This window comes from Pseudomonas cedrina subsp. cedrina (assembly GCF_001983175.1).
Lineage (GTDB): Bacteria > Pseudomonadota > Gammaproteobacteria > Pseudomonadales > Pseudomonadaceae > Aquipseudomonas > Aquipseudomonas cedrina.
On sequence record NZ_MNPW01000008.1, the window covers coordinates 168127 to 279221 of the forward strand.

The 111095-nt window shown below is 59.4% G+C and carries 113 protein-coding genes (2 of these 113 only partly in view); 81 read left to right on the forward strand and 32 right to left on the reverse strand.

Annotation, left to right across the window (positions count from 1 at the left end):
* A protein-coding gene (gene quiC, locus BLL36_RS18095; protein ID WP_076952708.1) for a 3-dehydroshikimate dehydratase QuiC crosses the window boundary here: on the forward strand, nucleotides 1-1143 show its 3' portion. 759 nt of this gene lie to the left of the window's left edge; the window shows 1143 of its 1902 coding nt (coding positions 760-1902); its start codon lies beyond the left edge, outside the window; it ends in the stop codon at nucleotides 1141-1143.
* 77 nt (nucleotides 1144-1220) lie between these two features.
* Nucleotides 1221-1862, forward strand: a complete 642-nt coding sequence (locus tag BLL36_RS18100; protein ID WP_076952709.1) for a TetR/AcrR family transcriptional regulator — start codon at nucleotides 1221-1223, stop codon at nucleotides 1860-1862.
* Between the two features lie 142 nt (nucleotides 1863-2004).
* On the opposite strand, the gene BLL36_RS18105 is transcribed toward BLL36_RS18100, so the two are convergent.
* Nucleotides 2005-2853: a shikimate dehydrogenase gene (locus BLL36_RS18105; protein WP_076952710.1), complete on the reverse strand. Its 849-nt coding sequence runs from the start codon at nucleotides 2851-2853 to the stop codon at nucleotides 2005-2007.
* A complete protein-coding gene (gene aroQ / locus BLL36_RS18110; protein WP_076952711.1) occupies nucleotides 2850-3299 on the reverse strand; it encodes a type II 3-dehydroquinate dehydratase in 450 nt (149 codons plus the stop codon). The genes BLL36_RS18105 and aroQ overlap by 4 nt, the downstream gene beginning before the upstream one ends.
* A gap of 329 nt (nucleotides 3300-3628) precedes the next feature.
* On the opposite strand from aroQ, the gene BLL36_RS18115 reads away from it, so the two are divergent.
* Both BLL36_RS18115 and BLL36_RS18120 read left to right on the forward strand, forming a co-directional pair.
* Nucleotides 3629-4057 (forward strand): DUF4160 domain-containing protein, encoded by a 429-nt coding sequence (locus BLL36_RS18115; protein ID WP_076952712.1) that lies wholly within the window; start codon nucleotides 3629-3631, stop codon nucleotides 4055-4057.
* Nucleotides 4054-4518 carry a DUF2442 domain-containing protein gene (locus BLL36_RS18120; RefSeq protein ID WP_076952713.1) on the forward strand — a complete coding sequence of 155 codons (465 nt, stop codon included), beginning with the start codon at nucleotides 4054-4056 and terminating at the stop codon, nucleotides 4516-4518. Before BLL36_RS18115 ends, BLL36_RS18120 begins: the two co-directional genes overlap by 4 nt.
* A 60-nt stretch (nucleotides 4519-4578) precedes the next feature.
* Here BLL36_RS18120 and trmA read toward each other — a convergent pair whose 3' ends face one another.
* Nucleotides 4579-5658: a tRNA (uridine(54)-C5)-methyltransferase TrmA gene (gene trmA, locus BLL36_RS18125; protein ID WP_076952714.1), complete on the reverse strand. Its 1080-nt coding sequence runs from the start codon at nucleotides 5656-5658 to the stop codon at nucleotides 4579-4581.
* On the reverse strand, nucleotides 5655-6950 hold the full coding sequence (locus tag BLL36_RS18130; protein ID WP_076952715.1) for an NCS2 family permease: 1296 nt from the start codon (nucleotides 6948-6950) through the stop codon (nucleotides 5655-5657). The genes trmA and BLL36_RS18130 overlap by 4 nt, the downstream gene beginning before the upstream one ends.
* 173 nt (nucleotides 6951-7123) lie before the next feature.
* Here BLL36_RS18130 and BLL36_RS18135 point away from each other — a divergent pair, with 173 nt between their 5' ends.
* From BLL36_RS18135 to BLL36_RS18150, 4 genes are all read left to right on the forward strand, one after another.
* Complete coding sequence (locus tag BLL36_RS18135; RefSeq protein WP_076952716.1) at nucleotides 7124-7570, forward strand: DUF4879 domain-containing protein; 447 nt, start codon at nucleotides 7124-7126, stop codon at nucleotides 7568-7570.
* A 94-nt stretch (nucleotides 7571-7664) separates the two neighbouring features.
* Nucleotides 7665-8171 carry a (2Fe-2S)-binding protein gene (locus BLL36_RS18140; RefSeq protein ID WP_076952717.1) on the forward strand — a complete coding sequence of 169 codons (507 nt, stop codon included), beginning with the start codon at nucleotides 7665-7667 and terminating at the stop codon, nucleotides 8169-8171.
* Nucleotides 8168-9157, forward strand: coding sequence for an FAD binding domain-containing protein (locus BLL36_RS18145; RefSeq protein WP_076952718.1), 990 nt, complete (start codon nucleotides 8168-8170; stop codon nucleotides 9155-9157). The genes BLL36_RS18140 and BLL36_RS18145 overlap by 4 nt, the downstream gene beginning before the upstream one ends.
* The gene (locus tag BLL36_RS18150) at nucleotides 9154-11337 is read left to right on the forward strand and encodes a xanthine dehydrogenase family protein molybdopterin-binding subunit (RefSeq protein WP_076952719.1); all 2184 of its coding nucleotides are present in this window, start codon (nucleotides 9154-9156) and stop codon (nucleotides 11335-11337) included. Before BLL36_RS18145 ends, BLL36_RS18150 begins: the two co-directional genes overlap by 4 nt.
* A gap of 135 nt (nucleotides 11338-11472) precedes the next feature.
* Here BLL36_RS18150 and BLL36_RS18155 read toward each other — a convergent pair whose 3' ends face one another.
* On the reverse strand, nucleotides 11473-12711 hold the full coding sequence (locus BLL36_RS18155) for an MFS transporter (RefSeq protein WP_076952720.1): 1239 nt from the start codon (nucleotides 12709-12711) through the stop codon (nucleotides 11473-11475).
* Between the two features lie 313 nt (nucleotides 12712-13024).
* Here BLL36_RS18155 and BLL36_RS18160 point away from each other — a divergent pair, with 313 nt between their 5' ends.
* Genes BLL36_RS18160 through BLL36_RS18170 form a run of 3 tightly spaced genes read left to right on the forward strand, consistent with a single transcriptional unit; the run spans nucleotide 13025 to nucleotide 15665 of the window.
* On the forward strand, nucleotides 13025-14476 hold the full coding sequence (locus BLL36_RS18160; RefSeq protein WP_076952721.1) for a cytochrome ubiquinol oxidase subunit I: 1452 nt from the start codon (nucleotides 13025-13027) through the stop codon (nucleotides 14474-14476).
* A 1-nt stretch (nucleotide 14477) separates the two neighbouring features.
* Nucleotides 14478-15485 carry a cytochrome d ubiquinol oxidase subunit II gene (gene cydB / locus BLL36_RS18165; protein ID WP_076952722.1) on the forward strand — a complete coding sequence of 336 codons (1008 nt, stop codon included), beginning with the start codon at nucleotides 14478-14480 and terminating at the stop codon, nucleotides 15483-15485.
* Between the two features lie 12 nt (nucleotides 15486-15497).
* Entirely contained in the window at nucleotides 15498-15665 is a 168-nt protein-coding gene (locus BLL36_RS18170) for a DUF2474 domain-containing protein (RefSeq protein ID WP_076952723.1), read from the forward strand.
* A 70-nt stretch (nucleotides 15666-15735) separates the two neighbouring features.
* Here the strand turns inward: BLL36_RS18170 and BLL36_RS18175 are convergent, their stop codons facing one another.
* Together BLL36_RS18175 and BLL36_RS18180 are read right to left on the reverse strand one after the other, a co-directional pair.
* The gene (locus BLL36_RS18175) at nucleotides 15736-16860 is read right to left on the reverse strand and encodes a methyltransferase (protein ID WP_076952724.1); all 1125 of its coding nucleotides are present in this window, start codon (nucleotides 16858-16860) and stop codon (nucleotides 15736-15738) included.
* Between the two features lie 157 nt (nucleotides 16861-17017).
* Nucleotides 17018-17737 (reverse strand): helix-turn-helix transcriptional regulator, encoded by a 720-nt coding sequence (locus tag BLL36_RS18180; RefSeq protein ID WP_076952725.1) that lies wholly within the window; start codon nucleotides 17735-17737, stop codon nucleotides 17018-17020.
* Nucleotides 17738-18123: 386 nt separating this feature from the next.
* Between BLL36_RS18180 and BLL36_RS18185 the strand changes: the two genes are divergently transcribed.
* Nucleotides 18124-18900, forward strand: coding sequence for a ferredoxin--NADP reductase (locus BLL36_RS18185; RefSeq protein WP_076952726.1), 777 nt, complete (start codon nucleotides 18124-18126; stop codon nucleotides 18898-18900).
* 115 nt (nucleotides 18901-19015) lie between these two features.
* Here BLL36_RS18185 and mscL read toward each other — a convergent pair whose 3' ends face one another.
* On the reverse strand, nucleotides 19016-19432 hold the full coding sequence (gene mscL, locus BLL36_RS18190) for a large-conductance mechanosensitive channel protein MscL (RefSeq protein ID WP_076952727.1): 417 nt from the start codon (nucleotides 19430-19432) through the stop codon (nucleotides 19016-19018).
* Nucleotides 19433-19719: 287 nt separating this feature from the next.
* Between mscL and katB the strand changes: the two genes are divergently transcribed.
* From katB to radA, 3 genes are read left to right on the forward strand one after another with little or no spacing between them, the layout of a single operon-like run.
* The gene (gene katB / locus BLL36_RS18195) at nucleotides 19720-21261 is read left to right on the forward strand and encodes a catalase KatB (protein ID WP_076952728.1); all 1542 of its coding nucleotides are present in this window, start codon (nucleotides 19720-19722) and stop codon (nucleotides 21259-21261) included.
* A 55-nt stretch (nucleotides 21262-21316) separates the two neighbouring features.
* Entirely contained in the window at nucleotides 21317-21856 is a 540-nt protein-coding gene (locus BLL36_RS18200; RefSeq protein WP_076952729.1) for an ankyrin repeat domain-containing protein, read from the forward strand.
* Nucleotides 21857-21891: 35 nt separating this feature from the next.
* Nucleotides 21892-23259, forward strand: a complete 1368-nt coding sequence (radA, locus tag BLL36_RS18205) for a DNA repair protein RadA (protein WP_076952730.1) — start codon at nucleotides 21892-21894, stop codon at nucleotides 23257-23259.
* A 129-nt stretch (nucleotides 23260-23388) separates the two neighbouring features.
* Here the strand turns inward: radA and BLL36_RS18210 are convergent, their stop codons facing one another.
* Complete coding sequence (locus tag BLL36_RS18210) at nucleotides 23389-23757, reverse strand: PilZ domain-containing protein (RefSeq protein WP_076952731.1); 369 nt, start codon at nucleotides 23755-23757, stop codon at nucleotides 23389-23391.
* 174 nt (nucleotides 23758-23931) lie between these two features.
* Between BLL36_RS18210 and BLL36_RS18215 the strand changes: the two genes are divergently transcribed.
* From BLL36_RS18215 to yjiA, 3 genes are all read left to right on the forward strand, one after another.
* On the forward strand, nucleotides 23932-25998 hold the full coding sequence (locus BLL36_RS18215) for a carbon starvation CstA family protein (RefSeq protein ID WP_076952732.1): 2067 nt from the start codon (nucleotides 23932-23934) through the stop codon (nucleotides 25996-25998).
* A 15-nt stretch (nucleotides 25999-26013) separates the two neighbouring features.
* Complete coding sequence (locus BLL36_RS18220; RefSeq protein ID WP_033901562.1) at nucleotides 26014-26211, forward strand: YbdD/YjiX family protein; 198 nt, start codon at nucleotides 26014-26016, stop codon at nucleotides 26209-26211.
* 180 nt (nucleotides 26212-26391) lie between these two features.
* The gene (gene yjiA, locus BLL36_RS18230; RefSeq protein WP_076952734.1) at nucleotides 26392-27351 is read left to right on the forward strand and encodes a GTPase; all 960 of its coding nucleotides are present in this window, start codon (nucleotides 26392-26394) and stop codon (nucleotides 27349-27351) included.
* A 184-nt stretch (nucleotides 27352-27535) separates the two neighbouring features.
* Here yjiA and glyA read toward each other — a convergent pair whose 3' ends face one another.
* The 3 genes from glyA to BLL36_RS18245 all read right to left on the reverse strand — a co-directional run bounded on the left by glyA (nucleotide 27536) and on the right by BLL36_RS18245 (nucleotide 33600).
* Nucleotides 27536-28789: a serine hydroxymethyltransferase gene (gene glyA / locus BLL36_RS18235; protein ID WP_076952735.1), complete on the reverse strand. Its 1254-nt coding sequence runs from the start codon at nucleotides 28787-28789 to the stop codon at nucleotides 27536-27538.
* Nucleotides 28790-29020: 231 nt separating this feature from the next.
* Complete coding sequence (locus BLL36_RS18240; protein ID WP_076952736.1) at nucleotides 29021-32872, reverse strand: bifunctional diguanylate cyclase/phosphodiesterase; 3852 nt, start codon at nucleotides 32870-32872, stop codon at nucleotides 29021-29023.
* A gap of 116 nt (nucleotides 32873-32988) precedes the next feature.
* Nucleotides 32989-33600, reverse strand: coding sequence for a LysE family translocator (locus tag BLL36_RS18245; RefSeq protein ID WP_076952737.1), 612 nt, complete (start codon nucleotides 33598-33600; stop codon nucleotides 32989-32991).
* Between the two features lie 160 nt (nucleotides 33601-33760).
* Between BLL36_RS18245 and ettA the strand changes: the two genes are divergently transcribed.
* Complete coding sequence (gene ettA, locus BLL36_RS18250) at nucleotides 33761-35425, forward strand: energy-dependent translational throttle protein EttA (RefSeq protein ID WP_076952738.1); 1665 nt, start codon at nucleotides 33761-33763, stop codon at nucleotides 35423-35425.
* Nucleotides 35426-35772: 347 nt separating this feature from the next.
* Nucleotides 35773-37110, forward strand: coding sequence for an NADP-specific glutamate dehydrogenase (gdhA, locus tag BLL36_RS18255; protein ID WP_076952739.1), 1338 nt, complete (start codon nucleotides 35773-35775; stop codon nucleotides 37108-37110).
* On the opposite strand, the gene BLL36_RS18260 is transcribed toward gdhA, so the two are convergent.
* Nucleotides 37107-37604, reverse strand: a complete 498-nt coding sequence (locus BLL36_RS18260; RefSeq protein WP_076952740.1) for a GreA/GreB family elongation factor — start codon at nucleotides 37602-37604, stop codon at nucleotides 37107-37109. The two genes, gdhA and BLL36_RS18260, sit on opposite strands and share 4 nt — an antisense overlap.
* A gap of 70 nt (nucleotides 37605-37674) precedes the next feature.
* Complete coding sequence (locus tag BLL36_RS18265; RefSeq protein ID WP_076952741.1) at nucleotides 37675-38031, reverse strand: hypothetical protein; 357 nt, start codon at nucleotides 38029-38031, stop codon at nucleotides 37675-37677.
* Between the two features lie 428 nt (nucleotides 38032-38459).
* On the opposite strand from BLL36_RS18265, the gene BLL36_RS18270 reads away from it, so the two are divergent.
* Nucleotides 38460-38750, forward strand: coding sequence for a DUF3077 domain-containing protein (locus tag BLL36_RS18270; protein ID WP_076952742.1), 291 nt, complete (start codon nucleotides 38460-38462; stop codon nucleotides 38748-38750).
* 175 nt (nucleotides 38751-38925) lie between these two features.
* On the opposite strand, the gene BLL36_RS18275 is transcribed toward BLL36_RS18270, so the two are convergent.
* Complete coding sequence (locus tag BLL36_RS18275; protein WP_076952743.1) at nucleotides 38926-40779, reverse strand: Lnb N-terminal periplasmic domain-containing protein; 1854 nt, start codon at nucleotides 40777-40779, stop codon at nucleotides 38926-38928.
* Nucleotides 40780-40870: 91 nt separating this feature from the next.
* Nucleotides 40871-41359 (reverse strand): DUF3015 domain-containing protein, encoded by a 489-nt coding sequence (locus BLL36_RS18280; protein ID WP_010206666.1) that lies wholly within the window; start codon nucleotides 41357-41359, stop codon nucleotides 40871-40873.
* A 268-nt stretch (nucleotides 41360-41627) separates the two neighbouring features.
* On the opposite strand from BLL36_RS18280, the gene BLL36_RS18285 reads away from it, so the two are divergent.
* Nucleotides 41628-44066 carry a Lon protease family protein gene (locus BLL36_RS18285; RefSeq protein ID WP_076952744.1) on the forward strand — a complete coding sequence of 813 codons (2439 nt, stop codon included), beginning with the start codon at nucleotides 41628-41630 and terminating at the stop codon, nucleotides 44064-44066.
* 397 nt (nucleotides 44067-44463) lie between these two features.
* Nucleotides 44464-44778: a PA4575 family protein gene (locus tag BLL36_RS18290; protein WP_076952745.1), complete on the forward strand. Its 315-nt coding sequence runs from the start codon at nucleotides 44464-44466 to the stop codon at nucleotides 44776-44778.
* A gap of 10 nt (nucleotides 44779-44788) precedes the next feature.
* On the opposite strand, the gene BLL36_RS18295 is transcribed toward BLL36_RS18290, so the two are convergent.
* Entirely contained in the window at nucleotides 44789-46612 is a 1824-nt protein-coding gene (locus tag BLL36_RS18295; protein WP_083735297.1) for a hypothetical protein, read from the reverse strand.
* 163 nt (nucleotides 46613-46775) lie between these two features.
* On the opposite strand from BLL36_RS18295, the gene BLL36_RS18300 reads away from it, so the two are divergent.
* Nucleotides 46776-47264 carry a TIGR00645 family protein gene (locus tag BLL36_RS18300; protein ID WP_076952746.1) on the forward strand — a complete coding sequence of 163 codons (489 nt, stop codon included), beginning with the start codon at nucleotides 46776-46778 and terminating at the stop codon, nucleotides 47262-47264.
* A 15-nt stretch (nucleotides 47265-47279) separates the two neighbouring features.
* On the opposite strand, the gene BLL36_RS18305 is transcribed toward BLL36_RS18300, so the two are convergent.
* Together BLL36_RS18305 and BLL36_RS18310 are read right to left on the reverse strand one after the other, a co-directional pair.
* The gene (locus BLL36_RS18305) at nucleotides 47280-48713 is read right to left on the reverse strand and encodes an ArnT family glycosyltransferase (protein WP_076952747.1); all 1434 of its coding nucleotides are present in this window, start codon (nucleotides 48711-48713) and stop codon (nucleotides 47280-47282) included.
* A gap of 114 nt (nucleotides 48714-48827) precedes the next feature.
* The gene (locus tag BLL36_RS18310; protein ID WP_076952748.1) at nucleotides 48828-49853 is read right to left on the reverse strand and encodes a hypothetical protein; all 1026 of its coding nucleotides are present in this window, start codon (nucleotides 49851-49853) and stop codon (nucleotides 48828-48830) included.
* Between the two features lie 166 nt (nucleotides 49854-50019).
* Between BLL36_RS18310 and BLL36_RS18315 the strand changes: the two genes are divergently transcribed.
* From BLL36_RS18315 to BLL36_RS18325, 3 genes are all read left to right on the forward strand, one after another.
* Nucleotides 50020-50529, forward strand: a complete 510-nt coding sequence (locus BLL36_RS18315; protein WP_076952749.1) for a sigma-70 family RNA polymerase sigma factor — start codon at nucleotides 50020-50022, stop codon at nucleotides 50527-50529.
* Complete coding sequence (locus BLL36_RS18320; RefSeq protein WP_076952750.1) at nucleotides 50526-51494, forward strand: DUF4880 domain-containing protein; 969 nt, start codon at nucleotides 50526-50528, stop codon at nucleotides 51492-51494. The genes BLL36_RS18315 and BLL36_RS18320 overlap by 4 nt, the downstream gene beginning before the upstream one ends.
* Nucleotides 51495-51602: 108 nt before the next feature.
* Entirely contained in the window at nucleotides 51603-54011 is a 2409-nt protein-coding gene (locus BLL36_RS18325) for a TonB-dependent siderophore receptor (RefSeq protein WP_076952751.1), read from the forward strand.
* 295 nt (nucleotides 54012-54306) lie between these two features.
* On the opposite strand, the gene galE is transcribed toward BLL36_RS18325, so the two are convergent.
* Nucleotides 54307-55332 carry a UDP-glucose 4-epimerase GalE gene (gene galE / locus BLL36_RS18330; RefSeq protein WP_076952752.1) on the reverse strand — a complete coding sequence of 342 codons (1026 nt, stop codon included), beginning with the start codon at nucleotides 55330-55332 and terminating at the stop codon, nucleotides 54307-54309.
* Between the two features lie 311 nt (nucleotides 55333-55643).
* On the opposite strand from galE, the gene BLL36_RS18335 reads away from it, so the two are divergent.
* The 9 genes from BLL36_RS18335 to BLL36_RS18375 all read left to right on the forward strand — a co-directional run bounded on the left by BLL36_RS18335 (nucleotide 55644) and on the right by BLL36_RS18375 (nucleotide 65512).
* The gene (locus BLL36_RS18335; protein ID WP_083735298.1) at nucleotides 55644-56813 is read left to right on the forward strand and encodes a glycosyltransferase family 1 protein; all 1170 of its coding nucleotides are present in this window, start codon (nucleotides 55644-55646) and stop codon (nucleotides 56811-56813) included.
* Complete coding sequence (gene glf, locus BLL36_RS18340) at nucleotides 56801-57994, forward strand: UDP-galactopyranose mutase (RefSeq protein WP_090220079.1); 1194 nt, start codon at nucleotides 56801-56803, stop codon at nucleotides 57992-57994. Before BLL36_RS18335 ends, glf begins: the two co-directional genes overlap by 13 nt.
* Nucleotides 57991-59193 carry a glycoside hydrolase family 1 protein gene (locus BLL36_RS18345; protein ID WP_076952753.1) on the forward strand — a complete coding sequence of 401 codons (1203 nt, stop codon included), beginning with the start codon at nucleotides 57991-57993 and terminating at the stop codon, nucleotides 59191-59193. The genes glf and BLL36_RS18345 overlap by 4 nt, the downstream gene beginning before the upstream one ends.
* Nucleotides 59190-60950: an ABC transporter ATP-binding protein gene (locus BLL36_RS18350; protein WP_076952754.1), complete on the forward strand. Its 1761-nt coding sequence runs from the start codon at nucleotides 59190-59192 to the stop codon at nucleotides 60948-60950. Before BLL36_RS18345 ends, BLL36_RS18350 begins: the two co-directional genes overlap by 4 nt.
* Nucleotides 60951-61099: 149 nt before the next feature.
* Entirely contained in the window at nucleotides 61100-61525 is a 426-nt protein-coding gene (locus BLL36_RS18355) for an HPF/RaiA family ribosome-associated protein (RefSeq protein ID WP_076952755.1), read from the forward strand.
* Nucleotides 61526-61536: 11 nt separating this feature from the next.
* Entirely contained in the window at nucleotides 61537-62664 is a 1128-nt protein-coding gene (locus BLL36_RS18360; RefSeq protein ID WP_076952756.1) for a baeRF3 domain-containing protein, read from the forward strand.
* A gap of 35 nt (nucleotides 62665-62699) precedes the next feature.
* Nucleotides 62700-62993, forward strand: coding sequence for a hypothetical protein (locus BLL36_RS18365; protein WP_003235859.1), 294 nt, complete (start codon nucleotides 62700-62702; stop codon nucleotides 62991-62993).
* 27 nt (nucleotides 62994-63020) lie between these two features.
* Nucleotides 63021-64664: a malate dehydrogenase (quinone) gene (mqo, locus tag BLL36_RS18370; protein ID WP_076952757.1), complete on the forward strand. Its 1644-nt coding sequence runs from the start codon at nucleotides 63021-63023 to the stop codon at nucleotides 64662-64664.
* A gap of 8 nt (nucleotides 64665-64672) precedes the next feature.
* Nucleotides 64673-65512: an MBL fold metallo-hydrolase gene (locus BLL36_RS18375; RefSeq protein WP_076952881.1), complete on the forward strand. Its 840-nt coding sequence runs from the start codon at nucleotides 64673-64675 to the stop codon at nucleotides 65510-65512.
* A 209-nt stretch (nucleotides 65513-65721) separates the two neighbouring features.
* Here BLL36_RS18375 and BLL36_RS18380 read toward each other — a convergent pair whose 3' ends face one another.
* A complete protein-coding gene (locus BLL36_RS18380) occupies nucleotides 65722-65982 on the reverse strand; it encodes a DUF6124 family protein (RefSeq protein ID WP_076952758.1) in 261 nt (86 codons plus the stop codon).
* Between the two features lie 544 nt (nucleotides 65983-66526).
* Nucleotides 66527-66787 (reverse strand): DUF6124 family protein, encoded by a 261-nt coding sequence (locus BLL36_RS18385; RefSeq protein ID WP_076952759.1) that lies wholly within the window; start codon nucleotides 66785-66787, stop codon nucleotides 66527-66529.
* Between the two features lie 593 nt (nucleotides 66788-67380).
* Between BLL36_RS18385 and BLL36_RS18390 the strand changes: the two genes are divergently transcribed.
* The 7 genes from BLL36_RS18390 (at nucleotide 67381) to BLL36_RS18420 (ending at nucleotide 76883) form a co-directional block, all read left to right on the forward strand.
* Nucleotides 67381-69360 (forward strand): type I restriction-modification system subunit M, encoded by a 1980-nt coding sequence (locus BLL36_RS18390; protein ID WP_076952760.1) that lies wholly within the window; start codon nucleotides 67381-67383, stop codon nucleotides 69358-69360.
* The gene (locus BLL36_RS18395; RefSeq protein ID WP_076952761.1) at nucleotides 69357-70706 is read left to right on the forward strand and encodes a restriction endonuclease subunit S; all 1350 of its coding nucleotides are present in this window, start codon (nucleotides 69357-69359) and stop codon (nucleotides 70704-70706) included. Before BLL36_RS18390 ends, BLL36_RS18395 begins: the two co-directional genes overlap by 4 nt.
* Nucleotides 70706-73906 (forward strand): type I restriction endonuclease subunit R, encoded by a 3201-nt coding sequence (locus BLL36_RS18400; protein ID WP_076952762.1) that lies wholly within the window; start codon nucleotides 70706-70708, stop codon nucleotides 73904-73906. The genes BLL36_RS18395 and BLL36_RS18400 overlap by 1 nt, the downstream gene beginning before the upstream one ends.
* 27 nt (nucleotides 73907-73933) lie before the next feature.
* A complete protein-coding gene (locus tag BLL36_RS18405) occupies nucleotides 73934-74845 on the forward strand; it encodes a restriction endonuclease (protein ID WP_083735299.1) in 912 nt (303 codons plus the stop codon).
* Between the two features lie 239 nt (nucleotides 74846-75084).
* On the forward strand, nucleotides 75085-75228 hold the full coding sequence (locus BLL36_RS31710; protein WP_394329496.1) for a hypothetical protein: 144 nt from the start codon (nucleotides 75085-75087) through the stop codon (nucleotides 75226-75228).
* A gap of 229 nt (nucleotides 75229-75457) precedes the next feature.
* The gene (locus BLL36_RS18415; RefSeq protein WP_130925957.1) at nucleotides 75458-75964 is read left to right on the forward strand and encodes a hypothetical protein; all 507 of its coding nucleotides are present in this window, start codon (nucleotides 75458-75460) and stop codon (nucleotides 75962-75964) included.
* Between the two features lies 1 nt (nucleotide 75965).
* Nucleotides 75966-76883: a Kiwa anti-phage protein KwaB-like domain-containing protein gene (locus BLL36_RS18420; RefSeq protein WP_083735300.1), complete on the forward strand. Its 918-nt coding sequence runs from the start codon at nucleotides 75966-75968 to the stop codon at nucleotides 76881-76883.
* Between the two features lie 105 nt (nucleotides 76884-76988).
* On the opposite strand, the gene BLL36_RS18425 is transcribed toward BLL36_RS18420, so the two are convergent.
* Nucleotides 76989-77876 carry a hypothetical protein gene (locus BLL36_RS18425; protein WP_076952765.1) on the reverse strand — a complete coding sequence of 296 codons (888 nt, stop codon included), beginning with the start codon at nucleotides 77874-77876 and terminating at the stop codon, nucleotides 76989-76991.
* A gap of 792 nt (nucleotides 77877-78668) precedes the next feature.
* Between BLL36_RS18425 and BLL36_RS18430 the strand changes: the two genes are divergently transcribed.
* Nucleotides 78669-79265 carry a hypothetical protein gene (locus tag BLL36_RS18430; RefSeq protein ID WP_076952766.1) on the forward strand — a complete coding sequence of 199 codons (597 nt, stop codon included), beginning with the start codon at nucleotides 78669-78671 and terminating at the stop codon, nucleotides 79263-79265.
* A 1-nt stretch (nucleotide 79266) separates the two neighbouring features.
* On the opposite strand, the gene BLL36_RS18435 is transcribed toward BLL36_RS18430, so the two are convergent.
* From BLL36_RS18435 to BLL36_RS18460, 7 genes are all read right to left on the reverse strand, one after another.
* Entirely contained in the window at nucleotides 79267-80439 is a 1173-nt protein-coding gene (locus BLL36_RS18435; RefSeq protein ID WP_076952767.1) for an Arm DNA-binding domain-containing protein, read from the reverse strand.
* 220 nt (nucleotides 80440-80659) lie between these two features.
* Nucleotides 80660-80827, reverse strand: coding sequence for a hypothetical protein (locus BLL36_RS31055; protein ID WP_165448102.1), 168 nt, complete (start codon nucleotides 80825-80827; stop codon nucleotides 80660-80662).
* Nucleotides 80824-81105: a hypothetical protein gene (locus BLL36_RS18440; protein ID WP_076952768.1), complete on the reverse strand. Its 282-nt coding sequence runs from the start codon at nucleotides 81103-81105 to the stop codon at nucleotides 80824-80826. The genes BLL36_RS31055 and BLL36_RS18440 overlap by 4 nt, the downstream gene beginning before the upstream one ends.
* Nucleotides 81093-81518 (reverse strand): Arc family DNA-binding protein, encoded by a 426-nt coding sequence (locus BLL36_RS31475; protein ID WP_267903511.1) that lies wholly within the window; start codon nucleotides 81516-81518, stop codon nucleotides 81093-81095. Before BLL36_RS31475 ends, BLL36_RS18440 begins: the two co-directional genes overlap by 13 nt.
* A gap of 48 nt (nucleotides 81519-81566) precedes the next feature.
* Nucleotides 81567-82265 carry an Arc family DNA-binding protein gene (locus BLL36_RS18450; protein WP_076952769.1) on the reverse strand — a complete coding sequence of 233 codons (699 nt, stop codon included), beginning with the start codon at nucleotides 82263-82265 and terminating at the stop codon, nucleotides 81567-81569.
* A gap of 64 nt (nucleotides 82266-82329) precedes the next feature.
* Nucleotides 82330-82707: a LuxR C-terminal-related transcriptional regulator gene (locus BLL36_RS18455; protein ID WP_076952770.1), complete on the reverse strand. Its 378-nt coding sequence runs from the start codon at nucleotides 82705-82707 to the stop codon at nucleotides 82330-82332.
* Nucleotides 82708-82856: 149 nt separating this feature from the next.
* Nucleotides 82857-83606 (reverse strand): XRE family transcriptional regulator, encoded by a 750-nt coding sequence (locus BLL36_RS18460; RefSeq protein ID WP_076952771.1) that lies wholly within the window; start codon nucleotides 83604-83606, stop codon nucleotides 82857-82859.
* Between the two features lie 86 nt (nucleotides 83607-83692).
* On the opposite strand from BLL36_RS18460, the gene BLL36_RS31550 reads away from it, so the two are divergent.
* Complete coding sequence (locus BLL36_RS31550; RefSeq protein ID WP_076952772.1) at nucleotides 83693-83995, forward strand: transcriptional regulator; 303 nt, start codon at nucleotides 83693-83695, stop codon at nucleotides 83993-83995.
* 162 nt (nucleotides 83996-84157) lie between these two features.
* Here BLL36_RS31550 and BLL36_RS18470 read toward each other — a convergent pair whose 3' ends face one another.
* Nucleotides 84158-84664 carry a hypothetical protein gene (locus BLL36_RS18470; RefSeq protein ID WP_076952773.1) on the reverse strand — a complete coding sequence of 169 codons (507 nt, stop codon included), beginning with the start codon at nucleotides 84662-84664 and terminating at the stop codon, nucleotides 84158-84160.
* A 176-nt stretch (nucleotides 84665-84840) separates the two neighbouring features.
* Here BLL36_RS18470 and BLL36_RS18475 point away from each other — a divergent pair, with 176 nt between their 5' ends.
* From BLL36_RS18475 to BLL36_RS18535, 13 genes are read left to right on the forward strand one after another with little or no spacing between them, the layout of a single operon-like run.
* Nucleotides 84841-85173, forward strand: a complete 333-nt coding sequence (locus tag BLL36_RS18475; protein ID WP_157697318.1) for a DUF3077 domain-containing protein — start codon at nucleotides 84841-84843, stop codon at nucleotides 85171-85173.
* Entirely contained in the window at nucleotides 85170-85481 is a 312-nt protein-coding gene (locus tag BLL36_RS18480; protein ID WP_076952775.1) for a hypothetical protein, read from the forward strand. The genes BLL36_RS18475 and BLL36_RS18480 overlap by 4 nt, the downstream gene beginning before the upstream one ends.
* Nucleotides 85468-85767, forward strand: coding sequence for a hypothetical protein (locus BLL36_RS18485; protein ID WP_076952776.1), 300 nt, complete (start codon nucleotides 85468-85470; stop codon nucleotides 85765-85767). Before BLL36_RS18480 ends, BLL36_RS18485 begins: the two co-directional genes overlap by 14 nt.
* On the forward strand, nucleotides 85764-86498 hold the full coding sequence (locus BLL36_RS18490; protein ID WP_076952777.1) for a Rha family transcriptional regulator: 735 nt from the start codon (nucleotides 85764-85766) through the stop codon (nucleotides 86496-86498). Before BLL36_RS18485 ends, BLL36_RS18490 begins: the two co-directional genes overlap by 4 nt.
* Nucleotides 86495-86827 (forward strand): hypothetical protein, encoded by a 333-nt coding sequence (locus BLL36_RS18495; RefSeq protein ID WP_076952778.1) that lies wholly within the window; start codon nucleotides 86495-86497, stop codon nucleotides 86825-86827. Before BLL36_RS18490 ends, BLL36_RS18495 begins: the two co-directional genes overlap by 4 nt.
* Nucleotides 86824-87057, forward strand: a complete 234-nt coding sequence (locus BLL36_RS18500; RefSeq protein WP_076952779.1) for a hypothetical protein — start codon at nucleotides 86824-86826, stop codon at nucleotides 87055-87057. The genes BLL36_RS18495 and BLL36_RS18500 overlap by 4 nt, the downstream gene beginning before the upstream one ends.
* Nucleotides 87054-87803 (forward strand): hypothetical protein, encoded by a 750-nt coding sequence (locus tag BLL36_RS31060; RefSeq protein WP_076952780.1) that lies wholly within the window; start codon nucleotides 87054-87056, stop codon nucleotides 87801-87803. The genes BLL36_RS18500 and BLL36_RS31060 overlap by 4 nt, the downstream gene beginning before the upstream one ends.
* On the forward strand, nucleotides 87787-88614 hold the full coding sequence (locus BLL36_RS18510) for an ATP-binding protein (protein WP_076952781.1): 828 nt from the start codon (nucleotides 87787-87789) through the stop codon (nucleotides 88612-88614). The genes BLL36_RS31060 and BLL36_RS18510 overlap by 17 nt, the downstream gene beginning before the upstream one ends.
* On the forward strand, nucleotides 88611-89984 hold the full coding sequence (locus tag BLL36_RS18515; RefSeq protein WP_076952782.1) for a replicative DNA helicase: 1374 nt from the start codon (nucleotides 88611-88613) through the stop codon (nucleotides 89982-89984). The genes BLL36_RS18510 and BLL36_RS18515 overlap by 4 nt, the downstream gene beginning before the upstream one ends.
* The gene (locus BLL36_RS18520) at nucleotides 89981-90571 is read left to right on the forward strand and encodes a hypothetical protein (protein WP_076952783.1); all 591 of its coding nucleotides are present in this window, start codon (nucleotides 89981-89983) and stop codon (nucleotides 90569-90571) included. Before BLL36_RS18515 ends, BLL36_RS18520 begins: the two co-directional genes overlap by 4 nt.
* Nucleotides 90568-91926, forward strand: a complete 1359-nt coding sequence (locus BLL36_RS18525) for a tyrosine-type recombinase/integrase (RefSeq protein ID WP_076952784.1) — start codon at nucleotides 90568-90570, stop codon at nucleotides 91924-91926. The genes BLL36_RS18520 and BLL36_RS18525 overlap by 4 nt, the downstream gene beginning before the upstream one ends.
* Nucleotides 91919-92206 (forward strand): hypothetical protein, encoded by a 288-nt coding sequence (locus BLL36_RS18530; protein WP_076952785.1) that lies wholly within the window; start codon nucleotides 91919-91921, stop codon nucleotides 92204-92206. The genes BLL36_RS18525 and BLL36_RS18530 overlap by 8 nt, the downstream gene beginning before the upstream one ends.
* Nucleotides 92203-92592, forward strand: coding sequence for an antiterminator Q family protein (locus tag BLL36_RS18535; RefSeq protein WP_076952786.1), 390 nt, complete (start codon nucleotides 92203-92205; stop codon nucleotides 92590-92592). The genes BLL36_RS18530 and BLL36_RS18535 overlap by 4 nt, the downstream gene beginning before the upstream one ends.
* 103 nt (nucleotides 92593-92695) lie before the next feature.
* On the opposite strand, the gene BLL36_RS18540 is transcribed toward BLL36_RS18535, so the two are convergent.
* Nucleotides 92696-92938: a hypothetical protein gene (locus BLL36_RS18540; RefSeq protein ID WP_076952787.1), complete on the reverse strand. Its 243-nt coding sequence runs from the start codon at nucleotides 92936-92938 to the stop codon at nucleotides 92696-92698.
* A gap of 237 nt (nucleotides 92939-93175) precedes the next feature.
* Between BLL36_RS18540 and BLL36_RS18545 the strand changes: the two genes are divergently transcribed.
* The 23 genes from BLL36_RS18545 to BLL36_RS18655 all read left to right on the forward strand — a co-directional run.
* Entirely contained in the window at nucleotides 93176-93499 is a 324-nt protein-coding gene (locus BLL36_RS18545) for a phage holin, lambda family (protein ID WP_033901767.1), read from the forward strand.
* A complete protein-coding gene (locus BLL36_RS18550; protein WP_076952788.1) occupies nucleotides 93496-93882 on the forward strand; it encodes a hypothetical protein in 387 nt (128 codons plus the stop codon). Before BLL36_RS18545 ends, BLL36_RS18550 begins: the two co-directional genes overlap by 4 nt.
* Complete coding sequence (locus BLL36_RS18555) at nucleotides 93839-94030, forward strand: hypothetical protein (RefSeq protein WP_076952789.1); 192 nt, start codon at nucleotides 93839-93841, stop codon at nucleotides 94028-94030. Before BLL36_RS18550 ends, BLL36_RS18555 begins: the two co-directional genes overlap by 44 nt.
* A gap of 19 nt (nucleotides 94031-94049) precedes the next feature.
* Nucleotides 94050-94790 (forward strand): hypothetical protein, encoded by a 741-nt coding sequence (locus BLL36_RS18560; protein ID WP_076952790.1) that lies wholly within the window; start codon nucleotides 94050-94052, stop codon nucleotides 94788-94790.
* Between the two features lie 153 nt (nucleotides 94791-94943).
* Nucleotides 94944-95489: a terminase small subunit gene (locus BLL36_RS18565; RefSeq protein ID WP_065890650.1), complete on the forward strand. Its 546-nt coding sequence runs from the start codon at nucleotides 94944-94946 to the stop codon at nucleotides 95487-95489.
* Complete coding sequence (locus tag BLL36_RS18570; RefSeq protein WP_076952791.1) at nucleotides 95461-97398, forward strand: phage terminase large subunit family protein; 1938 nt, start codon at nucleotides 95461-95463, stop codon at nucleotides 97396-97398. Before BLL36_RS18565 ends, BLL36_RS18570 begins: the two co-directional genes overlap by 29 nt.
* Nucleotides 97399-97406: 8 nt before the next feature.
* Nucleotides 97407-97616 (forward strand): phage head-tail joining protein, encoded by a 210-nt coding sequence (locus BLL36_RS18575; RefSeq protein WP_065890652.1) that lies wholly within the window; start codon nucleotides 97407-97409, stop codon nucleotides 97614-97616.
* Nucleotides 97613-99136, forward strand: coding sequence for a phage portal protein (locus BLL36_RS18580; RefSeq protein WP_076952792.1), 1524 nt, complete (start codon nucleotides 97613-97615; stop codon nucleotides 99134-99136). Before BLL36_RS18575 ends, BLL36_RS18580 begins: the two co-directional genes overlap by 4 nt.
* Nucleotides 99096-101105 (forward strand): prohead protease/major capsid protein fusion protein, encoded by a 2010-nt coding sequence (locus BLL36_RS18585; RefSeq protein WP_231998929.1) that lies wholly within the window; start codon nucleotides 99096-99098, stop codon nucleotides 101103-101105. The genes BLL36_RS18580 and BLL36_RS18585 overlap by 41 nt, the downstream gene beginning before the upstream one ends.
* Nucleotides 101106-101189: 84 nt before the next feature.
* Nucleotides 101190-101543 carry a DUF2190 family protein gene (locus BLL36_RS18590; protein WP_076952794.1) on the forward strand — a complete coding sequence of 118 codons (354 nt, stop codon included), beginning with the start codon at nucleotides 101190-101192 and terminating at the stop codon, nucleotides 101541-101543.
* A 27-nt stretch (nucleotides 101544-101570) separates the two neighbouring features.
* Nucleotides 101571-101891, forward strand: coding sequence for a head-tail joining protein (locus BLL36_RS18595; protein ID WP_130925955.1), 321 nt, complete (start codon nucleotides 101571-101573; stop codon nucleotides 101889-101891).
* A 2-nt stretch (nucleotides 101892-101893) separates the two neighbouring features.
* Nucleotides 101894-102448, forward strand: coding sequence for a hypothetical protein (locus BLL36_RS18600; RefSeq protein WP_076952796.1), 555 nt, complete (start codon nucleotides 101894-101896; stop codon nucleotides 102446-102448).
* Entirely contained in the window at nucleotides 102445-102633 is a 189-nt protein-coding gene (locus BLL36_RS18605) for a DUF2635 domain-containing protein (protein ID WP_076952797.1), read from the forward strand. The genes BLL36_RS18600 and BLL36_RS18605 overlap by 4 nt, the downstream gene beginning before the upstream one ends.
* An 8-nt stretch (nucleotides 102634-102641) precedes the next feature.
* On the forward strand, nucleotides 102642-104102 hold the full coding sequence (locus tag BLL36_RS18610; RefSeq protein ID WP_197678441.1) for a phage tail sheath subtilisin-like domain-containing protein: 1461 nt from the start codon (nucleotides 102642-102644) through the stop codon (nucleotides 104100-104102).
* 23 nt (nucleotides 104103-104125) lie between these two features.
* Nucleotides 104126-104494 carry a phage tail tube protein gene (locus BLL36_RS18615; RefSeq protein WP_076952799.1) on the forward strand — a complete coding sequence of 123 codons (369 nt, stop codon included), beginning with the start codon at nucleotides 104126-104128 and terminating at the stop codon, nucleotides 104492-104494.
* On the forward strand, nucleotides 104494-104796 hold the full coding sequence (locus BLL36_RS18620; protein WP_025858882.1) for a hypothetical protein: 303 nt from the start codon (nucleotides 104494-104496) through the stop codon (nucleotides 104794-104796). The genes BLL36_RS18615 and BLL36_RS18620 overlap by 1 nt, the downstream gene beginning before the upstream one ends.
* Before the next feature lie 100 nt (nucleotides 104797-104896).
* Entirely contained in the window at nucleotides 104897-106582 is a 1686-nt protein-coding gene (locus BLL36_RS18625) for a phage tail tape measure protein (protein WP_076952800.1), read from the forward strand.
* Nucleotides 106583-106594: 12 nt separating this feature from the next.
* Nucleotides 106595-107845 carry a DNA circularization protein gene (locus BLL36_RS18630; RefSeq protein ID WP_076952801.1) on the forward strand — a complete coding sequence of 417 codons (1251 nt, stop codon included), beginning with the start codon at nucleotides 106595-106597 and terminating at the stop codon, nucleotides 107843-107845.
* The gene (locus BLL36_RS18635) at nucleotides 107838-108956 is read left to right on the forward strand and encodes a phage baseplate assembly protein (protein ID WP_076952802.1); all 1119 of its coding nucleotides are present in this window, start codon (nucleotides 107838-107840) and stop codon (nucleotides 108954-108956) included. Before BLL36_RS18630 ends, BLL36_RS18635 begins: the two co-directional genes overlap by 8 nt.
* On the forward strand, nucleotides 108949-109482 hold the full coding sequence (locus tag BLL36_RS18640; protein WP_076952803.1) for a phage baseplate assembly protein V: 534 nt from the start codon (nucleotides 108949-108951) through the stop codon (nucleotides 109480-109482). Before BLL36_RS18635 ends, BLL36_RS18640 begins: the two co-directional genes overlap by 8 nt.
* Nucleotides 109482-109949, forward strand: coding sequence for a phage GP46 family protein (locus BLL36_RS18645; RefSeq protein WP_076952804.1), 468 nt, complete (start codon nucleotides 109482-109484; stop codon nucleotides 109947-109949). The genes BLL36_RS18640 and BLL36_RS18645 overlap by 1 nt, the downstream gene beginning before the upstream one ends.
* A gap of 143 nt (nucleotides 109950-110092) precedes the next feature.
* Complete coding sequence (locus tag BLL36_RS18650) at nucleotides 110093-111007, forward strand: baseplate J/gp47 family protein (RefSeq protein ID WP_197678440.1); 915 nt, start codon at nucleotides 110093-110095, stop codon at nucleotides 111005-111007.
* A gap of 9 nt (nucleotides 111008-111016) precedes the next feature.
* Nucleotides 111017-111095, forward strand: partial view of a YmfQ family protein gene (locus tag BLL36_RS18655; RefSeq protein WP_076952806.1) — the 5' end (the start) only. It continues 512 nt past the right edge of the window; the window shows 79 of its 591 coding nt (coding positions 1-79); it begins with the start codon at nucleotides 111017-111019; the stop codon falls past the right edge of the window.

Below are 111095 nucleotides of genomic sequence, written 5' to 3' on the forward strand. Positions count from 1 at the left end.
GCGGCGGATGGCTTGCGCTCCCTGTTGTACTTGGAAGAGAAGACCCGCGAGCGCTTGAAACAGGAGGCCCCCGCGCAACCGGTGGAGATTCTGTTTGATACCCCAGCCGCCAGCGAGTACGACGGCATCGAATTTTTGGAGTTCGCGGTGGATGAAAGCCTCGGCGCCAAACTCACGCACTGGCTGGAGCGCCTGGGCTTCGTCAAGGCCGGGCAGCATCGCTCCAAGAGCGTGAGCCTGCTGCGCCAGGGCGATATCAACCTGATCCTCAACTGCGAGCCCTATTCCTTCGCGCACAACTTCTTCGAAGCCCACGGGCCGTCGTTGTGCGCCACTGCGATGCGGGTCAAGGACAGCGCCAAGGCCCTGGAGCGGGCGGTGGCTTACAAGGGTCAGCCCTATCGCGGCCTGGTCGGGCCCAATGAGCTGGAGCTGGCGGCGGTGCGCGCGCCGGACGGCAGCCTGATCTACCTGGTGGACCCGAGCGAAGGCAGCCTGTACGACACGGATTTCAATCTGCAACCGCCATCGTCATCCAGCGGTGGCTTGCTGCGCATCGACCACATGGCCATGGCGCTGCCGGCCGACAGCCTTGACAGTTGGGTGCTGTTCTACAAGAGCCTGCTGGACTTCGAAGCCGACGATGAAGTGGTGTTGCCCGACCCTTATGGCTTGGTCAAAAGCCGCGCATTGCGCAGCCGTTGCAGCTCGATTCGCCTGCCGCTGAATATCTCCGAGAACCGCAACACGGCCATTTCCCACGCATTGTCGAGCTATCGCGGCTCGGGCGTGCACCACATTGCGTTCGACTGCGCCGATATTTTCGCCGAGGTGCGCCGCGCCAAAGAAGCCGGGGTGCCGCTGCTGGATATCCCGCTCAACTATTACGACGACCTGGCGGCACGCTTCGATTTTGACGAGGAGTTCCTCAGCGAGCTGGCCTATTACAACGTGCTGTACGACCGCGACGCGCAGGGCGGCGAGTTGTTTCATGTGTACACCGAACCCTTTGAGGGGCGGTTTTTCTTCGAGATCATCCAGCGCAAGAACGGCTATGCCGGCTATGGCGCGGCCAACGTGGCGGTGCGCCTGGCGGCGATGGCCAAATCGCGCAGCGGTGCGGTGCGCCAGGCACGTTTATAACGGCGGGCGAGGTGCTTCCTTTCGTTGCGCATCGCGGCCCATAATCATTGCCTGCATACACTGGCCGTGAGCGCACCATGACCTCCGAGGCACCCCGCAAGAGTCGTAAGAACAATCCGGAAAAGACCCGCGAGAACATACTCCAGGAAGCCATTGTCGAGTTTGTCCAACAGGGCCTTTCCGGCGCTCGTGTGGACGCAATCGCCGAGCGCATCCACACCTCCAAGCGCATGATCTACTACTACTTCGGCAGCAAGGAGCAGTTGTACGTCGAGGTGCTCGAGAAGCTCTACGGCGATATCCGCAACACCGAGACCCGCATGAACCTCACCGCCCTGGAACCGCGCGAAGCGATCCGTCGGCTGGTGGAGTTCACTTTTGATCACCACGACCAGAACGTGGATTTCGTGCGCATCGTCAGCATCGAAAATATCCACAATGCCGAATTCGTGAAGCGCTCGGATGCGATCAAGGCGATGAACAGCAACATCCTCGAAGCGTTGGGCGCAACGTTGCGTCGTGGGGCGCAGATGGGGGCATTCAGAGAGGGGCTGGAGCCGCTGGACGTGCACCTGCTGATCAACTCATTCAGCTTTTACCGCGTGTCCAACCGCCATACGTTCAGTGAGATCTTTCAGATCGAGCTGTCGGATGAGGCGGTCAAGCAGCGGCATCGGGACATGATTTGCGAGTCGGTGTTGCGCTACTTGCAGGCCTGAGTACACGCAACGCTCCAGGCTGGAATGCAACCCATGTGGGAGCCGGGCTTGCCCGCGATAGCAGTGTGTCAGAGCTACACCTTCGCCTGGCAAACCGCTATCGCAGGCAAGCCAGCTCCCACAGGTAATCCGGTTTCGGCAGTCAGGTATTCAGGCTCTGGAAGTGCGCCAGCATGCGTTGCGCATCCGCCGCTTGCCCGCTGAACAACTCGAACGCCTTCACCGCCTGAAACACCGCCATGTTGCCGCCATCCAGGGTGCGGCAACCCAGGGCGCGGGCGTCGCGCAGCAGTTCGGTTTCCAAAGGGAAATAAACGATTTCCGCCACCCAGAGCTCTGCCCGCAACAGGGCCGCTGGAACCGGCGTTCCAGGCAGCTTGGCCATGCCCATCGGCGTGGTATTCACCACACCATCGGCCTCGGCCATCGCGTTTTCCAAGTGGCCGCCCACCTGGGCGCGACCGGTGCCGAAATGCTGCGCAAGGTTATCGACAAGGTCGCGGGCGCGTGTGACGTCCACATCGAAAATACTCAAGTGCTCCACGCCTTCTGCCAGCAACGCATGCGCCACCGCCGCGCCAGCCCCGCCGGCGCCCATCTGCACTACACGCCGGCGGGGCACATCATTCAAATTGCGTCGAAACCCTTCGGCGAACCCCAGGCAGTCGGTATTGTGGCCGATGCGTTTGCCGTCCTTGAACACCACGGTGTTGACCGCGCCAATGCCGCGGGCCTCGTCGGACAAGTCATCGAGCAGCGGCAAAATGGCCTGTTTGCACGGGTAAGTGATGTTCAGCCCCGTGAACCGCATCAACTCGGCGGCGTCCAGCAGGTCGGGCAGGGCGTTGATGTCCAGGTGCAGTGGCTCAAGGTCGATCAAGCGATACAGGTAGCGCAGGCCTTGGGCGTCACCTTCCTGTTCATGCAGGGCGGGCGTGCGGGAGGCCTGGATGCCGGCGCCGATCAGGCCGGCGAGGATGCGCGGTTTCATTGTGCCGGCCCTCTGAACAGATGGCTGAAATGTTCCAGGGCCAAGTGGTAGCCCTGGCTGCCGAACCCGGCCAATACCGCCTTGGCGATGGGCGAGACGAACGAGTGATGACGAAACGCTTCCCGGGCATGCACGTTGGACAGATGCACCTCGATCACCGGCACTTCACTGGCGACCAGTGCGTCACGAATCGCCACCGAGGTGTGGGTCCAGGCCGCCGGGTTGATCACGATGCCGGCGCAACGCGCGCGGGCACCGTGGATCCAGTCAAGCAATTCGCCTTCGTGGTTGGTCTGGCGGAATTCGATTTTCAGCCCCAGTTGTTCGGCGCTGCGACCACACAGGGCGGCGACCTCGGCCAGGGTTTCATGGCCGTAAGTAGCGGGCTCACGGGTACCGAGCAGGTTCAGGTTGGGGCCGTTGAGCACCAGCACGAGGGGCGGCATAAGGGGTTCTCCACAGTTCTTGTCAGTTGTGTGGACAAAATGTACTGGTTGGTTACTTTGGTCAATTGGCGTGGGCGGATATGTTCGATTATCGAACCTTTAATTATCGCCCGAAGAAGCCAAGGTATTACGGGGGATTGCTGGGCGGGCAGGGATTGACGAGCGTTGGCCGCGTATTTCCAACCATTGGCATGAGTGGTTACAACCCCACGTTCGCCGGTTTTTTAGTCGTTACTAGTCTGTGAAGCAGCTTCGGAAAAAGGAGCCGGTTGTCGGGTGGCACGGAAAAATTGTTACCTGACGGAAAATAACCTAACGGATGGGTTAGTATGAGAGTAGGTGCTTACAAAGGATATGTAATTTCAGTGTTTCTCAGGGACGAGCATTGCCCACCCCATGTGCATGTCAGGGGGCCGGAATGGGATGCGCGTTTTCGTTTCAGTTTCCTGGATGGGGAAGTGGAGTTGCGGGATGTAAACCCTGAACGCAGCCGGCCACCTCAAGCGGTCCTGAAGGACATACGCGAGGCAATAATGCAGCGACACTATCTGGCGCGGGCACGCAGGATCTGGTGGGAAAAGCTGCAAACGGTTTGCCTGGAGAATCATTCCTGGGATTGGGACGCTGGTGAATTGGTTCCAGGGCTGGTCATTCGACGTGGTGTCTATGTCATTGCAAACGCCCGGCACGACGTAGTAGAGCAACGGACAATTTTGAATCTGGTAAGAGCGCCTGATAACGTGGGAATTAATTTATGAAAATCGTAAAAGCCAAAGTCATACCCTATGTCCCCCTCACCGACGCTGATGTCGAAAAGGCAATAGCCCGCGGACGCAAGCTCAAGCGTCTGTATGCCAACGCCAGCAACGTGCGCTATCAAGACGACTGCATCTCCATTGGCTTCAGCGACGGCAGCCGTGTCATGTTGCCGGTGGCCGGCCTGCCGGAGTTCGAGGGGTTTTCCGCGCAGGACTTCCAGCAGCTGGAAGTGGGTTTCGGCGGCAAGGCGCTTTGCTGCGAGGCCAAGGATCTGGACGTTTCGATCACGGGCCTGATCGCTACAAGCCAGCCGCTGATGGACCTCGCGACAAGCCTGGTGGCCTCCCGCAATGGTCGCAAACGCAGCGCCGCCAAATCGGCGGCCGCCCGGGCCAATGGCAAGAAGGGTGGCCGGCCCCGCAAGGAAGTCGTGGAGCCCGGCGATTCAACGGATGTATGAAATTCCAGTATGGGAGCAGGCAAGCCAGCTCCAACAAGGGATTGGTGGTGTCGGGCCGGCTTATCGCCGGGTCAGCAACACCCCGGATTCCATATGGTGCGTCCACGGGAACTGGTCAAACATCGCGCATTGGGTAATACGATGGGTGTCGTGCAACTGCGCAATGTTCGCCGCCAACGTCTCCGGGTTGCAGGAGATGTACAGGATGTTGTCGAAGCGTCGGGTCAGTTCGCAGGTGTCTGGGTCCATACCGGCGCGCGGCGGGTCGACGAATACGCTACCGAACTCGTAGCTTTTCAGGTCGATGCCGTGCAAGCGGCGGAACGGGCGCACTTCGTTGAGGGCTTCGGTGAGCTCCTCGGCGGAGAGGCGCACCAGGGTGACGTTATTCACCGCGTTTTCATCAAGGTTGCTCAGCGCGGCGTTCACAGAGGTTTTGCTGATCTCGGTGGCCAGCACTTTGCGCACGCGGGTCGCCAGCGGCAGGGTGAAGTTACCGTTGCCGCAGTACAGCTCGAGCAGATCGTCCGGGCGATCGCCCAAGGCTTCGTATGCCCAGTTGAGCATCTTCTGGTTCACGGTGCCGTTGGGTTGGGTGAACGCGCCTTCAGGTTGGCGGTAGCTGAAAGTACGGCCGCCCACGTCGAGTTTTTCCACCACGTAGTCATGGCCGATCACGTCGCGCTTGCCCTTGGAACGGCCGATGATGCTCACGTTCAGGTCTGCTGCCAGCTTGTTCGCGGCGCTATGCCAATGCTCGTCCAGCGGGCGGTGATAGCACAGGGTGATCATCGCGTCGCCGGCCAGGGTGGTCAGGAACTCCACCTGGAACAGCTTGTGGCTCAGGGCGGCGCTGGCTTGCCAGGCGGCCTTGAGTTGCGGCATCAGTTGGTTGATGCGTTGGCTGGCAATCGGGAAGTCTTCGATCAGGATCGGCGTGCGCTTGTCGTCCTGCGAGAACATCGCATAGTGGCGCTCGCCGTCCTCGCGCCACAGGCGGAACTCCGCCCGCAGGCGGAAGTGCTGCAGCGGTGAGTCGAATACCTGCGGCTCGGGGGCGCCGAACGGCGCCAACAGGTCACGCAAGCGCGTGACCTTGTCCTGCAGTTGAGCGGTGTAGCGTGTGGCGTCAAAAGTCATGCGTTGAACCAGCCCAGCTTGATCACAAACAGAATCGACAGAATCACCAGTGCCGGGTTCAGCTCACGGTAGCGGCCCGAAAGCAGCTTGATGGCGGTCCAGGCGATGAAACCGAAGGCGATGCCGTTGGCGATGGAGTAAGTGAAGGGCATCGCCAGGGCGGTGATCACCACCGGCGCTGCAACAGTAATGTCGTCCCAGTCGATTTCGGCCAGGCCCTGGGTCATCAGCACCGCTACAAACAGCAGCGCGGGTGCCGTGGCGTAGGCGGGCACGCTGGCCGCCAGTGGCGAGAAGAACAACGCCAGCAGGAACAGGATCGCGACCACGATGGCGGTCAAGCCGGTACGGCCACCGGCGCTCACGCCCGCGGCCGATTCGATGTAGCTGGTGGTGGTCGACGTACCCAACAGCGAACCGGCCATGGCGGCGGTACTGTCGGCGATCAGCGCACGGCCCATTTTCGGCATATGGCCGTCCTTGCCCATCAGGCCGGCACGCTTGGCCACGCCGATCAGGGTGCCGGAGTTATCGAACAAGTCCACGAACAGGAAGGCGAAGATCACGCTGACCAGGCCGATATCCAGCGCACCCTTGATATCCAGTTGCAGAAAGGTTGGCGCCAGGGACGGTGGTACCGAGGTCACGCCGATGAATGGGGTGAAGCCCAATACGATGGAGGCGATGGTCACCGCCAGGATGCCGATCAGCACCGCGCCGCGTACGGCCAGGGCTTCCAGTGCGACGATCAGCACGAAACCCAGGGTGGCCAGGATCGGCGCCGGTTGTTTCAGATCGCCAAGGCCCACCATGGTGGCGGGGTTGCTCACCACGATGCCGGCGTTATGCAGCGCGATCAGCGCCAGGAACAGGCCGATACCCGCGGCAATCGCCGAGCGCAGGGGCAGCGGAATGGCGTTGATGATCCATTCGCGGATGCGAAAAATCGACAGCAGGAAGAACAGCACCGCGGAGATGAACACCGCGCCCAGCGCCACCTGCCAGGTGTGGCCCATGTGCAGGACCACCGTGTAGGTAAAGAAGGCATTGAGGCCCATGCCCGGCGCCAGGGCGATCGGGTAGTTGGCGATCAGGCCCATCACGGTTGAACCGATGGCGGCCGCCAGGCAGGTCGCGACGAACACCGCGCCCTTGTCCATGCCGGTCTCGCCGAGGATGCTCGGGTTCACGAACAGGATGTAGGCCATGGCCAGGAATGTCGTGATGCCCGCGAGGATCTCGGTGCGCACGTTGGTGTTGTGTGCCTTGAGTTGAAACAGCTTTTCCAGCATGCCTGCTCCCTGTGACGCTTGGTTGCGTCGTGATTTGTTGACCTCTAAGTCAAAGCACAAACTGCGCCAAGCGCCTGTGGTTTCAGAGAGGATCGGAAAAAGCGGCGCATCATACCAGCAGCCGAGGCCTTGAGGCATACTGCGCCGACGTTTAAACGAAGGTCACCCGCCCCATGAAAAAAGCCAACCCGTGGAGTCTAGCCCTGATCCCTTGTCTGAGCCTGTGCCTCGGCGCGGCACCGGCGTGGGGCGCCACTGCACCGCCCTTGAGCGAGGTGCGTGTGTTCAAGGTTGAGTCGGCGGGTTGCACCGAAACCATCCCTGAAAGCGTGAACACCACGCAGATGTGCACGCACCGCGGAGCCACCAAGGTCTCCGTGATGGAAGTCGGCCTGGGCAATAATCCGGTTGGCCGCTTCAATGGTGCCGTGCTCGATGGCCAGCGAACCGCTGTGTGCCAAGTCGGCAGCATCAGCCAGGCCTGCAGCGGGGCGGGTACGCTGATGGGCTATATCTACGTGTTTGAGCTGAATGTGCAGGCGCAAGGCTGGTTCGAATACAGCAACGCCTCGATCAACCCCCCGCGCAACACCCTCAAGACACTGCTCAATATCCGCTGATCAATCCGCTTGAACGCTCAAAACCTCAGGAAGTCGTACCCCTGAGACGGCGACTTCCCAACGCCGCGGATGTACACCAACCCGTGAGGTGTTTATGAGCGCGACCCCTAATGGCGCGGCGGATCAACCGTTCGTCAGCCACTCCATACGCCTGAGCCTCAACGGCCAGGAGCGCCAGCTGGATGTGCTGCCCTGGACCACCCTGCTCGACCTTTTGCGCGAACAGCTCGACCTGGTGGGCAGCAAGAAAGGCTGCGACCACGGCCAATGCGGTGCCTGCACGGTGTTACGCGATGGCAAACGGATCAATGCCTGCCTGACCCTGGCCGTGATGTGCGACGGCGCCGAGCTGACCACCATCGAAGGCCTGGCCACCGGCGACCAGTTGCACCCGATGCAGCAGGCCTTCATCAAGCACGACGCCTTCCAGTGCGGTTATTGCACCCCCGGCCAGATCTGCTCGGCCGTCGGCCTGGTCAACGAAGGACGCGCCCATGACAGCGCGCAGATCCAGGAACTGATGAGCGGCAACCTGTGCCGCTGCGGCGCCTACAACAATATTCGCGATGCCGTGCAGGAAGTCTTGGGAGGTGAGCAGTGAATCCCTTCCATTACAGTAAACCGGTCGATGTGCAGGAGGCCGTGCACCTGAGCAGTGGCGCTTCACGTTTTATCGCCGGAGGCACCAACCTGCTGGACCTGATGAAAGAAAACATCAGCCGCCCCGAGCATCTGATCGATATCACCGGGTTGCCGTTAAACCACATTCAGGAGACGGCCGAGGGCGGCGTGCTGATCGGCGCGCTGGTGAGCAACGCCGATCTGGCCTGGCACCCACTGATCGAACAGCGTTATCCACTGCTGTCCCAGGCGATCCTCGCGGGCGCCTCGCCGCAACTGCGCAACATGGCCAGTACCGGCGGCAACCTGTTGCAACGCACGCGGTGCTACTACTTCTATGACACCAACGTGCCCTGCAACAAGCGCGAACCCGGCAGTGGCTGCCCGGCGCGCACCGGCTTGAACCGCATCCACGCGATTCTCGGCGCCAGTGAACAGTGCGTCTCGACCCATCCTTCGGACATGTGCGTCGCCCTGGCGGCGCTGGCAGCGCGGGTGCATGTCGAAGGTCGCGGCGGCGCGCGGGTCATCGAGTTCGCCGACTTCCACCGTTTGCCCGGTGATGCGCCGCAGCGCGACAACCAATTAGCCGATGACGAGCTGATCACCGCCATCGAATTGCCCGCCGACAACCTGGCGAGCCATAGCAATTATCTGAAAATCCGCGACCGCGCCTCCTATGCGTTCGCCCTGGTGTCCGTGGCCGCAGCGCTCGAGCTGGACGGCGACACCATCATCGACGCGCGCCTGGCGTTGGGTGGCGTGGCTCACAAACCCTGGCGTGACCGCGCGGTGGAAGCCTCGTTGATCGGCCAGGTGGTCAGCCGCGAAACCTTCAGCCAGGCCGCCGACGCACTGCTGCAGGACGCTGAGCCGCTGGTGCACAACGGCTTCAAGATCAAGCTGGCACGCCGGGGGATTATTCGTGCCCTGAGTGACGCCGCTGTCGCAGGAGAACGCCCATGACCGCTATCGGAAAACCCCTGGACCGTGTCGACGGTCTGCTCAAGGTCACTGGCCAGGCGCGTTATGCCGGTGAATTTCCTGAACAAGGCTTGCTCCACGGCAGCGTCGTGTCGAGCAGCATTGCCAAGGGCCGCGTGATTAAGATCGATGCGTCCAGAGCTCTGGCGTTGCCGGGGGTGGTGGAAGTCATTCATCATCTTAATCGGCCGAAGATCGCGAGCTACGACGATGCCTTCCAGGATGCAGATGCGGCCGACGGTTCGCCGTTTCGCCCGCTCTATAACGACCGTGTGCTGTACAGCGGCCAGCCCCTGGCGCTGGTGATCGCCGATAACCTTGAGCTGGCGCGACATGCCGGTTCCCTAGTGGAGATCGAGTACGCAACCGAGGCCTTCGAAACCGACCTGGCGGCAGTGCAGGAACAGGCCCACCCCTCACCGCAAACCCCGCCAGGTCCGCGCGGCAACTTCCAGGCCGAATGGGCCGGCGCCGCCATCAGCCTGGACCTGCGCTACAGCACGCCGGTCGAACACCACAACCCCATGGAACCCCACGCCAGCACCGTGCTGTACCAGGCGGACGGCACCCTGCATATCCATGACAAGACCCAGGGGCCGCAGAACTGCCAGGCCTATGTGCAAAAAGTGTTCGGCCTGGATAAAAGCCAGGTACGTATTTTTGCCGCGTTCGTCGGCGGCGCCTTCGGTTCCGGCCTGCGTCCGCAATATCAATTGCCACTGGCGGTGATGGCCTCCCTGGCGCTCAAACGTTCGGTGCGGGTCACGCTGACGCGCCAGCAGATGTTCACCTTCGGCTACCGCCCGCGCACCTTGCAGCGCTTGCAAATGGGCGCCGCCGCCAACGGGCGTCTGCTGGCATTGGGGCATACTGCTATCGGCCAGACGTCGCGCTTCGAGGACTTCAGTGAACATGTGGTGGAATGGAGCGGCATGCTCTACCACTGCGACAATGTGCAGCTGACGTATAAGCTGGCGCCACTGGACGTGTTCACGCCCTTGGATATGCGCGCGCCGGGTGCGGCCCTCGGGGTGATCGGCCTGGAATGCGCCATGGACGAACTGGCCTGCGCCTTGGCCATCGACCCGGTGCAACTGCGCTTGATCAATTACGCCGAGCGCAACCAGAACGAAGACAAGCCTTGGTCGAGCAAGGCCCTGCGCGAGTGTTACAGCGAAGGTGCCGAGCGTTTCGGCTGGAGCCAGCGCAACCCGGAACCGCGCAGCATGCGCGATGGCCGCCAGTTGATCGGCTGGGGCATGGCCGGCGGCGTGTGGGAGGCCATGCAGATGAAGGCCAGCGCCAAGGCGCGGATCGACGCGCACGGCAAGCTCACTGTCAGCAGCGCCACCACCGATATCGGTACCGGCACTTACACGGTGATGACCCAGATCGCGGCGCAGGCCAGCGGCGTATCGGTCGACGATGTGACATTTGTGCTGGGTGATTCCTCCTTGCCCACAGCGCCGCTGCAGGGCGGCTCTTTTACCGTGTCCTCCGTCGGCACGGCCGTGCAGCAAGCCTGTGAAGCCTTGGCCGACAAGCTGCTGGAAGTCGCCCGGCAGACTTACCCGGTGTTCAAGGACGCCGAGTCTGTGCGCTTCGAAGAGGGTCAACTGCATACCGGCGACGTAAGTGTGTCGTTGGCACAGTTGGTCAAGGACAGCGGCCAAGACGCAATGGAAGTGCAGGTCGACAGTGAGCCGGACAAAAAACGTGAAAGCTACGCCACGGCGACCCATTCGGCAGTGTTTGTCGAGGTGCGCGTGGATGAAGACTTGGGCACCATCAAGGTCAGCCGCGTGGTCAGCGCCATTGCCGCAGGGCGCGTGGTCAACCCGAAGATGGCGCGCAGCCAGATCCTCGGCGGGGTCGTGTGGGGCGTCGGCATGGCCCTGCACGAAGAGACCCAGATCGACCATCACTTGGGGCGCTACATGAACCATAGCCTGGCGGAATACCACATTCCGGTGAACGCCGATATCGGCGAGATTGACGTGGTGTTTGTCGAAGAACACGACGAGATCGTCAACGCGCTGGGGTCCAAGGGAGTCGGTGAAATCGGCATTGTCGGCGTAGCGGCGGCGGTGGCGAATGCGATTTATCACGCCACCGGCAAACGGGTGCGGGAGTTTCCGATTACCTTGGATAAGGTGCTCTAGCGCAATCCTCCGGACATCACCGGTTCAAATGTGGGAGCGGGCTTGCCCGCGATAGCGGTGGGTCAGGTCATATATCATGTGCTGACCCACCGCTATCGCAGGCAAGCCAGCTCCCACAATGAATCGCGGTAGTGCCTAAGTCCTGGGCTCTTCCACCGGCACATGCATCCGATCTCGATTCGCCAGGGTCGGAAACAACTTGATCCACACCCCGGTCACCACCAGCGTACCGATCCCGCCCATGACCACGGCGGGCACGGTGCCGAACCAGTGGGCGGTAATTCCGGACTCGAACTCGCCCAACTGATTGGACGCGCCGATAAACAAGCCGTTGACCGCACTGACGCGCCCGCGCATTTCATCCGGCGTCTCCAACTGCACGAACGACGCACGGATCACCATGCTGATCATGTCGGCTGCGCCCAGCACCACCAGCACCGCCAGGGAAAACCAGAACGAAGTGGACAGCCCGAAGGCGATGGTCGCCACGCCGAACACGCCGACGGCGGTGAACATCACGCGGCCGACATGCCGGTCGACAGAGAACCGCGCCAACCACAAGGACATCAGCAACGCACCCACCGCCGGTGCCGAGCGCAGCAGGCCCAGGCCCCAGGCACCGGTCAGCAGGATGTCCTTGGCGAACACCGGCAGCAAGGCGGTGGCGCCGCCCAGCAGCACCGCGAACAAATCGAGGGAGATGGCGCCGAGGATGTCCGGACGGCTGCGGATGAAGCGGATGCCGGCCAATAACGAATCCACGGTCGCCTTGGCTTTATTCAGCGGTGTCTGGCGCGCGGGCAAGTTCAGGGTCAGTGCGCAGGCAATGAGGTACATCACCACCGTGGGGCCATACACCCACACGCTGCCAAACGCATAGAGCAAACCGCCGAGGGCTGGGGCGACAATGGTTGCCAGTTGCTGGGCCGACTGCGACGAAGCCACGGCCCGCGGGAACAGCGCGCTGGGCACGATGCTCGGGAGCATCGCCTGGGTGGTGGGCATTTCGAACGAGCGCGCGGCACCCAGCAGGAAGGCGAGGATAAAAATCATCTCGCGGGTCACGTTGCCGGTCAGGCCACCGATGGCCAATGACAGGGCAATCAACGCCTGCACGGTCTGGCAGATGGCGGCGACCTTGCGTCGCTCATAGCGGTCGGCCACATGCCCGGTGTGCAGCATGAACAACACGCGCGGTACGAATTCCACCAACCCGACCAATCCCAGGTCCAGCACATTGCCGGTCAGTTGGTAGAGGTTCCAGCCGATGGCCACGGTGAGCATCTGGAAGCCGCTGGCGGTAAAGATGCGCGCCAGCCAGAACGCGATGAAAGGGCGGTGGTGACGCAACAACAACGCGGGTTCACTGGGCATTGGGAGTTCAGGTCAGGGCCGGAGGAAGCGCCGAGATTATCATTAAGTTGTAACAGATAGTTGCGCCAACTGAGCTGAGACAGTCTGTCACGCGGCAAAAGACCACGCCGCCCTTCATCGAAAATCGGACTACTCTTTCAGCAATGCTTGATCCAGATCAATTTCCGCACGTTGGCCTGGCGGCCTCAGGGCCTGATTTCCTGCACGGCGGGTAAAAAAAGAAACGAATCGAAATTCGCCAGACTCCATATCCGTGGGGGCAGTGGGTGCAGGCTTGCGCCCGGAACCGGTATCACCTGACAGAGGAAGACTTATGTTCGGTTTGGAGGCGCTAGATCTCGCCCGAATCCAATTTGCGTTCACCATCTCTTTCCACATCCTGTTCCCGGCGATCACCATCGGCCTGGCCAGTTACCTCGCGGTGCTGGAAGGCTTGTGGCTCAAGACCAAAAACGACACCTACCGCGACCTCTACCATTTCTGGTCGAAGATCTTTGCCGTCAACTTCGGCATGGGCGTGGTGTCCGGTCTGGTCATGGCCTACCAGTTCGGCACCAACTGGAGTCGCTTCTCGGACTTTGCCGGCGCCGTCACCGGGCCGCTGCTGATGTACGAAGTGCTCACGGCCTTCTTCCTCGAGGCCGGCTTTCTGGGCGTGATGCTGTTCGGCTGGAACAAGGTGGGGCGCAACCTGCACTTCTTCTCCACGGTCATGGTGGCCGTAGGTACCTTGATTTCCACGTTCTGGATCCTGTCGTCCAATAGCTGGATGCAGACGCCCCAGGGCTTTGAAATCGTCGACGGCCGCGTGATTCCCACCGACTGGTTTGCCATTGTCTTCAACCCGTCGTTCCCTTATCGCCTGGCGCACATGGCCACGGCGGCTTTTGTGGCCACCGCGTTCTTCGTCGGCTCCTCGGCGGCCTGGCACCTGTTGCGTGGCAAGGACAACCCGGCGATCCGCAAAATGCTCTCCATGGCCATGTGGATGGCCCTGATCGTGGCGCCGATCCAGGCGGTGATCGGTGATTTCCATGGTCTCAATACCCTGGAACACCAGCCGGCGAAAATCGCTGCGATCGAAGGCCACTGGGAGAACAAAGGCAACGAGCCAACCCCGTTGATCCTGTTCGGCTGGCCGGACATGAAGGCCGAAAAAACCAAATACGCCGTGGAAATCCCTTACCTGGGCAGCCTGATCCTTACCCATTCCCTGGACAAGCAAGTGCCGGCCCTCAAGGAGTTTCCACCCGAGGACCGCCCCAACTCGACCGTCGTGTTCTGGTCGTTCCGGGTCATGGTCGGCCTGGGGTTCCTGATGATCTTCACCGGTCTGTTCAGCCTCTGGCTGCGCCGGGGCGACAAGATGTACACATCCAGGCCGTTCCTGTACCTGGCGTTGTGGATGGGCCCGTCCGGCCTGATCGCAATCCTTGCAGGGTGGTTCACCACCGAGATCGGCCGCCAGCCGTGGGTGGTCTATGGCTTGATGCGCACGGCGGATGCTTCATCCGGGCATAGCCTGGCGCAGATGACTATCACCCTGGTGCTGTTCGTAGTGGTGTACTTCGCGCTGTTCGGTGCGGGCCTTGGCTACATGATGCGCCTGGTGCGCAAAGGCCCGGTCACCCATGACGTCACTGAGCCAACCCATGGCGGGCCCGGCCAGAAACGCACACCGGCGCGTCCGTTGTCGGCTGCCGATGATGGCACCGAGAATGACACTACATCCCAGCACGACGACATCCAGCACAAGGGGCATTGAGATGGGTATTGATCTTCCGCTGATCTGGGCCGTGATCATCATCTTCGGCATCATGATGTACGTGATCATGGACGGCTTCGACCTGGGGATCGGCATTCTTTTTCCGTTCGTTCCGGGCAAGACCGACCGCGACGTGATGATGAACACCGTAGCGCCCGTGTGGGACGGCAATGAAACCTGGCTGGTACTGGGCGGCGCGGGGTTGTTCGGCGCCTTCCCGCTGGCCTATTCGGTGGTGCTGTCGGCGCTGTACCTGCCGCTGATCCTGATGCTGATCGGCCTGATCTTTCGCGGCGTGGCCTTCGAGTTTCGCTTCAAGGCCAAGGACGACAAGCGGCACCTGTGGGACAAGGCGTTTATCGGCGGCTCGATTGCCGCCACCTTCTTCCAGGGCGTGGCGCTGGGCGCATTCATTGATGGTTTCCCGGTGGTCGACCGCCAGTTCGCCGGCGGCTCGCTGGACTGGGCCACGCCGTTCACGATGTTCTGCGGCGTGGCGCTGATCGTGGCCTATGCGTTGCTTGGCTGCACCTGGCTGATCATGAAGACCGAGGGGCCGCTGCAGGAAAAGATGCACAACCTGGCACGGCCGCTGGCGCTCGTGGTGCTGGCGGTGATCGGCATCGTCAGCCTGTGGACGCCGCTGACGCATCCGGAAATCGCCTCGCGCTGGTTCACTCTGCCGAACTTGTTCTGGTTCCTGCCGGTGCCGATCCTGGTACTGGTGACCCTGTACGGGCTGTTCCGCGCCGTGGCACGGCATGCGCATTACACGCCGTTCCTGCTGACGCTGGTGCTGATCTTTCTGGGCTACAGCGGGCTGGGGATCAGCCTGTGGCCCAACATCATCCCGCCGTCGGTGTCGATCTGGGACGCTGCCGCGCCGCCGCAAAGCCAGGGCTTCATGCTGGTGGGCACGTTATTCATCATCCCGCTCATCCTGGGTTACACCTTCTGGAGCTACTACGTGTTCCGCGGCAAGGTCACCCACGAAGACGGTTATCACTAAGAGGGTATTTCCATGTCCGGCAAACCGTCGTTGCACGAGATTGAACAGGCCGAGAAGCGGCCGTTGTGGCGGCGCCTGGGATGGCTGGCGATGATCTGGACCGGCAGCGTGCTGACCCTGTTCGTCGTGGCCAGCCTGATGCGCATGTTCATGAATGCGGCCGGCCTGACCACGCACTGACTTCCCATCCCGTTGCCTTGCGGCACGGTTTTTTGGTCTTGCCTCTCTTCGGAGTGGCAGGGCCTTTTTTTTACTTGCGCGCCTTGAGGATCACGAATTTCGGCGTGGTGGCGACGTGTTCGACGCCCCGGAACAGCCGCGCCAGCTTGGTGTGATAACCCAAGTGCCGGTTGCCGACGATATACAGCGCACCGCCTACTACCAGCGCTTCCCGCGCCTGCTGGAACATGCGCCAGGCGAGGAAATCACCGACCACTTGCTGCTGGTGGAACGGCGGGTTGCACAGCACCACCTCCAGAGAATCGGCGGCTTGGCCCGCCAGGCCATCGGCGGCGCGCACGACGACATCGCGTTCATCGAGCGCGGCTTGCCAATTGGCGGCCGCCGATTGCACGGCCATATACGATTCGTCCACCAAGGTGTATTGCGCGTCAGGGTTTTGCAGCGCACTGGCGATGGCCAGTACGCCGTTGCCGCAACCCAGGTCGGCCACCCGCGCGTTGCCGAGGTTTTTCGGCAGGTGCGGCAGGAACGCGCGGGTGCCGATGTCGAGGTTTTCGCGGCAGAACACATTGGCGTGGTTCAGCAGTTCGATGGCCGGTGCGTCCAGCGTGTAGCGGGTGGGGTAAGGCGAGACGGCAATCGGGCGGTCTTGCACCGTGGCGATCAGCAAGCGTGCTTTTTTGACCGCCAGCGACGCCTGCATCGGCCCGATATAGCGCTCCAGCAACTCGCCTGCCGCCCTTGGCAAGTGCTTGATCATCGCCCCTGCGACGACCTGGGCACCCGGCGCCAAGTGCCCTTGCAGGCGGATCAATTGTTCTTCAAGCAGCGCCAGGGTTTTCGGCACACGAATCAGCACGCAATCGAAAGGCCCGGCGGGTGTCTGGCTGGCCGGAATGAACGGTACAGCGTCAAAGCCCTTGCCGTTGCGTATCAGGTTTTTCTCCAGGCCCTGGGCCGCCAGGAATGAGTCGCCGCTGGAGGTGACCTGCATGTGGCCCTGAAGGCTGGCCGCCAGGGCGCCGAAGCTGTCGTTGAGCACCAGCACGCGGCTTGCAGCAGGCAGCTGCTGTTCGGCCAGATGATTGAGCAGGTACTCGTCAGCGGCATCGAACGCTTGCAGCGGATCGTTATGTTGCTCTGGCTGGCGGATCAGATCGAGCTGGGCGAAGGGGCTTTCAAGCAGGGGCATGGCGGGGGAGGCTCTAGATAAACGATGAGTGTTCGGCGGTGGCTGGCCGAACCGTCTGAGTGAACTGCGTGCTGCACCTGCGGGGCTGCTCAACACTCAGAATGGGGCGTAAATGTTACGGTTTTTTCAGCGAGAAAACATGGGGTTTCTCGTTGGGCTAAAACAGCCCCATTTTTGATGCGCGGAGCACGGCGGCGATTTTGTTATTGACGCCCAGCTTCCTGAGTATGCTGCTGATGTGGAAGCCTACCGTACGCGGTGTAATCGAAATAATCATGCCGATCTCATTAGCCGTCTTGCCATCGGCCGTCCATTTAAGTATCTCGGTTTCCCGTGCGGTCAATGTGCTGCCAGGGCTGGCAGACCTGACATGGGGTTTATCGGCATGCTTGTGCGCCAATGCTTCATGTACCAGATGGCACAGCCACAGCGCCAGGCCTGCTTTCTCGTAGAGTTCTTCCGGCGTGACTGCGCCTTTGCTACGGCTCAGGGTCAACATGCTGATGACCCCTCGGGGATCATGCACGGTAAAGGTCAGCGCGTTATGCACACCTAGGGTTAGCGCCAATGACCAGAGTGCTGGTACGCATTTGAATATCCCCTCTTGCCAGACAAGGGGTAATACATTGTCTTGGCAATACTTCACGACGGGATCTATGCGGAAGAACTCTGCCTTTTCATAGACTGTTTCCCATTCATTTGGATAGTTCGTAAGTACAACTGGATGTGCATTGTCTTTGGATTGATTGGAACTCATCTTGACGCAGCAGTGACGAAAACCGAGCTCATAGGTCTTAGTGATCACCATATCAAAAACCTCGGTCAGCCCGTCCTCCTCTTTATGTTGGAGGTGTTGTGTATTTAGCCAGTGGATCATTGAATACTCTCCATACCACGCCATTTTCCGCTCCCTGGGATACTTCCTGAAGTCCCAGCGCTGTACGGAAATGAGTGTAGGACAGGGGCTAAATTCCAAGAGGAAAATTTCGTTATTGCACGAAAGGATTTTAGAATTTTTTTGAAAGGCTATCCGCAGATGCTCTTCAGAAAGTTGTCGAAAATCACGGCTTATGAAAAGCTTGAGGCGTACCGTAACGATTAACTAACACCTATTTATGCCTTTTCTAAAAGGACTAATAGCGAATTGATCGGCGGTGAAGTTATATAGCCATTACTGCTGTTTGCAAGATGCCATCACTCGCCGTAGGTGTTTCCCCGCGCTACTTTGAGAGACACTAGGGCACCTGTTGAACGGAGGCCCCCATGACGGCCAGTGCTGAGAAATTTACCCGCCAGACCTTGCTCGATGTGCAATCGCTGACCCCCAGCCTGTTTACCCTGCGCACCACCCGCGATCCTGGGTTTCGTTTCACGGCGGGCCAGTTCGTGCGCCTGGGGGTGACCAAGGCGGATGGCAGCACCGTATGGCGCGCTTACTCGCTGGTGTCGTCGCCGTTTGACGAGCACTTGGATTTCTTCTCCATCGTCGTCCCGAACGGTGAGTTCACCAGTGAGCTGAGCCGTCTGCGGGTAGGCGACACGCTGCTGGTGGAACGTCAGGCAACCGGCTTTCTGACCTTGAGTCGTTTCGTCGATGGTCGCGATTTGTGGATGCTGGGCACCGGCACCGGCATTGCGCCGTTCCTATCGATTTTGCAGGATTTTGAAGTCTGGGAAAAATTCGAGCGCATCATCCTGGTGTACAGCGCACGCGAAGCCAGGGAGCTGGCGTATCAGGCGCTGATCAAGGAACTGGGTGAGCGCGAGTACCTGGCCGAATACGCGCACAAACTCACCTACGTTCCCATCGTCACCCGTGAACAACATCCAGGCGCGCTGAATGGGCGCATCACCACCCTGATCGAAAATGGCGAACTGGAAAGGGCGGCCGGCGTGGAGTTGACCCCGGAGCATTCCCGCGTACTGATTTGCGGCAACCCGCAGATGGTCGATGACACGCGGCAGTTGCTCAAGCAACGAAATATGAACCTGAGCTTGAGCCGCCGTCCGGGCCAGGTGGCGGTCGAAAACTACTGGTAATAAATTTGTAGGAGCGAGGGGGACGCCTAGTCCTTGCTCGCGAAAAACGTCCGCGACAACGTGGTTTTCCTGAACGAACGCGGCGCCTATGAGTTCTTCGCGAGCAAGCTCGCTCCTACAGCGGTTTGTCGTTCTGGGCCTTGAGCAGATCGCGGATCTCGCCCAGCAACACTTCTTCCTTGGTTGGCACCGGTGGCAGCTTTGGCGCAACGGCCTCTTCGCGCTTCAGACGGTTGATGACTTTTACGCCCATGAAGATCGCGAACGCGACGATCAGGAAGTCCACCACGCTCTGGATGAATTTACCGTAGGCCAGGATCACCGCGGGTGCGTCGCCTTGTGCCGCCTTGAGTGTCACGGCCAGGTCACCGAAGTCCACACCGCCGATCAACAGACCGAGTGGGGGCATCACTACGTCGCCTACAAAGGATGAAACAATTTTACCGAAGGCGGCGCCGATGATGATACCGACGGCCATGTCGACCACATTACCTTTGACCGCGAAGGCCTTGAACTCACTGATCACGCCCATAGGTTATTCCTTGTTACAGATGAGAAGGGTGGAGCTAAGTGTAAGTCAGTCATGGCGGGCTTGCCTGACACAACCGTTAACACTGTTAGTTTTAATCGACACATTAAATCGCAAATAGTTTGCAAAGTGCCACCAATCGCGCGCGGAATACGCGCCAAATCAGGGGTTTACCAGATTATTTTATTAATCGGGGTGGTACGGCTTTTCTATTTATCTTCTGACTCGCGGGTCACTAGCCTCTGGCAAGCACAACTGAATGTGCATTAAAAAAACCAGAGGAAACCTCGATGAAAAATCCAAAGAGCCGCGGGCCTGTTGCAGCGCGATCCGTGCTGGTACTGGTGACCGCCAGCCTGCTTTCCCTTTCTGTGCAAGCCGCCAACCTGACGCGCGATAACGGCGCCGCCGTGGGCGACAACCAGAACTCGCAAACCGCCGGCCCCAACGGCCCGGTATTGCTGCAGGACGTGCAACTGATCCAGAAGTTGCAACGCTTTGACCGCGAACGCATCCCTGAGCGCGTGGTACACGCCCGTGGCACCGGGGCCCACGGCACCTTCACGGTCACCGACGGCCTCAGCGACCTGACCAAGGCAAAAGTGTTCGCAGCCGGCGAAGCCACGCCGGTGTTCGTGCGCTTTTCCGCCGTGGTCCACGGCAACCATTCCCCGGAAACCCTGCGTGACCCGCGCGGGTTCGCCACCAAGTTCTACACCGCTGACGGTAACTGGGACCTGGTCGGCAACAACTTCCCGACGTTCTTTATCCGTGATGCCATCAAGTTCCCGGACATGGTCCACGCGTTCAAGCCAGATCCGCGTACCAACCTGGACGACGATTCCCGTCGCTTCGACTTCTTCTCTCACGTGCCCGAATCCACTCGCACCCTGACCGAGCTGTACTCCGACTCGGGCACCCCGGCCAGCTACCGCGAAATGGACGGCAACGGTGTGCACGCCTACAAGCTGATCAACGCCAAGGGTGAAGTGCACTACGTCAAATTCCACTGGAAGAGTCTGCAAGGCATCAAGAACCTGGATCCCAAGCAGGTCACCGAAGTGCAGGGTCGTGACTACAGCCACATGACCAACGACCTGGTCACCCATATCAACAAGGGCGACTTCCCCAAGTGGGACCTGTATGTGCAGGTGCTCAAGCCGGAGGACCTGGCCAAGTTCGACTTCGACCCGCTGGACGCCACCAAGATCTGGCCGGGTGTGCCCGAGCGTAAAGTCGGACAAATGGTGCTGAACCGCAACCCGGCCAACGTCTTCCAGGAGACCGAGCAAGTGGCCATGGCCCCGGCCAACCTGGTGCCGGGTATCGAGCCGTCGGAGGACCGCCTGCTGCAAGGCCGAGTGTTCTCTTACGCCGACACCCAGATGTACCGTCTGGGCGCCAATGCCCTGCAGCTGCCGATCAACGCGCCACGGCTGACGGTCAACAACGGTAACCAGGACGGCGCGCTCAACATGGGTAAAACCACGAGCGGCGTGAACTACCAGCCAAGCCGCCTGGAACCTCGCGAAGAACCGCAGACCGCGCGTTATAGCCAGTCGGCCCTGTCGGGCAGCACCCAGCAGGCGAAGATCCAGCGTGAGCAGAACTTCAAGCAGGCTGGGGATTTGTATCGCTCCTACAGTAAGAAAGAGCGTCAGGACTTGATCGAAAACTTCGGCGGCTCCTTGGCGACCACCGACGACGCGAGCAAGCACATCATCCTGTCGTTCCTCTACAAGGCCGACCCGGAGTACGGCACCGGCGTGGCCAAGGTTGCCAAGGGCGACCTGGCTCGCGTGAAAGCGCTGGCGGACAAACTGACTGACTGACTCGTTGGTTCCGGTCGGCGCCCGCAAGGGCGTCGACCCCTGGCAGGAGAAACCCATGCGTATTTCTATCGGTTTACTGATGACGATGCTGGCCTTTGTCGCCCATGCCGAGTCTCCCGACCCGGTCGCGCTCAAGGCTCAGCTTCAAGGTTATTATTTCGACGCCGCCCGCCGTGGCGATGTCGACATGCTCAACACCTTTATCGAGTCCGGCTACAGCCTCAACAGCCAGGACGACAAGGGCTACACGGCGCTGATTCTCGCCGCCTATCACGGCCAGGGCCCGTTTGTGGAGCGTTTGCTCAGTGCTGGCGCCGACGCCTGCGTGCAGGACAAACGCGGCAATACCGCGCTGATGGGGGCGATTTTCAAGGGCGAGTTGAAAATCGCCCAGCGCCTGCTGGCCACCGACTGCAACCCCGACCAACGTAACGGCGCCGGGCAGACCGCCGCCATGTACGCCGGGCTGTTCAAGCGTGTCGAGCTGCTGGACGAACTCAAAGCCAAGGGCGCCGACCTCAACGCCGAGGACCCGGTCGGCAACAGTGCTTCACGATTGGCCAGCGGTGAAATCCGGACCCCGGCGCCGCGCTGAGCTATCATCGCGGTTTTTCGGTTGGAGGTTCTCAAATGGCCAAGGCCAAGCGCATGTACGGCTGCACGGAGTGCGGCGCGACCTTTCCCAAGTGGGCCGGCCAATGCACCGAGTGCGGAGCCTGGAACACCCTGACCGAGACCATGATCGAAAGCGGCGGCGCGGCGGCGCCGACCGGTCGAGCCGGCTGGACCGGGCAACAGGCGCAGATCAAGACCCTGGCCGAAGTCAGCGTCGAAGAGATCCCGCGCTTTTCCACCGCGTCCGGCGAGCTGGACCGCGTCCTCGGCGGCGGCCTGGTGGACGGTTCGGTGGTGCTGATCGGCGGCGACCCCGGTATCGGCAAGTCGACGATCCTGCTGCAAACCCTGTGCAGCATCGCCAGCCGCATGCCGGCGCTGTACGTCACCGGCGAAGAATCCCAGCAACAAGTGGCCATGCGCGCGCGCCGCCTGGGCTTGCCCCAGGACCAACTGCGGGTGATGACCGAAACCTGCATCGAAAGCATCATCGCCACCGCGCGCATCGAAAAACCCAAGGTGATGGTGATCGACTCGATCCAGACCATCTTCACCGAGCAACTGCAATCGGCGCCGGGCGGCGTGTCCCAGGTGCGCGAAAGCGCGGCTCTGCTGGTGCGTTATGCCAAGCAGAGCGGCACGGCGATCTTCCTGGTCGGCCACGTGACCAAAGAGGGCGCGCTGGCCGGGCCACGGGTGCTGGAGCATATGGTTGACACCGTGTTGTATTTCGAAGGCGAGTCCGACGGTCGTCTGCGTTTACTGCGGGCGGTGAAGAACCGCTTCGGTGCGGTGAACGAGTTGGGCGTATTCGCCATGACTGACCGGGGGCTGAAAGAAGTCTCCAACCCCTCGGCGATCTTTCTGACCCGTGCCCAGGAAGAAGTCCCGGGCAGCGTGGTGATGGCAACGTGGGAAGGCACCCGGCCTATGCTGGTTGAAGTGCAGGCATTGGTGGATGACAGCCATTTGGCCAATCCACGGCGCGTCACCTTGGGGCTGGATCAGAACCGTCTGGCGATGCTGCTGGCGGTATTGCACCGTCACGGCGGCATTCCAACCCACGACCAGGACGTGTTCTTGAACGTGGTCGGCGGGGTCAAGGTGCTGGAGACAGCGTCCGATCTGGCGTTGATGGCGGCGGTGATGTCGAGCCTGCGCAACAAACCGTTGCCCCACGACCTGCTGGTGTTTGGCGAAGTCGGCCTGTCCGGCGAAGTCCGCCCGGTGCCCAGCGGCCAGGAACGCCTCAAGGAAGCCGCCAAGCACGGCTTCAAACGCGCGATTGTGCCCAAGGGCAACGCGCCGAAGGAAATGCCTGCGGGGTTGCAAGTGATAGGTGTGACACGTCTCGAACAGGCGTTGGATGCTTTGTTCGAATAATTCAGTAACACCGCGACCCCCATGTGGGAGCGGGCTTGCTCGCGAAGGCGGGGTGTCAGTCGATAAATTCATCGCTGACACACCGCTTTCGCGAGCAAGCCCGCTCCCACATTTGAATTGTGTTGGCTGTTATAGCTGCAGCAAGGTGCCCAACTCTCGCTCCAGTTCTTCCTGATCACCCAGGTTCAACTCGATCAGCCGCCGCAGATGGCTGATCGAGTCCAGGTCGATTTCCTTGCACACAAAGCCTAACTGGCCGTGGTCATCGTGGGTCAGCTTGACCTGCATCTTTATATGGGCCTTCGGATCCAGGCGAATGTCGACGTCGAACGGCAGCGCCTTATTGCCTTTCCAAGTGTCGGGCCGCTTTATCGCCAGGCCCTTGAGCGACAAATCCAGCAATTCCACCGGCCAGTCGTGGCCGTTTTGCCGCAGTTCGGTGGTTGCATCAATCGCGATCCGGCGGAAACAGCGGCGGTCAGACGGTGGCTCGGTCATGGTTAAACCCTCTGTGGATAGAAGGAGTGTAGCCCTGCGCCATCATTGGCCCGGTTTTTCTGCTTTTTTTGCCTTGGCAAGGCTCTAGACCAACGTAGGGGGGTGGCCTTTAAGGCCAGTAGCGCTAAACTCCGGTTGGCTGTCCTTTCTGTCCACCCTGGCTGGAATATAAAAATGAAAAATAATAATAGCCTGCTACGCCACTTACCCTGGCTGGTGCTGGCAATCGTAGGAGCGTGCGCCCTGGGCGTAGTGGCCTTGCGCCGCGGCGAGGCGATCAACGCCTTGTGGATTGTGGTTGCCGCGGTGGCCATCTATCTGGTTGCTTACCGTTACTACAGTCTGTTCATCGCTAACAATGTGATGCAACTCGACCCACGGCGGGCCACCCCCGCAGTGCTCAACAACGATGGTCTGGACTATGTGCCGACCAACAAACACATCCTGTTCGGTCACCACTTTGCGGCGATTGCCGGTGCAGGCCCGCTGGTCGGCCCGGTGCTGGCGGCGCAAATGGGTTATCTGCCTGGCACGCTGTGGCTGATTGCCGGCGTGGTGCTGGCCGGTGCGGTGCAGGACTTCATGATCCTGTTCCTGTCCACGCGTCGTAACGGCCGTTCCCTGGGGGACATGGTTCGCGAAGAGATGGGCCGCATTCCCGGAACCATCGCGCTGTTCGGCTGCTTCCTGATCATGATCATCATCCTTGCGGTGCTGGCGCTGATCGTGGTCAAGGCCCTGGCCGAGAGCCCGTGGGGCATCTTCACGGTGATGGCGACCATCCCGATCGCGATGTTCATGGGCATCTACATGCGCTACATCCGCCCGGGCCGCATCGGTGAAATCTCGATCATCGGCGTGCTGTTGCTGCTGGGTTCGATCTGGCTGGGCGGGCAAATTGCCGCTGACCCGGTGTGGGCCAAGGCCTTCACCTTTACCGGTATCCAGATCACCTGGATGCTCATCGGCTACGGTTTCGTCGCTGCGGTATTGCCGGTTTGGCTGATCCTGGCGCCACGGGACTACCTGTCGACCTTCCTGAAAATCGGCACCATCATCGCCCTGGCGATCGGCATCCTGGTCACCATGCCAGACCTGAAAATGCCGGCACTGACCCAGTTCATCGACGGCACCGGCCCGGTGTGGAAGGGCGGCCTGTTCCCGTTCCTGTTCATCACCATTGCTTGTGGCGCGGTCTCGGGTTTCCACGCGTTGATCTCCTCGGGCACTACGCCCAAGTTGCTGGCCAGTGAGAGCCATGCCCGTTATATCGGCTATGGCGGCATGTTGATGGAGTCGTTCGTGGCCATCATGGCGATGGTTGCCGCCTCGGTGATCGAGCCTGGCGTGTACTTCGCCATGAACAGCCCGGCTGCCATTGTCGGCACCGATGTGGTCACCGTGGCACAGACCGTCAGCAGCTGGGGCTTTGCGATTACGCCTGAGGCGCTGTCGGCCGTGGCCCATGACATCGGTGAAACCACCATCCTGGCGCGTGCCGGTGGTGCGCCGACGCTGGCAGTGGGTATCGCGCAGATCCTGCACAGTGTGCTGCCGGGTGAAAATACCATGGCGTTCTGGTACCACTTTGCGATCCTGTTCGAAGCGCTGTTCATTCTGACGGCCGTCGACGCCGGTACCCGTGCCGGTCGTTTCATGCTGCAGGACTTGCTCGGCTCCTTCGTTCCGGCGCTCAAACGCACCGAGTCCTGGACCGCCAACCTGATCGCGACCGCCGGTTGTGTGGCCATGTGGGGTTACCTGCTGTACCAGGGCGTGATCGATCCACTGGGCGGCATCAACACCTTGTGGCCGCTGTTCGGTATCTCCAACCAGATGCTGGCGGGTATCGCGCTGATGCTGGCCACCGTTGTGCTGATCAAGATGAAGCGTCAACGCTACATCTGGGTGACCCTGCTGCCGGCGGTCTGGCTGCTGATCTGCACCACCACGGCGGGCTTTATCAAGCTGTTCGACGCTAACCCGGCAATCGGCTTCCTGTCGCTGGCCAAGAAATACAGCGATGCCCTTGCCAACGGCCAGATCCTCGCCCCGGCCAAGAACATCGACCAGATGCAGCACGTGATCTGGAACGCCTACACCAACGCAACGCTGACGGCGCTGTTCCTGTTCGTGGTATTCAGCATCCTGTTCTTTGCGCTCAAGGTCGGCGTAGCCGCCTGGGGCAACAAGGAACGTACGGATAAAGAAGCCCCGTTCCAGGCCGTACCGGACGCGTGATCGAGGATTGCAACCATGTTCAATGACATCAATCGCCTCGGTAAATACCTCGGTCAGGCCGCGCGCCTGATGGTCGGCATGCCCGACTACGATACGTACGTCGAGCATATGCAAACCAAGCACCCGGACAAACCGATGATGGACTACAAGGCGTTCTTCCGCGAACGCCAGGAGGCCCGTTACGGCGGCAAGGGTGGACCCAAGTGCTGCTGACCCGTTAATCCGGGCTGGCAGTGATCCCCTGTGGGAGCCGGTTTGTGTGGGAGCTGGCTTGCCTGCGATAGCATCACCTCGGTATCTCTGATACACCGAGGTGTCTGCATCGCAGGCAAGCCAGCTCCCACATAAGCCCGCTCCCACATTTGTTTTTTGTGTTCCTTCAAGGAGAATATTTTGTCCTCTCCCATCCCCGTCACCGTCCTCAGCGGCTTCCTCGGTGCCGGCAAGACCACCTTGCTGCGCCATCTGCTCAAGGCCGAGCACGGCCTGAAAATCGCCGTGATCGAAAATGAATTCAGTGACGCCGGTATCGACACCCAACTGTTGGGCGCGGAGCCGGTGCAAGTCATGACCCTGTCCAATGGCTGCGTGTGCTGCACCATCCACACCGACCTGACCAAAGCCCTGTACCTGTTGCTCAAGCGCCTGGACAGCGGTGAGATCGCCTTTGACCGCCTGGTGATCGAGTGCACCGGCCTGGCCGATCCGGCCCCGGTCGCCCAGACCTTTTTCATCGACGAGGAACTGCGCGAGCGCTACATCCTCGACGGCATCATTACCCTGGTGGACGCCGCCCACGCCGAGCATCACCTGACCCAGACCATCGCCCAGGCCCAGATCGGTTTTGCCGACCGCCTGCTGGTCAGCAAGCGCGACCTGGTGGATGAGGCCACCTTCAATGCCCTCAGCGAACGCCTGACCCGCATCAACCGTCGCGCGCCGATCCGCGTGGTGGACCATGGCAACATTGACCTGGCCGAACTGCTCGATGTGCGCGGCTTCAACCTCAACGCCGGCATGAGCCTGCGCCCGGTGAGCGCCGCGCCGTCCATGGACCGCATCTCAAGCCTGGTACTGCGCACCGACCAGCCGCTGGATATCGACCGGCTCAGCGCGTTCATGAACGAACTGCTGGAAGACCACGGCAAGCAACTGCTGCGCTACAAGGGCGTGCTGAACATCGCCGGGGAAGAGCGGCGCATGGTGTTCCAGGGCGTGCTGAAGCTTTACGGGTTCGATTGGGATACCGAGTGGGAGGAGGGTGAGGCGCGGGAGAGTGTGATTGTGTTTATTGCCGATGAGTTGCCGGAAGACAAGATTCGCGAAGGCTTTGCCAAGGTCTACCAACCCTGACTTGAAACACGGTCAAAACTGTGGGAGCTGGCTTGCCTGCGATGGCGGTCTGTCAGTTATCCCATCATGACTGGACCACCGCTATCGCAGGCAAGCCAGCTCCCACAGTTGACCCTGTTTCAAGTTGAAATTGGCATAAAAAAGCCCGGCTCTTCAGCCGGGCTTTTTGTTCAAGCAACCGCTATCAAGCGCCGTACACCGGCAGCTTCTTGCAGATGGCCTTGACCTTCTCACGCACCGCATCGATCACGGCTTCGTTGGAAAGGTCCGCCAGGATGTCGCAGATCCAGCCGGCCAGTTCCTTGCACTCGGCTTCCTTGAAGCCACGAGTGGTCACCGCCGGGGTGCCGAAGCGCAGGCCGGAGGTGACGAACGGCGAACGTGGGTCGTTCGGCACGGAGTTCTTGTTCACGGTGATGAAGGCTTTGCCCAGGGCAGCGTCAGCATCCTTACCGGAAATGTCCTGCTTGATCAGCGACAGCAGGAACAGGTGGTTCTCAGTACCGCCGGAAACCACGTCAAAGCCGCGCTCGATGAACACGCCGGCCATGGCCTTGGCGTTCTTGACCACTTGTTGCTGGTAGGTCTTGAACTCAGGCTGCAACGCTTCCTTGAAGCAGATCGCCTTGGCGGCGATCACGTGCTCCAGCGGGCCACCCTGGGCGCCCGGGAATACCGCGGAGTTCAGCTTCTTCTCGATCTCGGCATTGGCGCGCGCCAGGATCAGGCCGCCACGTGGACCGCGCAGGGTCTTGTGGGTGGTGGTGGTGACCACGTCAGCGTAAGGCACCGGGTTCGGGTAGACGCCAGCAGCGACCAGGCCGGCCACGTGGGCCATGTCGACGAACAGGTAGGCGCCAACCTTGTCAGCGATTTCGCGGAAGCGTGGGAAGTCCAGGATCTGCGAGTAGGCAGAGAAACCGGCCACGATCATTTTTGGCTTGTGCTCGACCGCCAGGCGCTCGACTTCGTCGTAGTCGATCAGGCCGTTGGCATCGATACCGTATTGAACGGCGTTGTACAGCTTGCCGGAAGAGGAAACGCTGGCGCCGTGGGTCAAGTGACCGCCGTGGGCCAGGCTCATGCCCAGGATGGTATCGCCGCCTTGCAGCAGGGCTAGGTACACGGCGCTGTTGGCTTGGGAACCGGCGTGGGGCTGGACGTTGGCGTAATCGGCGCCGAACAGTTCCTTGGCACGGTCGATGGCAAGCTGCTCAACCACGTCGACGTACTCGCAACCGCCGTAGTAGCGCTTGCCTGGGTAGCCTTCGGCGTACTTGTTGGTCAGCACCGAACCTTGAGCCTCCATCACCGCAGGGCTGGTGTAGTTTTCCGAAGCGATCAGCTCGATGTGCTCTTCCTGGCGCACGGCTTCTTGCTCCATGGCGGCAAAGAGATCGGCGTCGTACTTGGCAATAGTCAAATCACGGCTGAACATGGCGGTCCTCAAGGATCGGGGGCAGAAAAGGAGGGCATTCTAACCCAATGGGTTTTAGATGGCATATGAAAGGACATCATGTCGCGGATAAGCGGGGTTCACTTGGGGATAGGCGGTGCCTGGGCGGACGCTATCGCAGGCAAGCCAGCTCCCACACTTGATCGGGTTCACACAGTCAAATGTGGGAGCCGGGCTTGCCCGCGATGAGGCCATTCACCCTGCCACAAAACCTCAGTCGAACATGAACAGCGCATCATTGCTGAACTGCGCCGCAAACCGATTCGCCGGCATCGGCCGCCCGAACAGATAACCCTGCACCTCATCGCAGCCATGTTCGCGCAGGAAGTCCAACTGCTCATGGGTCTCCACGCCCTCGGCGATCACCGCCAGGTTCAGGCTGTGGGCCATGGCGATAATGGCGCGGGCGATCTGTGCATCCTGCTCGCCGGACGGCAGGCCATCGACGAAGGTGCGGTCGATCTTCAGCACATCGATAGGGAATTGCTTGAGGTAGTTGAGCGATGAATAACCGGTGCCGAAGTCGTCCACCGCAATGCTCAGGCCCAGGTTCTTCAGGCTGTCGAGGATCTGCATGGCCTCGTTGACTTCGCGCATCAGGATACTTTCGGTCAGCTCCAGCTCCAGGCACGCCGGCGGCAAGCCGGTATCCTTGAGAATGGTGGCGATGCGCGTGCCGAGCTGGCCGTCGGAGAACTGCCGCGCCGAGATGTTCACCGAGACTTTCGGCACGCGCACCTTGTTCTGGTGCCAGCTCTTGAGCTGGCGGCAGGCTTCGCTGATGACCCAGTCGCCGACATCGACCACCAGGCCCAACTCTTCCAGTACCGGGATGAAGTCTCCCGGCGGCACCAGCCCGCGACGTGGATGGCGCCAGCGCAGCAGGGCTTCGGCGCCGGTCAGGCGCTTGCCGTCGCCGCTGAACTGTGGCTGGTAATAGAGCACGAATTCGTTCTGTTCCAGGGCGTGACGCAAGTCGCTTTCCAGCTCCAGGCGTTCCAGCGCGCTGGCGTTCATGTCGGCCTGGTAGAACTGGAAGTTGTTCTTGCCGCGTTCCTTGGCGTGATACATCGCCGTGTCGGCGTTTTTCATCAACTGGCTCAGCTCGTTGCCGTCCTGAGGGCTGAGGGCGATGCCGATGCTGGCGGTCACGAAGAACTCGCGGCCTTCCAGTACAAAGGGCTTCACCAGGCTGGCGAGGATCTGCTCGGCCACATGAATCGCGCGGTTCAACGCCAGTTCACGGTTGACCCTTGGTTGCAGCAGCAAGGTGAACTCGTCGCCGCCCATGCGCGCCACGGTGTCGTCTTCGGCCACGCAGCCCAGCAGGCGCGTGGCCATTTCCTTGAGCATGCGGTCGCCGGCGGCGTGGCCCAGGGAGTCGTTGATCGGTTTGAAACGGTCGAGGTCGAGGAACATCAGCACCACCCACGACTTCTGCCGCTCGGCCGCCTGCAACGCGGTGTGCAGGCGGTCCTGGAACAGCGTGCGGTTGGGCAGGTGGGTCAGGGCATCGTAATAGGCCAGGCGGTGAATACGCTGTTCGCTGGCCTTGCGCTCGCTGATATCACTGAAGAAACACACGTAGCTGGCCAGGTCGCCTTCATCGTCGAACACGGCGGTAATGCCGACCCACGCCGGGTAATGCTCGCCGTTGCGGCGCTTGAGCCACACTTCGCCTTCCCAGGTGCTGTGCTGGTGCAATTGCTTGAGCACGTAGCGCAGGTGCGCTTCCTGCTGTTCGTCGACGGTGAGCATGTTCGGCAACTGGTCGAGTACATCGCTCACCGCGTAACCGCTGACCCGGCTGAACGCCTCGTTGGCCTGCACGATGTAGCCCGCCGGGTCGGTGATCAGGATCGCCGAGGTGGAGTGTTCGAATACCGTGGCCGCCATGCGCAGGTCTTTCTCGGCGCGCCGCTGCTGGCTGATGTCGCGACCTACACCGAGGATGCCCTCGAAAGCGCCGTGCTCATCCCATACCAGCACCAGGCGCAGCTCGATCGGCACCTTGCGCCCGTCGGCGCGCAGGCAATCGAACAGGAACAGTTGGGTTTGAATGTCATCACGCAGCGTGTTCAGCGCCTCAAGATTGCCCAACGCGCGGCTGACCTGTTCCATCAGGCTATAAATGCCGTTCAGTTGCTTCGGATTGGCGATGATCGACTGCCAGCCGTGCTTGAACACCCAGTCCACGTCATAGCCCAGCACCGCATTGACCGAAGGGCTGATGTAGTTGAGGGCCAGTTGGCTGTCGGTGGAGCAGATCACGTCGCTGATGCTTTCGGCCAGCATGCGGTAGCGCTTTTCACTGTCGCGCAGGGATTCGCTGGCTTCGATCTGGTCGGTGATGTCCTTGGCCACGCCGATAATGCGGGTGATTTGCGCCGTCTTGTCGCGCGCCAGGGCTTGTTCGCGAATGTCGAAGCGGCGCCACTGGTTATTGCGATGGCGGAAGCGCAACTGGCACTGCAATTGGGTGGTATAGCCGATCTGGCGCTGTTGCTGGCGCAAGTCGTGATAATGCTCGGCGTCTTCGGGGTGCAGCAGGATTTCCCAGAAGTACTCGCCCATTTGCTGCAGTTCGGCTTTGTTGTAGCCGAGGGTATGCCCCAAATGGTGGTTGCTGAAGATCATGCGCTGGCTGATGACGTCCTGCACATACAGGTGGTCTGGCACAGTGCGGACCACGTCCGACCAGAACCCCTCACGCTCCACCAGCGACAGCTCGATCAGCTTGCGGCTGGTGATATCGCTGATGCTGAGGATCACTGCCTTGAAATCGTCCTGCTGCTCCGGCAGGCGCATGACCAGCCACAGGTATTGGTCGTTGCCGGCCACGTCCTTGAGCTGGATCTCAAGCTCCAACTGGTTCTGGCGGGCCAGGAAGGCTTCGAGTATCGAGTAACCGATCGCGGTGGCGTTGTGCGGGCAGTCATCGATCAAGCGGTCCCAGGCTTCTTCGCAGGAACTCACATTCAACAGGCGCACCGCCACCTGGTTGACCTCGGTGACGCGCAGCTCCTTGAGCAGTCGCTTGCGCTCGTCGGGGTTGTCCTGCAGCCAGGCATGCAATTGTTCGCGGGTCTGCAACGAGGTCTTGTCGAAAAAGGCGTTGAGGCCAGACAGGTCAAGCACGCACAGGGCCACGCCGGTGCCTTCGAAAATGTCCTGGTAGCGCCGCCGGCCCTCATTGACCTGGCGCTGACGGCGGCGCATGTTCAGCAACACGATCACAGGGATCAGCGAGAACGCCAGGCCCAGCAGGCATTTACCGATAAACGCCGGCAGGAGTTGTTCCAGCACGGCGGTGCGGTCGAACAGCCCGCGCAATTGCCAGTCGCTTTTGCTCAGGGGCGTGACCAGTACGCTTTTGTTCATTTCGTCCGGCGTCAGCGCGCCGGCCCATTGCGCTGGCATGCCGCTGTCACGGCTGACGACGCGATGGTTGAGACGATTTTCGATGACCCATGTCGGGCGTTGGCCCTGGCTGTCCTGGCGCGTCAGGCTGGCCAGGTAGTCGGGTGTCAGGCGCAATGCCCAATACATCCTCGAGCCGCCGCTGGGCTGGTGCAGCAGCAGGTAGATGAGGCTGCCGTCGTTGCTGTTGCTCAGGTAATAGGATTGGGAGTGGCTGCGCTGGACCAGCTCTTCGAGCCAGGCGCCATCCTGGCTGTCGGTGGCGCTGTCACTGATCATCGCGCCGCTGGGGGCGAGCAGGGCGACGCTGCGCAGCTCCGGCAGCGAGCGCTGCAGCATGCGCATCAAGGCCACTTGCTGTTCGCTATCGCGGGGAGGCTCGACCATCGGCAGCAGGTTCAGGGCGATTTTGGCGCTGAGGGCCATGTTCAGGCTGATCTGTTCAGCCAGGTCGGCGCTGTAGTCGATGGTGTATTGCTGCTGGTCCTTCTGGTTTTGCTGCAGTTGATCCAGCAGCTGCCAGAACAAAAGCGCGAGCAGCATGAGGACAAGCGTCGCCAACGCGCCCTTGAGGGTGCCGTGCAGGGGCGCTCCCGGCGCTATATGAGCGGCGCGCAGGGGAGTTGGCGGCGTGACTTTGGACAAGCTGTGATCCTGCGGTTTGGCTGGACTGGCGCGCGACGTGCACTATAAGCCGGACGCCCGGAGGGCGGCTAGCATGCCTTGACTTGTGGCAAAGTGCCAGCCCCGCCTGGCGGCTACTACAGTGTGCCGCTGGTGTGGATCAGGCTGTCCGCCAGCCGGCCCAGGATCGCAAGGGTGAACAGGCTGATAACCACAGAAGCCGTGCGGTTGATGGTGTGCGGCGTCAACCAGGCGTAGCCGCCCCGCTTGATACGGGCGCCAAACAGCACCCACGCGCACCCCACCGGTATCACCACCAGCGTGAACTGGGCGACGAACTGCATGTACAAGGACACATCGGTAAACGTCTGGATCGGCACAATAAACGAAACGATCAGCAACCCCTTGGGGTTGATCAGCGTCAGCATAAAAAACTGCAGGTTGGACACCCGTGCTTCAGGCGGGGACTTAAGTGTCTCGTCGGGATTGCGCCACAGCAGGTATGAAGTCCTGATCAAATAACAGATCGAGGCGAACTGCACCACTTTCAGCCCCCAGGGCGCACTGTCGCCGAGATGGCTGAACAAGTAGCCCCAAAAGGAGATTTGCCCCAGATAGGCCAGGCACTCCAGCAGGCTCAGCGGCCAGGCACGCCTGAACCCCTTGAGTATCCCCGAGCGCAACAGCAACGTGTTGGTGGGCCCCGGCATTAATAGCAGCAAACCGAGTGCGGATAGGACGCCGAGCATGAAGGGTTGTCTCCTGGAGACTGGGGGGCAGGGTCGGCTAATCTAACAGATAGATTTCGATACGCCCGGCCACTTGGGTTAACCTTGGGGATTGGCAATGCTATGTACAGCGCCATGACGCTACGTAGGCCTGTTCTTACTTTTTCATGAGGTCCACATTTTGGCTCAATACGTCTTCACCATGCATCGGCTGGGCAAAGTTGTCCCACCGAAGCGGGAAATCCTTAAAAACATCTCGCTGTCCTTTTTCCCTGGCGCCAAGATCGGCGTGCTCGGCCTCAACGGCTCGGGTAAGTCCACGCTGTTGAAAATCATGGCCGGTGTCGATACCGAGTTCGAAGGCGAAGCCCGCCCGATGCCCGACCTGAACATCGGTTACCTGCCACAGGAGCCGATCCTCGACCCGACCAAGACCGTGCGTGAAGTGGTCGAAGAGGCCGTCAGCGTGATCAAGGACGCCCAGGCACGCCTGGACGAGGTCTACGCCGCTTACGCCGAACCGGATGCCGACTTCGACAAGCTGGCCGCCGAACAGGCCAAGCTCGAAGCCATCCTGCAGGCCGGCGACGGTCACAACCTGGAGCGCCAGCTGGAAGTGGCCGCCGACGCGCTGCGCCTGCCGGCGTGGGACGCCAAGGTCGAGTTTTTGTCCGGTGGTGAAAAACGTCGCGTGGCCCTGTGCCGCCTGCTGCTGTCGGCTCCCGACATGCTGCTGCTCGACGAACCGACCAACCACCTGGACGCCGATTCCGTCGCCTGGCTGGAACATTTCCTTCACGATTTCCCGGGCACCGTGGTTGCGATCACGCACGACCGCTACTTCCTGGACAACGTGGCCGGCTGGATCCTCGAACTCGACCGTGGCGCCGGCATCCCTTACGAGGGCAACTACTCCGGCTGGCTGGAAGCCAAGTCCGACCGTCTGGCCGCCGAATCCAAGCAGCAGTCGGCCCACGAAAAAGCCATGAAGGAAGAACTGGAGTGGGTGCGCAAAGGCGCCAAGGCCCGCCAGTCCAAATCCAAAGCCCGTCTGCAACGCTTCGAAGAAATGCAGTCGCAGGAATTCCAGAAGCGCAGTGAAACCAACGAGATCTACATCCCGGCCGGCCCACGCCTGGGTGACAAGGTCATCGAGTTCAAGAACGTGTGCAAAGGCTATGGCGACCGCGTGCTGATCGACAACCTGTCGTTCTCCATGCCAAAAGGCGCGATCGTCGGCGTTATCGGCGGTAACGGTGCGGGTAAATCCACGCTGTTCCGCATGCTGATGGGCAAGGAAACCCCGGACTCCGGCAGCATTGAGATCGGCGAAACCGTGCAGTTGGCCTGCGTGGATCAGAGCCGTGAAGACCTGGATGGCAGCAAGACGGTGTTCCAGCAGATCTCCGACGGCTCCGACCAGATCCGTATCGGCAACTATGAAATCCCGGCGCGCACTTATGTCGGCCGTTTCAACTTCAAGGGCGGCGACCAGCAGAAGTTCGTCAAGGACCTGTCCGGTGGTGAGCGTGGTCGCTTGCACCTGGCCCTGACCCTGAAAGAGGGCGGCAACGTCCTGCTGCTCGACGAACCGTCTAACGACCTCGACGTTGAAACCCTGCGTTCCCTCGAAGAAGCCCTGCTGGACTTCCCGGGCGCCGCCATTGTGATCTCTCACGATCGGTGGTTCCTTGACCGCGTCGCGACGCACATTCTGGCGTACGAAGACGACTCGCAAGCGGTGTTCTTCGAAGGCAACTACACCGAGTATGAAGCGGACCGTAAAAAGCGCTTGGGTGAAGCAGCTGCCCAGCCGCACCGCGTACGGCATAAAAAACTGGCCTGATTCGGGTCGGTGGTTTGAAAGAGCGGAGCCTTCGGGCTCCGTTTTTTGTGGTTTTTTTCAGGCAGACCGAGGTGGGTTCATCGCAGGCAAGCCAGCTCCCACACCTGACCGCGCCGAGGCTGATGTACTCGATCAATGTGGGAGCTGGCTTGCCTGCGATAGCGGTTCAACTGTTGGTGCATGCTCTAAATTGAAATCCCTTTTTTGGTGCGATAAAGCGCACTTATTTATATGCAGCGCACCATTTAAATTCACAAAGGCGACATTTTGCCCTGTCGCAGTGCGAAATGAATTGATAAAGTCCGGCTCAATTTCCCTTAACAACAATCAATTTGCCGAGACTTTTCATGACCGAATCCGTCGAGTCCTTCCTCGCCCGCCTCAAGAAACGCGACCCCGACCAGCCGGAATTCCACCAGGCCGTAGAAGAAGTCCTACGCAGCCTGTGGCCGTTTCTCGAAGCCAACCCCCATTACCTGAGCGCCGGCATTCTGGAGCGCATCTGCGAACCTGAACGTGCGATTACTTTCCGGGTGTCGTGGGTGGATGATCAGGGCAAGGCTCAGGTCAATCGCGGTTTCCGTATCCAGATGAACAGCGCCATCGGCCCTTACAAAGGTGGCCTGCGCTTCCATCCTTCGGTGAACCTTGGGGTGCTGAAGTTTCTCGCCTTCGAGCAGACCTTCAAGAATTCCCTGACCTCGCTGCCCATGGGCGGCGGTAAAGGTGGCTCGGATTTCGACCCCAAGGGCAAGAGCGACGCCGAAGTCATGCGCTTCTGCCAGGCGTTCATGAGCGAGCTGTACCGCCATATCGGCGCGGATGTGGATGTACCGGCCGGCGATATCGGCGTGGGCGCCCGTGAGATCGGCTTCCTGTTTGGCCAGTACAAACGCCTGAGCAACCAGTTCACCTCGGTGTTGACCGGCAAGGGCATGACCTACGGCGGCAGCCTGATCCGGCCGGAAGCCACCGGTTTCGGCTGCGTGTACTTCGCTGAAGAAATGCTCAAGCGCAACGGCCAGCGGGTTGAAGGCAAGCGCGTGGCCGTGTCCGGCTCCGGTAACGTGGCGCAATACGCGGCGCGCAAGGTCATGGACCTGGGCGGCCAAGTGATTTCCCTGTCTGACTCCGAAGGCACCCTGTACGCCGAAAACGGCTTGACCGAAGAACAATGGTCGGCGCTGCTGGCGCTGAAAAACGTGCAGCGCGGTCGCATCAGCGAACTGGCCGAGCGTTTCGGCCTGGAGTTCCGCAACGGCCAGGCACCCTGGGCACTGGCCTGCGACATCGCATTGCCCTGCGCGACCCAGAACGAACTCGACGCCGACGCCGCACGCACGCTGCTGCGCAACGGCTGCATCTGCGTGGCCGAAGGCGCCAACATGCCGACGACGCTTGCGGCTGTGGATATCTTTATCGAGGCCGGTATTCTGTTCGCGCCGGGCAAGGCGTCGAATGCCGGGGGCGTTGCGGTCAGTGGCCTGGAAATGTCGCAGAACGCCATGCGCCTGCTGTGGACCGCCGGTGAAGTGGACAGCAAGCTGCACAGCATCATGCAGTCCATCCACCACGCCTGCGTGCATTACGGCGAAGAAGACGGGCGGATCAACTACGTGAAAGGCGCGAACATCGCAGGTTTCGTCAAAGTCGCTGACGCGATGCTCGCCCAAGGCATCGTCTAAACCTCGGGCTCGATGCGCAGCACTTCAATCAACTGGTCACCGACGGGGCGTTTCCACAACACCTCGTCGCCTACCTGGGCACCCAGCAACGCGCGGCCCAGGGGCGAGCCCCAGTTGATCAAGCCGGCGCCCGCATCGGCCTGGTCCTCGCCGACCAACTGGATACGCTGCTGTTCGTCCTGTTCAGTGGCGAAGGTCACCCAGCTGCCAATCTGTACCTTGTCGGTGGAAGTGGCCGGTACCACGACCTGGGCGCTTTGTACGCGCTGGTTGAAGTAACGCAGATCCCGTTCAAGGTCAGCCTGGCGCTGTTTATCAGCCTGCTCGCCCTTGGTGGATTCGCTGCTGTATGCCTGCTGCAACTGCGCGACCTTGGCCTGCAACTGCGCCAGCCCCTGTGCGGTCAGGCGATTGGGTTGCTGGCTGACTTGGCGTTCCACTGGCTGATCAGCCTGGGCGGCGGCGTTGTCTTCATTTACAAATGCACGGCTCATGGTGTTCTCCCTCAATGGAGTTTGGGCCATGTTCACCGCGCTTTAGTTTCGATGGATATCTGAAAGCGACCTATTGCGAGCGATAAGCCCTGGCGGCGTCGCGGTCTTTCTCCTGTTGCCACGCCCGATCCCGGTCATCCCAGTGGCGTTCCTTATAGTCGCGCAGGTCCTCGTTCTCGCGCATCGCCTTGCACTGGCGAAAACCGTCTTCCCAGCCTTCGGCGTATTGCCGGTCCTTGAGATAGCGAGCAACGTTCTTGCGAAACTCACCGGTAATCACCCCGGCGGCCTGGCGACCGCTGCTGCAGCCATCATCGAAGCCGTCGGCAAAAGCCGGTGGGTAACCCTTGGCCAGCAAATCCTGGTGAGTTGACTGGCAACCCGACAACACCATCACTGCACACAGCAATACCGCAGACCGCCACATGGCGTACTCCCTGGCCGTTTCACGGCTTATAGGGAGAAGTCTAGATCGGGATTCGTTGGGGGGATGTGAAAGGGGTGTGAGAAAGGTGTTGTTAAAGGGCCATCAACGACGATTCCCTTTAAATTGCAGGACGTTTCCTAGAGAATCTCCGGCCTATTGCGGCTTAGGGTTTGGGCCACTAGTCTCCTGGCTTCGCTGTGAAAACAGCGACCGGGTTTAGCGACCCGAACCACTGAGACTCATCCTCTTTACACACTGGCAGGCGGTTCTTGCGCCTATCGGTATCGTGTTATGGCGGCTGTGCGCGGGAGATCTTCGGATCTACCGGGTGTCTAGGTGACCGGTTCGCTAACCTGCGTACAGCTGCCACCCCATTATGTTTAGCGACGTGCTGTGGTGGTCCTTTATCTCACTTAGTAGGTACACCAATGTCTAAAGTCGTCCCTGATCCACCCCTGTCCTCAATCACCACCCTCGGCGTCGTCACTTTTGGTGACTACGGCGAAAACGAAAAACCGCTGTTCCGCGTCAATTCCGGCATGCCGATTGATGAAGCACTGGAACACGCCTCCACTTTGCTTTTCTACTCCAAGAAACTCGCCATGGAAGCCGCGATGGATGTGCGTGGCGAACAATACGCATGGGCTGCGCATTACCTGTGCGAGATGGGCAAGGCCGTAGTGGATGATCTGACCCAAGCGATGACACCTGCCGCTTAAGGGCTGGGCAACGCGATGTATTTGAATGCATGTTGACCAAAGGTGGGAGCGGGCTTGCCCGCGAATGCAGTGTATCAGTCAAGTATCCGGTGACTGACACGACGCCTTCGCGGGCAAGTCGAATCGTCGCACCGCCGCTCCCACATTTTGATCTCTATTGGGCTTTAGATACGGGTCAGTAGTGATACCACTTCACCTCAAGCATCACTTCATTCACCGGCGTCGACAAATGGCTGTACTCGCGCTGCGCGCTCAGGCGCAGGCCCAGGTTGCGCGACAGTTCCCATTGCTGGTTGAGGCTGATGCTGCGGCGCACTTCGCCATTGGTGAAAAAATCACCCTTGGCTTCCAGGCTCAAATTGCCCAGTGGGTTTTTCCACAGCACGCCGGTATTGAACCCGGCCGCCGGGGAGATGGCTTCGTTGAAGTCATTGTTGTGTTCCACACGCACGGTGCCGAGGGCGAAGCCGAGCATGTCGTCGCGCAGTTGCCAGGTGCCGCCGGCGCCGCCGTTGACGTGGGCGACCAGGGTTTCGTCATCGTGTTTGCCAGGTACCCGCTCGAGGCCGCCGGTGACTTGCCATGACCACGGCTGCAACAGGGCGTTGCGCGGGGTCAGGGAGCGGATGGTGGCCAGGTCCAGTTGCTGCAGTTGCCAGTGGTTGCCTTCGTACTGGCGCAGTTTCATTTGCAGGATTTCGATCTGCGCGCCGAGTGGGAAGCCTTCGGCGTTGTCGTTGAGGTCGTGGTAGGCCATGCGCAGGCCGTATTCACCGAACGCCTTGTCGCCACGGGTGCCGATGCCGGCTTGCCAGGTGCGCGATTCGTGGCCGTTTTCCGGCAGGCCTGGGGGCGTGATCTTCAGGTCGGGCGCGGGGTTCTGGTTGATCGCGCGCAGCAGTTCGAAGCTGCGCTGGGAGCGGGCGGTGTCGCGTTCCAGGCCATTGGCGCGGTAGCGGCCCAGGCGATAAGCGGCGTCGATGATCAGGGCCTGGCGCTCGCGGGGCAACGCTTTGAAGGCTGGCTCCTGCAATTGTTTCTGGTCGTCGCTGACTTTGAGCACCCACTGCTGCTCATCACCGTCCAGCGGTTTGGCGCGTTCGAGCAGCTCGCGCTCACGGGACGGCCGGTAATCGATCTTTTCTACAAGACCTGCCTCTTTCACGGCCTTGACCGTGTCGGTCGGGATGGCGGTGAGCGGAAACTGTTCGGTCAGGCGCAGGCCGGGGCGCGCCACTTGCAGCAGTTCGAGCAGGCGATAGGAGCAGTTTTCGTCGAAGAAGAAATAGTCGAACTGGATCTGCTTGAGTTCCCACACGTGCTCGACCATGCGTTTGGTCTCGACTTCGGTCAGGTTCAGGCGGTATTCCCACAGGTCACGGTTTTCGAGGCTACGGTACTCGGAAAGTTTTTCCTGGTAGGGCACCAGGGCGAACAGGCCGGGGTAACCACCCATCAGGCCTTTCCAGGCATAGAGGATGCTGTTGTCGGAACCCTCGATATAAGCGCCGAAATTGATCGCGTAGCTGAGCAGGGCGGTGTTGTTGCTCTGTACGTCGGCCTGGTCGATGCGCAGCAGGGTGTGGCCGAACATCGAGGACGGGCTGTTGAGGTAGGCCGCCGGGAAGATCATCACCGCGCTGTGGGGGGCGACGTCCTTGAACCATTGCTTGAATTCTGTGCAGTCCACCGCAGGCAGGTCAGTGAGGTGCAACTGATCCTTGAGCCAGCGGGTACGTGCGGGATAAACGCATTGGGCATGTTTTTCGCCAAGGCTGGCCGGTGCGTAGAGCGCATCAACGGTGGCCTTGAGTTCGGCGTCGGGATGGTGGGCGCCATCGGCGGCGAGGAAAAACTTCTTATCGCTGACATAGCTGCGCCAGCCACTGATTTTACCGGCTTCGTAATGGCCCAGAGAGAGCCAGAACGGATCATTGGCCAGGTGCTGCAAACGTTGTTCATCGATAGGCGGCGCCGCGTACAGCGGGGCGCAGGTAAAGAGTGCCAGCCAGGCAAAGCGTTTGAGCATAGGGGCAACTTAAGTCGGAATAAATAAAGACCCAAAGAGGAGGCGGGTCCAAAAAAGAGCCCGCGCCTTGGTAGGCGCGGGCGGGTCGAGCTTAAGCCTGGGTAGCGTATTTCGCCAGACGGGCATCGCTTTTCAGTACGGCAATGGTGTTGTTGTGCACATCGTCAGCGGTCACGTCAGCCTTGCTGAAGATTTGCTGGAAGTGTTCGTGAGTCACGGCTGCGAAGTGCTCGCGGTCTTCCGGTGCAACGCCCAGTACCACCGCGTAGGTGGTCAGTGCTTCGCCATTACCCTTGGCCATGTCTTCGGACAGCTCGTTCATCATGCCATTCATGGCAATCCAGGACTTGCCACCATAGGACAGCGCGCTGTTGGTGCTGCAACCGTTGGTGCCCGAGGTCATGCCGAAGGTGGCGTTACCCGAAGTGCCGTTGGTGGTGGAAGCCAGGAAGTGAGCTGGAGTGCCACGCTGGCCTTCGAACAACATGTTGCCCCAACCGCAGTTCGGGCCACCTGGTGCTTCTGCCATTGCATTGAGGGATACGACGGTGAAGAGAGTACCGAGAAGGATCCGTTTCATAGCTTTGTTCTCTTTGTGTGCAAACCAATGGACAAGGGTTCAGGCACTTCATAGCGCCCTAGGGATCGGTTATTAGTCCAACCCGCGCAGTTTGGAGTTTAGGCACGTTCCAAGGGTTCCGTGAGTTTTTTATAAAACAACGAATCATGTCACGATATTTTTGCAGGACGCATCCCGCGTCCCTGCTTTCCCGAAAAGCGCGCCTTGCCAGAGCGCGTGACCGGGAGCCAGAATGCCCCATCTGCCCCGCCTGATGTAAGGAAGCCCGATGCCTGATCCTGTTGCTGCCAGCTTGCGTCTAGCGCCCGAAGCGCTGACTCGCCCTTTCTCCGCTGAACAGTTCAGCTTCTCGACCACCAATGATCTGGAGCCTTTTCGCGGTGTGCTTGGCCAGGAACGTGCGGTTGAAGCCTTGCAGTTCGGTGTGGCCATGCCACGCCCCGGTTACAACGTTTTTGTCATGGGCGAGCCCGGTACCGGCCGCTTTTCGTTCGTCAAACGCTACCTGAAGGCCGAAGGCAAGCGCCTGCAGACCCCGGCTGACTGGGTCTATGTGAACAATTTCGATGAGCCACGCGAACCCCGTGCCCTGGAATTGCCGGGCGGCGCGGCGGCGGCGTTCATCGCCGATATCAATGGCCTGATCGACAACCTGGTCGCCACCTTCCCGGCGGCCTTCGAGCATCCCACCTACCAGCAGCGCAAAAGCGCCATCGACCGCGCCTTCAACCAGCGCTACGACAAGGCCCTGGACGTGATCGAGCGCCTGGCCCTGGAAAAAGACGTGGCGCTGTACCGCGACAGCAGCAATATCGCGTTTACCCCGATGCTCGACGGCAAGGCCCTGGACGAGGCCGAGTTCTCGCAGTTGCCGGAAGCCGATCGCGAGCGTTTCCACACCGACATATCCGAGTTGGAAGAGCGCCTCAACGAAGAACTGGCGAGCCTGCCGCAGTGGAAGCGTGAGTCCAACAACCAACTGCGTCAGTTCAACGAAGAAACCATCACCCTGGCCCTGCAGCCGTTGCTCGCACCGCTGTCGGAAAAGTACGCGGAAAATGCCGCCGTCTGCGGTTACCTGCAAGCGATGCAGGTGTACTTGCTCAAGACGGTGGTCGAGCAATTGGTCGATGATGCCAAGACCGACGCCCAGGCGCGCAAGCTGCTCGAAGAGCAATACTGCCCCAGCCTGGTGGTGGGCCATTCGCTCAACGGCGGCGCACCGGTGGTGTTTGAACCGCACCCGACCTACGACAACCTGTTCGGCCGCATCGAATACAGCACCGACCAGGGCGCGCTCTACACCACCTACCGCCAGTTGCGTCCGGGCGCCTTGCACCGTGCCAACGGCGGTTTCCTGATTCTTGAAGCCGAGAAAATGCTCAGCGAGCCGTTCGTGTGGGATGCGCTCAAGCGCGCCCTGCAGTCGCGCAAGCTGAAGATGGAGTCGCCGCTGGGCGAGCTGGGCCGCCTGGCCACCGTGACCCTCAACCCGCAGATGATCCCGTTGCAGGTCAAGGTGATCATCATCGGTTCGCGCCAGTTGTACTACGCGTTGCAGGACGCCGATCCGGACTTCCAGGAGATGTTCCGGGTGCTGGTGGACTTCGACGAAGACATCCCGATGGTCGACGAAAGCTTGGAGCAGTTCGCCCAGTTGCTCAAAACCCGCACCTCGGAAGAGGGCATGGCACCGCTGACGTCGGATGCGGTGGCGCGGCTGGCCACGTACAGCGCGCGATTGGCCGAGCACCAGGGGCGTTTGTCGGCGCGCATCGGCGACTTGTTCCAGTTGGTGAGCGAGGCGGACTTCATTCGCCACCTGGCGGGTGACGAAATGACCGACGCCGGCCACATCGAGCGCGCGCTCAAGGCCAAGGCCACGCGCACCGGGCGGGTCTCGGCGCGGATTCTCGACGACATGCTCGCCGGGGTCATCCTGATCGACACTGCGGGCGCGGCGGTGGGCAAGTGCAACGGCCTGACAGTGCTGGAGGTGGGCGATTCGGCCTTCGGCGTGCCGGCGCGGATTTCCGCCACGGTGTACCCGGGCGGCAGCGGCATTGTCGACATCGAGCGTGAGGTCAACCTTGGCCAGCCGATCCACTCCAAGGGCGTGATGATCCTCACCGGGTACCTGGGCAGCCGCTATGCCCAGGAATTCCCACTGGCGATCTCGGCGAGTATCGCGCTGGAGCAGTCCTACGGTTATGTGGACGGCGACAGTGCGTCCCTGGGCGAAGCGTGCACCTTGATCTCGGCCCTGTCGAAGACGCCGCTCAAGCAGTGCTTTGCCATCACCGGCTCGATCAACCAATTTGGCGAAGTGCAGGCCGTGGGCGGGGTCAACGAGAAGATCGAAGGCTTCTTCCGTCTCTGCGAAGCGCGCGGTTTGACCGGGGAGCAGGGCGCGATCATTCCCCAGGCCAACGTCGCCACGCTGATGCTCGATGAGAAAGTCCTGCAGGCCGTGCGCGCCGGACAGTTCCACATCTATGCCGTGCGCCAGGCGGACGAGGCCTTGAGCCTGCTGGTGGGTGAGGACGCCGGTGAGCCGGATGCCGATGGGCAATTTCCCGAGGGCTCGGTGAATGCACGCGTGGTCGAGCGGTTGCGGGCGATTGCCGAGATGATCAGTGAGGAAGACTTGAAGGAGGCCGAGAAAGAGCTGGCGCTCCAGGCGTTGGCGGAAGCCAAGCCGAGCTGATTGTTTGTCGTGACGAGGTCAAGTGTGGGAGCTGGCTTGCCTGCGATGACCATCTTTGTAGTGAGCGGGCTTGTCCCGCGCTGGGTGGCGAAGCCGCCCAAAACCAGGCGACCCGGTTCAATCTAGAACTCGGCGGTGTCTTTATTGGGGCGGCTCCGCCACCCAGCGCGGGACAAGCCCGCTCACTACAGATACGCCTGCGGTGTGGTTGGATCGCTTGCAAGGCTCGTCACTAAATTGACTCCAGCCTGAGGGGCCAACGCCCGTTGGTCCCTACAACCTTGGTTTGTTGTGGTTTTCTTCTATTCTTGATTCAGGGATATCCACTGGAGTCGCTGGATAGAAACAGCCTTGCCCCAGGCTGAGGCTGAACACCGACCTACCGAGGGTCGCCGCCATGCCGCGCAACCTTTGCCTTACCCGCCAGTGCCTTGGCCTGGTCACCCGTATCGAATGTGCCATTCGCCCTCTTGCGGGGGATAACGGGCTGTGGACTTTATTGTTCGCCGCCGGAATGACCGGCGAACAGCCTTCCACTCTCAAGTCCGAAGGCCCGTTTGCCGGGCCGGTCGTGGCGCAACACATGCTGCAGGCTATCGTGGACAACTTGACCTTGTGCGGCTATGAGCTGGCGCGCGACCCGCAGATCTGGTGCCTGCACCTGCAGGCCTATCTGCGCCAGCTCAACGCGAGGCACGAACAGCTGGCCTGATAGCCGTCGTTTATTTGCTCTCGGGCTTGTCCAGCTTGACTTCGAAGCCGTATTGCACGGTGTTCAGATCGGTGCGCTGATAGCTTTCCAGGGATGTCGGCTGGCCGTAGAAGTAATGCACGTCAAACATCGCCGTGCCGTACTCCTCGGCACGGTGGCTGACCCCGAGAATTTCCTTGAGGTAGTTGCCACTGGCGTCTTTGGCGTAGAAGCGCCAGCTGTCGGCGGGGAATTCCTTCTGGTCGACGATCAGCGCGTTGTCCTTGAGCGATAGCCCCTTGGGCAGCTTGGCTACGTCTATCTCGCCCTTCTCGATGGTCGCCAGATACAGCGGAATCGAGCCCACTACGAACGCCGGGTCTTCCGGAAACAGGTTCAGGTCGTAGGTGAGGGTGCCGCGCGTGGGGTTCAGTTCGAAGGCTTCGGTCGGCAGCTCGATCGGCTCGCCGCGTTCGCCTTTTTCGTCTGCGGTGAAGAAGGTCACCGGTGACTCACTGCTGGTGCGCTCGCTGCCTATCAGGTCGTCGTTGAAGGTGAACGGGTGGTCGAACGCGATGTGCGCGGCGCTGGCGTCTTCCACCGACTGGCTGATGGTGACGCTGTTTTTAAGCTGCTCTTCGGTCATGCTCGCGCCTTTGAGCCAACTGGCGGCGCCATCGTCATAGACGGTGACCGGCATCGGTAACGCCTGCACGGTTGGCTGCAGGCTGTTCTTGTCGAAGCGCAGTACCGGCAGGTCGAGGTCCTTGCGGGTCAGCGTAGCGGTGGAAAAATCCAGCACGTTGACCTGCAGGTTGTCGACCAGCCCGTTGAAGTACACCTTGGCGTAATGACTGCTCTGCTGGTGTTCGAAGGCTTTCTGTTGGTCGGCCAGCTTTTTTTCGAGCGCATCGGACCATGCGTCCTGCTTTTGCATCTCGGCCAATTGCTTCTCGTAGAACGCCACCTGTGCGCTGCTTTCGTTGATTGAACCAGAGCGTGTGAGGAATTGCCCCGTGCTGTCGCGTGCCTGTACCAGCAGGGGGTTAGGCGATTCCTCGCCCACTTGCGGCGCCAGTGGCAGGCTGTTGGTCATCTCGATTTCGGCGTAGTTTTTGTCCAGATGCACCAGGGTGAGGGTGATATTGCCTTCGGTGCGCGTGTGGCCCTCGTCCTGTTTTGACAGCTCGAATGTCAACACCTTGCCCGGCGCAACCACTTCAACCGTGCCTTTGAGGCTGACCGGCTGTGGCTGGCTCTTGTTTTCCGTCTCGATGCCGTCGAAGAACGGGTAGGTCACCGTCAGGTCGTCGGGGTTGGTCAGGTTGGAGCTGCTGGGGCTCAGTTGGATGCCAGGATCGGTTTCCGACCATTCCGGCTGAGAGGGGATGACTTTGTTGTTGCTCAAGGTCACCGACTGCCATTCCAGGCCATGGGGGAAGGGAAATGAGTCGGGCATACCGAAATTGAAGGGGAAGACCGGCTGCAGGTCCGTCAGGTAATCGGAGTGGGAGGTCTTGCGCAGCACAAACAGGCCATTGATGTAGGTGTCCACCAGCGCCTGGGGCGTGGGGTAATGCTTGAGCAGGGCCAGGGCGTCTTCGCCGTATTCGGTTTCGATGGGCTTGCTGTCAAGCTTGGTCCGCGCTCGTTCCAGTAACAGCAGCGAACCGCCGAGGTCGGCGATGGCGTCGCGCAGCTTGGGGTCGTGGATGCCGTCGAGGGACTGTTCGAACGTTGCGGTTTTCTCTTCGAGGGAGGCCTGCTTCTGCTCGTCGCTGGGGGAGCACCCGCCGGCCAGCAGCAATACCGTGCACAGGCCGATACCGGCCAAAGGGAATCGCACATCCATCATCTGAGTTTTTCCTGTCCGACGTCATCGAGCCGAGTTATTGGGCTCGACACTAGCAGAAAAATTCTCTCACAGATGCCGCCCCGGTCAGTTTTCTCGTGGTTACAGGTGGCTTGTAGCGGCTGGTATACTCGCCGTCATTTCTAGCCAAGCTGTGTGAGATCCCATGGAACGCTTTATCGAAAACACTATGTACGCCTCACGCTGGCTGCTGGCGCCGATCTACCTCGGGCTGTCCCTGGGCTTGCTGATCCTGGCGCTGAAGTTCTTCCAAGAGATCATCCATGTCCTGCCCAATGTATTTTCCATGCTGGAGGCGGACGTTATCCTGCTGCTGCTGTCGTTGATCGACATGGCCTTGGTCGGCGGCCTGCTGGTGATGGTGATGATTTCCGGCTACGAAAACTTCGTCTCGCAGCTGGATATCGATGAAAACAAAGAAAAGCTCAACTGGCTCGGCACCATGGATTCTTCATCACTGAAGATGAAGGTCGCGGCCTCCATCGTGGCCATTTCGTCCATCCACCTGCTGCGCATCTTCATGGACGCCAAGAACGTCGATCCCCAGCACCTGATGTGGTACGTGATCATCCACATGACCTTCGTGATTTCAGCCTTTGCCATGGGCTACCTGGACAAGCTCACCAAGCATTGAGGCCCGGCGCCGGCCTTACTGTTCCACAAAATAGTAAGGCTGGCGGTTGATCGACATTTCCTTGAGTACTTTCACCGGCGTGGCCAAGCCGTTGGTATGGTCCAGCAACGCAATGTTGCCGGGCTTGGCGGCCAGGTAGTCGTGCAACTGGGCCTCGGTCTGCAGGATCGGCAGGTAGGCCCGCAGGTAAAACACACTGGCCCCGGCGATGCGCTCGTTGGGCTGGAACAGCACCACCTCCTTGCCCTCATCCTTTAACGCCTGAACCTGGCTGATTACGGGTATGAACGACTGGCGTGCATCCGCCTTGGGCGCGAACCAGAACGCCGCTATCAGGTAGCAAGCCACGGCCAGGGTGAACACACTGCCCACCAGGGTTTTGTGGTGTTTGTGCAACGCGGGCTTGTGCGCTTGTAACCAAGCCAGCAACACGCGCGAAAATTCCGCAGCCAATACGGCGGCAGCCGGTGTCAGTGCCATCAGGTACACCGTGCGTTTGCTCGATGCCAGGCTCAGCAGGGTGAACTGCGCTACCAGCCAGACACTGAAGAACAGGCGGTAGCGGTTGCGCACCAGGCTTTTTCGAAAGTGCCAAAGGCCCAGGTACACAAGGATGTTCCAGGGCAGAAAGGCCTCTGGCAGCTTGGCGATGTAGTAATAGAACGGCTCGTAATGCCCCGCTTCGACGAACGAACCGCTGAACCGTCCGACGCTGTTGGTCAACAACACTTCGGCCACCGCCTGCATGCCACCGCGTTGGAACAGGAAGCCCAGCCAGATCACCAGCGGCACCAATGCCAGCAGGGTGAACAGCGCAGGCTTGAGCCAGGCGTCAAGGTGCACGCGCTTGTCCATCAGGCTGGTGCTGGCCAGGTACACAAAAATCACAATGCCAGGCATGGCCAGGCCCAGCACCCCTTTGCTCAACGTGGCAATCGCCATCCCGACGGTAAACAGCGCCCATGCGCCTGCGCTGGAGCCTTCGCGATCGGGTCGTACGGCCTGGTAGAACGCCAGCAGTGCGGCGGTCACGCCCAGTGTCAGCAACGAATCTTCACCCACACCGCGCACATTGCTCCAGTAACTGGCCATGGTCGCCATTATCAATGCCGCGCAGAAGGCCAGCGTTTGCGGGCGTCCAAACCGTCGCAGCATGGCGTACAACAGCATCACGCTGAACAAACCGGCAAACGCCGAAGCCAGGCGCACCGCCCAAGTGGTGCCGCCAAACAGGCGAATGGCCCCTGCGTCGATCCACAGGCTCAGCGGCGGTTTTTCCAGGAAGGGCTCACGAAACAACTGGGGCACCACCCAGTTATTGTCCAGGTGCATGGCCATGGCGATCCCGGCGACGCGGGCTTCGGTGGAGCCTTGCAACTCGTGGTTACCCAAGGCGAAAAAGAACAGCAGGCCAGCAAGCAAGAGCAGCAGAGGAGCGGGACGCGTCATGGGTGGGGCTACCAAGGCAGGAGGACCGTCCGGGTAACGGTCATTGCAGTTGGCTAGTATCTGTCTGTGCTTCTGAACATTTCGTGAACGAATCGGGAATTTTTTAGAGGCGGGTCACGGCATTTTCAAGCTGGGCACCGCCTCTTTGCCTTGCGCCGTCAGCACCGGTTCCAGTTCTTCCCAGGTAAAGCTCAGTTCGTTGTCACAGCCGTCGCCTTGGGCGGGTGTCGAGAGTTGCAGGCCCTGGGTGTTGAAACTCAAGTCGAACGTCGTATAGCTGGTCACGGCCGGGCATCCTTCGTCGGTGCTGGTCTGCTTGGCCAGCCAGGCGCTGAAGGCGGCGGGCAGTTTGACCTGGCCGGAGTAGGGGCTGTCCCATTCCTGCTGGCCGCCCAGCCATGTCCAGGGGTCGACGCGTTCGCCGGTCTGCAAGTTCCAGCTGTGCAGGCCCCAACTGATGCCGCCGCGTCCGTAGCCGGCCGACCAGCGGTAGAAGCGCACGGTGATCCAGTGCGATGACCAATAAAACGGCTCGACCGTGATCTCGCTCGTGGTGGTACCGCCGCTTTGCTCCAAAGCGTTGCGCCGCTCGGTGTAGAACTCGGTCTGGCCGTCCGGGTTGATGGCCATGCGCGCAAGGTCTCGGTTGACCTCGTCGATGGCCGCGCCGTCGCCTTCGAGTTGCAGGATGACCTGGCCGCCTTGGGTTTTCACTTGATAGGCATGTTCGCCGAACGTCTTCTTCTCCACCTTTACCGCAGGCGGCACCGCTTCAAGCGCGTTGTTATAGGCGTCGCTGGCGCAGCCGTCGGTGTCAGCGCGTTTGAGCCTGAGCGCCAGGCTTTTACCGCCCAGGGTTTTGCTCCAGGTCCCCGTCAACGTGTCACCCTGAGGGTCGTCCAACTGCCAGAAACCGGTTTGCCCTTCTTCGGCCCACGGTTCGCTGGCGTTGGCCTGCGTCAACTGGATGGGCGTGAGAATGCGCTGGTAGTAATAACTGCCATTGGCTCCATGGGCGCCGTTGAAACAGACGGTGATCGCGGACTTGCCCAAGGTGCCCCTCCAGACACCGGCCAGGTCGGCGGCGTTTGCAAGCAGTGGGGCGCAGGCGAGTGTGAGTACAGCAAGTGGCTTGAGCACGGGTATCGGACTTCCGGTTGTCTGATAGAGGGGGTCAGGGTAATGGGAAGTGCGGCGCGCTCCAAGCGGAACGGAAGCGGGTCAGAGCAAGAAACTTCTAACTGGTCCATAATGAGAAGTATTATCATATGTGCCTTTGCATCGCCGTCCCCTGGATATCATACCGATGGCTTCATCTTCTTCTGCCCATCATGTCGTGGGCGAACTCTACGTTCAGCATCATGGCTGGGTGGTGCAGTTGCTGCGACGTAAGTTGGTCGGGCAGGAGCAGGCCCTGGACCTGGCTCAAGATACATTCGTACGAATTTTGAGCAGCGGCACCGTACCGACTTTCCGCGAGCCTCGCGCTTATCTCACCACGGTCGCCAGCCGTTTATGCGGGCAATATTTCCGTCGCCAGGCGCTGGAGCGAGCTTATGAGCACTCGCTGACGGTCCTGGAGCCCGAGCACATGCCCTCGCCGGAAATGCGCTTGCTCGTGCTTGAGGCATTGGACACTGTCGGTCAGGTGCTGGACGGGCTGGGCAGCAAGGTTCGCGAAATTTTCCTGTTGTCACAGCTCGATGGCCTGACTTATCCACAGATCGCCGAGCGGATGGACCTCAGCGTGAATGTGGTGCAAAAAGCCATGCTCAAAGCCTATCGCCACTGCTACCTGGCGGTGTACGCGGCATGAACCGTTTCAAACCCAACCATGATCAACCTCTGGACGAAGGCGTGCTGGACCAGGCCCTGAACTGGATGGTCGCCCTGCAGTCGGGCACCTGCGGCGCCGCCGAGCAGTACGCCTGCCAGCAATGGCGCAACGACAACCCGCAACATGAATTGGCCTGGCAGCGTTTGGCGGGGCTCAGCCGCGACATGCGCCTCAACACCCATACTCTGCCGGCGCCCAGCGCCCGGCAATTGCTGCGTGCACGTAGCGTTCCGTCGCGGCGCACGGTGCTCAAGGGTTTCGCCGGCCTGGGCGTGGCCACCGCTCTTGGTCTGAGCGTGCGCGAGCGGGTGCTGCTGCCGGAGCTGTTCAGCGATTATCACACCGCCACCGGAGAGAGGCGGCATCTGCGCCTGGCCGATTCTGGAGAGTTGCAGTTGGACACCCGCACGGCTGTGGATATCCAGGGTGTCCACCTGACACTGAACTTCGGCAGGCTGTTGCTGGCCACTGGTGCAAGTGCTGGCACAGCGATCCAGACAGACGATGGCTGGGTTCGGCCTGCAGCGCTGTCGCGGATGATCATCAGCCAAGACCTGCCTCGCCAGCATGGCACACAGGTGCAGATGCTGTCGGGCAGCGCCGCTGTCGAACCGTTGCACGGTGTCGGCACCCTGATTGGCATCGGCCAGCAATTGGCCTTCAACCGCCTTCAGGTTGGTCCGTTGACAGCCGTGCCATCCGCCGCCAGCGCCTGGACCCAAGGCCTGTTGATCGCCGAGCGAATGCCCTTGGGCGAGGTGCTGTCGCAACTCGACCGCTACCGGCGTGGCGTGCTGCGCTGCGACCCTGCGGTGGCGGGCTTGCAGGTGTCAGGCTCATTTTCGCTGGATCAGCCGGACGCCAGTCTCGACCTGCTGGCCAAGGTATTGCCCGTGCGCGTGCGCCGGGTATTCGGTTATCTGGCAACGGTCGTGCCCGCCTGACCGAAAAATAGTGTTCGTCACATGGCAGGTTTTCCCATCTCGCGCATCAAGACAGGTAAGACGCAGAAAAAAGCGTCCATCCAACCCTTTCACGACAGGACAGTCTTTATGCTCAGCCGCGTCAGCGCTTTGCGCACCGTTATCCTCGGTCTAACGGTGGCAACCGCAAGCCACAGTGTCATGGCCGCCACTGCGGCGCCCGCCCAGGAACAATCCCAGCCCCAGGCGTATGACATTTCACCTGGTAGCCTTGATCGCGTGTTGGGTGCCTTCGGGCAGCAAGCGGGCGTCATGATCGGCATTGATTCGGCGCTGGCGGCCGGCATTCAGAGCAAGGGTCTTAAAGGCAGTTTTTCTGTGGATGAAGGCCTTGAACGCCTGCTGGGCCCTGCGAGTTTGCAGGCGGAGCGTGAGCCGGGTGGTTATCGCGTGGTCGCCAAGCCGGGTTCCCAGGACGGCAAGGTGCAATTGCAGATCACCCAAGTCAGCGCCAACCAACTGGGCACTGTCACCGAAGGTACGGGTTCATATACACCCGGCACCATTGCCACCGCTACGCGCCTGGTGCTGACACCACGGGAAACGCCGCAATCGATCTCAGTGGTGACCCGCCAGGTCATGGATGACTTCGGCCTTAAATCCATCGATGACGTGATGCGCCATACGCCGGGCATCACCGTCTCGACCTACGACACCGAGCGCACCAACTACTATTCTCGCGGGTTCTCCATCGAGAATTTCCAGTACGACGGCATTCCTACCCTGCGCGATGCTCAGTATTCCGCAGGGCAGACCATGACTGACATGGCGATCTACGACCGCGTCGAGGTGCTGAAGGGCGCTACCGGCCTGCTTACCGGCGCCGGAGGCCCGGGCGGCACCATCAACCTTATCCGCAAGAAACCGACACCCGAGTTCAAGAGCAGCATCGAACTGGGCGCGGGGTCCTGGGACAACTACCGCTCCCAGGTCGACGTCAGCGGCCCCTTGACCGAAACCGGCAACGTACGGGGGCGCGCAGTGGCAGCGTACCAGGACAAGCAATCGTTCCTCGATCACTACTCGCGCAAGACCGGCGTGCTCTACGGCATTCTGGAAGTCGACCTGACCCCGGACACCCTGCTGACCCTGGGTGCGGACTACCAAGACAGCGACCCCAAAGGCTCCAGCTGGACCGGCACCCGCACCATCTTCGACGCCACCGGCAATAAGCTCGACCTGCCGCGCTCGTTCAACAACGGACCCAAGTGGGGTTCATGGCAACAATACAGCCACACGGTATTCGCCACCCTGGAACACAGCTTCGACAACGGCTGGGTCACCAAAGGCCAGTACAACCATCAGGTCAACGGCTATGACGCGCCACTGGGCTACATCTCCCAGGATTCCGCCACCGCCAGTTCGATCTATGCGGCCAAATACACCGGCGACACCACCAGCGACAGCCTGGATGTGTACGCCTCGGGGCCTTTTGAACTGTTGGGGCGTGAGCATGAGCTGGTGATCGGGCAGTCGGTATCGAGCTCTCGGTGGAAGGGCAAGGACTACCGTAATCCTGTCTACTTCGGCAATTCCTACGATTTTTACAACTGGCACGGTGAAGCCGTTGAACCTGCGTGGGGCAAGGCTTCTCGGTTCAGTGATGAAATCACTCGTCAGACCGGCACTTATGTTACCGGGCGCTTCAGCCTGACCGACGCGCTGCATCTTTTGCTGGGCACGCGGGTTGCCAACTACCAGGTCACTGGCACCAGCGACACCGAAGAAAGCGGCAAGGTGGTGCCATACGCTGGCCTGACGTACGACCTCAACGATAATTTCACCGCCTACGCCAGCTACACGCAAATCTTCAAGCCGCAGACCCAGTACCGCGATCGAACCAACACCATGCTTGCACCCGATGAAGGCAAAAACTATGAGATAGGCCTCAAGGGCGAATTCTTCGATGGCCGCCTGAATGCCAGCCTCGCCTACTTTGAGGTACATGAGACCAATCGCCCGATCGCCGATGCTGTCTGGAACTCCCAGCCAGCCGTTGATTACGCATACGTGGGCACCGAGAGCAAAACCAAAGGCTACGAAGCAGAGATATCCGGCGAACTCGCTCCAGGCTGGCAGTTGCAAGCCGGCTACACCCATAAGATCGCCCGCGACGCGGATGGCAAGAAGGTTGCGACGTGGGAACCGGAGGATCAGGTCACGTTCTACACCAGCTACAAGCTCCAAGGCCGTCTGGACAAACTCACCCTCGGCGGTGGCACTCGCTGGCAGAGCGCAGGCTGGCAAACCGTGCGCAACTGGGGCTACCCGGGCGGAGGACGCTCGGAAAAGTTCACCCAGGATCCGTACTGGCTGGTTGACGTGATGGCACGCTATCAGCTCACCGATAACCTGTCGGCCACGCTTAACGTCAACAACGTGTTCGATAAGAAGTACTACACCAATATCGGGTTCTATGACTCGGCGTATTACGGCGATCCGCGCAATGTGATGGTCACGACGCGTTGGGATTTCTGAGGCGTATGACAGCAAAGGCCGAGTCGCTGAATGCGCCTCGGCTTTTTTGTTACTGGAAGGTCTGGGTGTCTTGGGAGCTGCTAAACCCGCTGATTTTGCAGCGACGGGTGAAGACTATGCCCCGGTCGAAGCGTGCCAGTTCACTAACAGCGTTACGTTTTGCAGGAAAATTCCGAAGCCCAGCCCCACGTGCGTTAAGCCCAGAAGAAGACGCCCTCCGACATCTTCTTCTGTTCCAGCGCTGACTCCCGTGTGATCTGAACCAACAATCAATGCCCCCCCGCCAATACGCGCTTCAATTCGCCTGCCGAACCACCTCATGCTCGCGCTGGTTGCATTGCCAGCGCCACGCATCGGCGAGCATTTGCTCCAACGAATAGCGCGCTTGCCAGCCCAACTCGTCGATGGACTTTTGCGGGTCGGCCCAGCAGCAGGCTATGTCGCCTGGGCGGCGCGCTTCGAAGTTCAGGGGGATCCGGACGCCGCTCACTTTTTCAAAGGCGTTGATTACGTCGAGCACCGAATACCCACGCCCCGTTCCCAGGTTCCAGATACTGACGCCGCGGCGTTCGCGCAACGCTTCGAGCGCACGGATATGACCCAGGGCCAGGTCCACAACGTGGATGTAATCGCGAACGCCGGTGCCGTCCGGGGTGGGGTAGTCCTGGCCGTAAACCGACAACGCTTGGCGCTCGCCGCTGGCAACCTGAAGCAGATAGGGCAATAGATTGTTCGGTGTGCTGGTCGGCGCCTCGCCCAGCAAGCCGGAGGCATGGGCACCGATCGGGTTGAAGTAGCGCAGCAGGCCTATCGACCAGCGCGGGTCGGAGCTGGCGACGCTTTTCATGACGTTTTCACACATCAGCTTCGACATCCCGTACGGGTTGGTCGGTTGCCCGGTGGCGCACGCTTCGTTGATCGGCATGCGGGTGCAGTCCCCATACACCGTTGCGGATGAACTGAACACCAGCCGGAACACGCCGGCCTGTGCCATGGCCTGGCAAAGCACCACGCTGCCGCCGACATTGGTGTCGTAGTAGCGCAACGGCTCGCGCACGCTTTCGCCCACGGCTTTCAAACCCGCGCAATGCACCACGGCATCGATGGGGTAGTCACGCAGCAGCGTGTCGAGCAAACGTCGATTACGCACGTCGCCATAAATGAACCCCGGCCGCTTGCCCGCCAAGGTGCTTATCCGGTCGATCGCCGAGCGATGGCTATTGCACAAGTTGTCCAGTATCAACACCTCTTCGCCTCGGACCATCCATTCCAATGCAACGTGCGCACCGATATATCCCGCACCGCCCGTAATCAAGATCATGCGCTCGCCCTCGTTCGCCCTGGCATCTGCCGGATGCCTGTTTCCTCGGTTCGGTCAGCGCTGTTTGCGCGGCTGACTGTTCAAGGTAGGGGGCGCTTTTGACGAGGAGTTCAAACCGGATGACTGACCGGTATGTGCAGTTCATCGGCTTCGCTCACTCTTGCGGTGAACGCCCCGCGACGACCGTGCTTCCAACCTTCAAGAGCCGAGTGGCCTGGATAAGGGCTGTCGTGCACTTGCCGTATCGACACGGTATGGCCAAGGGGCTCGATGCATGAGCCGTCATCTTTTCGCTTGATAAGGACGTTGATATGAACCTTGCAGAACAGCCCGGGCAGTTTGCCCAAGTGAGTGGGCTAAGCCCTGTTGAAACCCCCAGCCAGGCCCGTCCGACGCTGGTGTGCCTGTCCCATTTGCGCTGGGGGTTCGTCTACCAGCGTCCGCAGCATGTGATGTCGCGCCTGGCGAAAGACTACGACGTGATCTTCTTCGAAGAACCGGTCGTGGGCGGTGGCGAGCCTTCTTGGCTTGAGACGTCGAGCCCGTCTGCAGGCATCCAGGTGGTTGTTCCGCACTTGCCCGAGGGCCTGAGTGAGCAGGCGATGATCGAGGCGCAGCGACGGTTGCTGGATGAGCGTCTTGCCGAGGTCCTGCAAGGTGATCTCCTGCTCTGGTATTTCACGCCCATGAGCCTGACGTTTACCGACCACCTCCAGGCGCGGGTCACGGTGTTCGACTGCATGGATGAGCTGTCTGCGTTCAAGGGCGCGCCCGCACGGCTGGTGGACATGGAGCGGCTGCTCATGGACAAGGCCGACGTGGTGTTCACCGGCGGTTTCAGCCTCTGGGAGGTCAAGCAGCACCAGCACGGCAATGCGCACCCGGTGCCTAGCAGCGTCGACATTGGGCATTTTGCGCAGGCGCGAAACGCCTTGGCGGACCCTGCCGACCAGGCGCCGATCGCGCGGCCACGCCTGGGCTTTTTCGGTGTGATCGATGAGCGCTTCGACATCGAACTGGTGGACCGCGTGGCGGCGCAGCGTCCCGACTGGCAGATCGTACTGGTTGGGCCGGTGGTCAAGATCGATCCGCAGACCCTGCCGCGACGCCCCAATATTCATTATCTGGGCGGGCGGCAATACGCCGAATTGCCGGCTTACCTGAGCGGCTGGGACGTGGCCCTGATGCCGTTCGCGCTCAATGAGTCCACCCGTTTCATCAGCCCCACCAAGACCCCTGAGTACCTGGCCGGCGGCTGTCCCGTGGTCTCGACGCCGATACGCGATGTGGTCAATGGCTACGGCCAAAGCGGTGCCGTATTTATCGCCGACACCGCCGACGCGTTTGTCAGCGCCATCGAAGGCGCGCTGCGCCTCAAAGGTACGCCCGACTTCCTGAAACGCGCCGATGCGGCGCTTGAGGGGATGTCCTGGGATAACACGTGCCGCTTTATGAAGGAGCAGATCGAATGCCTCAGATAAACCTTGAAACCGCCAAGTCCGGACCGTCCTGCCAACCCGGGCGCGGGGTCTATGACTACCTGGTCGTCGGCGCCGGGTTTGCCGGCAGCGTCATCGCCGAACGGCTGGCCCAGGGGCTGGGGCGCAACGTGCTGCTGATCGACCGACGCGCGCATATCGCCGGCAACGCATACGATCACCCGGATGCGGCGGGGGTGCTGGTGCATCGTTACGGTCCGCATATCTTCCACACCAACGCGCAGCGGATCGTCGACTACTTGTCGCGCTTTACCGAGTGGCGGCCCTATGAGCACCGTGTGCTGGCGCAGGTCGATGGGCAATTGGTGCCGATCCCCATCAATCTCACCACGCTTAACAAACTGTACGGTTTGTCGATGACGTCCGAGCAAGCCGAGGTGTTCCTGGCCGAGCGCGCGGAACCGGTGGCCACGATTCGCACGTCGGAGGACGTGGTGGTCAATCAGATCGGGCGCACGCTCTACGAGAAGTTCTTCCGTGGCTACACCCGCAAGCAATGGGGCCTGGACCCTTCCGCGCTGGACAAGTCGGTGACCTCGCGCATCCCGACGCGCACCAATGAAGACGACCGCTATTTCACCGACACCTTCCAGATGATGCCCCGCGATGGCTACACGCGCATGTTCGAGCAGATGATCGATCACCCCCGGATCGACGTGCTGCTGGACACCGACTTCAAGGCCGTGCGCGATGAGGTGAAATTCAACCACGTGATCTATTGCGGCCCGATCGACGAGTACTTTGACTTCCAGTTGGGGCGCTTGCCCTACCGTTCGTTGCGGTTCGAGCACCAGACGCTCGAGCAGGAGCGCTATCAGCCGGTGGCGGTGGTCAACTTCCCGGACCCGGAGGTGCCCTACACGCGCATCACCGAGTACAAGCACCTGACCGGTCAGGTCCACCCCTGCACCAGCATTACTCGCGAGTTTCCCTGCGATGAGGGCGACCCTTATTACCCGGTGCCACGCGCCGAAAACGTCGAGCTGTACAAGCGTTACAAGGCCCTCGCGGAGCAGACGCCGAATGTGACGTTTCTCGGGCGCCTGGGTACTTACAAGTACTACAACATGGACCAGGTGGTGGGCCAGGCGCTTGCGTTGTACCGCGACATTGAGGCCGCGAGCAGTGAAGCCACCGTTGCAGCCGGGCTCGATGCGTTATGAGCACGCCGCCGGAGCAGAGCCAAAGGGAGCCCCGCGAGCGCGGTCATCACGCGCTCTTCAACAGCTTCGTGATGGCGGGCTACGAGTGCTCCAGCCAGCGCCGCCAGGATGGTCGGCGCCTGGACTTGCTGGCCGACACCGGGCACGCGCGCTGGGCACACAAGGACTACGCGCAACTGGCGGGCCTGAATGTGCGTTGCGCCCGTGACGGCCTGCGTTGGCACTTGATCGAGCGCAGCCCGGGGCGCTACGACTGGAGCAGTTTCCTGCCGATGCTCAGGGCTGCGCGCGATCACGGGGTGCAAGTGATCTGGGACCTTTGCCACTACGGGTATCCGGATGACCTGGACGTCTGGCGCCCGTCGTTTGTCGACCGGTTCGCACGTTTTGCCGGCGCGGTGGCGGGGCTGATGGCGGATGAAGGCATCAGCGTTCCGTTCTATTCGCCGGTCAACGAGATATCGTTCTGGAGCTGGGCGGGGGGCGACGTCGGTTATTTCAACCCCAATGCCCACGGGCGCGGCCAGGAGCTCAAGCACCAGTTGGTGCGCGCCAGCATCGCCGCGATCGAGGCGATTCGCGAACGCGCGCCGGCTGCGCGTTTCGTGCAGTGCGACCCGCTGATCAATGTGGTCTCCGAGTCGCAGCGTAGCGAGGACATTGAAAACGCCGAACGCTACCGGGTGGCCCAATTCGAGGCCTGGGACATGCTGATCGGGCGCCAGTGGCCCGGCCTGGGCGGGCAGGAGGATTACCTGGATATCATCGGCGCGAATTTCTACCCGCATAACCAGTGGTATTTCCACGGCGGGCGCATTGCGCTGGGTGAGTCGGATTACCGCCCGCTCGCCGGTATGCTCAAAGAGTTGCACCAACGCTACCAGCGGCCGCTGCTGATCTCCGAGACCGGAGCGGAGGACGAGGAACGTTTGCCCTGGTTGATCTATGTCGTGGACCAGGTGCTGATGGCGCTGGAACGGGGAGTGCCGGTGCAAGGCATTTGTTGGTACCCGTTTCTCGATTACCCCGGCTGGGATGATGGCCGTTATTGCCCCACCGGCGTGTTCGGCTACGCCGACGGAGAGGGCGAACGCGCGCCCTTCCACCCGTTGCACTTGCAGCTAAAAGCCCTGCCCGAGCGTATCGAGGCACGCTTGCGCGAGCTTGATGCAAGGCGGGCGCAGAGGCTGCGCACATGATCTTCCAGCGCCTGCGCGACGAGCCTTTGCCGGCGACAGCCAGCGCGTTTTTATGGCGCTACGTGAGGGTGCGCCCGCTGCATTTCAGCGCGATGTTGTCACTGGTGATCGGCGCGGCCTGCTGCGCGGTGGCGGTGCAGTACGGCATGAAGTTGCTGGTGGACGCCATGGCCGGAGAGTCGCAGGCCGACCAGGTGTGGCATGCGTTCAGTCTGTTCATTGGGTTGATCGTGTTGGAAAACGTGCTGTGGCGGTTGGGCGGTTGGGTCGGCTGTCATACCGTGGTGGGCAGTTGCGCCGACCTGCGCGTTGACCTTTTTCATCACCTGACCGGCCATCCGATGCGCTATTTCAACCGGCATTTCGCCGGCTCGCTGGCTAATCGAGTGTCGGCGGCCGGTGCCGCCGCCAACACGGTATACGGCGGCCTGGCCTGGCGCATCGTACCGCCGTGCGTGGATTTTATCGGTGCCGTCGTGGTGTTGTTCGCCGTGCGCGGCTCAATGGCATTGGCCCTGATCGCTTGTGTGGTGCTGGTGGCCGCGTTGATCACTGTGGTCGGCGTGCGTGGCAGGAACCGGCATATCGCCTTCGCCTCACAGTCGGCGCGGGTCGGGGGCGAGATTGTCGACCTGGTGTCCAATGTCTGGACGATCAAGGCGTTCTCCGGGCGCGAGCGCGAGCGCGTCAGGCTGGAGCGGGAGATCGGCGTCGAGGCGGGCGCGCATCGGCGCAGTTGGATCTACCTGGAAAAGGCACGTGTGCTCCACGATATCTGCCTGTCCATCATGGCCGGGTCAATGTTGGGCTGGGCGATCCTGCTGTGGCGCCAGGGCCAGGTTACGGCGGGCGATGTGGTCATGGTCAGCGCGTTGACGTTTCGTATCCTCCACGGCTCGCGCGAATTGGCGCTGGCGCTGGTGGAAGCCAGCCAGCAGATGGGCGTCATCACCGAAACGCTCGGCATCATCGCGCAGCCGCACGAACTCAGCGATGCGCCGGAAGAACTCGCACCGACCCGGGGCAGCATCAAATTGCTGGACGTCAGCTATGCGTACCCCGGCGGGCGCCAGGTGTTCAACCATTTATTCCTGGACATTCCTGCGGGCCAGAGCGTCGGGATTGCCGGTACCTCGGGCTCGGGAAAATCCACGCTGCTCAGCTTGCTGCAACGCCTGGACGACGTGCACAGCGGCGTGATCCTGATCGACGACCGGGACATCCGCTCGGTCAGCCAGGACAGCTTGCGCCGACAGATCGCCGTGGTGCCCCAGGAGCCTGCGCTGTTCAATCGCAGCATCCTGGAAAACATCGGCTACGGCCAACCGCGCGCGACCGAGCAACAGATTATTGAAGCGGCCCGGCGAGCCTACTGCGATGAGTTCGTGCAGGCGCTGCCCGATGGTTATCACACGCTGGTGGGGGAACGTGGCGTGACGCTTTCCGGCGGGCAACGCCAGCGCCTGGGGCTGGCGCGGGCGTTCCTGAAGAACGCGCCAATCTTGATCCTCGACGAGGCGACCTCCGCACTGGATTCCGATTCCGAGGCCATCATCCAGTGCGCGCTGATGGACCTGATGCGCGGCAGGACGGTACTTGCGGTGGCTCACCGCCTCTCGACCATCGCCAGCTTCGACCGGGTGCTGGTGCTGGAAGAGGGGAAGGTGGTTCAGGACGGCGCACCCGATGAACTGCGTCGCCGCCAGGGACGTTTCCGCACGCTCTGGCAGATGCAGACGATGGTCCAGGATCACTGATGCCTGAGCGTGCTCGGAGCGGAGTACGCCGTTGATCGGCCTGCGCCGTTTGCCGAACGAACGCGTGAGAATAGCCTCGGTTCGAACCTTACATAGCCGTTGACGCCCTTGGGGCGAACCTACTTTTCAGGACAGAAGAGGAATTGACCATGCTGGTACAGGTAGACAGTAATCATATCGAAGGCAGTGCCGATCTTCAGGCGTGGGTAGGCAGTACGGTGGTGGACGAGCTGGAGCGCTACAGCTCGGTGCTGACGCGTGTGGAAATCCACGTGGGCGACGTGAATGCGCAGAAGTCCGGTCCGCAAGACAAACGATGCCAGATCGAAGTGCGCCCCAAGGGCCACAGCTCGTTGTCCGTTACGCATCAGGCGGAAAGCCTGGAGCTGGCCGTCGCTGGCGCCGCTCGCAAAATCCACCACGCGCTGGAACATCTGATGGGACGCTTGTCGCCCAAAGTCGAATCCACCGGGCATCTGACGGCGCCCCCGGTCCAGGAAGAATCGCCGACGCAGATCGACGCGCTGCTCGAAGACGATTTCCTGGCCAGGCAAGCTGATCTGGACAAACACTGAGGAGGCTTCCCATGGTCCACGTTCAAACCTTTACCCGCGACACCCTGAACACGCTTCTGGGCCTGGCGGATCGCACCAACCTGAGTGTCTACATGCCCGCCCAGCAGACGTTCCCCGAACGCACGCAAAACCCGATTCGCTTGAAGAACCTCATCAAAGACCTCGAAGGCCTGCTGGCTGATCAGGCGCAGGCCGAGACGCTGCTTGCACCGTTTCATGACCTGGTGGCCGACACCGAATTCTGGAATAGCTGCCCGCCTTCGATCGCGATCTTTGGCGGCGCCGAGCATTTTCTGGTGGTGGGGTTGCACCGGCCGGTTCAAGAAACCGCCATCGTCAACCGCCACCCCTACCTCAGGCCGTTGCTGCGCCAGGCGCCGATGACCGAACGCTACCAGGCGCTGTGCCTGACGCGGGACAGCGTGCGGGTTTACGAGGGCGCCGCGCAGACACTGCAGCAAGTCGAATTGCCGGAGGCGGTGCCCACCTCCCAGGCCGATGCCTTGGGCGATCAACTGACCTCCCGTGACCAGCAAGGCCACCCCGACGGGTTCAGCGGCGCGGGCGAGCGCGGCGATCCGATGATGCATGAGTCGGGCGGCGGCGGTAAGCAGGACGAAGTGAACCTGGACCGCGAACGGTTCTTCCGTGCCGTCGACAAAGCGATCACCGAGCACTGTTCGCGCGTCTGCAAACTGCCGTTGGTGCTGGTGGCGCTGCCCGAGAACCAGGCCGTGTTCAGGGCGCTCAGTCACAACCCCTTCCTGCTGGCCGACGGTGTGCGTAAAGACCCCGCCACGCTCTCGCCAGCCGAGTTGGCGCAGGCCTGCACCGCGGTGATGAGCAAGCGCTATGAGGATTCGCTGAACACCGCGTTTGATCGATTTGGCGTGGCCGTAGGGCAGCGGCTTTATGCCTCGCGGCTGGTAGACATCGAGCATGCGACGCTGGAAGGCCGGGTGGCGTTGTTGCTGGTGGAGGCTGACGGCAGTGAGCCAGGCGCCCAGGTCGCCGAGGAAGACGCTGCGCTGGACGAGTTGATCCTGGCCGTTATCCGCCAGGGCGGCGAAGTGGTGGTGGTGCCTGCCGAGCGCTCAATGCCCACCGACACCCGCGCGGCGGCTGTATTGCGTTACTGAGGCGCACGGGCTTTTAACTCAGCAGGAGCGCGAGCATGGAAAAAAGCGAAAAAGCGATGGAGATTCGGGCCTGGCACCTATTGCTCGAGGACGACAGCTACCGCCTGGATCAGCCTGACGACTTTTATCGGACCCTCATCAACCGCGCCGACGAGCTGGTGCTGCGCGAGATCATCAGCCTGGAGGAGTGGCAGCGGCTCAAGGACGCCGCAGACGCGGTCTACGCAAAAACGCTGCAAAGCCTTGCAGCCCAGCAACGCGATCGACTCGACACCGTGGCCATCGACCTGTGCATCGATGCGGCGCAGTCGACGTCCCCCCCGAAATAAACCGACCGTCGTGTCTTGGAGGCAACCATGAACAACCCGACACTCAAAGGGGCACTGACTGCCCTGGCCCTGTCGCTGGGCATCTCGCACGCGTACGCCGCCGAAACCAAGCGCGTCGATGTGATGCTGGTGGGGGGCGGGATCATGAGTTCGACCCTGGCGGTGTGGCTCAGTGAATTGGAGCCGGGTTGGTCGATGGAGATGGTCGAGCGCCTGGACAAGGTCGCCGAGGAAAGCTCCAACGGCTGGAACAATGCCGGCACCGGCCACTCGGCGCTCGCCGAGCTGAACTACACCCCGGAAAAAGACGGCAAGATCGATATCACCAAGGCCGTCGAAATCAACGAAGCGTTCCAGATCACCCGGCAGTTCCTGGCCTGGCAAGTGAAAACCGGCGTGCTGCACAACCCGCGCTCGTTCATCAACTCCACGCCGCACATGAGTTTCGTGTGGGGCGACGACAACATTCGCTTCCTGAAAAAACGCTACGAGGCGTTGCAGGCCAGCCCGCTGTTCCGGCCGATGCAATATTCCGAAGACCCGGCGCAGATCAAGCAATGGGTGCCGCTGATGATGGAGGGCCGCGATCCCGCGCAAAAAATCGCCGCGACCTGGACGCCCATCGGCACTGACGTCAACTTCGGCGAGATCACCCGGCAGTTCGTCAGCCACCTGCAAACCCGCCAGAACTTCGCCCTCAGGCTGTCGACGGAAGTGCGCGACATTACGCGCAACGACGATGGCTCCTGGCACGTCGAATACAAAAACCTCAAGGACGGCACCACCGGCGCCACCGATGCGAAATTCCTGTTCATCGGGGCGGGCGGCGCGGCGTTGCCGTTGCTGCAGAAATCCGGCATCGAGGAAGCCAAGGACTACGCCGGCTTCCCGGTGGGCGGTTCTTTCCTGGTGACCGACAACGCCGCAGTGGCCGAGCAGCACATGGCCAAGGCCTACGGCATTGCCTCCACGGGCGCGCCGCCGATGTCGGTGCCGCACCTGGACACCCGTGTACTCGATGGCAAACGCATGATTCTGTTTGGCCCGTTTGCGACGTTTTCCACCAAGTTCCTCAAGGAGGGCTCGTACTTCGATCTGGCCGCCAGCATGACCTTGCACAACGTCTGGCCGATGATGCGCGTCGGCGTGCGCGAGTTCGATCTGGTGCAGTACCTGGCCGGCCAATTGATGCAATCGGACGACGATCGTTTCGATGCGCTGAAAGCGTATTTCCCCAACGCCAAAAAGGAAGACTGGCGTTTGTGGCAAGCCGGGCAGCGCGTGCAGATCATCAAGAAGGATGAAGACCAGGGCGGCGTGCTCAAGCTGGGTACCGAAGTGGTGGCGTCCAAGGACGGCAGCATCGCCGGCTTGCTGGGGGCTTCCCCAGGAGCGTCGACCGCAGCGCCCATCATGCTCGACCTGATGCAGAGGGTGTTCAAGGACAAACTGGCGAGCGCGCCCTGGCAGGACAAGCTGCGCCAAATCGTACCCAGCTACGGCACGCACTTGAATGATAATCCCGACAAAGTCATGGAAGAATGGCGCTACACCAGCGAGTTGCTGCAACTGACGCCACCGCCGGAGATCGACCGCCAACCCGGCGCCAAACCCCCCATCGACCCGATCAAGCAGCCACACGTGGACACCGACCCGGATCTGAAACCATGACCCAAGGCCTGCGCGTGCATCATCTCAATTGTGGCTGCATGTGCCCGTTGGGCGGCGCCCTGTTCGATGGCTACAGCCGCGGCCTCACCGCCTCGGTGGTGTGTCATTGCCTGCTGATCGAGACCGCCACCAATGGCCTGATCCTGGTAGACACCGGTTTCGGCCAGCAGGACGTCGACCATCCCGAACGCCTCAGCCGGTTTTTCCGGACATTCAATAACATCCAGCTCGAGCACCGTTTCACCGCCCTCGAACAACTGCGCCTGATGGGCTTCCACCCCAATGACGTCCGCCACATCCTGCTCACGCACCTGGATTTCGACCACGCCGGTGGCCTGCAAGACTTCCCGAATGCCCGTGTCCACGTGATGCACCAGGAACTCAACCACGCCACCCTGGCGCACGGCTGGATCGAACGGCGCCGCTTCCTGCCCGCGCAATGGCGCGACGTCGCGGGCTGGCAACTGTACGCCCCGCACGGCGACACCTGGTTCGGCTTCGACTCGGTGCGCGCCTTGGTCGGCGCCCAGGAAGAAGACATCCTGCTGGTGCCCCTGCGCGGCCACACCGCCGGCCACGCAGGCATCGCCATCCGCACCGCCGAGGGCTGGAAACTGCATGCCGGCGATGCCTACTTTCATCATGACGAGGTGCATCTACCCAAACGCCGCTGCCCACCTGGGATGCGCTTCTACCAGACCATGATGGACACGGATCGCCAGGCACGGCTGCATAACCAGCAGAGGTTGCGCCAATTGGCGGCTGATGGTGGCGCGGCGGTGGATATATTTTGTAGCCATGATGCGCGTGAGCTGGAACGAGCGCGGGTTGCTGGCGGTGGGAAATGAGGTGAGGGCAAATTCCAGGCAAAGAAAAGCCCGCGATGGGGAAAAGCGGGCTTGAAAGGGATGTTCACAAGGAGCTGGGGTAAACATAGATGCTCGAGTGTGAAAGGGATGTGAAAGCGTGAGTTCAGTATGAAGTTGCGATTGCCAGGGCGAGTTGCTGGCCAGTCGTCAGTGGCGCCGGCCTGTGCGCGGTTCGCTTGCTGCTGAGATTACGTCGGGAGCGGTTGCGCGTCGGCGGTGGGTGCCAGCGTGACCAGCACACGCTCGATGAGTAATCCGCCCAGCACGGCTAGTTGCTGGCTACCCAAGAGTTTTTGACGGTTTACGCCGTCGAGTTCGAAGGCCAGGTCGGTGATGATTGCGTCCAGCGAGGAAAGGGTTTCGCTGGCCTGGATCAGCAGGGTTTCAGAGTCGACGTTGTCATTGACCGTGAAGAGGGTTGCGGGAGGATTGGGCGTGATTTTTTTCATGATGAAGCTCCTACACTGTTAAAGGAGCGGCCGCCCCCTGCTGTCAAACAGGATTGGGTGGCAGCTGTACGCGGGTTGACAGACCGGAAGTGTAGGAACCCGGCGCACCCGAAGATGCCCCACGCACAGCCGCCATGAACGAGGCGGAACACGCAAAGCATGCCGCTAAATCAGGGGGTGTGAAAGGTTACACTTTTCGGCCTGTCAAAGCCGGTCGCTGATGAGCAGCGACTGGGGAAAGGTAGCGTTGTGAAGGTGGGGGCGCTAGTTCATGGAAGGCGCGATAGGTTGAAGGAAAACTCCGAGGGCCCGTCGGGCGGGCTTTTTAAGCGGTGGGGGGGCGGAAGCTGCGACAGATGGGGGACGATGCGTGCCGGGAGGCGCTGAAAATATGCCGTTAAAAAAAGGGACAAAAAAAGGGACAGATTTATTTTTCTGAAATAAGTCTGTCCCTTCTACGCAGTATGACGTCGCGATTGCTTGGGCGAGTTCAAGGTCGGTCATCCGCGGCGGTGGCCTGTGCGCGGCTCGCTTGCTACTGAGATTACGTCGGGAACGGTTGCGCATCGGTGGTGGGTACCAACGTGGCCAGCACACGCTCGACGAGTAATCCGCCCAGCACGACGAGTTGCTGGCTACCCAAGAGTTTTTGGCGGTTTAAGCCGTCAAGTTCAAAGGCCAGGTCGGTGATGATTGCGTCCAGGGAGGCAAGGGTTTCGCTGGCCTGGATCAGCAGGGTTTCGGGATCGAGGTTTTCATTGACGGTGAAGAGAGACGTTGGAGGATTGGGCGTGATTTTTTTCATGGCTGAAACTCCTTGATTGGTGGAGTCGCCAGACATCGCTGCTAAACGAAAAGGGTGGCGACCGTACGCGGGTTAGCAGACCAGGAATCAAGGAACCCAGCGCACCCGAAAGTGCCCCACGCACAGCCGCCATAATGCGAACCAGCGAATGCTGAAAGCATCGCTTGTACGAAGGGTGGCTTTGCAGGCCTTGATATTAACCGAGCTGCTAAACCCGGTCGCTGATTTTGCAGCGACGGAGGAAGGTTATGCGCATAGGTGGAAGCGTGCCAGTTCATCAACAGCGCTACACCTTGCAGGAAAATTCTGAGGCTCCATGCTGTGACGATTCTGGTTTCGCGTTAAATTCGGATCCAAACCTCCGTTTGCGGACTCCGTGATCCAACTGATCATGTGTTTGCATTCAATCTGAACAACGCGCTTTGTAATCATTGTTGGCAGTGAAGTCGCCTATGGCTAGCTTTCAGCACTGGCAAAGCCGCTCAAAAGTGGGCCATGGGGCGGCGACAGCCACAACCTAACCCGCACGCTCCGGATGGGTGTACTCAGGTGTTAGACTTGCGTTTTTTGCCTGTACTCCAAGGAGTTATTGCGTGAACACGGAAAATCATTCCCAGACGGCCGCGTTTCTTTGGTCCATTGCCGATCTGCTGCGCGGTGATTTCAAGCAATCGCAATATGGCCGCATCATTCTGCCGTTCACTCTGTTACGGCGCATGGAGTGTGTTCTGGCGCCAACCAAGGATGCTGTGGTTCGCGAGTTCTATGCTCAAGAGGGCCGCCCGGAAACCGTACGGGATATGTATATGCTGCGGGCAGCAGGTGGCCAGCAGTTCTTCAACGCATCTCCACTGACCCTCGCCACGCTGTCCGCCACACAGACAGCCGATGACCTGATGCGCTACGTACAAGCGTTCAGCAAGGACGCTCGCGAGATCTTCGAGCACTTCCATTTCGAAGATTTCGTACAGCAGTTGGAAACCGCCAACCTGCTGTATCAGGTGGTGCAGCGCTTCGCCGCCACGGATCTGAGCCCTGAGTTCATCAGCAACTTCGGCATGGGCATTATCTTCGAAGAGCTGATCCGCAAGTTTGCGGAAAGCTCCAACGAAACCGCCGGGGAGCACTTCACCCCGCGCGACATCGTGCACCTCACCACCTCGCTGGTGATCACCGATCAGGACCACAAACTCGCGCCCAACAGCATCGTCACCATTTATGACCCGACCGCGGGCACCGGTGGCTTTCTGTCCGAGGGTGATGAGTACATTCAGTCCATCAGTGAAAAGGTGAGCGTGTCGCTGCACGGCCAGGAGCTCAACCCCGAGTCCTACGCCATCTGCAAGGCGGACATGCTGATCAAGGGCCAGGACGTAGCCAGCATCAAGCTTGGCAATACCCTGTCAAACGACCAACTCGCCGGCAAACATTTCGACTTCATGCTCAGCAACCCGCCGTTCGGCGTGGAGTGGAAGAAGGTACAAAAACAGATCACCGACGAGCACAGCCACAAGGGCTTCGACGGCCGCTTCGGCCCGGGTCTGCCGCGTGTGTCGGATGGTTCGCTGCTGTTCCTCCTGCATTTGGTCAGCAAGATGCGTGACCCACGTGACGGTGGCTCGCGCATCGGCATTATTCTCAACGGCTCGCCGCTGTTCACTGGTGGCGCGGGTTCGGGTGAGTCGGAGATTCGCCGCTACCTCCTGCAGAACGACCTGGTCGAAGCCATCGTCGCGCTGCCGACGGACATGTTCTACAACACCGGCATCGCCACCTATGTGTGGATACTCAGCAACCACAAGGCTGCTGCGCGCCAGGGCAAGGTGCAGTTGATCGACGGCAGCCAGCACTACGCCAAAATGCGCAAATCGCTGGGCAGCAAGCGCCTGTACATCACCGAAGATCAAATCAGCGAGCTGGTACGCCTGTATGGCAGCTACGAGCAAACCGCGCAGAGCAAAATCTTCCCCATCGACGCTTTCGGCTACCGCCGTATCACCGTCGAACGCCCGCTGCGCCTGAACTTCCAAGCCAGCGCCGAACGCATCGCTAAAGTGCTGGAAGAAAAAGCCCTGCAGAAGCTTGACGGCGCCGCTCAGCAGCAACTCATGGCTGCCCTGCAAGCGATGGACGCAAGCCAGTTGCACCGCAACCGCGAGCAGTTCAGCAAGCTGCTGAAAAAGGCCCTCACTGCGCACAGCGTCAGCCTAAGCACGCCGGAACTCAAAGCCCTGATGAGCGCCCTGAGCGAGCGCGACCCCGAGGCGGACATCTGCATGACCAAGGGCCAACCGGAAGCGGACGCCGGCCTGCGCGATAACGAGAACGTGCCGCTGGGCGAGTCGGTGTACGACTACTTTCAGCGCGACGTCATCCCCCATGTGCCGGATGCCTGGATCGACGAGAGCAAAACCGATGCGCTGGACGGCGAGGTCGGCATTGTTGGTTTCGAGATTCCGTTTAACCGCCACTTTTATGTATTCCAGCCACCGCGCCCGCTGGCCGAGATCGACCGCGATCTAAAAGCCTGCACCGATCGCATCAAGCAGATGATTGAGGGGCTGTCGGCATGAGCTTCCCTGCCTATCCGGGGTACAAGCACTCCGGCGTTGAACTGCTTGGTGAGCTTCCTGAACACTGGACGTTAAAGCGGTTCAAGAATGTTTTTGAGGAAAGAGCTGAGCGAAGCGCAGATGGATTAGAAGAGCTTTTGTCGGTTTCCGCATATTTCGGGATAAAACCAAGATCTGAATCGCGCGATGAAGGTGATCATCTATCCCGCGCGGAGTCTCTTGAGGGGTACAAAGTGTGTCATCCCGGTGATCTCGTTATTAACATCATGCTTGCGTGGAATCGAGGGCTTGGCTTTTCTTGGCAGAGCGGAATCGTTAGCCCTGCGTACTGTGTTTTCCATGTCACAGACGGGTCTTCCCCTAAGTTTCTTGATTACTTGGTTCGCTCAGATGAGTGCATCAGGTATTTCAAAACTCACTCCGCCGGCATTATGGACTCTCGTTTAAGGCTTTACCCTGAGTCTTTTGGCCGCCTCTTCACTGCAATTCCACCTACCTGCGAACAAACCCAAATCGCTCGTTTCCTCGACCACGAAACCGCGCGTATCGACGCGCTGATCGAAGAGCAGCAGCGTCTGATCGAACTGCTCAAGGAAAAACGGCAGGCCGTGATCTCCCACACCCTCACCAAAGGCCTCGACCCCACCGCGCCGATGAAAGACTCCGGCGTGGAGTGGCTGGGTGAGGTGCCGGCACATTGGGATGTTTCTCGCCTCAAATACCACAGCACTAGGATCGGTGATGGTTTGCACTCCACCCCAGAGTATGATGATGCGGGTGATTATTTTTTTATCAATGGGAATAATCTTGTGGGAGGGGCAATTACCATCTCCCCAACCACTCGGAAAGTTAATCGCCAAGAGTTTTTAAAACATCGAGTTTTGCTTGATTCGAGCACAATCCTTATCTCTATTAACGGCACCATAGGAAACCTTGCGCTCTACAGTGGCGAGCCGGTGATCTTAGGAAAAAGTGCAGCCTATATAAATTGTACTGAGTCACTTTCACCAAGATTTTGTCTATATCTTTTTTCCTCGGAGCAGATTAAGCGCTTCTTTGAAAGCCAGCTTACCGGGACGACTATTTATAATCTTTCGCTGCGAACAATTGCGGAAGTTCCAACGCCTTTACCGTCTATAGATGAACAAAATTCAATAATCGAATTCTTGAATAGAAATGTCGATGGATTTGACGAGCTAATCGACAATGCTATGAAGCTTGCACAACTTCTCCAAGAGCGCCGCTCCGCCCTAATCTCCGCCGCCGTCACCGGCAAAATTGACGTACGAGGCTGGCAGCCACCGGCCAGCGTGCCATCCCCCGAATTAGTAGAAGAGGCCGTGTAATGGCGGACAGCAAGGAAGCTCAGTTTCAACAAGACATCATCGACGCCCTGGCCGCCCAAGGCTGGTTGGTCGGCACCGCCAGCGGCTACGACCGGCGCACGGCGTTGTATACCGAAGATGTGCTGGGGTACTTCAAAGACGCATGGCCGGAGCGTTGGGAAAGGTTCGCCAAGGCCAACCCGAACAACCCGGATGATGTGCTGGTGCAAAAGCTGGTGCGCGAGCTAGAGCAGAGCGGTACCCTCGATGTGCTGCGCCATGGCTTCAAACTGCCGGCGGTAAAGGTGGAGCTGTGCAGCTTCCAGCCCGATCACGGCATGAACCCGGATACCCTCAAGCGCTACCAATGCAACCGTTTGCGCGTGGTGCCGGAGGTGTCTTATTCACCGCATGCGCGTGATTCTGGCAAGGACGGGCAAAGCTACGACCCGCGTCTGGATCTGGTGCTGTTCGTCAACGGTATCCCCACCGCCACGCTTGAGCTGAAAAGCGAGTTCAAACAGTCGGTGGAAAACGCCAAGCGCCAGTACCGCAATGACCGCCCGGTAAAAGACCCGCTAACGCGTAAACCCGAGCCACTGCTGACCTTCAAGCGCGGCGCGCTAGTGCACTTTGCCGTCGGCCAGAACGAGGTGGCGATGACAACCAAGCTGGCGGGTAAAGACACCTTCTTCCTGCCGTTTAACCTTGGCAGCGCGGAAGGCGGCGCGGGCAACCCGATGCCTGAGGACGACAGCAAATACGCCACCAACTACCTGTGGCAACGCCTGTTGCAGCCCGATGCGTGGCTCAAAGTGCTGGGGCGCTTTCTGCATTTGGACAAGAAAACCAGTGAAGGCTTCGACGGCACGCTGGTGACCAAGGAGACGATGATCTTCCCGCGTTACCACCAATGGGAAGTGGTCAATAAGCTGATCGATACCACCCGCACCGAAGGGCCGGGCAAACGTTATTTAGTCCAGCACAGCGCTGGCTCGGGCAAGTCCAACTCCATCGCCTGGACCGCGCATCAACTGGCCTCGCTGTACGACGATGCCGGTCAGCGCCTGTTCAATTCGGTGATCGTGGTCACCGACCGCACGGTGCTGGACAGCCAACTGCAAAACACCATCTACCAGTTCGAACACGCTCAGGGCGTGGTCAAACCGATCAGCCGGGATGTCGGCAACCAAAGCAAGTCCGAGCAACTGGCTGAGGCGCTGGCTGAACAGACGCGCATCATCATCGTCACCATCCAGACCTTCCCGGCGCTGTTCGATGCGCTGGACAAGTACCCCAAGCTTGCCAGCGGGCGCTATGCCGTGATCGCCGACGAGGCACACTCCTCGCAAACTGGCTCATCGGCCAGCAAGTTGAAACAGATTCTCGGCAGCGATGCTCTGGAGGCGGAAGAAGTCAGCGCCGAAGAGCTACTGGATGCTGCCGTACAGGCGCGCCAACCCAATGAGCGCATCAGCTACTACGCCTTTACCGCCACCCCAAAAGCTAAAACCCTGGAGCTGTTCGGTCGTCCGGCCGACTCCACGCTGCCAGCGAGCACCAGCAATAAGCCTGAGGCGTTTCACCTGTATTCCATGCGTCAGGCCATCGAGGAGGGTTTTATCCTCGACGTGCTACGCAACTACACCACCTACAGCACCGCATGGAAGATCGCCCACCCGGATGGCGAAGACGATGAGGTGGACAGTAAAAAAGCACGCATCAAGCTGGCACGCTGGGTGCGGCTGCACCCGTACAACATCAGCCAGAAGGTTGAGGTAATCGTCGAGCATTTCCGCGCCAATATTCGTGGTCTGCTCAATGGTCAGGCCAAGGCCATGGTAGTGACCAGCAGTCGTCAAGAAGCTGTTCGTTATCAGTTGGCATTAAAAGCTTATGTGCAGCAGATGGGTTACAGCGATGTGCATCCTCTGGTGGCGTTTTCCGGCAGCGTATTACCGGACGAGGAAATCCCCGAAGAGGTGACGGAAAATAGCAGCCTGCTCAACGCGGGCCTGAATGGCCGCGATCTAGCGGACGCTTTCGACACCCAAGACTTCAACGTGATGATCGCGGCCAACAAGTATCAAACCGGTTTTGATCAGCCCAAGCTTTGCGCCATGTACGTGGACAAGAAACTGCAAGGTGTGGACTGCGTGCAGACCTTGTCGCGGTTGAACCGCACCTTTGGTGACAACAAGCAAACCTTTATCCTCGACTTCTTTAACGAGCCGCAGGATATTCTCGACGCCTTCTTACCGTACTACACCAAGGCCGAGCTGACCGACGTGACAGACCCGCAGATCATCTATGACCTGCAGAAGAAGCTTGATGCCGAGGGTATTTATCACTGGCAAGAGGTCGAAGCGTTTGCCTTGGCCTTCTTTGACCCCAAGGCGCAAGCCAGCAAACTTAGTTATTACTGCGCGCCGGCCAAAGAGCGTTTTGCCAAGCGCTATGCCTTCTCGCTGGAGTCTCGTCAGCAGGCGCTTGATCACAAACGAAACGCCGAAGCCAATGGGGATAGCGCCGGCTTGAAAAAAGCCGAGCACGCATTGAAAGAAGCTGGCGAGCAGGTAGATCAGCTCGACCTGTTCCGCAAGAACCTGCAGAGCTTTGTGCGCTTGTACGAGTTTTTGTCGCAGATTGTGCCTTACGAGGATCGTGAACTAGAGCAGTTGTGCGTGTACGCCAAGCATCTGCACCCGCTGCTGCGCGTAGATCGCCTGCTAGAAGACGACGTGGATGTGGGTGAGCTTCAACTGAGCCACTACCGCCTGAGCAAGCGAGCTGAACACGTGCTGCGTCTGAACGAGGAAACGGGCAAATACACCGTCAAACCCGGCAGTGACGTGGGCAGCGGTAAGCCGCATGATCCGGAGAAGAAGCGCTTATCCGAAATCATTGAGGCGCTGAACGATATCTTTGGTGCCGAGGTAAGCGACGACGACCAACTGCAGTTCCTTACCGGCATCGCCCAGCGCATCAGCCGTCAGGAGGATGTGATGGCCCAGGTGAACAACCATTCGGTTGATCAAGTGATGCACGGCCTGTTTCCCAAGCGCGTCCTCGACACCGTGCTGGACGCCATGACCGACCACGAGAAGCTGTCACTGGAAGTATTGGATAACGAAACGAAGAGCCGTGCGTTTGCGCTGGTGATTTTGAAGATGCTCAAGACTGCGGCTGCCTTCGATGACCCCCGCGTCAGCGGCGCTTAAAACAGGCGGTAAGATTGAGGAGTAATAGTGGCAATTCCGGACTTTCAAAGTGTGATGCGCCCAGTGCTGAGCACCGTGCAGAACGGTGCGCCGCTGCCGCTGAGTGAATTGCGCGAGCGGGTGGCCGATCAGTTTCAATTGACCGAGAACGAACGCAAGGAGCGCCTACCCTCAGGCCAGCAGACGGTGATCAACAACCGAGTAGGTTGGGCTCGCACCTATTTGAATAAGGCTGGGTTGCTGTGTATTCCGGCCAAGGGCATGGTGCAAATTACTCCGCGTGGCCTTGATGCTTTGACCAATGGTCCACAGCGCATCACTGTGAGCTGGTTGAAGCAGTTTCCCGAGTTTGCGGACTTCCATACGACCAAACCGCAATCAGTTGACGCTCCCTCCCTACTAAACGTGGGTATTTCCGAAACCACGCCAGACGAACAGTTAGCCGAGGCGCATCAAGCTCTGATGCAGTCCCTGGCGGATGAGCTGCTGACGCAAGTCCGGATAGCCACCCCCAGCTTCTTTGAACAGTTGGTAGTCGATCTCATGATCGCCATGGGTTACGGCGGCTCGCGTAAAGAGGCTGGTAAGGCGACCCAAGCGACCAATGATGACGGTATCGACGGCATCATCAAAGAAGACAAGCTCGGCCTCGACGTCATCTATCTGCAGGCCAAGCGTTGGACCAACACAGTGCATCGTCCGGAGATCGACAAGTTTATCGGCGCACTGACTCGCCAACGTGCGCGTAAGGGCGTGTTCATCACCACGTCAGAGTTCTCCGAGGGTGCCCGCACTGCTGCGCTTGGGTTGGATATCAAAGTGGTATTGATCGACGGTGTTGAGCTGGCGCGACTGATGGTAGAGAACAACCTGGGTGTGAGCGTTAAGCAGGTGTACGAGGTGAAGCAAGTCGACAGTGATTACTTCGCAGGCGAGTGACTTGCAACGTGGCTAGCAGGACTAGTCAAGTTCAGGTCGGTGAAGCACGGGCGGTCTATGGCAAAAAATTGTCGTCGACTTAGTCTGAAAGACTCCGAGCCGAGTTTGGTAAATGAGGGTAATTTGCGGCACCCGCGGGCTTTCTACCCGGCCTTACCAATTTGGAACGGATTGCGTACCGAATTGAGCTAGACCTATTACCGCACCTTGCTCAAGGTTGGCAGCGCCGCCGGTGGTATATGACTGAGGCCGCCACGCAAAACTGGAGTACTCGTTTGCTGGATCGACAGATCGGCATGCTCTACTACGAGCGTCTGTTGGTGACCCAGGATCGAGCCGCTGTCGGACAGGAAGCCGCCAGCAACCTGAACGCCAACCGATAAAGAACGCAGGAGAGTTAGACCTGTAGATGGCAATATGATAGCTTGGCTCTGTCTAGTTTAGTGAGCTGTGTGGCGTTTTTGTGGGGCTGACCACCACCAGAATCCTTTAAATAAAGATCACCAGATTCAGGACTATTACAAAATGCAGACAAGGATTTTAGTCGCATTATTGATCTACTTAGGATCTTACCTTCCCCTGAGCATGATCTTACTCGTCCAAGATTTTACAATGGGTTCTACTGCTCAAAGTCTGTGCTCAGACTGGAAAAATTTCGCCAGTCAATGTGAGCTGCCGTTAAAACATCCCTTATTAGCACTTGGCTTTTTTACCCTCTGTCTCATTTCGCTCTCAATATCATTAGGAACAATTTGGCTCGCCACACCAAAGCGAAAAATCATTGTGGAGGAGTGCAAGCATGTTCCAGCAGATCTAATGAACTACGTTTTGCCTTATGTGGTTTCATTTATGAGTTTGGATTATCAAGAGACGGGTAAATTTCTGGGGTTTTTTATATTTCTGGCTTGGATATTTTGGCTGACTTACAAGTCGGGGCAGGTGATTTTAAATCCTGCGCTGGTTGCGTTTGGTTGGGGGCATTACGAAATAAAGTATCGATATGAAGGCGATTCTATATCCAATACAGAAGGTTGTTTGGCTAAGTTTCAACCGTTAACTGGTGATGCTCTTCGTTATAGTAGTATTGATAAAGTCAAAATTCTAAAACAACGAGACTAACATGATGGCCGATCTTTTAGCATTGAAAGCGTTTGATGTCCTCAATTCAACTGTTACTCTGTGGGTTTTCAAGAGATCTACTCGCGCGGGTAAAATAGTTTATACAGGGCGCTGGGTTGAGACTTCTGAACTTTTGGACGCTAAAATAAAAGAAAATGTCAATGCTGCAATCCAAAGTGTCGAAGAAATTCGAGAATACTCGCTGCTCGCCGAAAATAACGAAACTAGTGTCTTGTCGATTCCAGCAGATGAAACACATGCAGGACAATTGATACAAGAGTGCGTGGCTCGCGATGAAAAGAAGGTGAAAAAACTTAAAGATATACAGAATGCCCATTTTTATGCAGTAAGGCTTACTCTTGATGATCAAAATTCTCTCTATGCAGTAAAGTCGACCGATGACTCTTGGAAGTTAAAGAAGCTGGCTGGCGCATATCGGGCGGTATTCAAAGACAATGCTCTGGACATCGATGATACGCCAACTTTTAATATTTCTAAGAGTATAGATTTTTTCATTTTTGATGGCGATGTAATTGCTAAGCAAAAAAATAAGACGGAGTCAATATTAAGCTATAAAGAGGCTCATAAAGAAGATTTTGGGTTGTTAAAGCTGGAACCGAAATTTTCATCATTATTTTCCAGTATGGATGAGATTGATGCCTATGTGGGAAACAATAAGATTCAGTTAAGAAGAGCCTCCGCAATTAAGCAAAAGGCCCACTACAATAATGACGTTTATATACAAAATATTCGTAATAATGCTGTGGAAATGCAGCTGCTAATTGATTTTGATTTGAATGGGAAGATAGTGCCAAGCGCCGAAAGTTGTAAGTATATTTTTTTGGCTCTTCTCAATCATCGGTTGTTTTCCCGTTTCTCTGGAGAGTATTACGACGTACAAAATATTGAAAATATTTAATACTCTATCGGTAGCTATTAGAGCTGTGGCCTTGTCTCCGTCACCATCCTTGGTTGCAGAGTCGCTGAGATGACCGCGTGAGTGTTTTGCGTTATCCAGATTCTCTTATCTTGGATCGTTCTCTACCGCGGGATGAAGATGGCTTAGGTGAATAGGACCACAAGCGAATCGTTGGTACTGAATTAACTTCCGTCGGCGTGCATCATCTATTTGGCGAAGCATGTTCGGTCGTTCCCGATCCATGTAGGCGGTTGGGAATAGCGCCGGATCGTAGGGGATGGCATCCAGCACGTCGATTCCATATTCGACATAAACACGCTTGCCGAGCGGTGTCAGGGCTAAGGCCTTGATCCGGCGGATATGCTCTGATATGACTCGGTACCCATCATTTACCAGCAGATCGCGCAGATAATGGTTCGACGCGCGAAGTGCAATTTTCACCCGCACGGATTCCCGATGTGGCCGATCCTGCCAGTAAGCGAATAAATTGAATAAACGAGACTTCAGACATGTGATCGGGTCGATGACGGCGACCTGCACACCTTCGATATCCAGGACGGATAAATACTTGAAAATCTCTTTTTTGGGCGCGCCCCCGACGCTGTCCATTTCCAGGATATCGACGATGACCTCTTTACCGTCAACCCAGTCAATGTACGCGGCGGCAATGTTTATAGTGTTGTCGTCCATTTTCGCCTTGCGAAAAGGGACTCCCATCACGCGGGCGCAATAATCAATAGAGTTGGGCTTACCGATGAAGTCCAAATCATCGCTAGTGACGAATCCGACCTCCTCGCCTGTCATTTCGTCGATTAGGTATTGCCGGGCCCAAAGCGTAAGCGATTGCCCGCCGACGATCACAAGGCCGTAATCGGTGACAGCTGATTGAATTGAGGGACGGTAGACGCGCTGAATTAGATCGAGCAGGAAAGCGAAGAGCTCTGAACGTTCAAGCAGGGTGAACGGAGCATCTTCGCTTACCGCTTCGGGCATCAGTTGCTTAGCGCAGAGAATCGTTGTGGGCGAGCGATTGAAGCAGAGTTACCACGAAGGGCGGCTTTGGCACGGGCAGCAGCCATTTCAAGCATCTGAGGGTCAGCTGCATAGACAGCATCAACCTGGCGGTCACGTGAGCTGCTTTTAAGGCTCATCATTTCCGCAAAGCTAAGGTCTTTTGAATGCTGGTGGCCGCTGATCATGGCAAAAGTACCCATAAGGGTGAAAATAGACTTGGATCTGAGGTTAGCACACTCAGTCGGCGCAATTACAGGCAAAGAATTGTAATGGCAAGGGATTAACCGACGAAATGCATCGTCACGCTGCCGTCGTCTAGGTGCACAGGGCCTGCTCCACCGGCCCTGTGCACCTGGGCGGCTCTTAGCAGCAAAAATAGCACGATCTTCATCGAGATAATCATCTGTCAAGTGAAATGTCAATGTGGACCATTCACCTACACAAACCGATGGCGCCGAAAGCCTTGATTCCATTAGATTCCAGACACAAAAAAAGACGTCCAAGGACGTCTTTTTTCGTTGAAGTGGTGGAGCCGGGGGGATTTGAACCCGCATCCAGTCCTTCTATAGCAAGGCTTTCAGCGCTCAAGCTGCCATTTTGCTGTCATTAGTCTTTTGATAGGGCCTACCCGTGCCTTGGAAACCTATCCGCGCAGGAAGCCTGAATTAATTCGTTACATTTTTGTTAAATAAAAAATGAACTATTTCGATCTTATGTACTAGCGTCAGGATTGCTATCCCTTATGCATGCTCTTACAAATGGAGTGCGATCATGGTTAAGATTTTTAAGGTCTTGGCTGTAGGGCTGATCGGAGGTGTCTCCGGTTGCTCGCTATTTACACCTCCACAAGAGCAACCTGTTATCGAGGAAAAACTCAACTCTAGCTTTCTATGGAAGGCCAAAGTAGGCACTCTCTCACTTACCCCAGACCGCCGCGTAGTATTGGTTAATTTTGATAGTGGAAGATTCTGTGCTGAGGCGCCAACCGAAGTAGGAAGCGATCTGTCTAGAGCTTTCAAAGCTGTTGCTGAAGCTGACATTCCAGCTGAGGTTAAAGCGAACGTAGGTATGGCAGCGGCGATCTCAAGCAGTAACTCTGTTCTAAATCATCGTACGCAGGGAATGCAGTTGTTTCTGGCCAACTCCTATTTTGTCTGTCAGATGTATATGAATGAGGCAATCACAGCGCGAGAACTTCTGGCGTATCAAAAACAGGTTTTTGACGCTGCAGCTATCATAATAAAAGAGGAGATTCCTTATCTGTATAAGCAGGCGGCCACAGAGGCAATAAGCACCCCCCAAAAAAATACGGTAGATGTTTTGAAAACATTGAAGGAAATAGATGCTTTAAAGCCGAGTACGAATTAACTCAGGGCAATGTCTTTGAGCAATCCGCAGTCGTCATGAATGCCGACTCTGCTTTACTGCCTGCTGTGCTATCTGCGGCAGGCATCCATCGTCCGTAAATCCTCGCAATCATGGTCCAGTCGGTGTGCCCCATCTGCTTTGCAACCCACATCGGATGCTCACCGGCGGATAGCATCATCGAGGCGTAGGTATGCCGGGTCTGATAAGGGCGTCGATATCTGACGCCAGCCTTCTTCATCGCCGGCACCCACATTGTCTTCCGGATCGGCCCGTCGCCGGCCCAGCGCTCCAAAGTGCGAGGGTTCTGAAACACTTCTCCGTCCGCCAGGAACGTGTGTGCCTTTTGCGCTTTCAACGCATCCAGTGCAGGCCGGAGCAGCTTCACGCTTCGACGCCCCGCGGCGGTCTTTGTGGTCTCCGCCTTCCCCTTGCCTGCCTGGGTCATCGCGCGGCTGACCATCACCTCTTCGCGCAGCCAGTCGATATCGCCCCAGTCCAGCGCCACGAGCTCGCTGGTGCGAAGGCCGGTCCAGAGGGCGAACTGCATCATGTTGCGGGCCTGGCCGGAGAGGGCGCCCAGAACTGCCTGCTGCTCCTCGGGGCTGAACGGGTCAACGTCATCCTCTTTCGGCGGCGCCGCCTTGCGCGAGTAGGTCCAGCCAGCCAGCGGGTTCAATTCTATCAACTCCTCCTCGGCGGCATCGTTCAGCGCGGAGCGCAGGCAGCTCTGGATATTGCTGAGCGTCTTGTTGCTCACTTCCTGGGTGTCAAGCCAATCGCGCACTGCCTTCCGCTTCAGATCGACCAGCATCGTGTCGCCCATGGCTGGAATTAATCGAAGCGTGACCAATTTCCTGTATCCGTCGAAGGTGCTGCTCGCAACGTGCTTTTCCTTGGCGGCAAGCCACCTGGTGAGAAAGCCATTCACCGTTTCGCGGCACGACTCGGGCGCGAACTTCGCAGCCCTGGGTGAGCCCGGAAAAGTGACCGAGTACTCGAATGTACCGATCGATATTGCGTGTTCGATCGCAGCCTTGTGTTGCTCGGCCTTCTTCAGGTTAGTGGCGGTGGGCTTGAGCGTGATCCGCTCGCGGCACCTGACGCCCCGATACATGAACGTGATTTCGATACTCGAATCGGAGACTGCCCGAACTCCCCTCCCGCCTCTACCCATGACTCATATCCCTCTACATCGAGAAGCGTCCGGCCATCCGGCGCCTTGATCCATATCTCACCGAGCCGCCAGATCCCGTCACGGATCTTTGAGCGGATCGCGTCTTCTGTATAGCCAGACTCGCTGGCAAATTTCCTGACGGTCACATAGCGCATGGCTTTACCGCTCTTCGTGTCGCGACACGTTTTCGTTATTCGCGAACCGTGTCGCGACATTTCCATTACCCATCGCTCGAACTCCCGCGGAAGTGGTCAGCCAGCACCCGGCGTGCGTCGATCCCGCACGACGCCGACATTGCGTAGATCTGGCCGAAGGTGGTTTCCCGGCGCTGCAAGGCGTTGAACAGCTCAATCAGGCGCTGGCCCTTCGTCCCGCTGCGGCGGCTCATAGCTGGAACCCCTTTTTCTGTGGGAGCGGGGCGGCAGGCAATTGCGCGCTCTGGCCTATGGAAGTTGCAAGAGAGGCCCGCGCCGCCTGGCTTTTGTCGTTAGTGGTGCTGGCGGGGGTCTGTAGGAGCGAACTGTCCGGCAAGCAGCTGATCCCGGTGTTGTTCAAGATCCAACATGTCACGCCCCGGGCGCTGTCGTGCTGGACGTCGATTAGTTGCTCGCCGGCGGAGGCCTGGACAGCGATCATCAGGAGTGCGATAGCGATCAGTCGGCGCATGGGTGCAACTCCTCAAGCCGGGCCAGGCGTATTGCGTCGTCGACGTTCTGGTCAAGGTCCTGCCCGAAGTAGACAGTGCCGTCGCTAACTGCGCATAGGTCGGAATTAATATTGCTGACGCGCCCACGGTCGCGCAGCCACTCATAGCGGGCAGAGTTCATAACCATCTGAACGCGAGCGTCGATATGCATGATCTCTGTCGATATGGGGGTAGTGACGGTGTTGGCCAGCGCGTCGAGCAGGATCTGCTGACGATTCTGCCCATCCAGGTACTGGCGTACGGCCTGGATGAAAACGCTGTTCATACTGCGGTCCCCGGCGTTCGCTGCGGCTTCAATGTCTGCGCGCAGGCCATCGGGCAGACGCACCACAAACTTGTCGGCGGTGCGGGAGTTGTAATCTGTGGCGCTCATGCGGATCTCCAGTGCGGCCGAAGCCGCAGAAGCAATTGAAGGATTGAATTACTGAAGGATTCTGCGGACAGGGCGCGCGAGCCGTACGTAGTCCTTGCCGTTGCCGTAGATCCAGCCATCTACAAAGAACATGCCGTAGGCGTAGTAGGCGGAGCGCTGCGTGCTGCTGATGTACCACTCCTTCTCGAACGCCTCAGGCAGGTACAGGTAGCCGTGATGCAGCTCGCCAGAGGAGGGCAGATAGAAGTCGTTGTGCCCGTCGCGGGTGTAGGCAGATGCCGCGTCAGCGGCTGGGTGAGAACCGTCGCGATTGACGAGTATTGTGGTGTTCTCGCGCCCGTCGATGCCACTGGTAGCCTCGACGTTGGTGCCGTGCTCGCCATAGCTGTGCCGGCCCACGTCCGTGACTGCGAATATGACGTAGCACAGGCCTTCCGGGTACTCGCGGCGGCCACCGTAGAGCCCGCCCTGTCCAACCCAGTAGTCGCCGATCGCTGGCGGCACAAGACCGCTCGTACGGGGATTTGAATCAGCACGGATCGGCGTAGTAACAGTATTGGCCAGCGTATCCAGCAGGATCTGCTGACGGTTCTGGCCATCCAAATACTGACGGGTGGCCTTCACGAAGACGCTGTTCATGCTGCGATCGTCGGCCAGGGCTGCGGCTTCAATTGCAGATCGAAGGCCGTCCGGCAGGCGGACCACAAACTTGTCGGCGGTGCGGGAATCGTATTGTGTTGAGCTCATTTCACTTTCTCCAGGCCGAACGAATCCCGGCCGCGTTGTTGGCTTTCGCAAAAATCAGGGTTGATTAGACGGTTTGAGCGGCCTCAATGCGGCGGACGGCCACACGTGTTTCGGTACGGCGCTCGCCTGGGCGGCGAATGCGGCTCATGTGATCATCAGTAATAGCTGCGTGGCCGGTCAGGATTGTGCAGATGAGCACTATGAAATGGCGCGCGATACCTCGGCAGAACAGCTCTGCTGGGATCGCTGAGCGGCTGCTTACCCCAAGCTTATAGAAAACACGCTCAATGGATTTTTTGACGGTGCTTGGGGCGCAGCCGACGACACGGGCTATTTCCTTATTCGCCATACCTGCGCAAATGGCGAGGGCGGCGCGAAGCTCTTGCTCAGCAAGAATCCCTGTAGTCCCTTCAATCTTTCCCAGACGGATCACGGCACTCATCTTGGCACTCCATCAATGTTCTGATGGATCAAATATAAATATAATTATATTTCTACGCAAGAAGTCTTTTTATATTTTTCCTGAAGACGGTCGCGAGGGGTTTTAGGCGCAAAAAAAGCCCGTTTAGCGGGCTTTGGCGGGCGGGGTATTTACAGAAATGAAGCGCCCCAAAAGACTCTACCTACGATGCTGATTGATTTTTCTTCCATTTCCTGTGGGGTGTATGACTCTTCAGGGTATTCCGTGGGTTTCATGCTGCGCAGCCTGATGCCCCCTCCAGGAATCCGATACACAAATAGCGTGCGCAGCTGCCCGCTGTGTCTGATTACATATATTTTGCCATCTTCAATATCTGTTCTACCCGTGTCGACCGCAACGACGCTTCCGTTACCCAAGACCGGAGTCATGGCGCTCCCAGATACTGAAACGCACACCACTTCGCCAGTGGCGAGCTGTTCGATCATTCGCTTGCTGAAGCGGTAAGTGATGTTGGATTTTTGCGAAAGAGCTATCTGGGCAGGGCCTGATCCAGGGTAATAATCCCGAATAATGGGTACTAATACCACTTCGTTATCATTGCCGTCGTTTACCACTGCGATTGGTGACATTGAGCTGCTCAAGAAGCCCAAGAGAGCCGAGTTTGGCGTTGTGGGCGGCGTCTCTTGCAGATCAATTTCCGGCGATCCTTCCGAGGGCCGCATCTCCCCTTCACCCAGCGCCAGCCATTTGCTGCTCACCGCGCACGCATAGGCGATTTCAGCAATGTACGTGGTTCGCTGTGCCTTCCCGCTTTCAAGCTGGCTGATGGCGGTTTGGGCGACCCCAACCAGCTGTGCCAGCTGTTGCTGGGTAAGGCCGGCGTGCTTTCTGGCTGCTTTGATTCTTTCGGATAGGTTCATCCGCTCATCCTATAAATGAACTTATGGTGTTGCAAATAAGTTTTCTTCTGTGCAGTCTATAAAGAGACTTATCAGAGGCCTTGCTCATGGCTGTAAATATCAGCGCGCTAATAAATCACTTCGGAAGCCAATCGAAGACCGGCGAAGCCTTGGGTGTTTCTCAGGCGACGGTCTCTTACTGGCTCTCCGGATTGCAAAAGGTAAGCCCCGAGAAGGCGCTTCTTGCTGAGATCGTCACCCATGGCGCCATCAAAGCGTCCGCGCTGTGCGACTTGATTGCTCAAGTCGAAGCTCGCCACAAGGTAGGTGAATATTCCTCTGAATTTCCTATCTCCGCATCTGGGCCTCATGGCTCTGTATGCGCATCCAGTATTGAGGTGGCTCCGTGATTCCTGCCTGCTTGATCGCCTTAGCCGCGCGCAAATCCACATCCAGCACGGAGCTATTCCTACAGCTTGATTTGGATGCTGAGAAGGCGTTTGTGGAGCTGTGGGGGGCAGGCGCTCTGATTGGCTACCTTTGTCTTGCCCGCGCCAACAATGCAGACGAATTCAGGAATGGCCGGACTGTAGCAACGTTTGAATTATCGGGAATGCTTTCGGCGCGTTCTCCAGCCCCAAGTCCAGTAGTTTCTCTGTCAGGTGTTTTATGGCGTCGCCAGGAGCTTCTCGGAGTGCTTTCAGTATCCCAGTCTTTTGATCTTCCGGAGCATCCGACGCCTTCACCTTGGCTTCAATCAACTGACGGAGAGTGTCCTCATGAAGCTTGACCGTCACTGTTCCCAGTATTGCGCTCAGTCCGCCATCCCCGGCGAGGAAATCCATGCCCTGCGCAGTGCATGCAAGTTTCCCCATGTTTATCAAAATCTCGCCGCTCATGGCGAAGCTCATGCATTCCGCCACCAGACCGTGCTGCGCAAGGTAGTACAGGTTCGCATCAAAGACGTCTTCGTCGACACCCTCAGCAATCTCGTCGTACTCGGCGTAAGAGGGGCTTCGGGGATACACGGCCGCAAGGCCGGTGAGAATCTTACGTTGCAGGCTTCGATCAAGCTTCATAAGCCAGGTCTCCGTGACCGTCGTTTCGAGTGGGATCAAAACAGTATCACGGCTTGGCCCGGTACCAATTTGCGGCCTGGGTAAATCGCAGGCAACAAAAAACCCGGCTTGGCGGCCGGGTTCTCAAACAGCCCATTGGCGTGGGCTCTATGTACTTCTTCGTTCTGGAGAACGATATGTCACGCCCAAAAAATAGCAACAAACCAACATTAGCGCAAGAGTCGCTGCTCACCGGGCATTCGGATTTCTACTATCAAAACGTGAGCGCTGACGGAGTTCGCTCGCATCCTCTTCTCGCTGTTCGGGGCGGTGAGGACATTGAGACCGCTTTGAACTCGGCCTCAATGTTGCTCGGTGCGGTCGACGAGATCATGACCTCCCTCACTGATGACGGGATTGAGACCAACACCATTTATGGCCTTCGCTTTTTGATTGAGAGCTCAAAGGCGTTGATGGACTCGACAACGGGCGCCGTGATGAGAGCCAAAATCCAAGGGGGTGGGCAATGAACATCCTCACCAACGGCGATTCGCATCGCACTGGCGTAATGGTCAGCAACTCTACACTCACCGCGAATGAGCAGCGCGGTTTACGCCACGCCCGCGAACTGTTCGACGAGCTCCGGACAGTCTACATCCAGGCGATCTCGCCCTCCCTTGGCGGTAGCAGCCGCCCGATCAATATCCGGATGCGCGATCTGATGGATGAGATCCATCTGCACTCCCACGGGTTTCTGGCGAACCACTGGAAAACGGATCAAGAGATCGAAGACGCCAAGCCGATCAATCATCGGGAGATCTTCAATGTCGACCGATAAAAGCGTCTCCGAAGCGGGTGTGACGTACTGGTTCATTACTACGCCCGCAGTTATCAAGAACGGCTTGCCTTGCTCCCGCATGATCCATCCGTTTGCAACAGCGGAAGAGGCTGAGAACGGTGCAGAGCTCCTTAACGCTCGGTTCCCTGACTCGAAAAAAGCGTACGTAGGTCAGCTCACCTATCAGGGCGAGCGCTCTGCGGAAGATATGGAGCAAGCCTTCCGTGTTGCTCGCGGAGACCTGGCGGATCAGTTGGCCGGCCCAGATCCAAGGAGTTGCCCATGACCATCGCCAAATTTCAAGGCGGCGATGCCGTCACCATGTCCTCGCAAGAGATCGCCGAGTTGGTGGGTAAGCGTCACGACAATGTAAAGCGGACTATCGAAACGCTGGTTGAGCGCAAAACCATTCAACTCCCTCAAATTGAGGAAGTTAAAAACCACCTCGGCCAAACGGTCGAGCAGTACCAAGTGTGCAAGCGCGACAGCTTCGTATTGGTCGCTCAACTCAGTCCTGAGTTTACCGCTGCGCTGGTAGACCGCTGGCAGGCGCTAGAAGAGCAGGCCGCGCGCCCAATGACCCAGGCCGAGATCACTGCCGCCAACGCGAACCACTTGGTGGCGGTCGAGCGGCAGCAGCGGGAACAGCAGGTGGCACTGGAGCGGATCGAAACTCGGGTGGCCAACGTTGAGCAGGTCCGATACCTGGACTCGATGCCGGCCGGTTTCGAGTCGATGACCTCAATCCGCGCCCGCATCAACCTGCGTCACGGCATTCCACAATGGGTGATTAACGCTGTGATGCGCGACATCCCTGGCGCTCTGCTGCCGTTCGCCATGGTGCGCAGCAAGCACGCCGAAGATGGCGGTCAGCCCTACGCCATCTGGCCCAAAGCCGACATAACCCGCCGCTTCGACCGATTCGCCGCCGAGTGCACCTTCGAAACCGCCGAACGCGCCACCCACCCTGATATTCAGCAAGGCCGCTTCAAGCTGCGCCAGAGGAATTCCGCATGAGCAAAAAAGACCCGAAACCTTCCACGGAGCCGACGGTGATTGATGAGGCTCACATGGATCAGTTCACCAACGATCAATTGGCCTACAAGGCCTGGACCGGTGTGGACATGGCGCAAGAAATCCTATTTGACGATGACGCATGTGAAGGAAGTCTGCATGACGCAAAGTTCGAAGTTGCTCAATCCTGCATGGCGCTGCGCGTCCTCGTGCGCCGTCTTACAGGGATGAATGCAGACCTGCTCAGACAGGCCGTACTGCAACGGCAACTGGAAGGGATCGTGCTGTGCCCGGGAAAGGATCAGTTGCCTGCCGTGGAGACTCTTCAATGACCACCTACGATATTGCCTCCGGCAATCTTCCCCAAGCTCCCACCACCGCTGAAGTAGTCGCCGGGCCCTGGCCCTGCTATTCCAATTGCCGCCATCTGCCTGAGCGCGAGCGCTGGGAGATCTACGGCTTGGCCAAGGCTGGCCGTGGCGCTCTGGAGGATCGCGGCGTAGCTATGACCGAGACCTACGACGCGTTCATTGCCCGTATTACGCGGGAGATGGGCCTATGAGCATTATTCGCGCCCCACGGCCCGAGGGAAATTTCTACCTGCTCAACAAGGCGATCAGCGAAGACCAGCGCCTCAGCTGGGGCGCCCGCGGGATGCTGGTGTTTCTCTTGGGCAAGCCTGACCACTGGGAAGTGTCCACTCACCATTTGATCGGCCAGACCAAGGACTGCCTGGGCAAGGCATCCGGCCGTGATGCTGTCAGGGGTCTGATCCGCGAACTGGAGCAGGCAGGCTATCTGCAAATCTTCCTTGAGCGCGCCGAAGGTGGCGAGTTCGGCGGACGGTCCTACACCGTGTCGGAATCACCGGCGACGGATTATCCGGGCCCGGTTGAACCGTCGCCGGTAAATCCCCCCCTAGTAAGTATTGAAGGTAAGCAAGGACTGAATAAAGCAGCAAGTACTGAAAGACCTATGGTCGAAAAGGGCCTGGCCGAAGCCTTCGAGGTGTTCTGGAAGCTGTACCCCAACAAGAAGTCGAAGAAGGACGCTCGCAAGGCATGGGAGAAGCTGAGGCCAAGCGCTGAACTTCGCCAAACCCTGATGACCTCCTTGGGCAGCCACCGCGTTTCCCGCGACTGGACCAAAGATGACGGGCAGTTCGTGCCGATGGCGTCGACCTGGCTTAACGGTGAGCGCTGGACTGATGTGCTCAAGCCCGGCACGGCCGCCGGCCAGGCGTTCAACAACCTGCCAGACCACACACCTGACATGTACCAAGGAGGCGACGATGAGCCAGCGTTCTAACTTCCGTCGCCAACCTGAAATGCGCTCGTTTGCCGGCGAATGCCCCATCCACGGTGTGGTGGATCGTTCAGAGGTTGAGCAATTCGACGGCTCGATGCTTGTCCGTCCCTGCAAGCAGTGCCAGTTCCACGGCCTGCGCGTAGCACCTACCGGTAGTCCCGAGCATAGCCAGGCGCTTGCTCATGTTGCCGCCGAGCGCCTCAACAGCGCGTTGGTAGGCTCTGGTATCACGCCACGGTTTGCCGAGTGCACATTCGGTAACTACCGAGCCACTACTCCGTCCATGTCTGAGGCGCTCGAAAGGTGCCAGGGCTACGCCAACGACTTCGGCCTGCACTACCTGGCCGGCCGCAACCTGCTGCTGACCGGGAATGTCGGTACCGGCAAGACCCACTTGGCCTGCAGTATCGTGCGCCAGGTTATCGGTCTGAATGCGATCGCAGTGATCACCACAGCCGCCGAGATCATCCGGGTTTTCAAGCGCTCGATGGCGCGGGACTCCGGATACACCGAGGGCGACGTGATCGATGAGCTGGCAAGCTTTGATCTGCTGGTGATCGATGAGGTGGGCGCCCAGGCGGGCACCGCGTACGAGCTGGCAGTCTTGCATGAGGTCATCGACCGGCGTTATCAACTGGTCCGGCCTTCGGTGCTGATCTCCAACCTGCCCGCCACATCGAAGCAGGACGTTGAAGGGAAGTCCACGCCAAGCCTTGAGCAGTACATCGGCGCCCGGGCGCTTGATCGCCTGCGGGAGAACGGTGCGTTGCTGGCCGGCTTCACCTGGGCCTCGGCACGGGGGCGCGCATGAACGAATACCGCGAGCTTTACAGCGACGAGGCCGAGCACGCGCTGCTTGGCGCCCTGATGCTGGACGGTGAGTTGTTCGACTCCATCACCGCTAGCGTGACAACCGCCGACTTCCACGATCCGGAAAACGCAGCGCTGTATCAGGTGATGATTGACCTGCACGCTACCGGGGCCCCCGTTGATCCCGTCACGCTTCACGACTTCAAACCTTTCCTTCCAAGTGGCGGTACCACCATTGCCTACGCTGGTGAGCTGGCGAGAAACACGCCCAGCACCGCCAACTGGAAGGCATACGCCCGAACGGTGGCCGAGAGGGCAGTGCTCCGGCGCCTGGTCGAAGCTGCCGACGCAGTGCGTGATTCGGCCCGCGAGAACAGGCCGGTGGCTGAAATCATCGCCAGCGCGCAGCAGGCTATGGCTGATCTACGCGACCTAGACATTGGGGAGCCCGATTACAAGCGCATGGACGAAGTGGTGACTCGAAATATCGACATCATCGACGCCAAGTTCAACGGCTCAGTGCAGTCTGGGCTCTCTACCGGACTGGTCGATCTCGACAAGCTGATCCGCGGGCTGCGTAAAAAGACCGTGACCATCGTCGCCGGACTTCCAGGCAGCGGTAAGACCACGCTCGGCCTGCAGATCGCCCAGCACATTTCCTGCTCCGGTCTGGGCGTTGGCATGGTCTTCTCGTTGGAGATGCCCGAGGAGGAGCTCGCCAACCGCGCCCTGGCGTCGCTGGGTAGCGTCGATCTGCAAGTGCTGGATAATGGCCAACTGCAAGACGACGACTGGCCGCGGCTCACATCTGCAGTCAACAAGATCATGGGCAAGCCCCTTTACGTCAGCGACAAGTCGGGTCTCACCGTCGCGCGCATCCGAAGTATCTGTCGCCAGGTCAAGCGCAAGCACGGTCTCGATGTGGTGGTGATCGACTACATCGGCCTGATCGGCTCCGACGGCAAGGCATTCAACCGTACCGCTGAGCTCGGCAAGATATCGACCGGCATCGTCAACATTGCAAAGGAACTTGAAGTGCCGGTGATTCTGCTGGCCCAGCTCAACCGCGATTCGACCAAGCGCCCCGGCAAGAAGCCGATCGCCTCCGACTTGCGCGACTCTGGACAGATCGAGGCTGACGCCCACTGCATCATCCTGGTTCACCGCGACATGGACGACGAGCAGGGCCAGAACGGCGTGACCGAGCTGATCATGCCCAAGTGCAGGCACGCGCCGGTCGGTTCGTGCGTTGTGCAGCAGCAGGGCAAGTTCGCGCGCTTCGTCAATTTCGCGGGCCGTGAGCCCACCCAGGAAGAGGTGGAGATCGGTCGACCCTTCGCTGACCAGTACAAGGGGAGGAAGAAAGCGTGAAGCAATTTAATTTGATGGACTTTGTGCTGGGGCGTAGCACCGAATCAGATCCATTAGTTGCAGGTGAAGCCATAGGCGCATTGCAATCCGCTTTGGAGGACTGCAAGCCCTCCGTTCTTCCGGTAGGGGCTGTAGTCGCCAAAGCGCCCGAGCATCCAGAAGCCAACCGCATCGCGGCGTCGATCCGGGATTTTCCTGAAGACTGGGCCTGGGCGCGCAAGGGTTTCGACCTTTTGCATATACCCAGTGGCTTTAGGCTCTGGGTCGCCAACGATGACTATGGCTTAGCCGAGGTTCATCCAAATAACGGGAAAACAGACTTCACGAAACCCGAGCAGGCAATCATCTGGCCGGCCGTGGCCGAATGGCTTGGGCACCGAAAGTCCGGTTTTACCGGGAAGCTACCGAAAGCGACTATCACCGGGCGCAGCGGGACCTTCTGGTGTTACTCCAAGGAGCATCCATGGGCTGGTGCCGGGAGTACTCCTGCCGAGGCCTATGAGGTTTGGTGCTATGCCATCTCGGCCCAAGCGCGCAACCGTATGAGCCAGCAGGAATATCTGGAAGTCAGGAGCGTCAGCCTATGAGCGCTTCGAAAACCCTGCACGTTCAACTGACCGACGCCGAGATCCGTCGTAATCAGGCTGGTGACGTTCGCCAATTGCGCGATCCTCGGCACCCGGCGCTCAGGTTCCGTTATTCCACCGTGGATCGCGCCAAAGGCTCATGGCACGTAGTGGTGGGCAAGGACTGGGGCAAGGCTGGCAACTATCCCGACATCAACGCCAAGGCGATGCTGGCAACGTTGCCGACCATCCTGGCCCGCCGGTCTGCTGATCCTGCTGCTAAGTCCACGGCCACCAACTGGTCCACGGTGGGCGAACTGCTGTCCTGGTACCTGGAGCGCATGACGCGCGACCGGGCGCTGTCCGAGAAACGCAAGGCCAGTGCCAAGTCGGCTTTGAAGCGGCACCTGCAGCCACGTCTCGGTCAACTGCCGCTGGCTGGGCTGAACAGGCCGGCCATTGACCGACTGCTGCTGATGCCGATGCAGCAGCGTTACGCGCTGTCGTTCGTGCGCTCGGTCTGGGGCGTCCTGGGGGTGGCTGTGCGGCAGGCCTATCGCCTGGACCTGCTGGCAGTTAACCCGCTGGCAGGACTGGAGTTCACCGACTTCGTGCGCACCAAGATCAAGGCCAAGGCGGCGCGGCTTCACTCCGATGACGTGCCTGGCCTGCTGGACCTGCTGGTCGAGCAGTTCGACGATTCGCCGGCGGCATGTGTGTTGGCGGGGCTGATGCTCTGCCACGGCACGCGTCTGGGCGAAACCCGACTGGCCCGCTGGAAGAACGTCAACACCGACACCGGCAAGTGGTTCATCCCGGCAGCGGACACCAAAACCAAAGCGGCGCACACCCTGCCACTGACCGTCCAGGCCAAGGCGCTGCTCGAGCGGTACCGGCTTGTGCAGCAGGGCAGGGGCTACACCGGCCAGTTCCTGTTCCCGGGAAGCTCCAGCCAAGCACTCAGCGCGACGAAGGCCAGCACGATGTTCACACACCTATCCCACGGCGAATGGTCGAGCCACGACCTGCGCAAGGTGGCGCGTACGGCCTGGACTGACCTGGGCGTCGACTACATGGTCGGGGAGTTGCTGCTGAATCACGCCATGAAGGATCTCGACCAGGCCTATATCCACACGTCCGCCGAGCAGCTTAAGCGGCAGGCCTTAGAGGCCTGGCACGCCTACCTCGATCAACGAGGTTTCAAGGCGTTGCATGGTGGGACATTCGCGAGACAGGAAGGCGAGGCATTACCCGGCGAGACCATGAATAACGAGGCTTCCAGCGTGAATCAGTATCCACTTCCGAGGAGGAGGTTTTTAGGTCAAGGCGGCACCCAGCCCACACCAAACCAACAGCCAGGAGACGGCAATGAGTAACGTCACAGCGGCATTGCCGCGCAAAAGCATGAGCGACCTGGAGCGGCGCTTTCTAAAGATCGCCGGCGAGGAATTGGCCAAGGTCAAAGTCGGCGGCCCGAATGCGCTGGCTTACCTGCTGGATATGGTCGCTAGTTGGCACGGTAGTCGTGTGCAGATCGGCTTCCATGATTTCGGCCAACGCTGGCTGATCGAGGGGAACGCCAAAAACAAATCCGCTGACCGGTTGCTGCGTGACCTGTTTGGCCTGAGTGATCCAGACCCGAGGAAAGCCGCATGAAGAAGCGCACGTATGTCGACAAACCCTTGGGCGATACTGAATACCTGCTCGAGCAGTGGGGCTGGTGGCGGATGGATGGGATGGGCGTGCCTCGGTACGTATCTCCTCTCTATGCGTTGATCCGCGACAACAACGTCACGGAGGGCGGCATCAAGAATTATTGCGTCACGGATGACGTCGCCTTGGTGGTGGATCGGGCGGTGGCCAAGCTCGCCACGCGTGACGCGCAGATGGGCAACTTCATCTGGCTGTACTTCGGCGCGAAGTGGCCTGCACTTCGGATTGCGCGAGAAAACGAGATGGGGGAAGCCAAGGCGCGCGAATTGATCAAGGCCGGCGTGGCTTGGGTCGACTGCGCTATCGAGGTGTTTCGTGAGGTCGCGTAGAAATCACTTTCCACGCGGATAAACACCTGTTTTCATGACACCGTGTTCAGCTTTTCAAGCGCGACACCACATAGAAAGCCCGGCCATTGAGCCGGGCTTTTACTTATGCTTTGCCGTATTGCTTGTCTAACCACGCATTCAAGTCATCGCGCTTATGCGGCGCTTTGCCAGGAGCATCCTCTAGCTTGTGTGCCACAAGGCTCCGATTCTCTTCGTTTTGTTTATAGTTTCGCGTCTTCAAGTAATGGTCGATGAAGTATTCAACTTCCCATTTTTCAGTTTCTGACACGTAAATCCGGTCTAACTTGCCGCGATATTTCTTGTTGTCGTCGCTTTTCCAAACCATAACAGACACCATTTCAGTAAGTGGCGTATTGCCACGCTTTCTGATAGCACCAATTTTGGATTGGATCCACTTGCCGAAGGTCGTCTAGACCGATGGAGCCGTTGGGTTATTTACACATTTCGAGGCTCGCCGTATTGGCGGGCCTTTTTCGTTTTCGGCTCCACCACACCCGTTGCTATGGCCGGGAGTGCTGATGGGGCCGGATTTATCAATCTCCCCGAGAGGGAGGAAATCCGGATGCCACCCATGCCAGACAAGCCAGACACGTGGGCCCAGATCTGGCTGGCCCTCTCGAACCCGCTATGGCAGGGCGCAATCATGGCCGTCACGATTACTCTTCTTCGGGTGTTGTACGAAGCGAAAGAGCCAAACAAGTGGCGGATCATCTTGGAGGCGCTGATTTGTGGTGCTCTCAGCCTGTCGGCGAGCAGCATTATTGAGTGGATGACCTGGCCGCCGAGCCTTTCAGTAGCGGCCGGTGGGGCAATTGGCTTCATCGGTGTGACTGCGATCAGGGACATGATCATCCGCTTCCTGGGCAAAAAGGTTGATTCGGCATGAAGGCGATCGCGGCAGCAATCATCATCGCCCTGGTGGGTCTTCTGCTGGTCGGCATTCAACAGCTGCGGGTTGAAGACCTTCGCGAAGAGAAGCGCGTCGAGACCCAGGCCAAGGATGACGCCATCAAGGCCAATACCGAGAGCCAGGCCACCATCACCACGCTGCGCGCTGAAGCAAAGCGCAATGCCGAATACCAGGCCGATCTGGCAAAGCGCCTCAAGGCCAGCCAGGACAAGGCGAAAAAGGCGGAGAAGAACTTTGAAGACCTCAAGCGCAACAGCAAGCCTGTTCGTGATTGGGCTGCTCAGCCTCTGCCTGACGGCCTGCGCGGCAAAGCCGGTGGTAGTAACAAAGACCCAGGCCGTAAGGCTGGAAGCCCCTGAACTGATCCCGTGCGAACGGGTTGATGAGGATGCCGCCGACCTTCGCCTGAATGGCGATGTGTGGGAGCTCAAGGACAGGGCAATCAACCTGCTCGACACTTGCGCCGACCAGGTAGACGCCCAGATCAAGCGCAGCCAGAGCAAGTAGTCAGCCACGGTGATATCAGATGCTTCAGATCGACGCTCGAACTAACATCGAAGAGCTTTCGAAGGCATTGCGCACTGTTGGTGAAAAGCAGCTGCCCTTCGCCTTCGCATTGATGGCTACGCGCCTGGCTGTGCTGGTAAAGAAGGGTGAGTTATCGGTATTGAAGGCCCGCATTGATAGGCCTACGACAACGACCCTGAATAGTCTTTACGTGAAGCCCGCCAAGCCGGGTAATCCAGAAGCCCGCACGTTCTTCAAGGATGCGTGGACATCAGGCGTTCCGGCTGACACCTACCTGCAGCAGGCAGTGAAGGGTGGTCGCCGACCTCATAAGCGGTTCGAGAAAGCACTGATCGCAAAAGGGATCATGAAGTCTGGGCAGTACGCACTTCCCGCAGCATCAGCACTCAATCAGTTCGGCAACGTTCCCCGCGGCACGATCATGAAGATCCTCTCTGGCCTTGGTGCGGCCGAGACTGTTAGTGGTGTGCAGGCCAACGCCACGGGAAGTAAGCGCAGTAAGCGAAAGGGCAATGCCCAGAAGTATTTCGCCGGCGAAGTCGGCGGCACCCAGGGTGTTTGGGAGCGGAAGAAGACGGCATGGGGTGATGCAGTTCGGCCGGTTTTCATCTTTAGTGATGGGGAGCCTGGCTACCGAGTTATCCTCCCTTTCTACAAGATCGCCGACAACATCGTGAAGGCGAACAGGATTCGTGAGTTCCAAAGCGCGATGGATACAGCCCTGGCGACGAAACGATAGGGGTTCTCGAATGGCGGGCGGTGGGCGCCCCTGGATGGTGCACCCACCCCCCCCCTTTGGGTCCTTCCCCGGCCCCCAGCCCCATGCGGGTAATTCGGGCCCCGCGCGCCAAATATGTATGACCTTTTTCCCACGGTTGGTTGTTGTTTAATCATGGCCAAAAACGAAACAACCAAACAGCGCGGGTGGTTGAACAAATCCGAGATGGCTTCGAGCCTCGGGATTTCCCCGCAAGCCTTTGACAAATGGGGAGTTGCGCCTGTCGCCCGCATCGGTCGAGAGGCGTTTTATACCGTGCAGAATGTGGTGGAAAACCGCGTTGAACATGCGCAACGGAAACAACAACCGACGGGGGATGGAACCGAAGGTCTCGATCCGCTGATCGAGTACAAGCTGCTCGAAGAGCGCCGCGGCCTCACTGCCGCTCAGCGCATTGCCCAGGAGAAGAAGAACCTGGTGCTGGACAAGCAGCTCGTGCCCGTTCCATTCGCCACATTTGCCCTGGCAAAAATCGCCGCTCAGATCGGCTCGAAACTGGACACCGTCGGCAAGACCGTCACTCGACGCCACCCGGAGGTTGACCCTCGCATCATCGAGTCGGTCGAGCGGGAGATTGCGCTTGCTCGAAATATTGCCGCCAGCTTTGGCGAGCAACTTCCGGAATTATTAGATGAGTACGCTGAGTCCGTGGCTGAATGATCTGCGCAAGTCGATCAAGCTAGGACTCCAGGCGCTCTATAAAGAACCACCGCAAACCGCCGTCGAGTGGGCGGACAAGAATTTCTACATGTCGGCTGAGTCCTCCTACAACGAGGGCAAGTGGACGACCGAGCCGTTCCAGGTCGCAATCCTGAACAGCATGGGCAACGACCTGATCAATGTCGTCAACTTCATCAAGTCGGCGCGGATCGGCTACACCAAGCTGTTGATGGCGAACATCGGTTACAAGATTCAGCACAAGCGCCGCAACGTGATGATGTGGAGTCCGACGGACCCAGACGCCGAGGACATCAGCAAGAGCCACGTCAACGGCATGATCCGAGACGTACCTGCGGTGGGTGACCTGGCGCCGTGGTTCGGCCGCAAGCACAGCGACAACACGCTCGACCAGAAGATATTCGCCAACCGCCGGACACTCTGGATCCGGGGCGGCAAGGCTTCGCGCAACTACCGCGAGAAGTCAGCCGACGAGGTGATCTACGACGAGTTGTCCAACTTCGACGAGAGCGTCGAAGGTGAGGGCTCGCCGATCACCCTGGGTGACAAGCGCCTCAATGGTGCGATCTACCCTAAGTCGATTCGTGGCTCAACGCCAAAGCGTGTCGGCTCCTGCCAGATCACCAAGGCGGTCGAGGAGTCGCCGTACCTGCTCAAGTTTCACATCGATTGCCCCCACTGCCACCAGGAGCAGACGCTCAAGTGGGGCGGCAAGGATTGCGAATTCGGCCTGAAGTGGGAAAAGAACGCGCTCGGCGAAGCGGAAAAGGCCTGGTATTTGTGCGAGCACGCTGCCTGCGTGATCTGGCACAACGAGATGGTCGAGGCCTCGAAGGCTGGTCGCTGGATCTGCGAAAACACCGGCATTTGGACTCGCGACGGTATGGACTGGTTTGGCGTTGATGGCGAAATTATGCGCACCCCGCGCTCCGTCAGCTTCAGCATCTGGGCGATTTACAGCACCTGGAGTACCTGGCTCAGCCTTGCGGAAGAATGGCTGAAGGTGAAAGGCGATGTCTCAAAGCTGATCACCTTCATGAACACCACGCGCGGCGAAACGTGGGACGACGACCAGGGCGAGAAGCTCGACTCCGAAGTTCTGTACGGTCGCCGCGAAGTCTATCCGCAGGTCCCGGCCCTTGGCCTTGTTCTTGTTGGTGGCATCGATACCCAGGACGACCGTTTCGAGGGGCGTGTCTGGTCGTTCGGCCCAGGCGAGGAGGCATGGCTGGTCCATCGTTTCATTCTGATGGGCGACCCGGCCAGCGAAGAGCTTCGCCGCAAGGTGGGGCTTGAGCTGCACAGGCAGTTCACTCGCGTGGACGGCACCGTCATGAAGGTAGAGCGCTGGACTTGGGACGCCGGCGGTCACTATGCGGATGAGGTCTACGCCGAAAGCCGTAAGCACGGCGTGCACTGGGTAGTGCCAATCCATGGCGCGACCATCTACGGCAAACCGATCGCGAACTTCCCGCGCACGAAGAACAAGGTGCACAAGGTATTCCTCACCGAGGTTGGTACCGACAACGCCAAAGAGTTGCTCTACAGCCGCATGGGTTTGCCGGTCGATACGGCTGCCTCTCAGGCTGGCGTGTCTCAGCCCGGGGTGGTTCACCTGCCGGCCAATGACGTGATCTGCGACGAGTCGGAGGTCAAGCAGCTCACCTCTGAAAAGAAAAAAGCAGCCATATCCAAAGGCAAGCGTGTGATGCGCTGGGACAGCGGTGGCCGCCGAAACGAAGCCCTCGACTGCTTCGTGTACGCGCTCGCCGCCCTGCGCATCTGCCAGCAGCGGTTCGGGCTCGATCTCGATCTGTTGGTTGCAGCTGTGCCTGGTGGCAACGAGCCCGACACGGAAGAGCGCCCACGGAAGAAATCCACATTCTGGTAGCGAGACTTATGGCTTTCACAATCGAGCAGTACCAGGCCTTGCAGGCGGCCATCGCCGAAGGCGCGCTGTCAGTCCGCTACGCCGACAAAAGCGTTACCTACCGGTCACTCGACGAGATGATCCGGATTCTCAAGCTGATGGCAACCGAGCTGGGCCTGAATGCATGTAACGACGGCGGTCGCCGTTATACCTCGTTTTCGAAAGGATACTGCCCATGAGCATGCTCGACAGCCTGTTTCCTGGGTATGCCGCCAAGCGATCAGATGCGCGCCTTAAAAAGCTCCGCACTGAAATGACCATGGACGTGATCAAGCGCCGCTTTGAGGGTGCGGCGGGCGGTCGGAGGAACGACGGATGGCGTACCAGCGGCACTGACGCCAACGCCGAGAATGCGCCGGCCTTGGCGAAGCTTCGTAACCGCGCACGGGATCAACGCCGGAACAATCCTTTTGCCGAACGAGCCATCACCGGCATCGCCGACAACGTGGTCGGTGCGGGTATCGTTCCGCTCCCGTTGGCTAAACGCGATCGAGACGGCGTGAAGTTGATGGACCTTTGGCAGGCTTGGGCGGAAACAACCGCCTGCGATGCTGATGGTTTGGAGGATTTCTACGGCCTGCAGCACATGATCATGGAGGCAGTCGCTGAAAGTGGCGAGTGCCTGATTCGCCGCCGGCGCCGGTTCAGTTCCGATGGCCTGCCGGTTCCGGTCCAGCTGCAGGTAATCGAGGCTGATTTTCTCGACGAGTCGAAGGCCGCCATCGTTGGGCTGAACCGCATTATTCAAGGGATTGAGTTCGACGCCCTTGGCAAGCGGGTCGCCTATTGGTTGTTCGATGAGCACCCAGGGGCAAACGTTGCGTGGGGTTCGCTCCAATCTCGCCGCGTTCCCGCGGAGGACGTGATTCATGTGTTCTTTCGGAAAAGGCCGGGGCAGGCGCGGGGCTACACCTGGCTTGCTCCGGTTATTCAGCGCATGCGCAACTTCGATGAAATGGAAGACGCGGTGATGGAGCAGGCAAAGATAGCCGCCTGCTTCGCTGGATTCATAACCAAAGACCCAGACAACAGTCCTCAGGGCGTCACGAAACGCCCGCCACTGATTGATCGCATGGAGCCCGGGATGCTTCAGGAGCTCTCGATGGGGGAGGAAGTGAGTTTCGGTACCCCGCCGACATTCAACGGCTACGCGCCGTATTCATTGCAGGCGCTTCACGCAATTGCTGTGGGTCTTGGCGTTCCCTACGAGCTGCTCACCGGAGACCTCAAAGGGGTCAACTTTTCCAGTGGTCGTATGGGCTGGCTCAATTTCGCTCGCCGCGTAGATGTGTGGCAGTGGCGGATGTTGATACCGCAGCTGTGCGATCAGGTTTGGCGCTGGTTCATGGAGGCGCAGGTCCTGATCCCTGGCGGGGTCATGGATGACGTCAAGGCTTACTGGGTTCCACCTCGCCGAGACATGGTTGATCCAAAATCAGAAACAGAAAACGTGATCACCCGCGTGCGCAACGGCCTCACCACTTGGCCTGATGCGCTGCGCGAGCTTGGCATCACTGACCCCAAGCGGCACGCCGAACAAATCAAGAAAGCAAACGACATGATCGACGAGTACGGGTTGGTGCTGGATTGCGACCCGCGCCGAGTTGCGGCCGCAGGTTCGCCAAGTCAGCCACCATCCAACGAAGAGAAACCAGACGATGCCAACTCCGAACCAGGCGACGACGAACAAGACCCATGAAACGCCGGTGCTGAGCCTGCGCGCCGCTGTGCGCGAAGGCTCGATTGATGTAGAAGCCCGAACCGTCGAGCTGACTTGGACTACTGGGGCCAAGGGGCCCAGATGGAACTGGGACGTTGGTAGCTACATGGAGGAGCTGGAGGTTAGTCCGGAAGCTGTTCGAATGGACAGGCTGAACAACGGGGCTCCTCTTCTCAATAGCCACAAGTGTGATGACCTGGGCGATGTTATTGGTGTTGTTGAGCGCGCATGGCTCGAAGGCGAGCAAGGTCATGCGCTGGTTCGATTCAGCAAGCGCGATGATGCCGAAAAAATCTTTCAAGATGTCCAGGACAAGATTCTTCGAAAGATCAGCGTCAAGTACGTCGTGCATCGGTACCAGATCACGGAAGACATCGAAGAAAAGCTTCCAACTTACCGGGCGGTGGATTGGGAGCCATTGGAGCTGTCGGTGGTGCCGATTGCCTTCGACGACGGCGCCAATATCCGGAGTGCCGCTACCCCGGCCGAATACACGGGCCGTCGATTCCCCACAGTTTTTGAAGTTCGGTCGGCGATTGAGCCGATCGTAGAACCGGCCGCCGTGCCTATTATCCAAGAGGAAGTTGCAATGACCGAAGAAGAGAAGCGCGCGGCCGACGAGAAGCTTCGCCGTGAGTCGGCTGAAGAAGAGCGCAAGCGCAGCCTGACCATCCGCACCATGGCCCGCAAAGTCGGCATTGACGACGAAGCAGTGGTCGATGACTTGATTGCGCGCGGTGTTTCCGTGAGCGATGCGAGCGCCGCGCTGATTGACGCCGTGGCCGAGCGCCAGAACAAGGATCAGCCAAACACCCGAAACAGCCAGCCAACCGTCGTTAACGGCGGGCAGGATGTCACAATCCTGAATGCCAAGCGCTCGGCCATGCAGAACGCATTGCTTCACCGCTGCAATGCCTCGGTGGTGCTGGAAGAGGCGGGCCGCGAGTTCCGCGGTATGCGCCTGGTGGATATGGCCCGTGAGTTCGTCGAGATGGCGGGCGGTACCGCTCGCGGCATGACCCCGCAGGAGCTGGCGCGCGCCGCTCTGGGCTGTGATCGGCAGGCCGTGCGCGCCGCCGGCATGCACAGCACCAGCGACTTCCCGCTGCTTCTCGGCAGCACCGTGAACCGTACGCTCCGCGATGCCTACGCAACCGCGCCGCAGACCTGGCGCCCACTGGGTCGCCAGACCACTGTCCCGGACTTCCGAGCAGTCACCCGTGCAGCCCTGGGTGATATCGCTGCGCTGGAGCAGGTCAAGGAACATGGCGAGTACAAGTACGGCACGCTGTCCGAAGACGGTGCACCCATCAAAGTGGCCAAGTTCGGCAAGATCATCGCCATCACATGGGAAACCATCGTGAACGATGACCTGGGCGCGCTGACTCGCATCCCGGCTGCGCTCGGTAATGCCGCCGCCGCGACCGAGTCCAATGTGGTTTGGGCTTTGCTGCTGGGCAACCCGAACTTCGCTGATGGTGTTCCGTTCTACGACGCGGGTCACGGCAACCTGGCGGCTAGCGGTGGTGCGATCAACACCACCACGCTGGCAGCCGCTCGCGCATCGATGCGCAAGCAAAAGAGCAAGGCTGGTGAATTCCTGAACCTGTCGCCAGAGTATCTGGTGGTAGGTCCGGACAAGGAGCTGGAAGCCTTCCAATTCACGAGCACGCTCTACGTCCCGGCTAAGAACGCGGATATCAACGACGTGCGCAACGCTTCGCTGACCGTGATCGTCGATGCGCGCATCACCGGCAACCAGTGGTACTTGTTCGCCGCCCCCGGTGGCGTCGACACGTTCGAATACGCCTACCTGGAAGGCGAGCAGGGTGTGTTCACCGAAACCCGCGAGGGCTTCGAAGTCGACGGCATGGAAATCAAAGCCCGCTTGGTGTTCGGCGCCGGCTGGATCGACTACCGCGGCGCATACAAAAACCCGGGCGCATAAGCCCCGGCGTTCGATTCAAACCCAAAAGGGCGCCGCGTGGCGCCCTTTACGTTTTCCAGTTTTTGTCTCTAAAGGAGACCTTGCATGAAGACTTTCATCCAGCACGGCGACTGCCTGACTGTTCCAGCGCCAGCCGGCGGCACCGTTTCCGGCGAACTGTACAAAGTTGGCGCGATCATTGGCGTAGCTGCTACTACCGAAAGCGCCGGTTCGCCCGTTGTACTCAAGGTAGATGGCGTGTTCGGCTTGACCAAAATCAGCGGCCAGGCCTGGGCGATCGGCGACCCGATCTACATGAACACCACCAGCCGCGCCCTGACCAACGTCTCGGCCACCGGCCTGGTGTTGGTGGGTATGGCAACTGAGGTTGCTGCTAACCCGTCCGCCACCGGCGCCTGCCGCCTGAACGGCGTATCTGCGCCGGCGGCGGTGGCGTAAATGGGTTGGGCCTCAATGGCTCAGCGCATGCTCGGCGTTTCGATCCGCGCCTTCAGTGAGCCGACAGCAGCGCTTGATCCATTGGGCGCTGTGTACTGGCTGAGAGATGGCGTTGCGCCCGGTGTGCCGCTGGCACAGGCGGTGTTCGATAGTGCCCACGTTACCGTCGATCCTGAGACTGGCGCGCCGGTGTCCTCTAACAACCCCGTCCTCGGGGTTCGGGTCATTGACTTGCCGAACGAACCCACGAACCGGGATCGCGTCCAGGCGCGAGGTGTTTTGTACAAAATCCATGACGTGCAGTCTGACGGCGTGGCGGGCGTGATGCTGTTCCTTCGCAAGGTTTGAATATGGCTCACCCACGAGAACTGATCCGCAAGCAGGCCGTTGCGCTGCTGTTGGGCGCCACAAATGCGGGGGTCAGCGTCTATGCAAGCCGGGTGGCGCCGCTCATTTCCAACGGCTGGCAGAGCGAGTTGCCAGCGATCATCGTTTACACGATGGACGAATCGGCAGAGATCTTTAACCAGGCGCCCAGGGAATACAGGCGCCGCGTTGAACTGGTGGTGGAAATACACGCCGAAGGCAACGAAGCGCTGGACGACGCGCTCGATACGCTGGCCCGCCAGGTAGAGCGCCTCCTGCTTATGGACGACACGCTCGGCGATACGGTGAATGACCTGCAGTACGTGCGCTCGCGCATGGTTCTGCTGGACCAGTCGGAGCACCTGACGGGCGCGTGCCGCCTCATCTTCGACGCTGAATATTTTGATCGTCACCCTGGCGACCTGTTCAACCAAAGCCTACCAGACCTGAAGTCGGTTAAGACCGAATACAGCCTGGGCAACGCGCAGCCGAATCCGGCTGATCGCGCAAAAACCATCATCGAGGACCTGAATCCATGACCACGCGCGTGCTCGTGAAACCGGCCGAGGGCCGCCTGGTGCGTCACCCCGACACCTATGAGCAGATCAAGCCAGAAGGCTTGCCTGTTGAACTCAACAGTTACTGGATCCGCAAGGAAAAGGCCGGTGACGTCGTCATCAAAGAGGCTGAAGTACCGGCCGAAACCAAGGGTGAAAAACAATGACCATCGGAATGGATACGATTCCTGGTGCCGGCGCGCTTCGCAAGCCTGGTGTCTACAGCGAGATCGACAACAGCAAGGCGGTTCGCGGCCCTCAACCGGTCAGCTACCGCCGCCTGTTGATTGGTCAGAAGCTGGCCGCCGGCGCTGCCGCTGCCAACACCCTGATCCGCATCACCAGCCCGGCCCAGGCAGACGTTCAGTTCGGGAAGGGCTCGATGCTGGCTGGCATGGTTCGCGCGGCGATGGCTATCGATACCTATACCGAGCTGCAAGTGATGCCGGTGGTTGATAATCCAGCAGGTGTAGCAGCAGCCGCCACGCTGGCGTTCACTGGCCCTGCCACTGCATCCGGCACCATTGAGTTGATGATTGCTGGCCGCCGCGTGTCTGTAGGTGTGATCAGCGCCGACACCGCCACTGTGATCGCGGCATCTGTAGTCGCCGCTATCACCGCCGCGGATGACATGCCCGTAACGGCCACGGCGGCTACGGGCACCGTCACGCTGACCAGCCGCCACAAAGGCGAGGTCGGCAACAGCCTGAACGCCCGCGTGAACTACTACACCGGCCAGGTACTGCCTTCCGGTGTCTCGGTCACCATTAGCGCTTTCACCGGCGGTTCTGGAAACCCCGACCTGGGTTCGGCGTTGGCGGCTCTGGGCGATGAGTGGTTCCAGGTATGGGGGCTGGCATATACCGACGCAGCCACCCTGGCGACGGTGAAGACTGAGCTGAACAGCCGCTTTGCCTGGGATCGTGAAATCGAGGCCCACGCCTTCACAGCGGCGCGCGGCACTCAAGGCTCCCTTGGAACCCTTGGCGACAGCCACAACAGTCAGCACCTGGTCATTATGATGGCCAACGACGAGCCGATGCCGACGTACGAGAAGGCCGCGGAGACCATGGCCATTGCGGCCCTGTACGCCGCCATCGACCCGGCCCGGCCAATCCAGAATCTTCAGTATGCATGGTGTCTCGCGCCCGCCACTGCGGACAAGTTCACCAACCAGGAGCGGAACCTGCTGTTGTTCGATGGTATCGCGACCAGCAAGGTCAACAACGACGGCACCATGGTTGTTGAGCGGCTGATCACCACCTACAAAACCAACACTGCCGGCGGCACTGACATCAGCTACCTGGACAGCGAAACGCTGTTCACCCTGATGTACATCCGCCACGACTGGCGCGACTACATCCTGCGCAAGTACCCGCGGCACAAGCTCGCCAACGACGGTACGCGTTACGGCGTCGGGCAGCCAGTGGTAACACCGGTGGTGATGAAGGCCGAGGCGATTTCGAAGTTTCGTGAGTGGGAGCGCCTTGGCCTGGTGGAAAACATGGGCGACTTCAAGGCCAACCTGATAGGCGAGCGTAACGAGAGCGATCCAAATCGCCTGGATATGCTGGTTCCGCCTGATCTGGTCAATCAGCTGCGAATCGTCGCGAACAAAATTCAGTTCCGCCTGTAACGGCGATTGCCAGGAGAAAGAACATGGCAGGTAAAAACCGTATCGGCGGAATCATCGCCTTGAAGGTCAACGGCGACATGTACTTCGCCAAAGGAAATTTCACTTACAACCTCGGCAAACCGAAACGCGAAGGCGTCGTCGGTGCCGACGTTGTGCACGGCTATAAAGAAACCCCGCAGGTGCCTTTCGTTGAGGGTGAGATCACTGATCGGAATGAGCTCAGCCTCGAAGATCTGGTAACCCTCGACGACGCCACCATCACGCTCGAGCTCGCCAACGGCAAGGTCATCGCCCTGAGTGAGGCTTGGTACGCGGGTGAGGGTACTGGCAACACTGAGGAAGGCAATATTGCCTGCCGTTTCGAAGGCATGTCTTGCGAGGAAGTTAAGTAATGGCCAAGGAAAAAACGATTCAGCTTGCCGAGCAGATCACTTTCGGCAAGGACACGTTCACTGAGCTGACCGTGACCCGCAAGCTTAAATACCTGCGCGGCCATGCGTTGCGTATCACTTCGGATGGCAAGGGCAACGGCGGCGCGGACATGGACTTCGCCACGCTGATTGACCTCGGGGCCAAGATGGTTGGCCACCCCCCTGCGTTGCTCGACGAGCTGAGCGAGGACGATCAAGCCGCCGTCATCGGCGAGGCCCGGGATTTTTTGCTGAAGCACCTCGGGGGTGGGAAGGAGGCGTAACCGTCGTCGTCAAAGTTATGAGCGTTCAGCCGTCGGAAGTCATGGAAATGGATTTCGACGAGCTGAACTGGTGGCTTGAGCGCACCGAGGAGTGGGTTGGATGGCAGACAAAGGATACTCCCTAAACGTCATCATCGCGGCCGTGGACAAGATTACGGCGCCGTTGCGTGGGATCTTCGGCAAGGTCAAAGCGGCGAGCGCTGGAATTGCCGGTGCGCTTGATCGTACCGGTCTGCCGATTTTTGCGAACAGCCTGAAGAACGTAGGCGGTGCGATTGGTGGAGTTGGTAGCGCGGTTGCCTCGAGCACTCGCAAGCTGCTGGGGTTGGGGGCCACGCTGGGCATCACAGGCGCTGCGTTGAACATGTTTTTCCAGGGTTTCGCTGATGCAACCGGCGCAATTGGTGATACTGCCGAGCGTACCGGTATCAGCCGCGAGCGATTCCAGGAGCTCAGCTTTGCAGCGAAGCTCACAGGCTCGTCCGCCGAGACCCTGGGCGGCGCCTTGCAGAAAATGCAAATCAACATCGGTGCCGCGACGGCGGGCTCGAAAGAGCTTTCACAGATGTTCAAAGGTCTGGGAATCAACATCAAGGATTCGTCCGGCAAGCTGAAAAGCTCCGATGCTCTGTTCGACACCTTTGTAGATCGAATCTCGAAGATCAAAGATCCGGCCCTGCAGGCACAGGCCGCAGTGAAGATATTCGGCAAGAGTGCCACCGAGCTCCTCCCATTGATTCGCGGGGGGGGCGAAGGTTTAAGTAAAATGTCTGCCGAGGCTAAACGCTTGGGCATTGTCATTTCGGATAGTGCTGTTCGTGAGGGAGAAGACTTCGGCGACACGCTCGACACGATTCACGCAGCGCTCAGTGGCGTTGGCAACACTATCGGCAGCTCCCTGGTGCCTCAGTTGAACCTGCTTGGCAAGCAGCTGATCGAGACAATCGTAAAATACCGGCCTCAAATCGAGGCGTTTGCCACCGCGTTTGCCAAGAATCTTCCCGGAAATATCGAAAAGGTCACCGGGTTCCTGGGCGATCTGTACGACGGCGTGCAGCCAGTAATCCAGATATTTGGCTCTCTTTCCGACACTTTCGGCACGGCCAACCTGATATTTACGGCGCTGGGCTTGTACATCGGCGGCGGCTTCCTGATGGCGGTGCTGAACCTGGCGCTGGCTCTGAAGGGTCTCGGGTTGGCTATCACTCTAACGCCGGTCGGCTGGTTCCTGGCGGCCATCGTGGCCATCGGCGCGGCGGCCTATGTCATCTACAAGAACTGGGACAACATCGTCGGGTTCTTCGAGGACAAATGGGCGGGCGTCAAGGCGGCCTTCAGTGACGGAATAATCAACGGCATCTGGAAGCTGTGGAAGGAATACAACCCCATCACGTTGATGATGGAAGGCTTCAACGGCCTGATCAAGTACCTGACAGGCTGGGACCTGGGCGCAATCCTCGGCAGCAAGATCTCCGAGGCTATTGCTGCTATCAAGAACGGCTTGCCCGATTGGGCGAAGAAGCTTCTCGGCATCGATGGGGCCGGGGTAAGCGGAGGTGCTGAAGGCGGGCCGCCGTCGGCTTCCACCGGCGGCGCCGACACAGACCTGGGCCGCCGCGCCGCGCAAATTGGCAGGGATGCAGTTCAGCAAATGGCCCCGCCTGAGCAAGCAGTAAGGGTGCAGGTCGACCTGAACAACGTCCCAGCAGGATCCAAGGTGAAAACCGAGGGCAGCCAGGGAGCGACATTCGATACCGACATCGGTTACTCGATGATGGCCCCGTAACCGGAGTTCCCTATGGCTTGGCGAGACAACTACCGCGCCGCGACCTTTCGCGGCGTGGGCTTTTTTGTGGCTACGGCAGACAGCAGTCACGGCCGGCGCCAGGCGGTACACGAGGCAGCGCAGCGAGATATTCCCTATACGGAAGACCTCGGCCGCAAGTCGCGGGAGTTCGGTATCACCGGCTACCTGCTGGGCAAAGAATACGATGTAGCCCGGGAAGAGCTGATAAAGGTCTGCGAGCAAGCGGGACCAGGGGTGTTGGTGCACCCTTACCGTGGTGAGCTGACCGTTGTATGTCGCGGACTCACGGTCAGTGAATCATCGGACGAGGGCGGAAAGTGCACTCTCACCATGACCTTCCTCGAGGCAGGGGAGGCGTCGTACCCGTCAGCCAAGGTCGACAGCGTAAACGCGATCAGCGCCAAGGCTGGCGAGGTTACCGAGACAGGCAAAGAAAACTTCGTTGAGGATTTTCTCACGAAGGGCTATCCATCGTTCGTTGCCGAGGCCGCTACGACTCAAATCAAAGACTTGAGCGACTTCCTGAGTTCTCCGGAATTCATCGTGTCGAGCGACATCCAGGCCGTTTCGGACTACTACGACAAGGTTAAGGGTATCGGGGCCGACGCGTTCAGCCTGATCCAAACACCTTTCGAGTTCGCCGGGCAGGTCGTTGACGCGATAAGTAGCATCAGGTCGGCTTTCGGCGGCAGCGCCTTCGGGATGCTGATGAGCCTTTACAACCAGTACTTCGACAGTTCAGGCAGCGCGCCTACTTCGATGACTCCGGGCAGGCAACAGGTCGTAAAGAACACCAGCGCTGTATCTGCGCTCGTTCGACAAGCGGCGATTTCTGAGGCTGCGATCGCAGCAGTTGTTACCCAGACGACCGAAGACGTTTCGAACGGTGGCACGAAAACCACATCCGCGCCGACAAAGTACGACAGCTACGAGGCTGCCATAGCGGTGCGTACTGAACTGTCCGACCGGCTAGACGAAGAAAGCGAAACGACCAGTAGCGACCTGGTCTATGTGGCGGTGACTGATCTCAGGACGGCAGTGGTGCAGGCTGTTCCAAATCCAGAGCAGGATCTGCCAAGGCTTGCGACTTTCTCGCCGAGGCAGACGTTGCCGTCGTTGCTTGTCGCTTATCAGCTCTATGGGGACGCCAGCCGGGCCGAAGACATTGTGTTGCGCAATGACCCTCGCCGCCCAGGTTTCCTGATCGGCGGCCAACAGCTTGAGGTTTTAGCAAATGGATGACCTTGAGCTGCTGGTCAACGGAATGAACTACGCAGGCTGGACCCAGGTGGGCGTAACGCGCGCCGTTGATGCGTCGTCCGGCGCTTTCACCGTAACCCTCACGGAGCGCTGGGAAGGGCAAGAGGGAAGAGGGGCTCAAGTCGAGCCGTGGCCCATTCTCCCGGGGGACAAGTGCGAGGTTCGTCTCGGCGGAATTACGATGGTTGTCGGCTATGTCGACATTTTTAAGCCTTCGTTCAGCGCGAATGACCACACGATCAATATCCAGGGGCGCGACCGAACCTCTGACTTGATCGACTGCAGCGCGGTTCACACGCCGGACGAATGGAAGAACATCGATCTATTGCGGTTCGCCCAGGTTCTGGCCCAGCCATTCGGTGTTGGCGTTTCGGCAGATGTCGCGGTGGGTGATCCATTCAGCATCTGCAAGTTGCAGCAGGGCGAAACGGCCTTCGAGGCAATCGAGCGTTACGCCAGGCAGAGGCGCCTTCTGCTGACGCCCGACGGCGCCGGCGGCCTGCTGATCACGCGTGCTGGTAACAAACGCGCCTCGATCGGCCTGATTCAAGGGGAGAACATCCTCAGCGCCTCTGGAAGCATCGACCACAGCCAGCGCTTCCGCAATTATCTGGTTAAAGGCCAGGCCGCGTACAACCCCAACAGTGATGGAGGCACGGAGGCACATGTTGAGGGCGGGGCAAGCGATAGCGGGATCAGGCGTTACCGCCCGATGCTGGTGATCGCCGAATCTGGCGGATCGAACGGGAGCGCCCAAGAGCGTGCCGCGTGGGAGGCCAATAGCCGGCTGGGCAAGTCGGCATCTGCCTCCATAACCGTCCAGGGCTGGCGGCAAACGCCGGGCGGGCCCGTCTGGGAGCCCGGCATGCTGGTCCAAGTTAAATCCCCGTGGCTGCGCATGGATGGGCAGATGATCATCCGCCAGGCCACATACGAGCGCGGTGAGGGCGGCACCACCACAAAGCTGGACATCGTGAGCCCGCAAGCATTTTCGCCTGAGCCTCCTGACTCCAAAAAAAGCAAGAAGGGCAAGAAGGGCGGACGGAACATTTGGGCGGAAGCCATCGGGGAAGAGGAAAAAAAGGATGGGTAACCCAATTCGCGATCTTAGCAACCGCGTGATGATGATGTTTTCCCGTGGCGTTGTTCGCAGGGTCACAGATACCAACGGCCGGCAGCAGTTGCAGGTGGAGTTATTCAAGGACGAGTTGCGAGACGATATCGAACACATGCAGAACTACGGCTTCACCAGCCACGCAAAAGGCGGTGACGTGGCGGTTGCCTTCATTGGAGGTAATCGCGAGCAGGGGATTGTTCTCGCAGTTGATGACCGCCGCTATCGCATCACCCTGAAGGCTGGCGAGGTCGCGATGTACGACGACCTGGGCAACAAGGTCGAACTGTTGCGAGAAATGGTCAAAGTCACGGCTGTTCAGCATGCAGAGGTGGAGGCCCCGACCATCAAGATGATCGGAGAGATTGAGATGGTCGGTAACGTAAAAATCCAGGGGAATATTGATTCGACCGGAACCGTTACAAACAACGGCAAAAACATAGGAAGCACTCACCAACACAACGGCGTCCTTGTTGGCACCGCCAATACCGGAGCGCCTATCTGATGGCCGATGCCGCAATGGTAATGACCGAGTTCGGCGGGGACCTGGTGCTCTTTGGTTTCGACCTTGAGCGCGATGACGGCCTTGAAACTGCCGTGATCATCAGCCTATTCACCGATCGTCGCGCCAGTGCTGAGCAGATCCCGCCGGAATATGAGCAGGACGATTTACGTGGCTACTGGGGAGATATCACAAACGCCTCGGCGACCGACCAGACGGGCTCGCTGCTCTGGCTGCTGGCCCGCGAGAAAGAACTGCCCCAAACGCTGAGCCGCGCTGAGCAATATTGCCGTGACGCCTTGGCCTGGATGATTGATGACGTGGTGGCCACGACGATCGAGGTCGCCGCTTCATATCACTCGCGTGGCGTGATGCTGCTCCTTATCGACATCTATCGCCCGACCGGCCCGGTCGTTCGCTACCGATACAATTATGAATGGTCGGCCCAGGCCGGCAAGAGGGCTGCCTGATGCCATTTGCGAGACCTACCCTACCGGAACTGATTGACCGAGTTACTACCGACATTAGCGGGCGGGTGACTGGCGTTCAAAGCGCAGTACTGCGCCGCTCACTACTGGGAATCCTAGCCCGATCCGAGGCTGGCGCAGTGCACATGCTCTACGGCTTCCTTGAGTGGGCGGCCAAGCAGGCGATCATCGACACTGCCGAGAAGGAATACCTCGAGCGCTGGGCAGCGATATGGAAAGTCTTTCGCAAGTCAGCTGATTATTCCACCGGCGCCGCGCTGCTTGCCGGCGCAATCGGCTCAACACTACCAGCCGGAACGGTCCTTCAGCGGCAAGATGGCGCGCAGTACCGCGTCCTGGCTGATGCGGTCTTCACTGATATCACGCTCCAGCCTACTGTTGTCGCCGTAGAGGCTGGTGCCGCTGGCGATGCGCCGGCCGGAACGCCGCTGTTTCTGTTGTCTCCGGTAGCCGGCGTTCAATCGACCGGCTCTGCGGCCACTGACATTGATGGCGGTCTTGATGTTGAGAAGGACGCCCAGTTGCTCAGTCGGCTACTGAAGCGTATCAGGCAGCCGCCACACGGCGGTGCAGCCTCAGACTATGAGCTTTGGGCTCTTGAGGTGCCAGGCGTCACCAGGGTATGGGTTTACCCACTTCAGATGGGCGCCGGGACTGTAACGGTCTTGTTCGTCTGTGATGGTGAGGCCGACATCATCCCGGATGCGGCGAAGGTCGCAGAGGTCCAGGCTTACATTGATGCCCGTCGCCCGGTAACCGCCGAGGTGTTTGTCGCGGCACCTGTGCCTGATTCTTTGAATTTGGCAGTGAAGCTTTCGCCGAACACTGCGGCTGTTCAGGCAGCGGTGCGTGCAGAAGTTGCCGACCTGATCGCCCGCGATTCGAAACCAGGCGAACCGATCGCGATAAGCAGGCTTCGCGAAGCGGTCTCCGTCGCCGCCGGCGAATCAGATAACGAAATCACTTCGCCCACCGCCTCCGTTGCCCACGCCACCGGACACATGGCAGTGCCCGGCACCATAACCTTCTCCAGCTTTTAAGGAGGCTTAATGCCGACAGCAGCCGACTATCTTGAGCAGCTGAAAACGCTGCTGCCTCCTGGACAAGCATTACCGCGAGAATCTGGAA

What these genes read in the sequence shown, in the direction of transcription:
- BLL36_RS18515 (WP_076952782.1), top strand. Translation starts at nt 88,611, where the DNA reads ATGAACGAATACCGCGAGCTTTACAGCGACGAGGCCGAGCACGCGCTG.
- BLL36_RS18180 (WP_076952725.1), bottom strand. Translation starts at nt 17,737, where the DNA reads ATGATCCACTGGCTAAATACACAACACCTCCAACATAAAGAGGAGGAC.
- BLL36_RS18160 (WP_076952721.1), top strand. Translation starts at nt 13,025, where the DNA reads ATGTTCGGTTTGGAGGCGCTAGATCTCGCCCGAATCCAATTTGCGTTC.
- BLL36_RS31710 (WP_394329496.1), top strand. Translation starts at nt 75,085, where the DNA reads ATGACTGAGGCCGCCACGCAAAACTGGAGTACTCGTTTGCTGGATCGA.
- BLL36_RS18580 (WP_076952792.1), top strand. Translation starts at nt 97,613, where the DNA reads ATGAGCATGCTCGACAGCCTGTTTCCTGGGTATGCCGCCAAGCGATCA.
- BLL36_RS18385 (WP_076952759.1), bottom strand. Translation starts at nt 66,787, where the DNA reads ATGAAAAAAATCACGCCCAATCCTCCAACGTCTCTCTTCACCGTCAAT.
- BLL36_RS18570 (WP_076952791.1), top strand. Translation starts at nt 95,461, where the DNA reads ATGAGTACGCTGAGTCCGTGGCTGAATGATCTGCGCAAGTCGATCAAG.
- glf (WP_090220079.1), top strand. Translation starts at nt 56,801, where the DNA reads ATGCCTCAGATAAACCTTGAAACCGCCAAGTCCGGACCGTCCTGCCAA.
- gdhA (WP_076952739.1), top strand. Translation starts at nt 35,773, where the DNA reads ATGACCGAATCCGTCGAGTCCTTCCTCGCCCGCCTCAAGAAACGCGAC.
- BLL36_RS18300 (WP_076952746.1), top strand. Translation starts at nt 46,776, where the DNA reads ATGGAACGCTTTATCGAAAACACTATGTACGCCTCACGCTGGCTGCTG.
- BLL36_RS18575 (WP_065890652.1), top strand. Translation starts at nt 97,407, where the DNA reads ATGGCTTTCACAATCGAGCAGTACCAGGCCTTGCAGGCGGCCATCGCC.
- BLL36_RS18315 (WP_076952749.1), top strand. Translation starts at nt 50,020, where the DNA reads ATGGCTTCATCTTCTTCTGCCCATCATGTCGTGGGCGAACTCTACGTT.
- BLL36_RS18470 (WP_076952773.1), bottom strand. Translation starts at nt 84,664, where the DNA reads ATGAAGCTTGATCGAAGCCTGCAACGTAAGATTCTCACCGGCCTTGCG.
- BLL36_RS18425 (WP_076952765.1), bottom strand. Translation starts at nt 77,876, where the DNA reads ATGCCCGAAGCGGTAAGCGAAGATGCTCCGTTCACCCTGCTTGAACGT.
- BLL36_RS18290 (WP_076952745.1), top strand. Translation starts at nt 44,464, where the DNA reads ATGCCGCGCAACCTTTGCCTTACCCGCCAGTGCCTTGGCCTGGTCACC.
- BLL36_RS18355 (WP_076952755.1), top strand. Translation starts at nt 61,100, where the DNA reads ATGCTGGTACAGGTAGACAGTAATCATATCGAAGGCAGTGCCGATCTT.
- BLL36_RS18510 (WP_076952781.1), top strand. Translation starts at nt 87,787, where the DNA reads ATGAGCCAGCGTTCTAACTTCCGTCGCCAACCTGAAATGCGCTCGTTT.
- BLL36_RS18345 (WP_076952753.1), top strand. Translation starts at nt 57,991, where the DNA reads ATGAGCACGCCGCCGGAGCAGAGCCAAAGGGAGCCCCGCGAGCGCGGT.
- BLL36_RS18200 (WP_076952729.1), top strand. Translation starts at nt 21,317, where the DNA reads ATGCGTATTTCTATCGGTTTACTGATGACGATGCTGGCCTTTGTCGCC.
- BLL36_RS18600 (WP_076952796.1), top strand. Translation starts at nt 101,894, where the DNA reads ATGGCTCACCCACGAGAACTGATCCGCAAGCAGGCCGTTGCGCTGCTG.
- BLL36_RS18360 (WP_076952756.1), top strand. Translation starts at nt 61,537, where the DNA reads ATGGTCCACGTTCAAACCTTTACCCGCGACACCCTGAACACGCTTCTG.
- BLL36_RS18120 (WP_076952713.1), top strand. Translation starts at nt 4,054, where the DNA reads ATGAAAATCGTAAAAGCCAAAGTCATACCCTATGTCCCCCTCACCGAC.
- BLL36_RS18185 (WP_076952726.1), top strand. Translation starts at nt 18,124, where the DNA reads ATGACGGCCAGTGCTGAGAAATTTACCCGCCAGACCTTGCTCGATGTG.
- BLL36_RS18645 (WP_076952804.1), top strand. Translation starts at nt 109,482, where the DNA reads ATGGCCGATGCCGCAATGGTAATGACCGAGTTCGGCGGGGACCTGGTG.
- BLL36_RS18455 (WP_076952770.1), bottom strand. Translation starts at nt 82,707, where the DNA reads ATGAGTGCCGTGATCCGTCTGGGAAAGATTGAAGGGACTACAGGGATT.
- BLL36_RS18480 (WP_076952775.1), top strand. Translation starts at nt 85,170, where the DNA reads ATGAACATCCTCACCAACGGCGATTCGCATCGCACTGGCGTAATGGTC.
- BLL36_RS31055 (WP_165448102.1), bottom strand. Translation starts at nt 80,827, where the DNA reads ATGAGCCGCCGCAGCGGGACGAAGGGCCAGCGCCTGATTGAGCTGTTC.
- BLL36_RS18395 (WP_076952761.1), top strand. Translation starts at nt 69,357, where the DNA reads ATGAGCTTCCCTGCCTATCCGGGGTACAAGCACTCCGGCGTTGAACTG.
- BLL36_RS18635 (WP_076952802.1), top strand. Translation starts at nt 107,838, where the DNA reads ATGGATGACCTTGAGCTGCTGGTCAACGGAATGAACTACGCAGGCTGG.
- BLL36_RS18280 (WP_010206666.1), bottom strand. Translation starts at nt 41,359, where the DNA reads ATGAAACGGATCCTTCTCGGTACTCTCTTCACCGTCGTATCCCTCAAT.
- BLL36_RS18450 (WP_076952769.1), bottom strand. Translation starts at nt 82,265, where the DNA reads ATGAGCTCAACACAATACGATTCCCGCACCGCCGACAAGTTTGTGGTC.
- BLL36_RS18610 (WP_197678441.1), top strand. Translation starts at nt 102,642, where the DNA reads ATGGATACGATTCCTGGTGCCGGCGCGCTTCGCAAGCCTGGTGTCTAC.
- BLL36_RS18140 (WP_076952717.1), top strand. Translation starts at nt 7,665, where the DNA reads ATGAGCGCGACCCCTAATGGCGCGGCGGATCAACCGTTCGTCAGCCAC.
- BLL36_RS31060 (WP_076952780.1), top strand. Translation starts at nt 87,054, where the DNA reads ATGAGCATTATTCGCGCCCCACGGCCCGAGGGAAATTTCTACCTGCTC.
- mqo (WP_076952757.1), top strand. Translation starts at nt 63,021, where the DNA reads ATGAACAACCCGACACTCAAAGGGGCACTGACTGCCCTGGCCCTGTCG.
- BLL36_RS18260 (WP_076952740.1), bottom strand. Translation starts at nt 37,604, where the DNA reads ATGAGCCGTGCATTTGTAAATGAAGACAACGCCGCCGCCCAGGCTGAT.
- glyA (WP_076952735.1), bottom strand. Translation starts at nt 28,789, where the DNA reads ATGTTCAGCCGTGATTTGACTATTGCCAAGTACGACGCCGATCTCTTT.
- BLL36_RS18595 (WP_130925955.1), top strand. Translation starts at nt 101,571, where the DNA reads ATGCTCGGCGTTTCGATCCGCGCCTTCAGTGAGCCGACAGCAGCGCTT.
- BLL36_RS18130 (WP_076952715.1), bottom strand. Translation starts at nt 6,950, where the DNA reads ATGCTGGAAAAGCTGTTTCAACTCAAGGCACACAACACCAACGTGCGC.
- BLL36_RS18155 (WP_076952720.1), bottom strand. Translation starts at nt 12,711, where the DNA reads ATGCCCAGTGAACCCGCGTTGTTGTTGCGTCACCACCGCCCTTTCATC.
- BLL36_RS18105 (WP_076952710.1), bottom strand. Translation starts at nt 2,853, where the DNA reads ATGAAACCGCGCATCCTCGCCGGCCTGATCGGCGCCGGCATCCAGGCC.
- BLL36_RS18540 (WP_076952787.1), bottom strand. Translation starts at nt 92,938, where the DNA reads ATGGTTTGGAAAAGCGACGACAACAAGAAATATCGCGGCAAGTTAGAC.
- BLL36_RS18380 (WP_076952758.1), bottom strand. Translation starts at nt 65,982, where the DNA reads ATGAAAAAAATCACGCCCAATCCTCCCGCAACCCTCTTCACGGTCAAT.
- BLL36_RS18475 (WP_157697318.1), top strand. Translation starts at nt 84,841, where the DNA reads ATGTCACGCCCAAAAAATAGCAACAAACCAACATTAGCGCAAGAGTCG.
- BLL36_RS18560 (WP_076952790.1), top strand. Translation starts at nt 94,050, where the DNA reads ATGCTTCAGATCGACGCTCGAACTAACATCGAAGAGCTTTCGAAGGCA.
- BLL36_RS18550 (WP_076952788.1), top strand. Translation starts at nt 93,496, where the DNA reads ATGAAGGCGATCGCGGCAGCAATCATCATCGCCCTGGTGGGTCTTCTG.
- BLL36_RS18420 (WP_083735300.1), top strand. Translation starts at nt 75,966, where the DNA reads ATGATGGCCGATCTTTTAGCATTGAAAGCGTTTGATGTCCTCAATTCA.
- BLL36_RS18430 (WP_076952766.1), top strand. Translation starts at nt 78,669, where the DNA reads ATGGTTAAGATTTTTAAGGTCTTGGCTGTAGGGCTGATCGGAGGTGTC.
- BLL36_RS18335 (WP_083735298.1), top strand. Translation starts at nt 55,644, where the DNA reads ATGAACCTTGCAGAACAGCCCGGGCAGTTTGCCCAAGTGAGTGGGCTA.
- BLL36_RS18500 (WP_076952779.1), top strand. Translation starts at nt 86,824, where the DNA reads ATGACCACCTACGATATTGCCTCCGGCAATCTTCCCCAAGCTCCCACC.
- BLL36_RS18150 (WP_076952719.1), top strand. Translation starts at nt 9,154, where the DNA reads ATGACCGCTATCGGAAAACCCCTGGACCGTGTCGACGGTCTGCTCAAG.
- BLL36_RS18545 (WP_033901767.1), top strand. Translation starts at nt 93,176, where the DNA reads ATGCCACCCATGCCAGACAAGCCAGACACGTGGGCCCAGATCTGGCTG.
- BLL36_RS18530 (WP_076952785.1), top strand. Translation starts at nt 91,919, where the DNA reads ATGAGTAACGTCACAGCGGCATTGCCGCGCAAAAGCATGAGCGACCTG.
- BLL36_RS18650 (WP_197678440.1), top strand. Translation starts at nt 110,093, where the DNA reads ATGCTCTACGGCTTCCTTGAGTGGGCGGCCAAGCAGGCGATCATCGAC.
- BLL36_RS18115 (WP_076952712.1), top strand. Translation starts at nt 3,629, where the DNA reads ATGAGAGTAGGTGCTTACAAAGGATATGTAATTTCAGTGTTTCTCAGG.
- BLL36_RS18415 (WP_130925957.1), top strand. Translation starts at nt 75,458, where the DNA reads ATGGGTTCTACTGCTCAAAGTCTGTGCTCAGACTGGAAAAATTTCGCC.
- BLL36_RS31475 (WP_267903511.1), bottom strand. Translation starts at nt 81,518, where the DNA reads ATGAGCGCCACAGATTACAACTCCCGCACCGCCGACAAGTTTGTGGTG.
- radA (WP_076952730.1), top strand. Translation starts at nt 21,892, where the DNA reads ATGGCCAAGGCCAAGCGCATGTACGGCTGCACGGAGTGCGGCGCGACC.
- BLL36_RS18285 (WP_076952744.1), top strand. Translation starts at nt 41,628, where the DNA reads ATGCCTGATCCTGTTGCTGCCAGCTTGCGTCTAGCGCCCGAAGCGCTG.
- BLL36_RS18640 (WP_076952803.1), top strand. Translation starts at nt 108,949, where the DNA reads ATGGGTAACCCAATTCGCGATCTTAGCAACCGCGTGATGATGATGTTT.
- aroQ (WP_076952711.1), bottom strand. Translation starts at nt 3,299, where the DNA reads ATGCCGCCCCTCGTGCTGGTGCTCAACGGCCCCAACCTGAACCTGCTC.
- BLL36_RS18245 (WP_076952737.1), bottom strand. Translation starts at nt 33,600, where the DNA reads ATGCTCGGCGTCCTATCCGCACTCGGTTTGCTGCTATTAATGCCGGGG.
- BLL36_RS18620 (WP_025858882.1), top strand. Translation starts at nt 104,494, where the DNA reads ATGGCCAAGGAAAAAACGATTCAGCTTGCCGAGCAGATCACTTTCGGC.
- BLL36_RS18435 (WP_076952767.1), bottom strand. Translation starts at nt 80,439, where the DNA reads ATGGGTAGAGGCGGGAGGGGAGTTCGGGCAGTCTCCGATTCGAGTATC.
- BLL36_RS18210 (WP_076952731.1), bottom strand. Translation starts at nt 23,757, where the DNA reads ATGACCGAGCCACCGTCTGACCGCCGCTGTTTCCGCCGGATCGCGATT.
- BLL36_RS18135 (WP_076952716.1), top strand. Translation starts at nt 7,124, where the DNA reads ATGAAAAAAGCCAACCCGTGGAGTCTAGCCCTGATCCCTTGTCTGAGC.
- cydB (WP_076952722.1), top strand. Translation starts at nt 14,478, where the DNA reads ATGGGTATTGATCTTCCGCTGATCTGGGCCGTGATCATCATCTTCGGC.
- mscL (WP_076952727.1), bottom strand. Translation starts at nt 19,432, where the DNA reads ATGGGCGTGATCAGTGAGTTCAAGGCCTTCGCGGTCAAAGGTAATGTG.
- BLL36_RS18460 (WP_076952771.1), bottom strand. Translation starts at nt 83,606, where the DNA reads ATGAACCTATCCGAAAGAATCAAAGCAGCCAGAAAGCACGCCGGCCTT.
- BLL36_RS18590 (WP_076952794.1), top strand. Translation starts at nt 101,190, where the DNA reads ATGAAGACTTTCATCCAGCACGGCGACTGCCTGACTGTTCCAGCGCCA.
- BLL36_RS18175 (WP_076952724.1), bottom strand. Translation starts at nt 16,860, where the DNA reads ATGCCCCTGCTTGAAAGCCCCTTCGCCCAGCTCGATCTGATCCGCCAG.
- BLL36_RS18400 (WP_076952762.1), top strand. Translation starts at nt 70,706, where the DNA reads ATGGCGGACAGCAAGGAAGCTCAGTTTCAACAAGACATCATCGACGCC.
- BLL36_RS18585 (WP_231998929.1), top strand. Translation starts at nt 99,096, where the DNA reads ATGCCAACTCCGAACCAGGCGACGACGAACAAGACCCATGAAACGCCG.
- BLL36_RS18100 (WP_076952709.1), top strand. Translation starts at nt 1,221, where the DNA reads ATGACCTCCGAGGCACCCCGCAAGAGTCGTAAGAACAATCCGGAAAAG.
- BLL36_RS18485 (WP_076952776.1), top strand. Translation starts at nt 85,468, where the DNA reads ATGTCGACCGATAAAAGCGTCTCCGAAGCGGGTGTGACGTACTGGTTC.
- BLL36_RS18605 (WP_076952797.1), top strand. Translation starts at nt 102,445, where the DNA reads ATGACCACGCGCGTGCTCGTGAAACCGGCCGAGGGCCGCCTGGTGCGT.
- galE (WP_076952752.1), bottom strand. Translation starts at nt 55,332, where the DNA reads ATGATCTTGATTACGGGCGGTGCGGGATATATCGGTGCGCACGTTGCA.
- BLL36_RS18625 (WP_076952800.1), top strand. Translation starts at nt 104,897, where the DNA reads ATGGCAGACAAAGGATACTCCCTAAACGTCATCATCGCGGCCGTGGAC.
- BLL36_RS18305 (WP_076952747.1), bottom strand. Translation starts at nt 48,713, where the DNA reads ATGACGCGTCCCGCTCCTCTGCTGCTCTTGCTTGCTGGCCTGCTGTTC.
- BLL36_RS18295 (WP_083735297.1), bottom strand. Translation starts at nt 46,612, where the DNA reads ATGATGGATGTGCGATTCCCTTTGGCCGGTATCGGCCTGTGCACGGTA.
- BLL36_RS18525 (WP_076952784.1), top strand. Translation starts at nt 90,568, where the DNA reads ATGAGCGCTTCGAAAACCCTGCACGTTCAACTGACCGACGCCGAGATC.
- trmA (WP_076952714.1), bottom strand. Translation starts at nt 5,658, where the DNA reads ATGACTTTTGACGCCACACGCTACACCGCTCAACTGCAGGACAAGGTC.
- BLL36_RS18495 (WP_076952778.1), top strand. Translation starts at nt 86,495, where the DNA reads ATGAGCAAAAAAGACCCGAAACCTTCCACGGAGCCGACGGTGATTGAT.
- BLL36_RS18440 (WP_076952768.1), bottom strand. Translation starts at nt 81,105, where the DNA reads ATGCGCCGACTGATCGCTATCGCACTCCTGATGATCGCTGTCCAGGCC.
- BLL36_RS18565 (WP_065890650.1), top strand. Translation starts at nt 94,944, where the DNA reads ATGGCCAAAAACGAAACAACCAAACAGCGCGGGTGGTTGAACAAATCC.
- BLL36_RS18215 (WP_076952732.1), top strand. Translation starts at nt 23,932, where the DNA reads ATGAAAAATAATAATAGCCTGCTACGCCACTTACCCTGGCTGGTGCTG.
- BLL36_RS18275 (WP_076952743.1), bottom strand. Translation starts at nt 40,779, where the DNA reads ATGCTCAAACGCTTTGCCTGGCTGGCACTCTTTACCTGCGCCCCGCTG.
- BLL36_RS18270 (WP_076952742.1), top strand. Translation starts at nt 38,460, where the DNA reads ATGTCTAAAGTCGTCCCTGATCCACCCCTGTCCTCAATCACCACCCTC.
- BLL36_RS18535 (WP_076952786.1), top strand. Translation starts at nt 92,203, where the DNA reads ATGAAGAAGCGCACGTATGTCGACAAACCCTTGGGCGATACTGAATAC.
- BLL36_RS18350 (WP_076952754.1), top strand. Translation starts at nt 59,190, where the DNA reads ATGATCTTCCAGCGCCTGCGCGACGAGCCTTTGCCGGCGACAGCCAGC.
- katB (WP_076952728.1), top strand. Translation starts at nt 19,720, where the DNA reads ATGAAAAATCCAAAGAGCCGCGGGCCTGTTGCAGCGCGATCCGTGCTG.
- BLL36_RS18265 (WP_076952741.1), bottom strand. Translation starts at nt 38,031, where the DNA reads ATGTGGCGGTCTGCGGTATTGCTGTGTGCAGTGATGGTGTTGTCGGGT.
- BLL36_RS31550 (WP_076952772.1), top strand. Translation starts at nt 83,693, where the DNA reads ATGGCTGTAAATATCAGCGCGCTAATAAATCACTTCGGAAGCCAATCG.
- BLL36_RS18365 (WP_003235859.1), top strand. Translation starts at nt 62,700, where the DNA reads ATGGAAAAAAGCGAAAAAGCGATGGAGATTCGGGCCTGGCACCTATTG.
- BLL36_RS18220 (WP_033901562.1), top strand. Translation starts at nt 26,014, where the DNA reads ATGTTCAATGACATCAATCGCCTCGGTAAATACCTCGGTCAGGCCGCG.
- BLL36_RS18170 (WP_076952723.1), top strand. Translation starts at nt 15,498, where the DNA reads ATGTCCGGCAAACCGTCGTTGCACGAGATTGAACAGGCCGAGAAGCGG.
- BLL36_RS18615 (WP_076952799.1), top strand. Translation starts at nt 104,126, where the DNA reads ATGGCAGGTAAAAACCGTATCGGCGGAATCATCGCCTTGAAGGTCAAC.
- BLL36_RS18320 (WP_076952750.1), top strand. Translation starts at nt 50,526, where the DNA reads ATGAACCGTTTCAAACCCAACCATGATCAACCTCTGGACGAAGGCGTG.
- BLL36_RS18630 (WP_076952801.1), top strand. Translation starts at nt 106,595, where the DNA reads ATGGCTTGGCGAGACAACTACCGCGCCGCGACCTTTCGCGGCGTGGGC.
- BLL36_RS18325 (WP_076952751.1), top strand. Translation starts at nt 51,603, where the DNA reads ATGCTCAGCCGCGTCAGCGCTTTGCGCACCGTTATCCTCGGTCTAACG.
- BLL36_RS18490 (WP_076952777.1), top strand. Translation starts at nt 85,764, where the DNA reads ATGACCATCGCCAAATTTCAAGGCGGCGATGCCGTCACCATGTCCTCG.